At 48.4% G+C, this 115,343-nt stretch carries 98 protein-coding genes and 1 pseudogene (2 of these 99 cut by a window edge); 19 read left to right on the top strand and 80 right to left on the bottom strand.

Annotated features, from left to right (window positions below; translation table 11 throughout):
* The 31 genes from NYE33_RS14730 to NYE33_RS14580 all read right to left on the bottom strand — a co-directional run.
* Positions 1-76: the start of a copper amine oxidase N-terminal domain-containing protein gene (locus NYE33_RS14730; RefSeq protein ID WP_341066349.1), read on the bottom strand. It extends 779 nt beyond the left edge of the window; the window shows 76 of its 855 coding nt (coding positions 1-76); the start codon lies at positions 74-76; its stop codon lies beyond the left edge, outside the window.
* 38 nt (positions 77-114) lie between these two features.
* Positions 115-438: a hypothetical protein gene (locus NYE33_RS14725; RefSeq protein WP_341066348.1), complete on the bottom strand. Its 324-nt coding sequence runs from the start codon at positions 436-438 to the stop codon at positions 115-117.
* Between the two features lie 259 nt (positions 439-697).
* On the bottom strand, positions 698-1,087 hold the full coding sequence (locus NYE33_RS14720; RefSeq protein WP_341066346.1) for a type II toxin-antitoxin system death-on-curing family toxin: 390 nt from the start codon (positions 1,085-1,087) through the stop codon (positions 698-700).
* A complete protein-coding gene (locus tag NYE33_RS14715; protein ID WP_341066344.1) occupies positions 1,087-1,233 on the bottom strand; it encodes a hypothetical protein in 147 nt (48 codons plus the stop codon). The genes NYE33_RS14720 and NYE33_RS14715 overlap by 1 nt, the downstream gene beginning before the upstream one ends.
* Before the next feature lie 207 nt (positions 1,234-1,440).
* Entirely contained in the window at positions 1,441-4,233 is a 2,793-nt protein-coding gene (locus tag NYE33_RS14710; protein ID WP_341066342.1) for a hypothetical protein, read from the bottom strand.
* Positions 4,234-4,283: 50 nt separating this feature from the next.
* Entirely contained in the window at positions 4,284-4,874 is a 591-nt protein-coding gene (locus NYE33_RS14705; protein WP_341066341.1) for a hypothetical protein, read from the bottom strand.
* Positions 4,875-5,014: 140 nt separating this feature from the next.
* A complete protein-coding gene (locus tag NYE33_RS14700) occupies positions 5,015-6,097 on the bottom strand; it encodes a WxL protein peptidoglycan domain-containing protein (protein ID WP_341066339.1) in 1,083 nt (360 codons plus the stop codon).
* Between the two features lie 52 nt (positions 6,098-6,149).
* Complete coding sequence (locus NYE33_RS14695; RefSeq protein ID WP_341066338.1) at positions 6,150-6,773, bottom strand: hypothetical protein; 624 nt, start codon at positions 6,771-6,773, stop codon at positions 6,150-6,152.
* 12 nt (positions 6,774-6,785) lie between these two features.
* Complete coding sequence (gene cpaB / locus NYE33_RS14690) at positions 6,786-7,469, bottom strand: Flp pilus assembly protein CpaB (protein WP_341066337.1); 684 nt, start codon at positions 7,467-7,469, stop codon at positions 6,786-6,788.
* A 21-nt stretch (positions 7,470-7,490) separates the two neighbouring features.
* Positions 7,491-7,910, bottom strand: coding sequence for a hypothetical protein (locus NYE33_RS14685; RefSeq protein ID WP_341066335.1), 420 nt, complete (start codon positions 7,908-7,910; stop codon positions 7,491-7,493).
* A 1-nt stretch (position 7,911) separates the two neighbouring features.
* Positions 7,912-8,337, bottom strand: a complete 426-nt coding sequence (locus NYE33_RS14680; RefSeq protein WP_341066334.1) for a DUF4320 family protein — start codon at positions 8,335-8,337, stop codon at positions 7,912-7,914.
* 10 nt (positions 8,338-8,347) lie between these two features.
* Positions 8,348-8,587 carry a hypothetical protein gene (locus NYE33_RS14675; protein ID WP_171719061.1) on the bottom strand — a complete coding sequence of 80 codons (240 nt, stop codon included), beginning with the start codon at positions 8,585-8,587 and terminating at the stop codon, positions 8,348-8,350.
* 26 nt (positions 8,588-8,613) lie between these two features.
* Entirely contained in the window at positions 8,614-9,492 is an 879-nt protein-coding gene (locus NYE33_RS14670; protein WP_341066331.1) for a hypothetical protein, read from the bottom strand.
* Positions 9,493-9,504: 12 nt separating this feature from the next.
* Entirely contained in the window at positions 9,505-10,380 is an 876-nt protein-coding gene (locus NYE33_RS14665) for a hypothetical protein (RefSeq protein WP_341066329.1), read from the bottom strand.
* Positions 10,377-12,449, bottom strand: coding sequence for a CpaF family protein (locus tag NYE33_RS14660; RefSeq protein WP_341066328.1), 2,073 nt, complete (start codon positions 12,447-12,449; stop codon positions 10,377-10,379). Before NYE33_RS14660 ends, NYE33_RS14665 begins: the two co-directional genes overlap by 4 nt.
* Complete coding sequence (locus NYE33_RS14655; RefSeq protein ID WP_341066326.1) at positions 12,446-12,700, bottom strand: hypothetical protein; 255 nt, start codon at positions 12,698-12,700, stop codon at positions 12,446-12,448. The genes NYE33_RS14660 and NYE33_RS14655 overlap by 4 nt, the downstream gene beginning before the upstream one ends.
* A gap of 14 nt (positions 12,701-12,714) precedes the next feature.
* A complete protein-coding gene (locus tag NYE33_RS14650) occupies positions 12,715-12,924 on the bottom strand; it encodes a hypothetical protein (RefSeq protein ID WP_341066325.1) in 210 nt (69 codons plus the stop codon).
* Positions 12,925-12,926: 2 nt separating this feature from the next.
* A complete protein-coding gene (locus NYE33_RS14645; RefSeq protein WP_341066324.1) occupies positions 12,927-13,334 on the bottom strand; it encodes a hypothetical protein in 408 nt (135 codons plus the stop codon).
* 231 nt (positions 13,335-13,565) lie between these two features.
* Positions 13,566-17,348 carry a S8 family serine peptidase gene (locus tag NYE33_RS14640; protein WP_341066322.1) on the bottom strand — a complete coding sequence of 1,261 codons (3,783 nt, stop codon included), beginning with the start codon at positions 17,346-17,348 and terminating at the stop codon, positions 13,566-13,568.
* A 10-nt stretch (positions 17,349-17,358) separates the two neighbouring features.
* Entirely contained in the window at positions 17,359-18,285 is a 927-nt protein-coding gene (locus NYE33_RS14635; RefSeq protein WP_341066320.1) for a WG repeat-containing protein, read from the bottom strand.
* Entirely contained in the window at positions 18,285-19,163 is an 879-nt protein-coding gene (locus NYE33_RS14630; RefSeq protein ID WP_341066319.1) for an HNH endonuclease signature motif containing protein, read from the bottom strand. The genes NYE33_RS14635 and NYE33_RS14630 overlap by 1 nt, the downstream gene beginning before the upstream one ends.
* A gap of 490 nt (positions 19,164-19,653) precedes the next feature.
* Positions 19,654-21,813 (bottom strand): FtsK/SpoIIIE domain-containing protein, encoded by a 2,160-nt coding sequence (locus NYE33_RS14625; RefSeq protein WP_341066317.1) that lies wholly within the window; start codon positions 21,811-21,813, stop codon positions 19,654-19,656.
* A 7-nt stretch (positions 21,814-21,820) separates the two neighbouring features.
* Positions 21,821-22,072, bottom strand: coding sequence for a hypothetical protein (locus tag NYE33_RS14620; protein ID WP_341066315.1), 252 nt, complete (start codon positions 22,070-22,072; stop codon positions 21,821-21,823).
* 1 nt (position 22,073) lies between these two features.
* On the bottom strand, positions 22,074-23,180 hold the full coding sequence (locus NYE33_RS14615) for a M23 family metallopeptidase (protein ID WP_341066314.1): 1,107 nt from the start codon (positions 23,178-23,180) through the stop codon (positions 22,074-22,076).
* A 13-nt stretch (positions 23,181-23,193) separates the two neighbouring features.
* A complete protein-coding gene (locus tag NYE33_RS14610) occupies positions 23,194-25,047 on the bottom strand; it encodes a VirB4 family type IV secretion system protein (RefSeq protein ID WP_341066313.1) in 1,854 nt (617 codons plus the stop codon).
* Positions 25,013-27,085: a hypothetical protein gene (locus NYE33_RS14605; RefSeq protein ID WP_341066312.1), complete on the bottom strand. Its 2,073-nt coding sequence runs from the start codon at positions 27,083-27,085 to the stop codon at positions 25,013-25,015. Before NYE33_RS14605 ends, NYE33_RS14610 begins: the two co-directional genes overlap by 35 nt.
* On the bottom strand, positions 27,086-29,518 hold the full coding sequence (locus NYE33_RS14600; RefSeq protein WP_341066310.1) for a hypothetical protein: 2,433 nt from the start codon (positions 29,516-29,518) through the stop codon (positions 27,086-27,088). It abuts the gene before it with no gap.
* The gene (locus tag NYE33_RS14595; protein ID WP_341066308.1) at positions 29,515-29,808 is read right to left on the bottom strand and encodes a hypothetical protein; all 294 of its coding nucleotides are present in this window, start codon (positions 29,806-29,808) and stop codon (positions 29,515-29,517) included. The genes NYE33_RS14600 and NYE33_RS14595 overlap by 4 nt, the downstream gene beginning before the upstream one ends.
* A gap of 31 nt (positions 29,809-29,839) precedes the next feature.
* Positions 29,840-30,283 (bottom strand): hypothetical protein, encoded by a 444-nt coding sequence (locus NYE33_RS14590; protein WP_341066307.1) that lies wholly within the window; start codon positions 30,281-30,283, stop codon positions 29,840-29,842.
* Positions 30,284-30,304: 21 nt separating this feature from the next.
* Entirely contained in the window at positions 30,305-31,024 is a 720-nt protein-coding gene (locus tag NYE33_RS14585; RefSeq protein ID WP_341066305.1) for a metal-dependent hydrolase, read from the bottom strand.
* A 90-nt stretch (positions 31,025-31,114) separates the two neighbouring features.
* Complete coding sequence (locus tag NYE33_RS14580; protein ID WP_341066304.1) at positions 31,115-32,095, bottom strand: hypothetical protein; 981 nt, start codon at positions 32,093-32,095, stop codon at positions 31,115-31,117.
* 393 nt (positions 32,096-32,488) lie between these two features.
* On the opposite strand from NYE33_RS14580, the gene NYE33_RS14575 reads away from it, so the two are divergent.
* Positions 32,489-33,238: a hypothetical protein gene (locus NYE33_RS14575; RefSeq protein ID WP_341066302.1), complete on the top strand. Its 750-nt coding sequence runs from the start codon at positions 32,489-32,491 to the stop codon at positions 33,236-33,238.
* A gap of 570 nt (positions 33,239-33,808) precedes the next feature.
* Here NYE33_RS14575 and NYE33_RS14570 read toward each other — a convergent pair.
* Together NYE33_RS14570 and NYE33_RS14565 are read right to left on the bottom strand one after the other, a co-directional pair.
* Positions 33,809-33,988 carry a DNA methyltransferase gene (locus NYE33_RS14570; protein WP_341068672.1) on the bottom strand — a complete coding sequence of 60 codons (180 nt, stop codon included), beginning with the start codon at positions 33,986-33,988 and terminating at the stop codon, positions 33,809-33,811.
* Positions 33,989-33,993: 5 nt separating this feature from the next.
* Positions 33,994-34,404, bottom strand: a complete 411-nt coding sequence (locus NYE33_RS14565; protein WP_341068669.1) for a DNA methyltransferase — start codon at positions 34,402-34,404, stop codon at positions 33,994-33,996.
* A 277-nt stretch (positions 34,405-34,681) separates the two neighbouring features.
* On the opposite strand from NYE33_RS14565, the gene NYE33_RS14560 reads away from it, so the two are divergent.
* Positions 34,682-35,251, top strand: a complete 570-nt coding sequence (locus NYE33_RS14560; protein WP_341066300.1) for a hypothetical protein — start codon at positions 34,682-34,684, stop codon at positions 35,249-35,251.
* Positions 35,252-35,303: 52 nt separating this feature from the next.
* Complete coding sequence (locus tag NYE33_RS14555) at positions 35,304-35,633, top strand: hypothetical protein (RefSeq protein WP_341066299.1); 330 nt, start codon at positions 35,304-35,306, stop codon at positions 35,631-35,633.
* 54 nt (positions 35,634-35,687) lie between these two features.
* Here the strand turns inward: NYE33_RS14555 and NYE33_RS14550 are convergent, their stop codons facing one another.
* Both NYE33_RS14550 and NYE33_RS14540 read right to left on the bottom strand, forming a co-directional pair.
* On the bottom strand, positions 35,688-36,293 hold the full coding sequence (locus tag NYE33_RS14550) for a recombinase family protein (RefSeq protein ID WP_341066298.1): 606 nt from the start codon (positions 36,291-36,293) through the stop codon (positions 35,688-35,690).
* 663 nt (positions 36,294-36,956) lie between these two features.
* A complete protein-coding gene (locus tag NYE33_RS14540) occupies positions 36,957-37,619 on the bottom strand; it encodes a nitroreductase family protein (RefSeq protein WP_341066296.1) in 663 nt (220 codons plus the stop codon).
* Between the two features lie 190 nt (positions 37,620-37,809).
* On the opposite strand from NYE33_RS14540, the gene NYE33_RS14535 reads away from it, so the two are divergent.
* Positions 37,810-38,400, top strand: coding sequence for a TetR/AcrR family transcriptional regulator (locus NYE33_RS14535; protein ID WP_076160308.1), 591 nt, complete (start codon positions 37,810-37,812; stop codon positions 38,398-38,400).
* A 1,074-nt stretch (positions 38,401-39,474) separates the two neighbouring features.
* Positions 39,475-39,888 carry a DUF3888 domain-containing protein gene (locus NYE33_RS14530; protein ID WP_341066294.1) on the top strand — a complete coding sequence of 138 codons (414 nt, stop codon included), beginning with the start codon at positions 39,475-39,477 and terminating at the stop codon, positions 39,886-39,888.
* Between the two features lie 355 nt (positions 39,889-40,243).
* On the opposite strand, the gene NYE33_RS36515 is transcribed toward NYE33_RS14530, so the two are convergent.
* The 6 genes and pseudogenes from NYE33_RS36515 to NYE33_RS14510 all read right to left on the bottom strand — a co-directional run bounded on the left by NYE33_RS36515 (position 40,244) and on the right by NYE33_RS14510 (position 43,446).
* Positions 40,244-40,372 (bottom strand): DUF7678 domain-containing protein, encoded by a 129-nt coding sequence (locus tag NYE33_RS36515; protein WP_445669811.1) that lies wholly within the window; start codon positions 40,370-40,372, stop codon positions 40,244-40,246.
* Between the two features lie 74 nt (positions 40,373-40,446).
* Positions 40,447-40,545 (bottom strand): annotated as a pseudogene (locus NYE33_RS36510) (DUF7678 domain-containing protein); the annotation flags it as partial.
* Positions 40,545-40,754: a hypothetical protein gene (locus NYE33_RS14525; RefSeq protein ID WP_341066292.1), complete on the bottom strand. Its 210-nt coding sequence runs from the start codon at positions 40,752-40,754 to the stop codon at positions 40,545-40,547. The gene NYE33_RS14525 and the pseudogene NYE33_RS36510, both read right to left, overlap by 1 nt.
* A gap of 54 nt (positions 40,755-40,808) precedes the next feature.
* Positions 40,809-41,474 carry a hypothetical protein gene (locus NYE33_RS14520; RefSeq protein WP_341066290.1) on the bottom strand — a complete coding sequence of 222 codons (666 nt, stop codon included), beginning with the start codon at positions 41,472-41,474 and terminating at the stop codon, positions 40,809-40,811.
* 294 nt (positions 41,475-41,768) lie between these two features.
* Positions 41,769-42,956 carry a replication protein gene (locus NYE33_RS14515; RefSeq protein ID WP_341066288.1) on the bottom strand — a complete coding sequence of 396 codons (1,188 nt, stop codon included), beginning with the start codon at positions 42,954-42,956 and terminating at the stop codon, positions 41,769-41,771.
* Positions 42,957-43,098: 142 nt separating this feature from the next.
* Positions 43,099-43,446, bottom strand: coding sequence for a hypothetical protein (locus tag NYE33_RS14510; RefSeq protein ID WP_341066286.1), 348 nt, complete (start codon positions 43,444-43,446; stop codon positions 43,099-43,101).
* Between the two features lie 254 nt (positions 43,447-43,700).
* On the opposite strand from NYE33_RS14510, the gene NYE33_RS14505 reads away from it, so the two are divergent.
* A complete protein-coding gene (locus tag NYE33_RS14505) occupies positions 43,701-44,168 on the top strand; it encodes a helix-turn-helix domain-containing protein (RefSeq protein ID WP_341066284.1) in 468 nt (155 codons plus the stop codon).
* A gap of 17 nt (positions 44,169-44,185) precedes the next feature.
* On the top strand, positions 44,186-44,614 hold the full coding sequence (locus NYE33_RS14500) for an ImmA/IrrE family metallo-endopeptidase (RefSeq protein ID WP_171720090.1): 429 nt from the start codon (positions 44,186-44,188) through the stop codon (positions 44,612-44,614).
* A gap of 243 nt (positions 44,615-44,857) precedes the next feature.
* Here NYE33_RS14500 and NYE33_RS14495 read toward each other — a convergent pair whose 3' ends face one another.
* Positions 44,858-45,073 carry a helix-turn-helix domain-containing protein gene (locus tag NYE33_RS14495; protein WP_341066282.1) on the bottom strand — a complete coding sequence of 72 codons (216 nt, stop codon included), beginning with the start codon at positions 45,071-45,073 and terminating at the stop codon, positions 44,858-44,860.
* Between the two features lie 362 nt (positions 45,074-45,435).
* Between NYE33_RS14495 and NYE33_RS14490 the strand changes: the two genes are divergently transcribed.
* Complete coding sequence (locus NYE33_RS14490; RefSeq protein WP_341066280.1) at positions 45,436-45,729, top strand: hypothetical protein; 294 nt, start codon at positions 45,436-45,438, stop codon at positions 45,727-45,729.
* A gap of 443 nt (positions 45,730-46,172) precedes the next feature.
* On the opposite strand, the gene NYE33_RS14485 is transcribed toward NYE33_RS14490, so the two are convergent.
* Complete coding sequence (locus tag NYE33_RS14485; RefSeq protein ID WP_341066279.1) at positions 46,173-46,298, bottom strand: hypothetical protein; 126 nt, start codon at positions 46,296-46,298, stop codon at positions 46,173-46,175.
* A 92-nt stretch (positions 46,299-46,390) separates the two neighbouring features.
* On the opposite strand from NYE33_RS14485, the gene NYE33_RS14480 reads away from it, so the two are divergent.
* Positions 46,391-46,708, top strand: coding sequence for a hypothetical protein (locus NYE33_RS14480; protein WP_341066277.1), 318 nt, complete (start codon positions 46,391-46,393; stop codon positions 46,706-46,708).
* 53 nt (positions 46,709-46,761) lie between these two features.
* Positions 46,762-47,361, top strand: a complete 600-nt coding sequence (locus NYE33_RS14475; RefSeq protein WP_341066276.1) for a hypothetical protein — start codon at positions 46,762-46,764, stop codon at positions 47,359-47,361.
* Between the two features lie 10 nt (positions 47,362-47,371).
* Here the strand turns inward: NYE33_RS14475 and NYE33_RS14470 are convergent, their stop codons facing one another.
* Positions 47,372-49,426, bottom strand: a complete 2,055-nt coding sequence (locus tag NYE33_RS14470) for an S-layer homology domain-containing protein (protein WP_341066274.1) — start codon at positions 49,424-49,426, stop codon at positions 47,372-47,374.
* Positions 49,427-49,687: 261 nt separating this feature from the next.
* Positions 49,688-55,678: an S-layer homology domain-containing protein gene (locus NYE33_RS14465; RefSeq protein WP_341066272.1), complete on the bottom strand. Its 5,991-nt coding sequence runs from the start codon at positions 55,676-55,678 to the stop codon at positions 49,688-49,690.
* Positions 55,679-55,968: 290 nt separating this feature from the next.
* Between NYE33_RS14465 and NYE33_RS14460 the strand changes: the two genes are divergently transcribed.
* Positions 55,969-58,050: an RICIN domain-containing protein gene (locus NYE33_RS14460; protein WP_341066269.1), complete on the top strand. Its 2,082-nt coding sequence runs from the start codon at positions 55,969-55,971 to the stop codon at positions 58,048-58,050.
* 382 nt (positions 58,051-58,432) lie between these two features.
* Here the strand turns inward: NYE33_RS14460 and NYE33_RS14455 are convergent, their stop codons facing one another.
* From NYE33_RS14455 to NYE33_RS14370, 18 genes are all read right to left on the bottom strand, one after another.
* On the bottom strand, positions 58,433-59,956 hold the full coding sequence (locus NYE33_RS14455; protein WP_341066267.1) for a glycosyl hydrolase family 28 protein: 1,524 nt from the start codon (positions 59,954-59,956) through the stop codon (positions 58,433-58,435).
* 9 nt (positions 59,957-59,965) lie between these two features.
* The gene (locus tag NYE33_RS14450; RefSeq protein ID WP_042139032.1) at positions 59,966-61,537 is read right to left on the bottom strand and encodes an extracellular solute-binding protein; all 1,572 of its coding nucleotides are present in this window, start codon (positions 61,535-61,537) and stop codon (positions 59,966-59,968) included.
* Between the two features lie 80 nt (positions 61,538-61,617).
* Positions 61,618-62,490 (bottom strand): carbohydrate ABC transporter permease, encoded by an 873-nt coding sequence (locus tag NYE33_RS14445; RefSeq protein WP_341066266.1) that lies wholly within the window; start codon positions 62,488-62,490, stop codon positions 61,618-61,620.
* A 21-nt stretch (positions 62,491-62,511) separates the two neighbouring features.
* Positions 62,512-63,477 (bottom strand): ABC transporter permease, encoded by a 966-nt coding sequence (locus NYE33_RS14440; RefSeq protein WP_042139033.1) that lies wholly within the window; start codon positions 63,475-63,477, stop codon positions 62,512-62,514.
* Positions 63,478-64,100: 623 nt separating this feature from the next.
* Positions 64,101-66,317, bottom strand: a complete 2,217-nt coding sequence (locus tag NYE33_RS14435; RefSeq protein WP_341066264.1) for a helix-turn-helix domain-containing protein — start codon at positions 66,315-66,317, stop codon at positions 64,101-64,103.
* Positions 66,318-67,176: 859 nt separating this feature from the next.
* Complete coding sequence (gene gtfA / locus NYE33_RS14430; protein WP_341066261.1) at positions 67,177-68,646, bottom strand: sucrose phosphorylase; 1,470 nt, start codon at positions 68,644-68,646, stop codon at positions 67,177-67,179.
* A 13-nt stretch (positions 68,647-68,659) separates the two neighbouring features.
* Complete coding sequence (locus NYE33_RS14425; protein WP_341066259.1) at positions 68,660-69,616, bottom strand: carbohydrate kinase family protein; 957 nt, start codon at positions 69,614-69,616, stop codon at positions 68,660-68,662.
* A 32-nt stretch (positions 69,617-69,648) separates the two neighbouring features.
* Complete coding sequence (locus tag NYE33_RS14420) at positions 69,649-70,503, bottom strand: AraC family transcriptional regulator (protein WP_341066256.1); 855 nt, start codon at positions 70,501-70,503, stop codon at positions 69,649-69,651.
* 152 nt (positions 70,504-70,655) lie between these two features.
* Positions 70,656-71,768 carry a sialidase family protein gene (locus NYE33_RS14415; protein ID WP_341066253.1) on the bottom strand — a complete coding sequence of 371 codons (1,113 nt, stop codon included), beginning with the start codon at positions 71,766-71,768 and terminating at the stop codon, positions 70,656-70,658.
* Positions 71,769-71,853: 85 nt separating this feature from the next.
* Positions 71,854-72,726, bottom strand: coding sequence for a carbohydrate ABC transporter permease (locus tag NYE33_RS14410; RefSeq protein ID WP_039297453.1), 873 nt, complete (start codon positions 72,724-72,726; stop codon positions 71,854-71,856).
* A gap of 15 nt (positions 72,727-72,741) precedes the next feature.
* Positions 72,742-73,635, bottom strand: a complete 894-nt coding sequence (locus tag NYE33_RS14405) for an ABC transporter permease (protein ID WP_218639446.1) — start codon at positions 73,633-73,635, stop codon at positions 72,742-72,744.
* Positions 73,636-73,787: 152 nt separating this feature from the next.
* The gene (locus NYE33_RS14400) at positions 73,788-75,359 is read right to left on the bottom strand and encodes an extracellular solute-binding protein (protein WP_341066250.1); all 1,572 of its coding nucleotides are present in this window, start codon (positions 75,357-75,359) and stop codon (positions 73,788-73,790) included.
* 183 nt (positions 75,360-75,542) lie between these two features.
* Complete coding sequence (dapA, locus tag NYE33_RS14395; protein ID WP_341066248.1) at positions 75,543-76,460, bottom strand: 4-hydroxy-tetrahydrodipicolinate synthase; 918 nt, start codon at positions 76,458-76,460, stop codon at positions 75,543-75,545.
* A gap of 52 nt (positions 76,461-76,512) precedes the next feature.
* Positions 76,513-77,517 carry a 4-hydroxythreonine-4-phosphate dehydrogenase PdxA gene (gene pdxA / locus NYE33_RS14390; protein WP_042141465.1) on the bottom strand — a complete coding sequence of 335 codons (1,005 nt, stop codon included), beginning with the start codon at positions 77,515-77,517 and terminating at the stop codon, positions 76,513-76,515.
* Between the two features lie 4 nt (positions 77,518-77,521).
* Positions 77,522-78,886 (bottom strand): four-carbon acid sugar kinase family protein, encoded by a 1,365-nt coding sequence (locus NYE33_RS14385; RefSeq protein WP_042139041.1) that lies wholly within the window; start codon positions 78,884-78,886, stop codon positions 77,522-77,524.
* A gap of 72 nt (positions 78,887-78,958) precedes the next feature.
* Positions 78,959-80,710: a PrpR N-terminal domain-containing protein gene (locus tag NYE33_RS14380; RefSeq protein ID WP_341066246.1), complete on the bottom strand. Its 1,752-nt coding sequence runs from the start codon at positions 80,708-80,710 to the stop codon at positions 78,959-78,961.
* Between the two features lie 74 nt (positions 80,711-80,784).
* On the bottom strand, positions 80,785-81,945 hold the full coding sequence (locus NYE33_RS14375; RefSeq protein WP_341066244.1) for an iron-containing alcohol dehydrogenase: 1,161 nt from the start codon (positions 81,943-81,945) through the stop codon (positions 80,785-80,787).
* A 241-nt stretch (positions 81,946-82,186) separates the two neighbouring features.
* Positions 82,187-82,852 (bottom strand): TetR/AcrR family transcriptional regulator, encoded by a 666-nt coding sequence (locus tag NYE33_RS14370; RefSeq protein ID WP_042139044.1) that lies wholly within the window; start codon positions 82,850-82,852, stop codon positions 82,187-82,189.
* Between the two features lie 158 nt (positions 82,853-83,010).
* Here NYE33_RS14370 and NYE33_RS14365 point away from each other — a divergent pair, with 158 nt between their 5' ends.
* Positions 83,011-83,964 carry an aldo/keto reductase gene (locus NYE33_RS14365; protein ID WP_341066243.1) on the top strand — a complete coding sequence of 318 codons (954 nt, stop codon included), beginning with the start codon at positions 83,011-83,013 and terminating at the stop codon, positions 83,962-83,964.
* A 193-nt stretch (positions 83,965-84,157) separates the two neighbouring features.
* Here the strand turns inward: NYE33_RS14365 and NYE33_RS14360 are convergent, their stop codons facing one another.
* Entirely contained in the window at positions 84,158-84,844 is a 687-nt protein-coding gene (locus NYE33_RS14360; RefSeq protein WP_076243768.1) for a hypothetical protein, read from the bottom strand.
* A 196-nt stretch (positions 84,845-85,040) separates the two neighbouring features.
* On the opposite strand from NYE33_RS14360, the gene NYE33_RS14355 reads away from it, so the two are divergent.
* From NYE33_RS14355 to NYE33_RS14345, 3 genes are all read left to right on the top strand, one after another.
* Positions 85,041-85,796 (top strand): LytR/AlgR family response regulator transcription factor, encoded by a 756-nt coding sequence (locus tag NYE33_RS14355; RefSeq protein ID WP_341066241.1) that lies wholly within the window; start codon positions 85,041-85,043, stop codon positions 85,794-85,796.
* Positions 85,783-87,081 carry an ATP-binding protein gene (locus NYE33_RS14350; RefSeq protein ID WP_341066239.1) on the top strand — a complete coding sequence of 433 codons (1,299 nt, stop codon included), beginning with the start codon at positions 85,783-85,785 and terminating at the stop codon, positions 87,079-87,081. The genes NYE33_RS14355 and NYE33_RS14350 overlap by 14 nt, the downstream gene beginning before the upstream one ends.
* 123 nt (positions 87,082-87,204) lie before the next feature.
* Entirely contained in the window at positions 87,205-89,244 is a 2,040-nt protein-coding gene (locus NYE33_RS14345; protein ID WP_341066237.1) for a serine hydrolase domain-containing protein, read from the top strand.
* A gap of 60 nt (positions 89,245-89,304) precedes the next feature.
* Here the strand turns inward: NYE33_RS14345 and NYE33_RS14340 are convergent, their stop codons facing one another.
* A complete protein-coding gene (locus NYE33_RS14340) occupies positions 89,305-90,471 on the bottom strand; it encodes a hypothetical protein (RefSeq protein WP_341066236.1) in 1,167 nt (388 codons plus the stop codon).
* 188 nt (positions 90,472-90,659) lie between these two features.
* Here NYE33_RS14340 and NYE33_RS14335 point away from each other — a divergent pair, with 188 nt between their 5' ends.
* Positions 90,660-91,193, top strand: coding sequence for a cupin domain-containing protein (locus NYE33_RS14335; RefSeq protein WP_340943571.1), 534 nt, complete (start codon positions 90,660-90,662; stop codon positions 91,191-91,193).
* A gap of 38 nt (positions 91,194-91,231) precedes the next feature.
* Here NYE33_RS14335 and NYE33_RS14330 read toward each other — a convergent pair whose 3' ends face one another.
* From NYE33_RS14330 to NYE33_RS14310, 5 genes are all read right to left on the bottom strand, one after another.
* Positions 91,232-92,845, bottom strand: a complete 1,614-nt coding sequence (locus NYE33_RS14330) for a response regulator (RefSeq protein WP_341066235.1) — start codon at positions 92,843-92,845, stop codon at positions 91,232-91,234.
* On the bottom strand, positions 92,820-94,583 hold the full coding sequence (locus NYE33_RS14325; RefSeq protein WP_341066232.1) for a cache domain-containing sensor histidine kinase: 1,764 nt from the start codon (positions 94,581-94,583) through the stop codon (positions 92,820-92,822). Before NYE33_RS14325 ends, NYE33_RS14330 begins: the two co-directional genes overlap by 26 nt.
* A 132-nt stretch (positions 94,584-94,715) precedes the next feature.
* Positions 94,716-96,419 carry an extracellular solute-binding protein gene (locus NYE33_RS14320; RefSeq protein ID WP_341066231.1) on the bottom strand — a complete coding sequence of 568 codons (1,704 nt, stop codon included), beginning with the start codon at positions 96,417-96,419 and terminating at the stop codon, positions 94,716-94,718.
* Positions 96,420-96,481: 62 nt separating this feature from the next.
* Positions 96,482-97,378, bottom strand: coding sequence for a carbohydrate ABC transporter permease (locus tag NYE33_RS14315; protein ID WP_076243783.1), 897 nt, complete (start codon positions 97,376-97,378; stop codon positions 96,482-96,484).
* Positions 97,379-97,380: 2 nt separating this feature from the next.
* Entirely contained in the window at positions 97,381-98,274 is an 894-nt protein-coding gene (locus tag NYE33_RS14310) for an ABC transporter permease (RefSeq protein ID WP_340943558.1), read from the bottom strand.
* Positions 98,275-98,657: 383 nt separating this feature from the next.
* On the opposite strand from NYE33_RS14310, the gene NYE33_RS14305 reads away from it, so the two are divergent.
* Complete coding sequence (locus NYE33_RS14305) at positions 98,658-100,766, top strand: RICIN domain-containing protein (RefSeq protein WP_341066229.1); 2,109 nt, start codon at positions 98,658-98,660, stop codon at positions 100,764-100,766.
* Between the two features lie 74 nt (positions 100,767-100,840).
* Here NYE33_RS14305 and NYE33_RS14300 read toward each other — a convergent pair whose 3' ends face one another.
* Positions 100,841-101,092, bottom strand: coding sequence for a PTS glucose transporter subunit IIA (locus NYE33_RS14300; RefSeq protein ID WP_341068666.1), 252 nt, complete (start codon positions 101,090-101,092; stop codon positions 100,841-100,843).
* 3 nt (positions 101,093-101,095) lie between these two features.
* Positions 101,096-101,938 carry a helix-turn-helix transcriptional regulator gene (locus NYE33_RS14295; protein WP_341066227.1) on the bottom strand — a complete coding sequence of 281 codons (843 nt, stop codon included), beginning with the start codon at positions 101,936-101,938 and terminating at the stop codon, positions 101,096-101,098.
* Between the two features lie 115 nt (positions 101,939-102,053).
* Between NYE33_RS14295 and NYE33_RS14290 the strand changes: the two genes are divergently transcribed.
* Entirely contained in the window at positions 102,054-104,039 is a 1,986-nt protein-coding gene (locus NYE33_RS14290; protein WP_341066226.1) for a beta-galactosidase, read from the top strand.
* 193 nt (positions 104,040-104,232) lie between these two features.
* Here the strand turns inward: NYE33_RS14290 and NYE33_RS14285 are convergent, their stop codons facing one another.
* From NYE33_RS14285 to NYE33_RS14250, 8 genes are all read right to left on the bottom strand, one after another.
* The gene (locus NYE33_RS14285; protein ID WP_341066223.1) at positions 104,233-106,341 is read right to left on the bottom strand and encodes a serine hydrolase; all 2,109 of its coding nucleotides are present in this window, start codon (positions 106,339-106,341) and stop codon (positions 104,233-104,235) included.
* A gap of 76 nt (positions 106,342-106,417) precedes the next feature.
* Positions 106,418-107,788 (bottom strand): 3-phosphoshikimate 1-carboxyvinyltransferase, encoded by a 1,371-nt coding sequence (gene aroA / locus NYE33_RS14280; protein WP_341066220.1) that lies wholly within the window; start codon positions 107,786-107,788, stop codon positions 106,418-106,420.
* Complete coding sequence (locus tag NYE33_RS14275) at positions 107,745-108,983, bottom strand: Coenzyme F420 hydrogenase/dehydrogenase, beta subunit C-terminal domain (RefSeq protein WP_340943541.1); 1,239 nt, start codon at positions 108,981-108,983, stop codon at positions 107,745-107,747. Before NYE33_RS14275 ends, aroA begins: the two co-directional genes overlap by 44 nt.
* An 18-nt stretch (positions 108,984-109,001) precedes the next feature.
* Complete coding sequence (locus NYE33_RS14270) at positions 109,002-110,180, bottom strand: glycosyltransferase family 4 protein (protein ID WP_341066218.1); 1,179 nt, start codon at positions 110,178-110,180, stop codon at positions 109,002-109,004.
* 21 nt (positions 110,181-110,201) lie between these two features.
* On the bottom strand, positions 110,202-110,636 hold the full coding sequence (locus NYE33_RS14265) for a hypothetical protein (RefSeq protein WP_341066216.1): 435 nt from the start codon (positions 110,634-110,636) through the stop codon (positions 110,202-110,204).
* Entirely contained in the window at positions 110,629-112,689 is a 2,061-nt protein-coding gene (locus NYE33_RS14260; protein WP_341066214.1) for an alpha-amylase family glycosyl hydrolase, read from the bottom strand. Before NYE33_RS14260 ends, NYE33_RS14265 begins: the two co-directional genes overlap by 8 nt.
* A gap of 2 nt (positions 112,690-112,691) precedes the next feature.
* Positions 112,692-113,831, bottom strand: a complete 1,140-nt coding sequence (locus NYE33_RS14255) for a DUF1611 domain-containing protein (RefSeq protein ID WP_341066211.1) — start codon at positions 113,829-113,831, stop codon at positions 112,692-112,694.
* 20 nt (positions 113,832-113,851) lie between these two features.
* Complete coding sequence (locus NYE33_RS14250; protein WP_340943531.1) at positions 113,852-114,994, bottom strand: DUF1611 domain-containing protein; 1,143 nt, start codon at positions 114,992-114,994, stop codon at positions 113,852-113,854.
* Between the two features lie 197 nt (positions 114,995-115,191).
* On the opposite strand from NYE33_RS14250, the gene NYE33_RS14245 reads away from it, so the two are divergent.
* Positions 115,192-115,343, top strand: partial view of a LacI family DNA-binding transcriptional regulator gene (locus tag NYE33_RS14245; protein ID WP_341066208.1) — the start only. The gene runs 760 nt beyond the window's last position; 152 of the gene's 912 nt are visible here — the first part of the coding sequence; it begins with the start codon at positions 115,192-115,194; its stop codon lies beyond the right edge, outside the window.

Raw genomic sequence — 115,343 nt, 5'->3', positions numbered from 1 at the left:
TTCCATTGACCTGTACCGAAACCGTGACTTGGGCTGCAGAGGCGACACTCGCCACCAAACCTAACAACATAACCATGGTTAGAATCGCACTGCTAAATCTTAACCGAATGGATCTCATTCATCTTCACTCCCTGTTTTTGTTTTCATACTCCGTATCAACGAAAGAAGCAAGCTAAGGGTTTGCTGTAGATCCTCTGTCCCTTTTAATAAAATGGTCTCGTTTTCTTCAAGCAATTGCCTCCACTCCGGACTCCAAAAATACCGTGTTTCCTCTTCGTTGAGTCGGGAGATTGCTTCACGCACGGCTGCAGGCCTTTTGACATTATGTTTAAGGCAATAGTTGTCCAATATCGTCTCAGTAGTTTTGTCCATCTTTACAGATAGTTGTTCACTTTTTGGATTGACAGAAGGCGGTCTGCCCATTTTTTTAGCAACCATTGAGATTCACATCCTACATTTTGAGTTTCTTTTACACTAACATAATGATTTCATTATGTAAACCCAAATTTATCCTAATTATCTAGTTTTATGTCCCCCTCCCTCCTCTCCCCCGCCGCACCTTAACACTGAAAAAGGCAAAATAAAAAGCCCCTCAACGGCGCTTGTGTCGTGATGCTATTCATATCTCATCCTTCATTCTCCTACAGAACAAGCATACAGCATTTATTCAAGACAAACGTATGCAAAAAGTATGGATTTATCCATTCTTGTATGAGTTCTGTTCTAACCATGCTGCTAAGGGATGTATAGCTATTTTTTTGGTTGCCACCTGGATTGCAACGTTAAAGAGTTCCTCGGGGTCTGCATCCAGTTCAACTCCATTCATCCCGAGAAAGACATACGTCACCAGGACTCCCGTCCTTTTATTGGCATCATAGAAGCAATGGGATGAAATTAAACCGTCCATCAAAACCGCAGCCTTCAAAAACAAACCGGGATACTGCTCCTCACCGAAGACCACACTAAATGGCTTCTCGGATATGAAGTCAAGGTATCCCGGTTCTCTGATTCCGGCCAATCCGTTCGATTCGGCCAGTTCTGCATCATGAATTTCGATAATCTGTCGAGGCGTAAGTTGGATATACATCAGTTCTTAGCCAACTTATCCAAGGTTTTTCTATACTTCTTCATGCCCTTTTTGGCAAGCTTCAGAACCTCAGCATCGGAGGCTACTGGTTGTTTACCCTCTTGTTTATGATCGATCATCTGTCCATCCTCCTTCTTCTCATCCATCAGAATTCCTCCCAGGCTAGACTTGGTAAAGTATATACCCCAATCATTCTATATATACTTGAGGATCGCAGGATGATATCACAGGTTTGATATGATTATAGCATGTTAAGTCGATTCAGCAACCGGCTCCACGCTTCCTTCGTTATAATTCATTAAACAAAAAAACTGACCGTCCAAAATAGAAGACGATCAGTTCATATGGATGTCCTAGATTCCTGAAGCCAGCGTAAATGTGAACTGTGACCGGTAGGTTCCCACACGAAGGCCGGTCTTCGCTCCGGCTTGGTAGGCACTTCCGCTGCCTGCCGACACTACCTCCACTTTGTCCGGAATCCGGAGCATGTAGCTCATCGGCAGCTGATATTGTCCCATACCCTGAAACGCTTCAGCTTTGGCAAGTACAACCGGCTCGCTATTAAAGACATACGTTCCGTTAAGACTGAGCTTCATATCTTGTCCTACCAGGGTTGTGGTATCAGTAACGTCCACGCTGAGGGCGGTTGAAGGCATCTTCACCACCAGATTGCTTGTTCCCAGACTGTTATCAATCACGGGATCACTGACAAAATCGGTGATTCGGAGTGAATAGTTCCATCCTGCCCCGGTGCCGCGAGAATCCTCAATCACAGAATTCGTGACGCTATTAATAACCTGATACTGGTTGGTCGTACCGATGGTCACGGTATCGAGCAATAATCCGTTGAATTGTGAACTGAACCCGCCGCCCAGGACTGTAAAGGAAATATCCTCAGACCCAATTGGACTGCCCCAGCCTGGATCAATCGTCGGCTGTGGTGTGGCCGTAGGGGTTACTGTCGGCACAGATGTGGCCGTAGGGGTTACTGTCGGCACAGATGTGGCCGTTGGTGTTACTGTTGGTATTGGCATGGCCGTTGGCGCTACAGTGGGTACTGGCGTTGCAGTAGGCGCTACGGTTGGTGCCGGTGTAGCAGTAGGTGCTACAGTCGGTATGGGCGTGGCTGTAGGCGCTGGCGTTGGACCATTCACCGCTTTGGAGTCTGACCCGAGAACATCACCTGTCAGATTGGTTACCCGCGTCTCCACCGAGTGTCCTCCGGCAGGTACTACCACCGGACCGGTGTAGGTCTGCCAACTGCCTCCATCAATTCGGATCTCAACGTTTACATCCGGATGGGTTGTCCCACTTTCAACGGAAACATTTCCATTCCCTGCATCTACGATTCTCGGATAGCCTGCAGCAATAATGATCGGGTCATTTACAATCGTAGACTCCAGTAAAGTACTATAAATGCCTCCGGCTGCTCCCGATCTTGCTCTGAAAGATACCGTTGTTTGTCCGGTTAGCGTTACTGGGGCCGTGTACAGGAGCCAGGTGGTCCCCCCATCCACAGAGTATTCTCGCGTTGTAATATCTGCAGAGGAACCGTAATCTACCGAGAGAATATGATTATTGAATTTGTCCAGCGTCTGTGTAAGGATAGGCGTCTCCAGCACAACCTGCACCGTATCCAGCCCAGTAATTTTGACTGACTTGTAGTTATTGGTTGGATTGCTGTAGCTGTAGATATAAGATACATCATACACATCGCCTGTATCTGTCTGTGCATACATACTGTATCCGCCTTGCACCAATGACTGGACTCCGGTTACGGGGATTTTCACCTCGCCCGAGTTCATGCTGAATGCATTGGCCCACAGATCACCATTGTCTTTGAGAATCCACATCGGCAGCTGATAGGAAAGAGCACGCCACATAAACGATGTGGTAGAACCCGAAGAGTACACTTCCTGGCTGAATCGCTTACTTTGGAATTGCAAGGGAGCAGTGACAATGTCCTTCACATTGTTTATTTCTCCTGTAGGCCCGTTGATCTTCTGAACATCCGCATCCCGGACATACCAAAGGGATTTATCGGTCTTCAAGGCGATGGAATACTCGCCAACCGGTACATACTTCACCACATTCGTCAATCGGCTAACCGGCGTGGCCGTATAGGGTGAGGTCCCTGGAAGAGCTACCGGATCTTTGAAGTTGGCAATGGTTACCCCGAAATTATACAAGGCTCCCCCCATCAACGAATCAAAATGGAATTGCTCTCTCGCCGTACTCATATCTTTATTACTGGCATATTTCACCGGGTCAATATAACTTACAGAATAGGAATTGAGCTCTCCTACCGCCAACGTTGTTTTCTTCGCTGTCGTCTGGTTCGTCGCATAACTGGCACTAAACGGATCTCTCCCCCAATAATAAGTTTCCGTTCCGATCTGCGCTACAATGGTTTCCGAGGCATACGATAACTTCGCGGTTTTCCCAGTCAGATCGGGTAACCCCAGCACCTGCACGGGAGTGACCGTTTGTCCATTCACAGCTACAGAGGTATTGCCCAGTAACCCTCTGACGTTATCCCCATAGGCATATAATTTGTCCTTCGTTCTCACATAGGAAATGGCATTCCCTAATTGAAAGAAATCTACAACATTCTGCAATAGTCCGTAACTCGCGTCAATAACAGGAGCGATGTAGCCAATCCAGTAATTCGTATTCCCTACACCTAGCGATCCACCCGTGTTAAACCCGGAAGCAAACAACGTTCCATCTTTCTTTAAGTAGCGAACGGACATGTTATTTACCCAAATGTTTGATACATCAGCGATTGCTAATTGTGTAAAGGTAGAAATCGCTCCAGTAGGCTTACCAACATACTGCCCATCTTTCGCCAATGCCCATACCGTTCCATCCTTTTTCAAGGCGACCGCTGCATCATCACTTCCTACGAATGTATCCACATCGCTAAGTAACAGCGTGGCTTGGCCCGTAGTCTCCATTTTGTATACCTTACTGTTGATGAGCAGATAATTGGCTCCGTTATACGTGACAACGGATTGAAGTGGGGCGATGGACGTCGCGGCATCCGCCTTTTCGATATGATTCGGGATAAAGGCCAGTGAAATCACCAGAATTGCGATCATCAGCAGATGCAGACTTCTCATTTTTTTCGTTCGAACAACACTCATTAATTCATGCCACCTTTCTTATGAACCCTTTATTATTTTCTCGCGAGGGGTTAGATCCCCGCTGTTGCCGTGTAGGTAAATGTCGAGGTATACGTTCCTTGCAGGAGTCCCACATTCTGCCCGTTGCTGCCTGTAATCAGCTTGGGAACATTCAAGGTATAGGCGATCCCGAACTGATGTGTACCTGCGCCCTCCGAAGGAATCACCCCCACAATCCGGCTATCCCCGGAAGACAACACCTGATGATTGGCCAGCTCTCCTTTGGCTGCTGCAAAATCAATAGGCGTTCCTGTAATGGCGGTCTTGTACTGCGTGGAAAAAGATACGGACGATGCCGGAATGACAAAATCAACGGCTTGTCCACTTACGATCTTGGTCAGCTTGAAATCCGTGGCCCGGAGGACCACTCCCCATCCCGCTGCCGTACCGCGTGCATCCAGGACATACAGATTACTGTCCGCTGCTGACGTTTGGTTCTGCTTCAGATCAAGCGTGATATCCTTGAATGCGGGTTTCGTTTGAGTGATTTGAAGTCCTGCACCTGTGACAACCACTTCAGACTCATCTGTATCTGCAGCAAAGGCAGACATCGGGACGCTTAAGGCAATCAGCATAAACAAACCTACTAATACTTTCTTCATATTGCTCCTCCTCAATGATTTATCGTAGTTAAATGGACGGACTACACGTTGAAAAGCATCACCTCCTTTCAAAGCAACCGAATGACAACAGAAAAGCAGACCCTTAAAGGAGTCCGCTCTTTGATCATGCCTGCTTAGCTTTATAATGTCTGATCACCAGCACCAACAGGTTCTGGAACAGACACGTTTTCTTCTTCCTTTTGTTCCTTTTTCCGTTTCCACAGCAGAAGCAGCAGCCAGAACATCAAAACAAAAATCAAAATAATCACCACAATCGCGATTACCACGACCCACAGATGCAGCTCCAGCCAATCCCAGAAGGTCTGTGTGACTTCAATCTTGCCTGCCTCCGTCAATGCGACCTGGGAAGCCTTAGACTGCTCAGGTGTGACTTTGAAGGTAAACGTTCGGCTGATCGTCTTGCCTGAGAAGGAGGCGGTATAGTTGACCTCATAGATATCCGGCAGCAGCAGCCGGTCATTAACGATATAGACCATATCCGCGGTGCTCCCCGCGTAAATCGAGTCCGCTGCGTACTCCTGCTCAAACATGACCTGCCCCTGCCCGTTACGGACCGTGATCTTGCCGGTTGGCTTCTCCAGAATTGTTCCGCGATCACTCAGCTTCATCGTCAGCCTAGAATGGCCGGTGCTGACATAATCATGCTTGAAATCATCAATATTCATCTCATGCTTCGCCTGATCGGCCTTGTATTCCAGGACCATCTGCACCCCACTGCGGTTGACCACATCGATGGCCACCGAAGCCTGCTGCCCCTCGGTACCTGCCGCCGGTTCTTCTGCCTTGATCAATTCTTCGGCAGCAATCACCCCCACATACTGACCGGGTAGGAGATCCTCCGGTACGTTCAAGACATAATTGAAGCTACGCACTTCTTGCGGTTTCAGCGTGATGGCCTTCACGCCTTGCGGCTCCAGCCAGGACCCGACCAGGGTAAGGCGCTGCTCCTTTTCCGAGAAGCTTCGGCCCCCATTTTGCGCCGGAAGGGCATCTGCCGGATACAGCTTGAGCTGTACCGGTGTATCCTTTGCATTGCGGACCACAAAGGTATATTCCAGGCTGTCCCCCGGCTGCACCTGATCCATGTAATAGCCCCGGCCTTCTTCTACGGCTTTAATGGGGGACAGAACAAAGGAACTGTCGGCATGGACCGCCGCAGACACCCACAGACAACCGATGAACCCGATCAGTAATACACTCATGATTTTACTAACGATTACTCTTTTCATGGTTAACCTCAATTCTCTCGTTCTCTTATAGCCCGGTGACCAGGGTAAAGGTCAAGCTGGCACGATACTCACCGGCAAGCAGTCCCACCCGTTCACCAGGAGAGACCTGATCGGTATTCTTCACTTCCGCTACCTCAATCAGTGAAGGCAGGTCTACCTGCAGCAGCAGTTCAGCGCTTGTGACCCCTCTGCCTGCCCCTTCCGCCGCCTCCATCACAACCTGGGATGTTCCGGAAGAAAACACGCCTGAACCGGTCGAGATTCCAACCGTTTCTTGCTCTGAGGATAGACCGGAAACGTGATACGAAGCATACCCTGCCGGAATCCTCGCCTGGATGTTTCCTTCCTGCACGGCATGCCGGATGGTGAAATCGTTAAGCGAAACCGCATACTGCCAGCCAGAGTCGCCTTGTTGCTCCACCGTAAGGTTCAGCGATTCCGTGAACTGAAGGTTTCCGGAAGCATTCAGCGTAAGCTGAGCCGGTTGACCGGCGATACGCAGACTGCCCAGGGGATCGTCATAGACCGCATAGGTAGCTGATATGACCGTGCTTACTTCCCCAGCTTCAGGCTCTGCCTTCTCGGCATGAGTTACCGGGGAACTCGCCATCAGCAGGACCAGTCCTAACCAAAAACCACTATGTTTCATAAGATCCCTCCTCTACGGAAGAAGCGTGCCTGCAGGCAGCAGGTAGACCTTCCCCGTTTCTTGGGCCTCCATCAGCAGCGCGGCTTGCTGCGGAGTTACCTCAAGCACAATCACGGCGGGAATTAAGCTGCCGCCGTCTGCTGGATCGGGAACCTTCCCTTCCGCGTTTAGCCGTTTCACAACCTTCAGACTAGACAATTCAGGCAGGACCATTTTTTTGGACTGACCGGTTGCCGTGTCGGACACGAATGCATAGGCATCCACGAGGATGCCAGGCTTGACCTCATCTCCGGAGGATAAGACCAGATCGGTCTTCACCCCGATCTGCCGCATGCCTTCCTGTAAGGAGACCGCTGCTCCCATACCCGAGGCTGCTGCCGTTGTCACCAGCGACTTGCGAATCGGAGCGCCAGCCATGAATCCATACTTGGAGGCATAGGCATCGCTGAAATTCAGCTCATCTGCGGTTTCCAGCGCATCCTCCGGTACTTCGCTGACCACCATCTCGCGGAATTTCAATTGGTCCTTGGTGATCGGCATATACGGATCAATATTGGTTGTCGCGACAATGATCTTCTTCGTCTGCACCTGCTGTGCAATGTTCCGGCTATTGAGCTGAAACGCAACCAGCGCAAGGATCAGTCCGAGCAGGACGATCAATGCGCTGCGGGTATATTTATTCCATAATTTTTTCAAAGGCTTGGTCTTCCTCCCTCATTATTTATAGATACTCTCATAGGGAATATTGCGGTGAACGGTAACCGGATACGAAACACCCGGAAGTGCGAAAGAAACATGCGTGCGAAACACCACATCGATCCAGGGAACATCCCCGGCATCATACGTCAGATGCAGTTCAAAACTGCTGCTCTTCATCACCGGATTCTCCATCGCAGCATTCAGGCCTAGACTCTGGATAAAGGCTTCCCTGGTTGCGGAGCGGAGCGTACTCTGTTCCAGCTGCACCAGTCCCTGCTGGGCATCTGTCACAATGCCGGAACGGATAATTCCCGCGTCAATCGCATTCTCTATCGTTCTCCCTGTCGAGTCATATACACTGTCCACCACCAGCAGATCCATCACCAGCACCACCAGAATCAGACCAAACAAGATAGCCCCTAAGACTTTGATCCACATCCTACTCCCCCGTCCTGTAGAATACATGTGCCAGTCCGGGGATATGGACGGTGATCGGTACGGTGTAGTTCACACCAACGGCCTTCAGGGCAAATACGTTATACTCCCGAGTGACGGTTATTTCCAGGCGATCCCCGCGCTGCACCGGCTTCGGGGTAGCGATAAGCGAGACCTTTGCCGGATTCATACCCATGCTTTGGAGCAACCCATCAAGCCGAGTCCGGGTCGCCTGATCTGCCCCGTTCTCCACCTTCATCACCTGCAGCACTTCATTGGCTGCGGTACGCAAGTTAGAACGAATCATCACATACTGCACAATGGTCACGACGATCAGAGCTATAATCAGGACGATCATCATCAGAAAGAAGAAGGACATAATTCCATCCCCTCTCTCGCTCCGGATGAACTGCTTCCATCTGCGGCGCATGACAGACTCCTTAGTCAAGCGAGTTCATCTTGCCGAAGATTTTATCCACGACAAAGGTGTTAATCTGTGCCTTGAACAGCAGATACACGGCGATGAACAACAGCAGCGTGATCAGAATACCAATCACCCATTGCATCGCATCTCCGCGCTCTTCTGTCCGGAACCGGTTCAGCCTTACCGCCAGGACTCCTGGAGCATTCACCACTACCTGCTTTGTACCTTCAACCATTTTCTTCATCAGCTTCTTCATTCGTTAATCATCCTCTCATTTCATGTTTATAGGGAATTAAACGCGCCGAACATTTTGATCAGCATCATAAAAAAGAACACCACCACATGGACAATGACCATTCCGTAGAACAGGTTCATCTTTCCCGGATTGCCCCGGGTGCGTTCCCTTAATGCAAGCTTACTCAGATTCCGCAAATCGTTTTTGACACCATTCAGGTCGTCCTCGGCTTCATGAAAGCCTTTCTCTGCAACGACATTGACCACCGACACAAAATCATACACCACAGGCACATGGACCTCTTTGGCAAACATTTGCAGGGCATCCTTCTGCGACATCGTCCCCATATTGGCAACGAGGCGCTTGAGCAGTGCGGATAGTGTAGGACCACAGCGGGTACTGACCTCCTGAAAAATCACGTTTAACGGCTTGCCGACTTCCAGGGCAGTGATCATTTTGCTAATTAAAAACGGCAAATCCGCAATCAGCTGATTTTGCCGTTTTTGATACGCCTGGGGAATCTGCCGCATTTGGAGCCAAAAGAATAGAAAAGATAGAATCGGCCCGGCGATGGCAAAAAAGACTTGCTGCACCATGCCAGCCAGCACGAGGGCAAATCCACCTGGCAAGAGAGCTTGGATAATCGCCCTGGCGAGATAAATCTCATAACTCACCGGGTACCCCAGCATGCCGTACATTTCGCGCTGCTTACTACTCTGCCTTTTTCCTTGCCTGGCAGAGAGCCTGTCCGCTAGGGACCGGACCACGGCATTCTGCTGCAGCCGCAGCCGCTGCGCATCGGACTGGTTGACCAGAGCCGCCAGATTCATGAGCTGCTGCTGCCGCCGGAAGCCGGGAATGGCGATCCGCAGAACAGGAATGACGATACATAGTGCGGCGAGCCCAAACAGTATGGATGTAATCATGTTTCACCTCCCTTACAAATCATCCAGATTCAGGCGCAGCAGCGAATCCTTCTTCCACAGTCCAATCATGACGCTGACAATCATGCTTGCCAGCAGCAGCTTGCCGAGTCCGGTCTGCAGGGTGGTTGCTGCCTTGAATTCCAGTACCAGCTGACTTTCGAGATACCCAAACAAGAACGGGAAGAGCAGACTGATCCCGAACACCACGAAAGGTTCCATCCGCTTTTTCTCATTCTCAATATCAATCTCCTGTAGCAGATGCATGTCTGAAGCAATGTCCGCGATGCTCTCCCGAATCCCTTCGACCGAACGGGCATGGAATCCGTCCTTGTTCCCAGCCATCACTTTTTCGCAAAAATCATCGAACTTTTTGAATTGAACGGCTTGTTTCATCTGCTCCAGTACCGTAGGGACATCGATCCCAATCCGCAGCGAAGCGTACATCTGCTCAAATAGCGAAACCGTCACACCGCTCATGACCGGTAAGGACATTTCCAGTGATTTCTGCAGGGATTTGCAATCCCGGAACTTAGAGGACAGCAGCCGCAGATTCCCCGGCAAATTCAGGAGAACCTCTTTCCTGCGTTTGAACTTCACCGCCGAAATGATCATCTTCGGCACAATCACCCCCATCGCGACTCCTACGCCAACAAACCAGATGTTCGCGGTCCAGTAGGCCACCCCTGCACCTATCGCAAGGGAGATGCCCAGAATTTGCACGTAGTTACGCCACTCCAGGTGAATGCCTGCTGCCTTCGCTTCTGCTTGGGTTTGCTCAAATCCAAAGGCGATACGCAGTTGCCTGGAACGACTGCTGGCCGCAGGCAGCAACGAGAACAGGCCAAGGGAGACCAAGAGTCCCGCTGCTAGTAGCAGAATGGGCATCATATGGCCTTCAGCTCCTTCCCTTCACACCAGCGCCGGACTTCTTCCTGCGCCGGGTCTTTCAAATAAATCTTCTCCATCAGCGACTCGGACTGGATCTTGCCGACCCGTACATGCCGTTTCCGGCTGTAATCGTATTTGAAGATCGGATTGAGCACCGGCTCCTCGGTTCCCCGGTAGCCAATCAGCTCCGACAGCTCGGTCACAACCCGGGCTCCATTCGGCAATTTCTTCTGAAACAGAATCAGGTCAATTGATCCGGAGATCTGACTGGCTGCAGCCATCGTATTCCCGTTTAGTTGCAGGAACCGGGTTGCCGCCTCTTTCGCGCTGTTGGCGTGAATGGTCGTCCAGACGGTATGTCCGGTGTTCATCCCGATCAGGCTTTGCTGCGCTGCCGGTTCATCCCGGATCTCCCCAATACACATCACGGTTGGCTTGAGCCGCAGACAGGCTTTAATCAGCTTGGCGATGCCATAGCTCTTCTTCTCATCCTCAACCTCCTTCACCAAAAGGGAAGGCAGATTCGGATAGTCCAGATATTGCCGTTTGCTGGCCAGCATCATTTCCTCCGAATCCTCAATCGAGATAATGCGGGTAATCGGCTCCATGCACATCGGCAGGCGGATCAGCTGTGTGGTTTTGCCGCTGTTGGTTCCCCCGCCAATGACGACATTGGCTCCCTTGGGAACAATGAAATGCAGGAACTCGGCCATCTCCGGCGAGATGTTCCCGTACTGGATACATTGCTCATCGGTGTACACGTCCGGAGGGAACTTCCGGATACTGATCAGCGGTGCATTGGCGCTAATCCCTTGATACTCTTTCGTATCTGCGACTACACAAATCCGGAAGCCCCGGTAATTGGCATCCACAATCGGATCGGTACTGGAGATCGGTTTTCCGATCGGCATGAGCATTTTGTTGATCACTTCATACAAGTGAGACACACTCTGAAACCGGATATCCGGCCGGTGTATGTCTTGCCCACCCTGCTCAATGATCACTTGCTCCGGACCGTTGATCTCAATCGAACTGACCGTGGGATCATCCAAAATGCCCTGCAGTACCCCAAGCTCCGTGATTTCCTTCTGCACCCATTCCACCACTTCATTCAAGGGAATCGACAGGGCATATTCATTCTGTTCACGGATCAAATCCGAGATGTAATAACGAATCTTCTGCCGCGAGGGTTCATGGGTCAGGGACTGTACATATTCGTCCAGGTGATCCTCCTGCAGCCGGTAACGGACAAAGTTCAGTAGCCCCTCCAGCTTTTTGGCATCCCCCTCTGACCATTCACTGTTGACCGGCTGAATGGAAATCTGAACATCCAGATATTCCAGCGGTTCAATGATTCCTACCGTTTCATTGTCACGCCCAGCAGCTTCTCCTTCCCGTACCGGGACCTGGTTCGGTTCAAGCGCCTTCCAGCGCTTGATCAGCTCAGCGAATTTGGTATACACAGGCGCTTCATCAATTTTGACATTGGTATCTGCACTGAACAGATAAAGTCGCTCCCGCTCCACGCTGAACACTTCAATCAGTCGGCGGTAATGCGTATAATTGCCGACAAAATCTATGGCATCTGCGCTGTAGAGTACGGCTGCATCTGAAGTCCGGAGTGCGAAGTGAGTTGTTGGCTGGATGAGCGAACCCTGGGTGAGCAGAATGATCACATCATATACACCTTCCAGCTGTTGCCGCAGCACTACGGAGGCTGAGATCAGCGTTTGATTTGAAGACAATTTACGAATCACGGGCGCTTCCGGCTGCGAGCGTGGATTCACTAGCAAGTAGTCCACTCCACTTCGCTGAACCATGTACTCCTGAATCGGCTTTAAGGCTTGCCGGTCCAGATCGAGCAGGAACTGATCCATGGTGCGCTCTTTGTGGAGTTCGGCAATTTGCTGATCGAAGGTATAAGCGATACGCGGCAAACCGACACAGGGCAACTCCGCGACCACCACGCGCTGATCTTTGGGGTAGGTGCGGATCAGCTTCATGACGCCCTGAACGGCATCCCCGCCGCCCAGATTGGCGAAGGCGATCACCTGCGCTTTGCCGGTCATGATCTCCCCTCCGTCTCACCCCGGTGACAATTGCCCCGGTACACCCAACCTTGACTTGTTTTTTCTAAGGTGGCATAAGTGTATTTACCTCCAACATCGCTATTCGGTTCTCCGAGCTGAATTATTCTTGCCGTCCAGCAGGCCGGGGGCAATACATTCAGAAAGTAATCGGCCATCTCTTCATCCACCACATCACCGATCTGGAGATATTCCTCCAAATCACCTTTCCAATTTGCATAGGTTTTTATCATTTCATCTTCCCTCCTTATTGTGCCTGATAGGTATCTACGGTGTTCCATTTTCCATTTGCACATACTTCCACGGTGACCTGATTGTTGTAGGGCATCCCATCTTCAACGGTCATCCGGGACAACCAAACCCGTTGGTTTCCGGTCTCGATTTTCAGATCATCCGTGTGTGCTTGCAGCAGTGTTGGCATGGCCTTTAATTCGCTAAGGCTGTACTTTTTATCCAATGTTATTCCCTCCCTATCGTCTCCTTGAGTGCTCGCCAAGCCGTAAGCAATGTGCTCACTGCCTGTTCCTGACTGTGCCAAAACAAATTTTCTCTCAGGCTACTTATTTGGGTGTCTAAGGTTTCCCATTCGCCTCCCTCGATCACGGGCTGTGATTCCTGCTGATGAGGTTCTTCCTGCGTAACCGCAGATGAAGAGACGGCTTTCTGAATCGCCTCTTCCAGCGTCCCTTCCTGGAGCCTCAGCTTGACCTCCCGCAGCACACCTACATCCTGCCAATCTAACTGCCTGCGCTTGCCGTCCCGATTGAAGGTGTACCCTTGCTCCTCCAACAAGACGACCCAGCGCCGTAATGTGCTGACCGGCGTATTCAATAGTTCTCCTGCTTCTTTGAATCCAACTTCCTGCATGGCACTCTCCTCTCTCAACGCAAAGACCGCCCCTTGGATTGCCGGGGCGGCCTCTTTTTGTTTTCTTGCATGATATAAGGATAACTTAATTGTTCAAGGGAAACGTGTGCGAAAAGTACGTAAAAAGTATGGGATTTTATTTGCAGTTATAAATGAGAAGCGTTTGAATATTTCTCAATATATGTTTGAACCAAATGACAATTTAACTGATTATAACGCCTCTTAAAACACTTAGGTACCATTGGGAATTCGAATTTTCACAGAGGCGAATGATGATTTGTTTTTCATTGCATCCACAGCCCTAATATATATAGTGACATAAGTTGGCATAGGAACAATAATAACTCCCGGTTTATACAAATAGCCTGCAAACTCAATATGATTCCCATTAACTATTGTTGGTGTACCAGTAGTAGAACTATAAAACACTTCGTAATAGGCCACACCTACATTGTCTGTAGAATTAATAAAGGTGATGGAAACAGTTCCATCTTTAGGTGCAGTAGTTAATAGACCGGGCTGTGTGGGTGCGGTACGGTCAACAAAATCAGAAAGCAACCTAGATGTTTCAGCAGTATTTCCAGCGATATCCACACTCTGTATAACTAACGAAACACCGCTAATGGAGAATACGAAACTGCCGCTGTTACCCGTTGTTGTAGCAAGTAATGTTCTAGTTCCTGCGGAATTTACCGAATAGACATTGTAACGGGCCACTCCTACATTATCTGAACTATTCCAACTACCCGTTCCTTGTGTTGTACTTGTGAAATTAAAGTTGATATTGCTTGGTGCAGATGGTGGGGTTCGATCGATTTTAACAACTGCTTCAGAAATACTTTCTACATCATATACATTAACAGTTTTAGCATATAGTTTATACTGACCTTCATTGCTGAGTGTTATATTCCCACTAGTGTAATATGTCCATTCGTCTCCTTCGCCCACTTTATAATACAGTCTATCCTTTTCGACAGCTTCACCTTTAGTAATACTAAATGTGATATTTTGATTGGTCCAATTACTATTACTCAAATGAATAATAGGAGACACAGGAGTGGGAACTTTAAAGCTGGAAGTAATACTAACTGCCGCACTTAACGTTGAAGAGTTTGTATTAGAATATGCTTTAATAGCATAAATATAAGCATGATTTTCTAATAAATCTCTATCCATATAACTTGAGTAAATCGTATTACCCACTTCAACTCCATCTCTATAAATTTTATAACCTTGTACTCCAGAATTAGTAGCAATATCCCACTCTAAATAAATATTATTTTCTAATGGTGACCAGTATGTGATTGCAGGGGTGGCAAGAGCTTTTGCTCCTTCTACAATGGTTAAAGTGTAACTTCCTCTTTCGAAAGAAACACTGCCTACTGTTAAATAATACGTTTGACCTGCAACCAAGCTATATTCAACATTAAATCCTCCGGTTGATTCAAGTTCATCATCATCATTCGAAGCTAGCTCAGATAGACTAGAATTGAACAGAGTGGCCTCAGTGTCTAGACTTCCTGAAGAAGAAAAACTGTACATACCATTTTTAGTCGGTATGAATTTAAATGTGTCAGTATCCTCTGGGTAATCTATTTTGGCAGTAGACGTCCCTAATGAAACCGTTTTGTTGCTAGTGATATCGTCGGTTTGAGGAGTTACACTAATGGTATATGAACCTTGGGTATCACCCACAGAATATACTGCTATATAATATAAATTGTTTGCTGTTAACGCCTGTCCAATATAAAAGTTACTATTCGAACTATTTATATCTGATCCTGAGTTAACAATTTCTAAATTTGAATCATATAGTTCTGCATCAAGATCAAAAGTTGCAGAACTTTCAAAATAGAAAGTTCCTGTACTTGGAGCAATGAATTTATAATAATCTATATCGGTAGTTGAATTAATTGCTGAACTTTTACTTGTTGTTATCAAGGAAGCGGTATTAAAATCATCATTAGTATAAGCTAGTGATTTAGTTATATCGCTTGTTCCAGCATCATTTTTCGCCGCGACACCGACAGTGTAGGCTCGGTCAACTAAAAGATTAGGAAAAGTATACGCAGTAACGTTCCTTACATTAGTTACATAAACGTCATCTAAAAAAATATCATAACTAATTGCATTTTCTGAATTATTCCATTCCAGTTTAATTTGATTGGATGTTGGTGTTACGGCTTTAATGGAAGGCGAGTTTGGTTTAAGGTTCTTTAAAGTTGTAACTTCAACCGTTCCCTCATCACCTAAAAGATTTGAAGAATTTATAGCCTTGACACTAACGGTATACTGAGTATTTGAATTTAACCCTGTTAATACTTGGCTAACCTGGTTGCTTGGAGTAGTGTATTCTTTACCATAACATGTGATCTTATACCCTGTTGCATTTGTTACTGAATTCCAAGAAATTGATGCACTAGAGGAAGTTACAGTCCCTTTCGTGACTACTGGAGCTGAAACATATGGTGATACGTGTATGGCAAATAAATCAGCAGCGTCAGTATCATTATAGTAGAACTTTATTTTATATGTTCCACTCTCTAAAGCTTTAGTTGTATTCCAAGTAAAATAAACACTCTCGTTCTGTTTTTTGTTGGTATAAGAAGCACTAGCGATTTTATTTGCTCCATCAGGTGTGAAAACTGCAACTAAGACAGTAGCTTTATTTGCTCCAAGTTTAACGGAAACTGACACAGAATTTCCAGCCATAACTTTTTGACCATCGCCAGTTTTTATAGCGGAAATTCCAACGTCACCATAGGTACCTGTTTCAGGGTTTGGTTCACCGATAGGTTCATTTTGTAGAGGGAATTCAGGAAATATTGTTTCATTAGATAAACCAAGGGCTTTGGGTATATTAATAAGTCCGTAACCATACTCTTGTGAATCACCAAGGGGAGTAGCAGTTGAATAGAGCAAATTTTTAATTTGACTTGCTGAATAGTTTGGATAATATGACAATAAGCTCGCTACTGCGCCAGTAACGTAAGGAGCAGCCATCGATGTTCCTGATTTATAAACATAACTATTAGATAAACCAGTTGTATAAATATTTTCGCCTGGAGCCATTAAATCTAATTGTACACCCGTACTAGAAAAGTCAGATCTATAAAACTGCTCATTAACAGATCCCACACTCACAACCTCTGGAAACAAGGCAGGATAGGTTTCGGTTTCGGCTCCTTGTCCATTATTCCCTGATGCAGCTACCACTATAATTCCTTGGTTAGCAGCTCTTATAATAGACTCATGCAATAATTGACTATATTCTCTACCGCAAAAGCTCATATTAATTACGTCCATATTATTAGCAATAGCCCAATCGATTCCTTTTATGATGTTGCTATAGTAACCAATTCCAGTAGCATCAATTACTTTCACCTCGTATATATTAGCCTGAGGAGAGATTCCTTGAGTTCCAACATTATTATTTTTAGAAGCAATTACACCAGTAACTTGTGTCCCATGTCCGTTATCATCTTCATAACTGGTAACATTTTCAACGAATGAAACTCCCCCTTTAATAGAAAGATCATCATGCTGAGATCCACCAGTATCTAGTACAGCAATATTTATACTGTTACCATTAATATTTACTGAATTTGCAATGTCACCTCCCATTGCTTTTAATCCCCATTGGTCATGTCCATTAATTACATTATCAGTAGCAGAAATCGCTACCATGGAATCAGGTTCAATTAATTCTATATTCCCACTGTTTAATAGTTGTTGGTATTCTTCATCTGACAACTCTAATGAATGTATATCGCTACCAATTAATTCATTATCATTATTACTATCATTATCACTAAGCTCGAATTCAGGAGTATCCGAGTATGTTACATCCGTCACCGAGTTAGAAGCACGACTAAACGAATCACGGTTAATACCACTTTCTTTGTATTTTACTATGTACCTATTTTTCATCTCTGAGTCTGCATGAATTTTTTGAAATGGCATTATATTTATTAGTAGTATTATTGAAAAAAAGATAATCAGAACTCTTTTCATAAAAAACCTCCTATTCTTTAATTGCTGATATTATTCCTTTGTAAGGATAATCAATGTTTAAGTATTTAGGAAAGAAATAAGTTTTCCCTTCAGTTGATATTAGTCCAAGTTGACCTTTATAAACTATTCGACTAAATCCATTTACAAACCTAGTAGCAACATCAAATTCAGGTTCAATAAAAATATCCCCGTTGGACTTAAGGAATCCCCATTTTTTCTTAACCTTTACTGGAGCAAGTCCCTGATTAAAATAATCAACTTCATCAAACTGAGGAGGGATAACTATGTCGCCTTTTGTATTAAGAAACCCTTGTTTTCTACCTTTCGCAAAAGAAATTCTATCCTCGTAGCAAAGGCCTAAGTTACTATATATTGGTTCAATAATGGTGATTCCAGAAGTGTTAATACCTCCAAATTTATTATTTTGCGTTACAGTAGCAACTCCATTAGAAAATGGCAAAGCTAGATCCCAAGCAGGAGCAATCGCTACATCTCCATTTGTATTTAAGAATCCATGCTTAAAATCTTCCATTTGCACAACAGCTAACCCTTCAGAAAAGGGATCAATTCGAGCGTACTTTGGCTCTAAAACTATTTGTCCATTAGTATTTATTAAGCCATAGAGCCCATTTCTTGAAAATGCAGCAACTCCATCTGCTGAAAATCTAGAGAACCCCTCAAATTGAAATATAATGATGCTGTTATGGGATGTATCCAAAAATCCTTTTTCCCCATCATAGGATTCAAATGCTGAAAATCCATGAAAGTATCTTGTCAACCATTTGTAATACCGTGGAAATTCACGAAAATTTTGATCAATGTGATTAAAACCTTCTGATCTCTTTATAAGTGCAAAATCTTCATAAAATCGATCAGCCATTTCATAGTTATTCAGACTAAGTATTTCACCTTGTAAATTGATGTAACATCTTTTCATTATTTATTCACTCCATAATATCCTGCCCACCAAGTAGTATATTGTGTATGGTATGATTTAGGTAAGGGCACCAGATTAGAATATACATTTGTTCCTCCGAACTCAATCGGAGTGATATGGTGAATCTCGTATCCATCCCATGGTTTCTTTAGCGAATTGAACATTCCGCCAAAAACATTAGTGTAGTTCGGTGGCTCTCCCTGATTATATGTAGTTTCCCACCAAGTTCGATATGACTTTTTCACGCTATTATCAAAGTTCTTTCTTGTTGCATCTTGAGTTGTTTTTGGCGATTTAGGAAGAAGGGTAGTATTAGGAGCTGGTATTAATACGCCTGTCCCCGGATCTATTTGACTCGGGTACACTCTCCCCATTCTATTGATTAACGCTGTCTCCGGAGCTTCTCCCGTGCTACTAGAATCGGTTGAACCCTTGAATCTATAGTTCGTTTTTAATCTAAATTTATAAAAATATGTCCTATCAAGCTTAAGTTTAACTGTTTTAAAAGCTCCTACAAATACTTTAGGCGAAACCGTAATAGGTTTCTTCGCCAGCCATGGACCGTTAGGAGTAGTAGCGTATAAAAGTGTCACTGTACAATCGATATATACAGGTGCTGAAGTAAAGGACATGACTCTTACACCTAAATCCATTGTCTTCTTTCCAGCAATTGGTCTATATACAACTTGCATTTCTAATAAAGCTGGTATTCCAGTTGTAACGTCAGAATTATCATTTTCATAAACGTTATCATCTTCATAAACAAAGGAACCGGCAATCCCCATCGGAGTTTCATCAGACGCTTTAACTGAAGGAATCCAATTGAATAAACTAAATAAAAGAAGCATACTGATAAGAGCATAGATTATTCTTTTCAAGCTATTCACTTCTCCTCATCAAGATCAATATAACAACTTAAATAATTTGAAACACCCTTAATATAAACTCACTATACCTTTCCCTTCTCTGTATTAGTTTTAAATAATATACATGATCCCTGCATTCCAGTAATAGGGAAATTTGTCGAAAAATATTTTTCATTAGATTAACTTTTTGTGAACGACTTTTCAAAAAAGATTTGAATTATACTTTGCTTGGATTAGAGAAAAAGCAACAATAAAAAACCATTATTAGTAGAGCTACTCAATTAAGTTGGTCGTGTCGATGCCATACTGAAAACTCTAATTATTCAATTAAAATAGCTACTCACAGCCGCTTTGATTAAAGTCGGATTGAATCTTCTAGTTGCCGTTCTAGTTCCCGGTTGGCAAAGCTATTTCCCGCAAAGGAAAAGCCCACAACCACGTGGGTTTTCGACTTTGAAAGACGGGAACCAGAACCGGGAACTAGAAATCTATTTAACAGAGCTTATGCCTCTTCATTGAATACAAAGCGTTGAATCTGATCTTCATCCCAGACCAGTGTATATCCCCCCTTGGTGCTTGTCGGAGGATACAAAAAATCTATCTTCACCAATTGGCTCATCAGTTGTAACACCTTTTCCTTGCGAATCCCAAGGGCATGCTGAATATCAGTGGAGCGGGTGGATCTCGTCTCACAAATCATTCGCTGAACTCGACGCAGCAATTCTTCATCACTCTCCCGGGTATCTGCCAGCCAAGGCTTCAACCCCGTTTCCGGATCATATTCAGTTGCGACCCTTCCTTCTTTGCTGAGTCGCTCCACATAGGTGGCTGCCGTCACATAATCAATGTTCAGGGCATGTTGCAATAGCCTCCCGGACACACCGTTATGCTCCCGCGCCAACCGAATGACCTGATCGTACATTCTCCCCTGGATAGGCTTCACTTCCTCTTCTTCAAGATCCGTCCACTCCGCTAATGAAGCCACACTTATCGATGTCGGTCCGTCCGGTTCATCCTTACCAACGATTGGCTCGTTGACTTCCTCATCGGCTATTTCACTAAGCAAAGAAGAATCTTCGTCCACCTTTGTTTCCGGCTCTACTTTTTGTAGCCGCATTTCATTCCGCCAATGACGCTTCAACTCCTCAATATACCGGGTAGTCTCATCATCATCTGCACTTATTGCTGCCGACTGGAATCTCTTCTGTCCGCCACCATTCAGCATGCCGATTCCATCCCCGCCCCCGAGCAAATGCGGCCCACCTGTGTCCATGACGGTTTTGAAATCATAGACACTCAGCAAATGAAAAGCGACCCGGGACGGCAGATTCGATTTAATCACGCCAGTCACAACATCCACACTGGGACGCTGAGTCCCCAAGATCAGATGGAGACCCGCAGCTCGTCCCATTTGGGTCAGCCGCTGTACGGTTTCCTCCACATCCGCACGGGCAATGACCATCAGGTCGGCATATTCATCAATTACCGTGACGATATACGGCATCTGATCCTGCAGATGATTCCGGTTGTACTGCAACAAGTTCCGTACACCGGCTTCCGCAAAACGCTTATAGCGCTTTTCCATCTCCACCACAAGCTTCTTGAGCGTCAGTGCTGCCCGTTTCGGATCAGTGACTGGCGGGGAGATCAGATGTGGCAAACCGGTATACATCGTAAACTCAACCATTTTGGGATCGATGAGCAGAAACTGGACTTGCTGCGGTGAACGTGTAGAAGCTAATGATGTTAGCAACCCATTAATAAAAACAGATTTTCCGGAGCCGGTAGCCCCTGCCACAAGTAAATGCGGTAATTTGGCTAAGTCCACGAGAATCGGTTTGCCCTCCATATCCTTCCCGAACACCATAGGCAGTTGAGCTGTTTGAGCAAACACCTTCAAGTCCTGTGCCATGTCACTCATATATACAAATGCCCGTTCAGTATGAGGTAATATAAAGGCTGCTGCACTTGAAAACGGGGATGAGGTCACCGCGAAACTCCGGTCATGCCCGATATGGTTCGCCAGATCATCCCTCTTCTTCACCAGGTCACTGAGCTGCAGCCGGGCCGGTAATCGAAAGGAAATGGTTTGTAGCGTTGGCCCCGCATCGATGGACAGAATTTCTGGCGGTTCCTCCATTTTCAGTCCTGCCAACTGGACTGTATTGAAGATGAGCTCCGATGCCTGCTCTGCCGATAACGTAGAAGAAGAATAAGGCCGTGGATTCGGCGGGAATAGCGCATAGGGTCCCGATTGAACACTCTGTTCGCTTGCAAGCACAACCGACCTATGATCAGGTTCTCCCCGCTCAGGTGCTGAAGGCATAGATTCCACACCACCGGCATTCGGCAGCTTACTCAGCGAAATATCTACTGACGATGGCCCCGTTCTCCATTCCCGGTTTCGAATCTTTTGCCGCAACTGGATAAGCCATGGCCACATTCGTTTCCGATGCTTCCAAGCCACTCGCGCAATATGGGGTATGCCCACAATGCCCAGCCACAACGTGACGGCATACCGGAGTACCAATTGTGCCAATAGGCTTAGTTCTGGCGCTGGCTCCAGAAACAATACGATTACACTTCCCAGCGCAGCCAGGACGGTCAGGCGATTCACGAATTGTCCAAAAGATTCCTTTCGCGGTGGATCTGGAGTGCTCACTGTGGTCTCAACTTCCTTTCATCATCATTTGGATTAGATCCCTTAATTGCTGATTAAAACGCGCCGCATTTTCTTTCACCAGAGGCCACCACGCATCCGATTCGTCAAATACAAAGTGATAGGCTTCATTCAGATTGCGCAGCAGCATGATCACCAAAAATACGCCCAACGCTTTGACGAGCCAGGTTGGTAAGCCATTGCTGCCTTTCTTGTAAAACACCCACAGCAGTATTGCGATAATGACAACTGTTAAATTCATTTCAACCACTCCCCGCGACTAACAATTTGAAGTACTTGGATACCCCGATCCACCATCCGTTATCTGCTGCATAGTAACCACGCGGATTATCTTTAGCCGACAACCACTGGATCGGATCTCTTCCGACCGGAAGATCCTGAGACAGCTTAATGATCGTATTCGCCGCAATCTGCGCGGACTCACCGGTCGAGAGCTGCGCACCTTTCCCCTTGCACCAGCAGCCAAATACATTCCACGGATTACGGATAATTTCCGAGGCATGGTTATTGTTTCTCGGCACAAACGACTGCTCTTGGCCGGTAATGGCAATCAGCAGATAGGGGGAGACATTTTTGGTTCGCCCCGCGTCATCAATCATCTGCAGCAGGCTGCGATCCGCCAGCGCTGATTTTCGCTTCTCCAGAAACTGCAGCACCACTTCAATATTTAAAGACTGATATCCCAGCTCTCTTGGCAGATTAGGCATCTCTGTACCTGGAGCAAAGACATACGCCAATGGATCAACCGGCACCCCGTTCAATTCCACTTGAAAATGTAAATGCGGTCCGGTAGACCGCCCGACAATGCCTTGTCCAATGGCTCCGATCAACTGTCCTTTGCTCACCACATCCCCCACCGATACGTTCATCTGAGTAGAAAGATGTCCGTAGGTGGTCACTAGCCCATTGCCATGATCGATCATAATCGCCTGACCATAACCACTGGCGGCTCCAGCCAGCGTCACCGTTCCCGCAGCCATCGCATAGACCGCCTGTAGCTCGGTGTTCGCGGCACCGTTGGCAATATCAATCCCCTTGTGCATTCGGGTGGTGCCAAACAGATCGCGTAGCGCAAATGGGGAAGAGACCCGGTCAAGGGTCGGCACCGGCCAGACATATGCCGTTCCGTCTACGTCCAGCTGCACGGGAGCCATCCAGGCATACTGGCCTGTTGTTTGTGGCTTATAGCTGTCGGTATCCGAAAATATCATGAACGGCATGAAGACAAACAACACCACCAGTGCTGCTAGTCCAAGAAAAATCAGCACCAAACCGATTCCCGGGGAGCTCAGCGCCGAGAGCAGCCCGATAATTTTCTTCATCTCTTTGGCCTTTTTAACAACTTCCACCTGTTCCCCTCCTCTATCCTGCGGTTTTCAGTCCCCGCGTTTTGTACAGGACATGTTCTTCCGGAGGGACATGCATAATCAGTTCATCGTAGCGTTTGTGGTTCTCTAAGATGTAGCGCTGCATGCCTTCATTCTGAGTAATGAGTTCTTGAATCTCAGGTGGTAGATCTGCGTGGGAGGAGAGTAAACGTACTGCGGATTGCTCCATGTAAAAGTACACGCGCACGCTGGTGTTCTCCCACATGCCTACCCCAGCTGCGGTATCCAGCATAATAGCCGGAGAATTGCCTGCCAGAATCATCATGCCATTCTGCTTGCGAATCGCCGTGTACCAAGTGAAGACATAACTGCGCAGCTCCGGATTTTGCAGCTGCCGCTGCCCTTCGTCCACCAAAACGGCAGAAAAGTCAGCACCGGCAATTTTGAGTAGATGAATGTTGGCATTGACCTGTTCAAAGGCCATCGACATTTTGATCTGTGCTTGCTTCGCCGATTCATCCTTCTTGGACTCGTCCTCCTCGCCGGAGCCCACCCGGTAGACAACCAGCGGTGCTTTGTGATCAATGCTGGAGGCCTCTTCGATTTGAAAAATATCATCGTAGATCCCGATGAAATAGATTTTGATTTTGTCATACAGGCTTTTAGCATCGGCATTGCTGTGAGCCGCCTCTTCAATTTCCCGAAATACCGCACGAATCGTCGGCTTCGGACCGGTAGGTGCATTCCAGGTTTCCGGCTGCTTCTTCTCGATCCCTGCAGCATGGTAGACTCTACGAATGGCTTCGCCCACTTCAAAGATTTCCGGTCGTGTTAAATTCTCCCCGAGCAGCGAGAAGGTGCGCACGCCGCTTTTCTCAGCCATCTTGTACCGGGAGCGATTATACTGCGCACATTCCTCATCGATCTCGGTGATCGCAGGCATGATCGTCAACGGTTCAAAATAGCGTCCTTCTTCGGTGGTGTGGTCAATATACACGCCGCCCACATATGCACAAAGCTCCCGCCACTCGCCGTCCAGGTCAAAGACAAATACATGCACGCCCTCTTCCAGCAAGGAGACCACCAGCGCCTTCAGAAAGTAGCTTTTGCCTTCGCCGGTCTTGCCGAACACGGTCACGTTCTGCGCCCGGGGATCATCCGGATCACATAGATTCACAAAACAAAAGCCGCCGTCCTCAGTCCGGCGACCAAAATACAGTCCTTCACTATCCGAGAACGAACCTCGGGTCATGGGGTAGGTACGTGCAGCGACCGAATCTGTCGTAACCCGCCCATAATGGGTCTTGTTGAAAAATTCACTGTGATCACTGTAGGGGTCAAAGGCCGGTGCCGTTTGCCGCATCGCTTCTTGCTGCTCACGCTTCAGTTCACTGAGCTTCCCTGACATGTTATCGAACCATAGCTTTAGCCCGGCCTCTGCCGCCTCAATCTGATGCAGCTTCGGTGCGGATATTGTTAAGAAGGTCTGCACTTCGACCAGCTTGTGATCACTGGACAACGTGGAATCCCGCAAGGCTAAAATGGTCTCTTTCGCAGCAATTTCTGCATTCCGCGCCGGATCGGTTTCACTCTGATCATTAATACTGGCCGTTAGCCGGTTCAGCTTGTACTTCATTCGGGTGTTGAACTTAATATCGCTTTGCGCATACCGGATCGTCTTGCGTAAGGTGGCTCCGGCATGGGTAACAATGCTATCCAGCTGATCCAGATACCCGGCGATGATCTCCGGCGGATACTCCTGGACCATGAGCACCCGCACATAATGGCCGGTCTTCCCATCCTTACCGTCCACCATGTTCACCACCAGTTGCCGGGGCTGCTTCTTCCACTGTTTAACTAACCGCTTCGTATGTTTGAGCAGGCTCATGGGTGCTCTCCTCTCTATTTCCATGTACGTTCAGTAAGCTGCGTTTGTCGGGATCAAGCGCCAAAGGCCGGCCCTGATACAAGCTGTAGGCAGCCGATGAACAGTACGGATAGACTGCTGTATACGTCTGCTGATACTGTTCCTTGAGCAGGGAGGCCATACGGGGAGCCATATCCGGGGTACTCTGGTTCAGCCAAAACTCGCCTTCCCAGCGCGGGGCTGCTTCAACGAAGCGCAGCCAATGGTGGTAATCACAATCAAGCACTGCGATGGAACGATATCGCTGCAGCAGCGCCTCCCGTTCAGGATAGTTCCAGGGAATCTCGGCAATGACCAGCCCGTCTTCCGCTGCCCGGCACTGAAGCAGCTGCTCCACTTCACGCAAGGTGGGATAACGTGTGGGGGTAAACAGCTGCCAGTCTGCTGCTTTCCCGGACCAGCTATCCCAGGCGTTCAGTTCCGAAGGTTGCTGCTGCGGATTCAGCACCGTACGGGTCCCCTGATCCGGCGAAAGATCCACGATGCTCACGGTAGTACCGGATAGACTTGCCGCCACCCCAAGATTCGCAGCCAGAAAAGACTTGCCGCTGGGTAAGGGTGAGGTCAGTAATAGAATCCCTTGAAGCCGATTGGCTCCGTATATTGGAGGCTTTGGCAGTAGAATGCCTTCTTCCGTTAGCTTATCCGGCGTGTACTCTAGCTTGGCTGCTGGAGGTTCAACCTTTCGGTTTCTAACCTTCTTCCAGCCCGCACGGCAATTCCGTATCAAGCTGCCAAGCCAAGGGAGAAGCCTTGTACTCCAGGTTGTTCGAAGAAAGGAAATCCCATGTTTACCGCTTTGTAGCCATCGGGCTAAAGGCCATTTCCCGAACTGCAGCGCGCTACGCCAGGACGACCCTGTGACTACATCCTCAATCACCAATGGTGCGGGGATCTTTCCCTCCTTGATGTCAGGCATGGCTTCATCCCCCGATTGCTCTTCCACCGGAGGATCATCATGAATGAACTTGACTAGCGATGGACTGAATAACGAACGCTTTTCATCTGGTTCTTGGCCTTGCGCTTCCAGTACATTCTGCTCTGTCTCCTGCTCATTTAACGGGTCCGAGTCTTCGGACACTTCATATGGGCTGGGTTCAGCCCATATGTCTCCATTCATCTTCCAAGCCTCCCATGCGGTCCGGTCCCACCACCGTCCCACAATCTCCGGCAGTGAAAATCCGGATAATAACGATGTGCTATGCCCACCATGCGAAGTGAGCGTATGGAGCACACGATCCTTTTTCTCCTGCAGCTCACTCAGAAGGCGGAAACGTTTCAGCGCTTCCGGATTCAGATCTGCTGGTTCATCGGCTCGTTCCCTGATCTTGATTTTCGATTCCGAGGTCGAGAGGGTCAGCGTATATTCACTGCGCAGCGCCTTTCCGTCTCTGGCCAGCCGCCCCCACATCTCGATGCGATTCAGTTTCATGGCCTGAATACCTGGACTCTTCGCCGGATAGTTTCGTTTCTGATTCCACAGCTCCAGTCGGACATCCGGGATCTGCTCTGCTGAGATTTGTGCCGAGAAACCTTCCTGCACCATGGCACGCAGAAACTGTTCAAACCCGCCGATCCGTGTCCGTTTCTGTGCATACACCGCCGTTTTCCACGGGGATGCTGATAACGAAGACACCACATGCAAGGTTTTCCCGCTGCGGTAGAGCCAGCCATCTTCCTCCACGCCAAGAAAGGAACCGAGGTCTTCCCCGGCTCCTTCCTTCTTTTGCTGTGCATCATGGATGTAGCGCTTCAGACGATACGGCCACTTGAGCCATTGCCCCAGCGTGCTCATCATGAAGATGGCTACGATCCACGTCATTTTGAACAATACCGGGAACGGAAGCAAAAAGGGAAAGCCCCCGATCACGAGCGTGGTTCCTACAATCCAGCCAATGTCTCTTAGCGTCAATCCTAAGAACTGTACATCCTCGCGAATATCGCCCATAAAGCTTGCACGCAGCAGTTCCTCTTCCCGTTCCTGCTGTTCCTGATCCATTTACTTCACCTGCCCTTTGTCTTTCACTTTTCCGACATTTTGAGCTTTCGATGTGCTCGCCTGCTGATTCACCTTGTTCCGCTGCTGCTCATGCCGATGCAGCATTTCCTTCTGCAGTTGTTCAAAGCTGCCCATATCCAGTCCATCCAATGGAGGTTGTCCATAATTGACCGGCACGCGGTCTTTAATGACATAGACAGCGCCATCCTTCGCGCGCCAGTAGGGAATCCGGTCTTTTCGGTAGCTGTCATACGCTTTTTGGAATTCGCTAAAATGTTCTTCGGGAATAAAGGCATGAGATTCATCATTAGCCAGTTCCAGCATTTCCGCCAGCTCCTCCGACGTACCGGTACGTTCCCAATCCGCGATCATGCTGGCCGCAAACCGGGAGTGACGCGGGAAGTTGATCCGGATCTTCCGGGTCGTTTGGGTGAGCATCCCCTCCAGTACTTCAGTAGCCTCATCCAGGTGATCATCCGGCAACCATAACACGCCCTGCTCCAGCAGCAGCTCCTTGACCCATGGGTATTCATCGGCTCGTTCCTGCAGCGCATGGTAGGCCGATGCAGCCTTACCCCGAGGCAACTTCGCCTGTGTGTAGAGCGATAAGGCTTCTTTAACCTGTTCTGCCGCGTGTTCCGCCTTTTTGGAGTCGGTGAGTAGTGATATCTGTGATGTACCATTCAGATCCACGAACGCTCCATCCTTGTACATGCCCTCTCGTACCGCAGAGACATCGAATCCTTCCTGCTCCAGTTGTGGCAGCATATCCAGGGTAGGCCCAGCCAGAATCAATTCACCGGTATCCTCATCCCACTGGACATCTTCCTGGTATTCCTTCTTCAGGGTACTAAGCTTCTTGGTCAGCTGTTTACGCTGGGCCACAGGGGCCTTCAGCAAGGAGACACTGCGGAACCCCTCGTCTCCCAGTACCTCAGAGATATTCAGCGCCGAAGATTTGATTTCCGACTCACCCAGCGCGAGCTCATGCGAAGCCTCCACATGGATCTGACCGCCCTCTTGGAGCCATTCCTCCGGCTCATGATAGGCGATGCCCTGCACCGATTCAGACAGCCCGCCGCTAAGTGTCGAGACCAGCTTGTCTTTGCCTACGCTGCGCTGGGTACGCATCCGATCTGCCGCTTGCTGCATCCGTTTACTGGCTTCCTGCATGCTCAGCGCCTTCTTCTGTACGCCTTCCGACCCCATCCGCTTGCCCATGGAATCCAGAGATGTTGACGTCCGTTCTCCCCATTTCCCCACGGAATCGAGTACCTGTGCTCCGTTAAGTGTCACCGGATGCTGCACGGCTTTTATCAGTGGCTTCAGCCAGAAAAAGAAGAAGAACACGAGTAATGCCAGCGCACTGAGAATCGCAAAGATGATGGGCGGTATGCCTAAAGCAGCACAAAATCCTTCACCCTCGCCGTAATCCGTCTGCATTTTCACGAAAATCGCCCAATGCAAACCGCAGATCAGGCCGACCAGTAGTGTCCGCAGATAGAGATTGGCAAACCCGAGCAGCGTCTCCATTTTTCCGGTATAGGCCGATTGAGTAATCCATAGATTGACCAACATTGCCATAAAGATGAGTACCAGTGTCTTAAGTACGGCAACCACATAAAGGGGCAATACAACCAGTAACAAATAACTGAGCAGATTAAAGATTCCGCCGCTGGTGGACACGGTCAGCTCACCGAGAGTTTGGGCGGCATACGCGGCATCTGTTATTCCATCTGAGCCGACAATCATCGCTTTTAGAATCTGCTGCCCCTCTAAGCCTTCATAGGCAATACCACTGGTGCCGATAATCCCCTCGAACATTTTGCTGGCGATCCAGTTGATGCCGACATTGGCGATATTCAGCGCGGTGAGTGAGAAATACGTGGCAACAAAGCAAACTAAAAAGACCTTAAGCAAACTGCCCAGGTCCTTTTTGCCTTGAATGATTTTGAAGGTTAACCATGAAATCCCGATAAATAGCATCACCAGGCCAATGATCATAAAGAGCGACCAGCCTGACTGAACCATAGCGATCTCTGCTATTTGTGGCGTGAACAAGTAGCTTTTGGCAAAAGCATCATAGAGCGGGGACATGAGCTCGTCCACAAGCAGGACGATGAGTCCTTCAATCGCATCCTTGATCAGCTTGCCGGACATGAGATCCTTGAACGACTGGATCATCTCATCGACCTTTTGAATCATATCGTCTACCCAGCCGGGAATGTACCAGCTGGTCTCCCGCTCAGCAGGTTCCTCTGAACTGGATGGTACCGTGGTCGGTATGGGCAAAGCAGAGGCGATCTTCACATCCGCTTGTTTTGAAGCTACGACCTGACTGGGTGATGCCTGTACCGTTACGGTCAACAGAGTGTTCGTGAAACCCAGCAACAGTAGCAGCAGAACGGCCACTACCCGAATTCGTTGTCTCAACCTCCCCGCCCCCAAATCGCCATATAATCATAGAACTGTGACAGCAGGGTAAATACCGAGCCGGTCATGAATAACAGAATCAGCCCCAGCGCTACCGCCATCCGCTTCCAGAAGGTTGTATCCTTCAGGCTCTTTGCCCCACGGCTGGCCGCTAACAGGAACGCAAAAAAACGAATCAGCCAGTACGCTAGGGCGAGCACACATAGTATCGTCCCTGCAGCACCAGCCAGGACTAAGAACCAGTTCAAATCATCCACCACACCTGGATCAACGGTATACATTTTTTTCATTTTTGAAATATAATCGTTGTCCATCTTTGCATTAGCCCCTTAATTTACGAATATCCGGCTGAATCCACAAGGCTGATTTTCCACCTCCAAGATCCTGTGTGGATGTCCAGTTATAGATATTTTCCAGGAAGCTGAAGAAGGCTCCACTGATGAACAGGAACACGATAAATACAATGAGGCCTGCTTCAATCCAGAACCATTTATCCTTGATGGTGCCTTTCCCGGTACTGATTTTGACCAGCTTGATGATCACCCGGACGACCACAAACACCAGCGTGGCTATCGTCAGTAAAGAGATCACGAGTCCAATCGGGGTAAATACAAAATCCAGGCCGTCTAGCACCTTCCAATTAAACTTCATCTTCTCCTTGATCTTTGTGATTGGATTGTTATCGTCTGCATACGCCAGCATGGGCAACATGAACATACTAAACAGGACCATCATAATGAGGGTCCCGGTCTTTTTGATTTTCATTTTTTCTCTTCCCTTCCGTTATCAATAGAATATCATCAGCCAAAGTGCGATACTGCAGAGCCAGCAGCTTCTTGCAATCCACCGCTCGCCAGCCCCGCCATTTCGCAGCAGATTCAGCGCCACCTTCAGCCGTGGGAGAAGAACGGAACGAATGCCTTCCACTGTCACGACATCCCCCGCCAAATGCGACCACCACCCGGCCAGCAAGCCTAAGCCGAGCGCCTGGAGCAAAACCGGCTGTGTCGCGGTAAAAGAGACTACGCCAAGGCTCAAGGCACCGGCAAACTCTGGACTATGAATGATCCCGCGATGCTTGACGAAAGGCATTACCAACAAAGCAACGCCAGCAAGCAGCGTGAGCCAATGCAGGTTGTACATCTCATATCCAGTGATAAGCAGTAGTCCGAGTCCACTTAATAGGAGCATGCGTAGTCGAGAGGCTAAGGCAAGGATCAGGGCTGCTGCTGCCCATAGCCAGGACATCGGCTGCTGCAGGACAAACCACAATATTCCCATCCCTAGCGATAGAATGGACAATGCCTTCAGTTTCTTTCGCGTCCTTGCAGAGAACTGGAGCTTATTACTAACGGTGCTGGTCTTATGGTCCAGATCCGGCAGCAGCCCGCCGATGCCCGCAGCGGCAATCAATACGGCAGCAGGTAGTATGGACAGGGCTGGCGTAACATAGAGCACTGCCGAGCCTGCAAGTATGGCTAGTCCTATATGTCCTTGTCGATTCATTTCAATTTCACCTCCTTTCCGAACAGCACAAAATACCGCTTCAACGCTTGAAGCAGTTCAGGTCTTGCAATGATTGAGTTGAACTTTCCGTTAGAAAAACCGGCCAAGTCCCCGCTTTTTCTGTTTTTGTAAAATCGGAGATAAGAGGCCTTCCAGTAATTCATCTGTATCCGCCTGGGGATGAAACGGATCTGGATGATTTGGAACTGCAAAAACGGGCCTGCCGCTTAAGCATCCCGCCACCATCTCCCGATTCGGTTCGTTCGCCAGTGGCAAAGCAATCCGCCAGTATTCCTGCGGCACTCGGCTATGCTCCCGGCAGAAGGAGATCAGCTCCTTTACCCGCCATTCACTGCCGGAACCGACCAGGACAGGTACGCTGGCTTGTACAAATAGGTCAGCCTGCTTGCTGCCCTGTAAACTCCCTAAGTCCAGCACCGTATAACGGTAGTCGCTCATCAGCGATCCAATCCAATACTCGGATACCTCTGCCTTGTATAGAGACACATTATTCAATTCATAACGAGGATGATTCGAGAAATCGCCTTCCTTGATGTACTCCAGGAAAGAGAAACACGGATGATTCCCGCCTTCCCACACCGCTACTTTGGTCTTTGCATACCGAGCTAAATAGTGGGCAATGAGAAGCGCTGTATGCGTGCTGCCAGCCCCTTCATACACACTGCCTACAGCGATAACGATCCGTTCCCCTGTTCGACTGAAGTTCATTTCAGGCAATGCGATCTGTTGAGGATTTGTCTCCACCAGATGATGGACTTCTAGTAGCTTCTCTTGCCAGCTATCGTTCGACCATACGTCCGAAGCGCCCAGTGCGGTCCAGCTTCGTATTGCTGTCGATGAGAGGCTGGTTGCCTCACTAATCACGACAAACTTTACGGGGATCTCCTCCGCTAACGGTAAGAGGCTACGAGCCTCTTCCTCATGGATCAGGACGTATTCCGGCATCAGGATCAAGGAGCTTTCCTTAACTTCCTCAAACGTACCGCATACATGAAACTTAAAATGGGGATCACTGATTTCTGGCTTTACGCCTACAAGTACAATATGCAATGATGTCCTACCTCCTCTGAGCAATATGTCTACTATATGATCATAGCTCATGGAGGCAAGCCGAACGTTCGAAGAATGTTCTGAAAAAGTATGGGTAATTTCCCTCTCACGGCACAAATAAATTTATGATGGTTAGATGTTCAACCAAAACTCTATCTATGTCGATACTTTTCGTCCCCTGGACATTTTGTGAACTTGAAAGTCATTTATTCTTGTCCAACATAATTGTTATCATAAAGGTAATAAAAAACTTTTATTTACAATATAAGGAATTAAGTTTATGCTAAGACAAGGAAATTTATTACATTTATAGAATCGAGGCGAATCAATTATTTTATAAAGGGAATACGGTTCAGTACAATTATATATTTAAAAATCGAGGAGGATATTCTAATGATTAAAAAAATGTTAAGCTTTGTAACTTTATTCACTCTAATAATTTCTATCAATACAGCTACTATTTTTGCAGCTGAAGATTCTTCTAAAGAGCAGAGCACTAGCTCGATTCAAGAAATTAGTGCTCTTGAATCAACAAGCGAAACTAGCCAATTATTCACCGATTATCTCACGAATGCGCTTGAAAATTTAAGTAATCTCCAAGTAATTGATGCGAACGGGGCGGATGTTACACAAACCTTTATTGACTTTGCTACCGACCGTTATCAAAAAGGAGAATATAATCAAATAAAAAAATTCATTTTCGAGCAAAAATTATCTGTTTCTTATGCAGAATATCATCAAGCAAATGAAGCTAAAGGTTTAGCATTATCGGTAACGGCTATGGGTGATAATGTTTCAAAGCAGTTTTATCATATTGCTTCTGATACTACGGGAAAATGGACAAAAGAATGGGTCACAACTCTTTCCGGTCAATTTTCATATGGAAATACCTTTCAAATAATTTCGATTCAAGGCCCAACCATTAATTTATATGCGAATTTCGGAGCAGCATTCGCTGCATCCCTTAATAATGTTAATACTCATAGCTACTATTCTGGCTACACAGCAACGTTTGTTGCAAGTTACCAAATGAAAGCAGGTCTTAGCATTCCTTTTCCTGGAGGCACTAATGGTATCGAAACATTCGATTTTGGAAGTTATACAGATTCATTTAACGCATACCCATCAGCAATGCAAAATTAGCTCCTGTATGCTAAAATAATATAATTAGTATTTTAGCTTTTAAGTCTTAAGGAGTGGATACATTGATTTCTTTCTCCAATAAGAACGTAAAAATGACCAGTGGATATATCATTTTAATGACAATTGTTTATTATACTTATGTACTCTTGGAAAGACATCGATTAAATAAATCATTCTATCTATCGGCAAAGAACGATATCACTCCCGAAGAGTTCGCTTCCATTAAACAGCTTGGAACGTGGATATCGACATTTGAAATTATTTTTTTCGTTAGTTTCCTTATTACTTTTACGGTTATTTATATTCACAATCGAAAAAACACAAAAATATTAATGCATTTTTTATTGTTCAACACTGTTCTATTTATAGGCATTGCTCTTATGAACTATATCATTTCTCTCGTCAGTTCCATGCCTATCGGCAACCTTATGCAACCTCTTATCTGGCCAACATTAGTAATAATTGTGCTTTTTATCTATGTTTTATTATTACGAGTAAAGAAATAATCATATGAATTCAAAAAAACCTAGAGGACTTCCAGACTTGGGAATCCTTCTAGGTTTTTTCATTTTATGTACGTTCCCCCCTCAGTCTTTCCTTAGAAACAGCATGCCCCCCCCCCGGATCAACTTCAAAAGCATCCCACCGGCGATTCAGGGTTTCTGCAGCATCCGGTACCACTCCGCTCCCTGCAAAGAAATCAACAATATACTCCCCCTCCACACTACTGTTCTCAATGATTCGCTTCATCATATCTATCGGCTTCTCTGTAGGATGTATAGTTTGATTCCCTGGAATGCGTGGATCTGCCATATATCTGTTTGACTCCGTGTACGTATTCGTCGAACGTTCTTCGTACCTTTCACTGCCATAATAATAAATTCATGCTGGTATCGATATTGCCAACCCATCTCCATATTCTTCTTGTCCCAAACAATACAGTTCTTGATCGTAAATCCGGTAATCTTAAGCCAGCGAACCATGTCCGGGTATGTGCGCCAGTCGATAAAGATATATACAAGGCATCCTGGTTTTAAGATTCGATAAGCTTGCTTTAGCCAAGCACGACAAAATCTGCGGTAGTCTAAAAAAGGCAGGTTGTCATTGGGAAAAATCTGAAAACTGAAAACGAGGTTTCTTATTCTTAGTTTGAGTTGTTCCTCCAAATTCAAATTATACGGTGGGTCAGAAATTACTAAATCTACAGTTTCATCGGCAATTGCTTTTTGAGCACCTTCTACATAGCTATCCTAATATACATTGATAAATTGTAGCTACGCACCAAGGGAACAAAGATTCCCTTATTATATTGATTTATAAAAACATATTAGTAAATTAACTGGGACAAACGTCCTATTTATACCAATATATTTGAAATTTTATATAATATATGTCACAATGTTTCCATAACAAGGAATAAAATAAATTATTTGGAGGTATGGCATGAAAAGAACAAAATATTTACTTTCACTAATTTTGACATTGGTGCTCATCTTCTCCTCATTCGGACTGTTGGCTGCGGCAGAACCAAACGAACAAACAGGAACACATTTTGAAATATTGAATCCTAGTTCCGATATACAAAATAACGAAAGTAATTCTCTGCCTTTACAATATTTCAATACCAATGATATAAAATCTTGTGGTGCAAGTACCTGGGGAAACCTTGGACTTACAAATTTTATATCACAGTATTCTTTTAATAAGGTTTTAGCTTGGGGATTGACACTTACCCCAGCAGGAATAGCTGCTTTTGGACCAATTGTCAAGGTCAAAGCAGCAAATGGTAGTGTTACTACAGCTTCTGGACTTACACATTTCTTAAACGGAGCAAATATTTATCCCGAACATACAGAACCTTCCAACTATATGTTTCACGGGAGTATATCGACTTACCGAAACAATTTCGGGGGAAATTCATACCTTGAATCAGGTGACAGTGTAGGTATTACTTTTCAGATTGATAGCGATAGAGCTAGAGGGCTAGTATCAGTTTCATGCTTGGTTCCATAAAACTAAAATCATAATTCTTATATACTTTTTTATTTAGCAAGGAGGATTTAATTTGAGCGATGGTAACACAGATGATAACTCTTTTCATTTCATCGAAGAAGAAAATAAAAGGGCAAGCAAAAAAAACATTCGTTGGTTTAAAGAAATGATTAATTTTGATACATTACGTGAAGCAGAAGAATGGGTTTACAATGGCGGTCCTTATAATAAAATAGGGATTGAATTTGAAGGCTATATTACTGGTGATCCCAAACTAGCATACGCGTTACTTTTCAAGCTTATACGAGGAAAAACACTAAATCACAATCAACCCTTTCTTAATATTTTTGCTGATGAGGAGTATGTAGATGGACAAATCTTATATATGGTTTGGGTAAGCTAATTTAATGTTTTCATGTAGAGGCTATATGAGTATAATATAGCCTCTACATGTTGTTTATAAAGTGTTCTCATATTCTTTCACTCTACGATAAAATGTAGGCTTCTTCATGCCGATCCTTCTCATCGCTTCCGTTGCAGTAAACTCACCGGATTTCCACGTCTCATATACTTCAATGAATGTGTTGTCAATCTCACGTTTGGGTCGGCCAAAAGTAACCCCTTCCGTCCGGGCTACCTCTATGCCTTCTGCCTGCCTTGAACGGTTCTTCTTCCGTTCCTGTTCAGCCACGTATGCCAGGAGGCTAAGAAACTGATCCTCCATAACCTTTCCGAAGTCTCCCATTGTCTTAAACTTTCGGGAATCGAACAGTATTTCGTTATCCAGGCATACGATGTCCGCGCCGATCTCTCGCGTGATATACTTCCACTCCGCAATGATACCGTCATAATCCCGGCCTAGCCGGTCTAGGGCATCCACATAAACCAGATCCCCTTCCCGCAGCATGAGCCGCATCGCCTGGTAACGTGGACGATCAAAATCTTTACCACTCTGCTTATCCACAAAAACAAACCGCTCTTCAATCCCTAATTCCCGGAACTTCAAAAGCTGCCGCTCTACATTTTGCTCCTTTGTAGAAACTCTCCCGTATGCGATCTTCAATGAGACCCCTCCTAGTAGAAAAAACGTCTCAAATGATCCCTTGAATCACTGAGACGTTCCAAAACTGATTTTATGGCTTTTTGAAACGAACTATTGACCAGTCATTCGGCTGTCTCAAAAAGCATGCTTTTTGGAACATACAAGAATGGGTGGTGCTCACTATCATTTCAAAATCAAAATTCTACTTTTTTATTGTAATGATCAGTCATTAACTCTGGAGCCTTTAATATTCACTTAACGACTTTTGTCACATATTACCACTCCCTTTTTAGGTAAATAATAATCAAAACCCCTTATTTACCCTTTACAACAGTAAAGTATGCCGATTAGTGTAGTGACTTGCTTTGCTGAATCAGCTGCTTGCACCGCGAGTGCTCCTACTTCTCTGGTTACGACAGCAAAGTATTTGCCGTGCTAGCCTGCCCGTGCAGCCTCAATTGAAAGCATTCAAAGCCAATAATAAAGCTGTTGCTAAGGCGTTATCGGCGATATGGCCGATTTGTGGTCATAAACCTGTTAAGTAGACAGAACAAAAAAGACACATTTCAAGTTATTGTCGCCAAATCGAATCTAGCACCATCCTGCTAATATCTGATGCGTAGAACCTGTAAAAGACCTTAGCTCGCCGTTGTTTATACGGACGCCAAGGTCTTTTACATTTATTTATTCCTTAGGCATTTCGTTAAAGAAAGCCACATCATCGACTGCCAGCCTCACCGTCGGATGACCGGGCTTCGCCGCCTTGCCGATGGCGATCAGCATAATCGGAACGTAGCGTTCTGATATTCGGAAAGCTTCCATGAACTTTTGTTTGTCGTAACCGCCCATCGACACCGTGTCGTAGCCTTTAGCGCGGGCGACAAGCATGAGTTGCATCGATACTAACCCGCCGTCGGTATAAACTTTTTCGTGGATGGCCTCGGGCGGCATGCTCGAATACATCCCGATATAGCGTTCCACGAACGATTTAGCCGTTTCTTCAGGCATGTAACCCGCTTCGACAGCCATTCCGTAAATTTTCTCGGCCAATGTATAACACTCCAAATCTCCGAGTACCGCAACGACAGCCGAAGCCTCGACCACTTGCTGTTGATTGAATGCAATCGGAAGCAGCTTCTGCTTCAGCTCCGGCGAGTCGATAACGAGAAAACGCCACGGCTGCAGGTTAGCGGCTGAAGGAGCCAGCGTGGCTTGCCGCAACATGTCGGTCAATTCCTCCCGCGAAATCTTGATCTCGGGATCATAGCTACGAACCGACCGGCGTTCTCCAATAACATCAAAAAAAAGTTGGTGCTCCATCGTTAGTGATGGCTGTGAAACCGACATGGTTCTCTCCTCCTTTTGGAAAAGCAGCATTCTGCTTTTTGTTTCAATACAACATTAGTAGTTTGAACAACACTTGTTGCATTTATATGTTATAATACCAACCGAATGGTACGCAATCATCAATAACCATAAACCGTTGGATAGACAACATCATTTCTATAATGTCGTTTTATTAGGGGAGATCTTAACGATGACAATTAAAAAGAATGAAGCTGATCCTCGTGTGATACGTACACGGCGACTCCTTCAAGACGCTTTTGCTTCATTAATTCAAGAAAAAGACTTTGAATCGATAACCGTTAGGGATATTGCAGAGCGGGCTACTGTTAACAGATCGACTTTTTATGCGCACTTTGTAGATAAATTCGAAATTCTTGAGGCCAAACTAATGGAATCATTTATGACAATCATAAATCGTAGAATAAATGGTCACGAAGTATTAAATGAAGAAACAATTCAGAGTATTTTTCTGGGTGTGTGTGATTTTCACAAGGGTCTAAGCACAATGTGCAAAAGAAGGTATACATCGCTTGGATCTGTATTCGAAATTCAAATAAAGGAAAAAATTCAAACGATACTTCTTTCCTTTATAGACAAAGACAAGATGCTATCGAGTCCAAACGCGCACTTCTTAATAAATACAGCTTCTATCATGTTAAGTTGGGGGATGTATGGTTCTGCTTACGTCTGGAACAATGAGGGGCATCCATTAAGTGCGGAATCATTCGTTAAACAGACTATGCCCTTAATGATGAACGGAGCCAAAGAACTACTGGGATAGGACCTGTCGCTATTGCTCTATCCTGCCCGTTCAGATGAAACCATGCCTGTTGCGCCTGAAGAAAGCATACGTTGGATTGTATAGTAGCCCATCTTGGAAGAAGGTTTCACTAATACATGGCTCGGAATTGCAAGAGCGACCTACTACCGCTGGAAAGCAGCTGCGGGGAAAGAACAGACAGACAGTGGTGAAGAAGATTCGGGAGCTTTGCCTCCAGCATAGATTCCGGTGTGGGTACCGAAAATAAATATCTTCAATTCATATCTCTGGTTTAGGAGTAGCTGGAAGGTGTGTTCCATTTTCACCTAATAAGGGATGGCCTTGCCCCATTCTTCTAATTTCATAAACGGTGTCCCAGGCATAGAGGCTAACAGTCAGTTAAGAGCCTCGGTAGCAATTAATAAACTCTTTTTCTTTTTCATTCCCTCCAATTTTGTGTTGATATCTCAATTTTTTACCAAATCCCTTATATGGATATATATGGTAATATAATAACATTACAATATAAACCTATTAATGACAACTATGCCGATGCTGGAGTGTTCAGACAACTTAAAGCGCTATGTGATCAGTCGGGAATGACAATCGAATTAGCTGCAAACGTAATTGTAACAAGGAATCAGAGGGCGCACGAATCTGCAGTTGGATATTCCTCTTGTTTGGACTTAAAATTCGTAAAGCGAACATTTCGTTTTGCCTCCTTTCTTTGCTGAACAGTTTACGTCTAATATTCATTACGTCCAGCTGATCCTCTCCAAGGCTTTTAATATCATTGCTGTTATGTTTTTGTGCGAATTCAACGCGCTTTCTGGCTTCATCAATAGAAATTTCTAAGATTTAAGACACTATGCGAACCGAGCGCTATAAAACTATCTATCCCGTCCGTATAATAAATTTTACCCATGCAATTTCGCTTCCTTTGAATTCATTTTCATTATGAGCCACCTTCGCTTTTCGCATCGTACTGAGCAACTCTCACTATGAGTCTCGATGAAAAGGCTTCATTAAGTTAACGGGCAGGCTAGTTTAGATGTCGTATGGGCATATTATTTAAAAAACTGAGGGGCGATCTCCATGCGACGCGATGTATTGACATGTGCTTTGAGCATAATTTGTTTTTTGGCAACAATTCAAACAGCTTACGCTAAAACGAATGCAGACCCATATAGGGTCATACTCACTTTGTTAACACCCGAAATACAAGAACAACTAGATATTTATTACAAGGATAAACTGATTGAAAAACCTACGTTTGCTCCATTTCTTGATCCATTGAATGTATTGGTTGGATATCAAGATTCCCATATCATCGTCAATGTAACAGTATCACCTTATATCGGTCCACATCTTGATGTTGGAACTGACCTTATTTCCTTCATGATTGACAATATGGGGACGGTAGAAGTAATTGAGTTTGAGCATCTTAAGGATTTTGAGTTGCCCCCCAATTGGAAGCACATAATTAAGAATTGGAAAGGTGTGGGCTGAACTGACGGAAAAAGTTTAACAACATAGCGGCAGTCTATGACTTTGTTTTCTCGTTCAGAGCTGCCGCGATAGGCTGAGTTTTCTCACCGTTCCCTCCCTACTGCGAAGTTCGCATCAACCATTCATCACACCCGGTCTTATCGAAACATCTGTTTATAATTTTAGGAATCGAAACTCCCCGTTTCCCGATCAACAGCGACCAGACCGATATCCGTATGAAAACATGGCATCCATCATTCGAATGTGCATAATAGACTTCTTTATAATCTGCTTCCATTAATACACGACACAGAATCATTTGTTCAAACAGCCCCAACTGCATAATTCCCTCCTAATCAGTTCGACTTTTCCCAATCTAACTCAAAGCCTCAAACTGCCAATCCACCGCTTGATCATCAAATTGCCGAACTGCTGCTTCGATAACTGCACGAGTCGTGCTATCTTCCGGGGGCTTACCATCCCAGCCTCGGTCATAGTTGGCCAGACGTTTACTGAACTCTTTTTTTGATTCGGATACAAGGTCAACTGACTGATTCGACCTTCGGATATGCCATACGAGGATGGCTCTGAGAATACATGTGCTTGTACATAGAGACCTTGCACCTCTCCTTCAAAGATGTCCCCTGCGTACAGGGGACATTTGTACTCCAGTGGCATTAGTGTTTATCTCCCTTTTTGGCATATAACTCATACTCATCAGTCATGGCGGTATCTTCCAATATATTTCCGTTAAACAGGGCTTCTAATGCTGTTTCAGAGGCATGCCCTTTTATCAAAAGATGGACATACGTCCATTTGAGATAAGCATCTTCATTTACAAATCTGAGCATTTGCGCTGCATTGAATACGGGATAATCAGATTCCATACGATTCATCCTTTCTGTCCTGTAGTTGAAATCTATTAGAGTCCTGAACGGTCTCTAGATAATCCGCAGGGACTGGGCTAGTAGAATAAGAGCAGTTTTCTTCACCTGATAATACTTTGCTCGGTACCAATTGAATTTGTTCATGAGGTACTCGTCTAACTCTTCTTCCCGGCAAAAATACTTCGCTTCAATCAGCATAAGTTGATCAGGATCAAGGCTACGCAAGGCTTTTTCCATGGGATATAACTGATCCTCAACCTCCCATATTTCATCTTGGATTCTCTCAATTCTATCAAACATATTCATGACTGCATGCTCGGTAGAAGAGTGCGGAAGTCCAGAATGGCCGCTGACTCCGGATAGTTCCATTTCAGCTGTAAATTTAGGCTCCTGCGGTTTAACTTTCTGAAGCTCTGCGTTTAGCCAATGTTTTCGCTTATTCGACTGATAATATTGTTTCAATCGATACTCTACTATGGATACGTATTGCTGCCGAATGGCTACGGGTATATTCATTTCAATTTGTTCTACTTCATCTTCGCGATGATGGACTGATGATTTATCCGTTTTCTTCAAATGTTCTTTAATGATCATTAGTTCATGCTGCACGGCAGGCGAAGAAGTACTCTTTCTAGATTTCTCCAGTTTTTGATACCGAGTAAATAACCAATCCACGGGCACCATCGAAATGTTAAGCTCTGTAACTTGAACGTTCTTCATTCCTCCACCCTCTCCTCTCGGTAAGCTCTCTGTCTTTTCTAACTCGAAATTCCAAGATCCTTGTTTAAATTCCTTGTTACAGACCAAGCATTGGAATGCATACTCACCTAATTCATAGCAGTTATTTCCGCAGTGAAGGCAAATCAATTGCCATCTCTCCCCTTTCTTCACTGACCTGTAATCCTACGCAAACCCACAAAAGAGTACGTATGTTCGGTTTTAAGTGCATAATGTCTCCTCTCGGAAGCCTTATCTACTTCCAAGTTAGATTCATAAATAACTTTTACTAATTCTTCATCTGTGGCTCACTACTGCTCGCTTTAAATCTTTGGACTCCTTAATCTCTTGTGCCTTACGCATCATTTCAGCCATTTCAACTGGAGTAGGAATATATCCACTGCCATTGTCCACAAGAATAGGGATCTTCGGCTTTCTGCTACTGCCTCTTTGATACTGAGTTTTGTTATAGTTTCTTGGTGTTACTGTTGCTTTAGAAGCATCGCTATGCTTCCTAGATTCTCTTTTATCCATGCCCCCCCGTTTACGGTAGCCTCTCAGAATGCCCCGTACGTAGGCTAGATTCCTTTTCTCCGGTCCGAGACGATAAGCCTCTCTCATCGCATAGTGGAACCACTCGCCCCCATAATCCTCAAACAAAGTTTGTAAATCCTCTTCCTCGAAAGGAGTAATTTCTTTCCCTGCAGTAAAGTTATTTTCATAATCTAGAATAATGCTTTGAAATGAATATTCTCCGTTTTTAGACACACCAATGTCTGCTCTAGTTCTAGTTGTTCTTTTAATTCTTTTAAGATTAGTTTTAATACTAGTTTTAGAAACGATGGAACTCTTGATATGACTAGGATATCTACGGATGACTGTTCCCTTTTTGGGTACTGGCGAATTCCTCTTTTGGGAACTAGTAGTAGCATTCCCTTTCTGAACACCGACATCTTTATCAGGAGCAGAATCGCTATTTTTGGTGGAACCAGAGCCCTCTTCAGGTAACCCAGTTTCCTTTTCCGTAACTCGATCACTTATATGGGAACTCACTTCCACATTAGAGGTCTGAATACCCTTTTCAGGAAGTAATGGTTTTAGTAAATTTGATGAAGGTCTAGCTAGATTAAGATTGATCAACTCATTGAGTCTCTTGGCAGAATTGGAGATAGGTTGAATTGTCCACTGATCATAATGCTTATTGAATTGAAAAATGTTCAAAAGTTCATCCCAAATAATCACATTCTCCGCGACTAAACCTTCAAGTACCACCCGAATATGATTCTTACGAATACCAGCCTCTTCAAAACTTTTTAATTCTGGAATAATTGCCGATGATTTTCCACATCCCCAGCTCAACGTCAGGATAAAATCAATGACATCACGCTGTCGCTTAGAAAACTTCCGACGGATCAGCTCTCGGTGTATTTCATGGGATATTCTGATGTGACCATCAGTTGGTTGAGGATTAACACGGGAATTCACCGAATCACCTCCTGTTTTTTTCATTTTTTTAATCTCTACATACTGAGAGAACTCATATGTCGGTGGAAATCGGACAAACAACTTTTGTGAAGGAATTCACCTTGAAATCAATCTTGAAAGAAAACGAATGCAAACCTATGTACTATTCTCCAAAAAGTCCACGTTTCTTTAATTCCTGACCATATCCTCCTTCAAAAAGCCGTTTGAGTATGGACGATATACACTGGTTTGTGATCGCTTCAAGACGGTCAAGTTGCTGTTGATAGACGGGCATATCATATACACCCAACTTATTTTTTAGTTCCTGGATCTGTTCTTGCTTCAAATACATACTTTCAAGTCGCATAAACTCCATTTCATAATGCTTCTGGATGATCTGCTGATCATTTTTTTTGATTTCTGAAAATAAAGACCGCCGCTCTTCCCTAATGGCTTCCATCTCTTGAGACTTTAACACCATCCGCTGAGCAATACGTAATAGCCTCCCCATTCTTCTTCTGCTCCTGTCTATCATAGAATTCCTATATCTTGCAGATGCCGCTCGATCCATACTCACTGCTTGGATTAGAAGGATCATATCCGATTCAGAATAAATCTCATATTTACCATCTTATGTATTTAATGCGACTCAAAAACAATATACCAACTTTGTAACACGCTTGCAACAGTAAATTTCACGTTTGATACAAAATTTCGTTTCAACCTTGAGACACTTTCTGTTACACTATGGTGGGGTGATACAATATGAACTTAAAAGAGTTCGGAATCTACTTTGCTAAATTAAGAGAGCAGAGCGGCTACAAGAGTCAAAGAGAACTGGCATTGAAATCTGGTATTAGTCACTCCACGGTAAATCGAATAGAATCAGGCAAGCATAAGGTGACACCTGAGAATCTGAAAGCATTAGCCCCTTATTTGAAAGATGTGGATAGTGATGAATTGATGAGAGCTGTAGGATATTTAAGCGAGGCAGAACCTGCGATAGAGTCTGAACCGAAGTATTACGTTCTCTCCAAAAAAGATGAAAAAGACATTGGTAAAGATTTTGATCGTCTGTTGGCTGATCTCGAATCCAATAAGGCCTTGGCATTTAATGGGGAGCCGATGGATGAGGAAACCAAGCGTTTATTTGCGATTTCACTTGAAAATTCCTTGCGTTTAGCTAGAGAATTATCTAAACAAAAATTCACACCAAATAAATTCAGGAATTAATCAGGAAAGGGAGCAGCATGATCAAAACTACAGTAGGCAGACTGATCAAGAAGTACAGGACTAATGACCCTTTTGAGATTGCATCCCAGAAGAACGTACTGGTTCTTTTTGAATTGTTGGGTGATATGTTGGGCTATTATAATTCCAGTCGCAGAGTACAAATGATACATATTAATAGCACTGCCTCTCAGCAAGATCAGCGTTTTACTTGTGCTCATGAATTAGGACATGTCATTTTACATCCCAACGTAAATACACCTTTTCTCCGAAGACATACTTTTTATTCTGTGGATCGTATTGAACGGGAAGCGAACCAATTCGCTGTAGAATTGTTGATGCCAGATGAGTTACTCTATGAGTCCAAGCACGAGGATTTCACGGTGCAAGAGGCTGGATTGATCTATGGGGTTCCTCCTGGGCTCGAGGAATTAAAAAAACTAAACTGAATTATATATACCGAATTTCTAACAATCTGCTTCTTTGTGAATCGCATTCTCAGACACGTCCGAACAACCATTACGGGATGAAATCGAACAAATAAAACAGGTTCCTCCCATAGAAGAATAGTTCCATGAGCTAGGTATTAGAATCTAAATGCTTTACTATCTCTGATCCCTCCATCCACATGGCAGGTGGTTTTTTATTTCCAGCGTTTCCCGCTAAAGCCTAATATAAAAAGAGCCGTCCAGTTAATCCTGTGACGGCTCTTCAACATGCTCTAATATTTCTCCTACGTTAACTCCTAGAAACGTGCACAGCTTGTCTAGAGTGTCTAGATCGACGCGCTTGGAAGTATCATGATAAAGTCCTGACACAGTATTTATAGCCAGTCCTGTACCACGGACCACGTCTCTAACTTTCAAGCGCTGCCGTCCTAGTATCTCACTCAAGTTATTTTTTATCATTCACAAACCTCCTCGAATAAACATAAACTAAGTAATACAAAATATCAACAAGCCAATATTTTATATTGACTTATATATTATCAAGTGATACTTTTATATCAGGATATTGATATATATTACATCTGGAAAGGAGATGGTAACAAGAAAGATTGGGTAACGTCTTTACAGCAATTATTCAATTCCATTACCTCAATATTGCTGCTAATAGACAAAAAGAAGGAACCAAACAAACGCTGCCCCCTGGCAAAACGTAAATAGGTTCCCGGAAAGTAAGAGTATCAGCCCTTGCTCTCCATCCAATCATAACATAAACGTTTTAGTCGATACAACAAGCTGGCGAGCATACGCAGGAGGAAACTAGTGTGCGTAAAACAGTTGAAAGAGCAGTTGTTCTCAGTAATATACGAGATGAAGCCGGTCGAGTGATGAGAAGTTTTTTAGACGGAAAAATTCTTCGAAATTCTTTGTCAGGGGCAATTAATTCGCTTTTTATGCTAGAAATCCAGTTTTCAGATATCATAAAAGAAAAACATGAACTAGGTCAAATCAATTATGTCATTAAAACTCAGATTGAGAACGGAGAAAATCTATGTTCATCGTTAAAATATGTAAGATCAATTTTTTTAGAGACAAATGTGTTCGGTGAACTACATTAAGGTGTAGCCACGCTCCTCATAAGAAAGAGTAACCTGGGTGTTGAATGTTGTTAACAGGAGACTTCATAATAAAGCATGCCCAAACACAATGCAATGCTTAAACATCCATGCTCCGCACTGCTGGATACAATCAGGCAAAGGCCTTTATTCAATCTGATCGTATCCGCAGAAGACATTGAATTGGTAAGGACGTCAGTGGGCTAGTAGTTGGTACTTTTGAAGGTAGTCCATATCGAATTGGAGCACTAAAAGAATTGCCGGAAGAAGAATTTGAGATGTAAACGAAAAAGCCCCGCTGACCAGTATTTCTACCGGCGGGGCTTTTCCGTTGCCATAATGATTACATCTGGAGCATTGTTGAAAGCAGTCTAACTAATGGATAACCCGTTCTTATTTCCCTTGATGTTTAGGTTTAATTTATTCCCAGCACATTTCTGCCTGAACTACCACCAGCCCTCAACCAGCATGACCTTATCTCGGTTAAACGATTTGAGCACCTTGGTAGACAGGCTGTCCGGATTGGCAATGCAGAACGTATTCGCCGGGATTAGCTTACTTGCTGTATCCATAACATTCGCTACCGAAGATATAATTGAGCATTATACTACAACATTCTGAATGAGATATGATACATTATTAGAGATGCGCTGTACGAAATTCAATGACAATGGAGAATAGAATGAGAAATTTCACGAATGATACCGCCCACAAAATATTAGCCAATGAAATTAGCGTAGAAACATTATTACAACAGTATCCGGAGTATCAGGCAGAGGTACTGCAAGAACTAAGTATACTGAAAAGCACTAAGAATTCTAATCTAATTCCTGCCATTCTTGATAAATATACGGCAAGTGCAAAGATGGCCAATCATAAAATTTCCAAAAGCGGCTTCAATGAAAAAACAGTTAATGCCTTTCTGCCTAATGTGATTAAGGCCCGGTTTGCCATTCATCTGCTGGAGCAGCTAAAAATATAACAGCTTCTTCAAAAACTCCTGCCGGAAATGTAAAGTTCAACCTCTGGGACGGCATGATCTTACAAAAGCTTTTATTCAAAAAGGGGCTTGAACGAAAGCCGGTTTCTTTGGGCCTATTCAGGCTGTGTTGGCGGATTCTCCTAAATAAAAAGATATTAATGCCCCTCGTCAATAAAAAAGGCATCTATTGTTTCTATTCAAAACCTTTAATTAACGAACTCTCAAGCTTGATAGGCGATAAAAAATGTCTTGAAATAGCTGCAGGCGACGGTACGTTAACCAGGTTTTTGAACGAAAAAAATATCAACTGCACAGCAACAGACGACTATAGCTGGAAGCACTATATCGATTACCCCGGCTTCGTGGAACAGGCAGATGCCAAAACTGCCCTTCATAAATACAGCCCAGAAGTAGTACTCTGCTCTTGGCCGGTCCCTAAAAACCCGTATGAAAAACATGTATTTAAAACGGATTTGGTTGACTTATATATCGTTCTTGGCACAAAGGATCCTGCGGTGACTGGAGATTTCGACGCTTATTACAGCGCGGATAAGTTCACAATGGAGCTTAGCGAGCGATTGTCCTCCCTACTGTTACCCCCCTCGTCTGAAAATGCTGTTTATATTTTCAGGCGGAAATCTGTTTCCTCCTAGGATTGAAGTTTCATATTGACCCTCCCGGAATGATCTTCTGCAGCCTAACCAGGATCGCCGCTGCCTGCTCACGCACCAGAACCTGCTTCGGCTCGAAGCGGCCGCCGCTGCCGGTCATAACTCCGTATTCATTGACGGCTTGAATCGCCTGGCGGCTGGCCGGAGTCAGGCTTGTAACATCAGCTAAGCCCATACGTTCAGGACTACCGTACGTGGTCAGCTGTGCAGCTTGGACAACCATGACCGCCGCTTCCTCCCGCGTAATGCCGCGATCAGGCTCAAACTTGCCCGATGTGGGGCTAACGATGCCGAGTTCAACGGCCTTGGCAACCGTACCGCTATACCATTTGCCTGCCGGTACATCGGTAAATCCGGAAGCAGTCTTGGAATCCGGGAACTCATGCAGCAGCCGCAGCAGCAGGGTAAGAAATTCAGCCCGGGTCAGCTTTTGCTTCGGTGCAAGCACATTCTCGCTGGCACTCACCCCCTGGATATATCCGCTGCTCAGCGCCTTAGCGAGATCATCCCGTGCCCAGGCAGCGACTTTACCGGCATCCTTAAAGCTGGCCAGTTCGGGTGAAGTAATATGCAGCGCAAACGTACGCTTGGCTAACGCCGGAGCGCCATCTTTCCGGTACTTTGTAATCTGCACAGGATAGACGCCAGGCTTCATTCCGGCAAAGGATACCTTTCCGGCGCTGTCGGCGACTACGCTGGTCCCCTGAAGAGTTACCGTCACCCCAAAGGCCGGAAGGCCGCCTAGATGACTGTTGGATTTAGTGATTCGCAGCGAAAACGGTGTATGGGCAGTAGCGAAACTTCCGCTCTGCTGGCCATACTGGTCCTTCCACTCCACCGTAATCTGGTCTAATAGCTCCGTGTCATCGGCATAGTACACCAGCAATTGGTCGCCGTCACCGACCGTCAGCCTGGATGAAATGTTCTCAGGATACAGCCAGGCGCTTCCCCCGCTGTAAACGGCCATTTTCCATTCTCCGCGTCCGTTGTACCGTCCGTTCTGAATCCCTTCAATAGCTGTGAAGGCCGGCTTGGCGGCATCTGCATTCAGCTTATAAGCAAGACCCTTCGACTGTAAAAAAGCGGCGGCTGTCTTCACCGCATCACCGCCCGTTATCCGTCCGCCGGCAAGCGTACCGCCGGGGCCTTCAATCTGGATCACTGCCCGCTCAGGTCCGGTATGATGCAGTCCGCTGAACAGAAGTCCTGCCTGTTCCGCCAAAAGCTTGTATGAGGTCAGGGCAAGATAGCCGTTCACCGTGGCTGAACGGTCATTTGTGCCGCCCGCCATTTGCGCAAAGCCGCCGCCCGGGAGCTTCGCAGACAGCAAATGGTCCAGCAGCGATGCGCCGCCTTCTCTCTCAAAGTCTGCCGCATCCATTCCCAGGGAGGATAGAGCAATAATGACTTGCGCCGTGGTCTCAGTCTTGCCATCCAACCCGCCGTCCGGCTGCTGCTTGTCCCTCAGCCACTGCACAGCCTTCTCTACAGGCTGCTCCGTTAGTTCCGTTCCCGCTACCGAAGCCAGCGCCGTGAGCACCCGGGCTGTTGACACCGGATCTCCATTACTCCGGCCGGCCATGGACCAGTTGCCGTCCGCCAGCTGCATGCCGAGCAGCTGATAGAGGATCATATCGGGATAACGGTTCGTCCGCTCATAAGTATTGAAGGTGGAGTTATTCGTAGTAATATAAGCGGCGGCTACGACGGCTGCCCCTTCTGAATCAAGACCGGCATGGTTCATGAGCAGCGGATACAAATCAATGCCGGCGATGTTGTTGATATTCCCGCCCGCAGCACTATAAGCCAGCGCGGTCTGAATCAGATCGGACGCCTTGGCGAACTTGCCCCGCTGCTCCAGAATCCGGTCTGCGGTCCTCTCCAAATATCCCTTGGGCAGATTGCGCCCGTTCTTGAAAAAGCCCACGGCTGCTTCGTCCGGAAACGGCTGTTCAGCCAGCAGAACATGCTCTGCCTCATTCAGTACCTCCTGCATTTCCGCTGTGAAATGCACCGTCGCCTTTGGTCCTGCAGACGGTTCCGCCATTATTACCCTTCCATCCATCAATAATAGCAACATACATAATGCGATAAGTGCAGTCTTCCGGATCAACCCGTTCATTGGTGCTGCTCTCATATCTATTCCCCTCCAGTGCGGTTTGCTAATTCTATAAGGTTAGACGCAGATGGTTGGGATTTTGTTCCTTAACAGGCGGTTTTGGTATACATAATACCAACCAGTAATAAAGGCTGCTTCATGTCATCCCAGATGACATGGAGCAGCCTCTCTTCGAACGTGATTTTCAGCCTAAATCAATCCCATTACTCTTGCCACAAGCACCGCTGCTTCCGCCCGCGTAGCCTGTGACTTCGGAGCAAAATCGCCTGAGCTCCGGCCTTCGATGAAGCCCGCTTCAGAGATGAGATTCACCGCCTCTAAGGCAAAAGCGGAGATTTGCGGTGCGTCGCTGAACTTGACGGCTTCATAATTCTTCGGCAGTTCTTCTCCCGCCGCTTTCAGGACACGGACGGTAATGACCGCCATTTCTTCCCGGGTAATGCTGCGGTCCGCACCGAAGGTACCGTCCCCGTATCCCGTAACAATTCCCAAGACCTCCGCTGATGCAACCGCATCCGCGTACCACTGGCCGGATCTCACATCCTGGAAGGAGGAGCTTTGACCTGCCTGCACTAATTCAAAGGCTTCCATCATCATCTTCAGGAACTCGGCGCGGGATACCGCGCGCCCCGGAGCATAACTATTATTCCCGGTCCCCTGCACAATTTCGCGGGCCGACAAGGCAGTAACGCCATCCTCCGCCCATGAATAAGCATCCATGTCTTTATAAGAGGATGGAACCGAGAGCACCGCATACTTGCTGAAGTGCCTGGCGCCGAAGATAAGTCTTCCGGCTGTTCTGTCATATGTGGAATTCCGGATCACCTCCTGGCCTCCGTCATCACGCAGGGATGCAGCGACCAGTCCATATACGGATTCATCCGCTTGCGGCGAATAGGGAATCATTACCTTCACAACGCCACCGTTGGCGAAGATGTTCACGCTCTGTCCGTTAACGGAAAGTCCGAGCTCATATACCGGCTTGTTCTTGAGCAGACCAGACAGCGATGCCTGCCATTCGGACCGGTCTGCCTGCCCGACCGACACGGTCAGCTTATCTGTTTTCATCAGGTTACCGGCCGCATCCAGCGGAATTAACAATGACGCTAAACCAGACTCAACCGACAGAAACCTGATTCCTTCCCGCTGTGACTTGAGCCAGGCACTGGCTGGAAGCTCCAGCACAAGGGAAGATAACCCTGCGTTCGTCTGCACCTGAATATGCAGGGTGTCCTCCTTATTCTGGATCGCCTGCTTGAGGACTTCCTCCAGGCTCTCTTCACTTAGTGTGATTAGCGCTGCTCCCTGATGTACGGCAGGAACAACCTGAATACGGCTGCCATGTACGCTTATTACTGTCTGGACCGGGGCCGGAATGGCGGTCCCTCCTGTATTCCCGCCGTCAACCGGTGAAGCCAGTGGCGGTGATTGATCCTCCTCCTTCAGAGTCTTCACCGTATAATCATTACTTGAAGCCTTGTTACCCGCTTCATCTAAGGCGGTCACCCGGAACGTATAGGACGTATCCGGCAATAACCGGGTGAAGCCATACTCATAGGTATCCCCTGTTACCGTACCATGTACTTCTCCGTTCAGGAGGACCTCATATCCGGCCAACCGCACATTATCAGCCGGGGCATTCCAGCCCAGCTTCAGGGAGTTCGCAGTAATGGAGGAAGCCGTTAATCCGGTCGGTGATGCCGGAAGTACCGGCGGCGTTGGCGAATCTTCATCCATTACAGCCACATTGGCGACTGCCGGCACATCGGTGCCGTAGACCGCACCGGTTACCGTGAAGCTTCCCACGGAGCTGTATTGAACCGGATCAATATCCTGCCATAGTACAGACAAGGATCTGACCGTCTTATTGCTATACACTGCCTCTACTACTGACGGCAGCACCGGAGCTGTTCCCACTGCTGTTGTTACTTCCACCTTGTTCAGACTGACAATGACCGGTTGGACCACTAATTGCTCCATGGCTGTCAGCAAGCCGGTGGCTGCTGCGTCGATAGCGGATTGGGCCGCATCCGCAGCCAGGTCCAGCGCGGCAGCTTTTGCCGTATCCAGAACTACAAGACTCTCTTCCGTATAGAGGTCACGTTGCACACCTTCGGCCTGCTCTCTCAGATACTCCAGCAGTGTCCGGTCAGCTGTCTTCTGATAGAATTCCAGCTCAGCCACATTGGCGTTCCCGCTTGGGGAATAATAACGCAGATAGCGGTAAGCTGTATCGCCGCTAATGGCAGCCGTATGCCATTCAGCGGTGGTGATACCGCTTATGGTGTATAGATCCGTGTAGTGCTCTCCATCTGCAGAGCCCTGAAGAATCGCTCCATTGACCCTTCCGAGATGGGCCTGGGTGCTTCTCGGATAGAATTTGAAGCTGGACAACGCCTTGTCGTTGCCCGCTCCCAGATCGGCAACAACCCAGCCCGGATTAACCTTGGTATCGGTATACGTAGCCTTGTCGCCGTCGAAGGCCTTCCAGCCGTTGGCAGCTTCGGATAATTTCCCGTCCCACGAGATATGGGACGCCTTCACCATCGGTTCGGTAACTGCTATTCTCTCCGCTGGCAGCTCCGTGACCGTAACCAGCAGCCGCTCCGCCTGGAACAGCTCATTAAGCAAGGCCAGCATATCTGCGCCTTGATCTCCGGCAGCTTGCACAATCCGGTCCGCCTCTTGCTTGTACTGATAGTAGCTTAGCCGGGTGTATCCTTCAGGCCCTTTCACCTTCGACTCAAGGACTGCGGCTGGAATACTATATTCGCCGTATATTTCTACTTCAGCTACATTGCCGCTCCATGAAGCTGGGTTCACTATTCTTAAATACCGGTAAGGCTTGCTGTCCTTCATTTGTTCTTCATTAATATAGGTCCACGATTGGTCAGCCGCCCCAGACACAGCCGGGGTGAGATTACTCCAATTCAGCTCATCATTGGAGCCTTGAATGATCAGGCCGTTCATTCGGCTGGCATAACCTGTTCTCGGCAGCAGAATGACGCCGCTGAGCCTGATTGACGCATCTGGCCCGAAGTCCAGCGTATAATAAGCCCCGTTGCCGCTGGCCAAGTCTCCATAGGTTGCAGTGTTGCCGTCAAACAGCAGATAGCCGACCTTGTCTGCGGGCAGACCATTACTGCCGTATTGGGCACTTGAAGCCGTCACACGGGCCAGCTTCGTGACATCCACATAATTGGACTTGTTTACATAGTAGAGCACTGAATGATCTGTAGTGAACAGGGCAGGCGCGGCCGGCAATCCGCCTGCGGTTGTATAGTTAATAGAGAATTTGATCTTGCCCGCCGGCATAGCACTGTCCATAATTACAGAAGCCGTCCAATTGATCCGGTCTGTGGTGTGAACGGAGGCTTGCCGGCCCTGTAGGGTAACCTCTACACCCTCAATAGGTTCAGCAGATTGGAAGGACAGGTCCACCCTGCTGCCGGTTTCTACCCTGTTCTGAGTACTCTGCGGGGAGCTGAGCGTTACAGACTTCAGCTTGTTATGGGTCTCATGCCGCAGGCCATAGATGCGAAGCTCGGACAATTCGAACATCGTGCTTGACGGCTCGATCATCTGAAGCTTCAGGAAACGGAACTGGCCTTCCTGCTGCGCTTCACCGACCTCCAGAGTCTGCATTGCATCCGATACCGTAGTTACTCCCGGAGTGAGCCGGGTCCAGGACTCCTTGTCATTCGAGCCATATACTGCAGCCCCGCCAATCCGCTCAGGGAATCCGGTTCTGACCTGAAGCGCGAAGGCCGTGGCGGATACCTTGAAGTTCACCCCGAAATCCAGAATATAGCTGAGACTGTCGGCCAGATAATAACCGGCAAAGCTGTCCGGCGCGTTATCGATCAGATTACCAATCTCTGTACCGAAAGTGGAAGAAGCTACCGTATCGAAATAACGCATGCTTCCGTCTTTCATCAGGGGTGTCAATTCCTTCAGACCTTGGGCGGCGAGATTCAGCCCGGCCAGCTTCCGGTACATCTCTTCATCGGATGCGCTTGGCAGCGCATTCGTCACATCGTCAATCATGGCCATATATTCCGCCAGTGTCGTGGAGATGTAGCTGGTTTCCGGATTGTACCTGCCGGCAGCAGCCGTTGCCGCCTCCTGCCGGTTCCTGCCTACAGTAACGGTTACAGCTTTGGCTGTTACGGCAACTCCATCGTCCGCGCTTAAGATCAGGGAATATACCCCCGGCTGCTCCGGCATCCAGGAGAACTCACCCGTGCTCTCATTGAATACAGCCCCTTCAGGTTTAGGGTCCAGCTGATAGGTCACAGTATCGCCTGCGGCTGCATCTTTGGCAGACAGATCAACCTGGAGTGCAGCTTCAGAGCCCGTATAGGCATATGCATTCATATCTGCCGGTCCGGAAGTGAAGACCGGCGGGGTCAATCCGGCTGCCGGCGCCAGCAGCAGATGATCGATGTCGACCAGTGTTCCGGGACCCGTAACCTTGAAATAGATCAAATCGCCCAATCCATGATATTGATCCATGGTCAGCGTTATATATTTCCACTGGCCCTTCGTATCCGGCAGTACGAGCTCTGATTCCGTCCATCCGTTAACTTCCAGCCTCGCTGTTCCATTGGTCCGGATGCGGAGAGCAACTGTCTTCAGGCTTGTGCTTGAAGCGACCACAGAAACCCGGCTGCCTGCTTCTGTAGCCTTAACCCGCACGTAGGAAATGTCTCCTTCTTGCCGGGTCACCGCATTGGAATCCAAGCTGGTAGCCCGCTGCTCGATTTCTGTCCAATCTGCGCTGGGCGAGACTTCGGGCAAGGTGGATGCCCCTTCGGAAGCCGCTTCCTTCGGGATGAACAGCCAGTAGTCCGCCCCGCCATCGGGTGATTCCCAGTGATACGGCGTCCGCTTATTGAACATTTCGGCATAGTATGGAGCTTCCTTCTCTATATCCAGCCCCATGCTGTATTTATAGTAATAATACTGGCCGTATACATTGCCGCCGATCCGCCCCCGGTATGCACCGGACAGCACTTTATAAATCACCGGATTTCCTTCCGCGTCGTAGCGGGCCACAACGGGAGTCCAGGGTGTGTCATAACCCAGCATATATTGGGCGAAGTAATCCGCCGCCTTCAGAATCCGGTTGCCCAGGAAGGCGTAAGCGGTTACAGCATTATCCGCAGTGGACAGCGTTCCATCCGCCGGATCAACCTTCGTGCCCTGGGCATCCAGTAACCGTCCCAGAATCTCCACATTGGTAAGATCTCCAGCGCCGTGAGCCTGGTCCCGGCCCATCTCCACATGCTGAACTCTCGGCGTCTCCAGCTGTTCACCGGTTACGGCGTCTTCCGTCACCAGCCGGAACAGCTGCCGGATCGCACCGTTCTGGCCCTGATCCACGGCAGTCTTATTAACCGTAAACCATTCAACGCCTTCCTTGTACCGGTCCATATTGTCTGTGAAGATATAACCGGACATCGCCCCGAGCAGCGGATACAAATGCTGGTTCATGAAATAGTTATTGCCGTGCAGAAAGGTCTCCGTCATCGGCACAATCAGATTGGACGTGAATTTGGCGGTATCCGCTTCCGTCCAGCTAAGCGCCCCGTTCCGGGCAACGGTGTACCGGAGAATCTCCGCCGCGGTCACCATCCGGTTCAGCGGAATGCCCATATGGATATGAGAGTCCGTAAAATACGTATACTGAGCCGGGTCCATCTGCTCCCAGATGCGGATAATAGCCATCGCATTGGCCCGGTAAACTTCATCTCCGGTAATGTAATACATGAGAGCTTGCGTATACGCACTTAACCCGTCTGTAACGAATGCTCCCTTGCTGTTCACGGCGACGCTTTTTGGCTTGGACGGATCTGCCGCGCTGGCCAGGTTTGATGTAACGGTTCTGGAAGCATACGACGACTTCGTCATGGCCGCGTAATACGAAGCCCAGGGCTCCTGCCCCGCGATCACCTGCTCGCGCATATTTTCCAGAACAGACTTGGTCACTCCCACCCCGGGATGGGTAAACCCGCCTCTGACCGTCTCATGAATAATAACCAGATCCGTGGGTTCAGGAATACTGGCCTCCGCCTTAGCCATAGGCAGGGCAATATCTCCAATCAGGGTTACAGCTAACAGGATGCTTGAGATCATAATGACAAGCGCTTTCGATAACAGGGATTTCCGGATGCTCATATCCAACCTCCTTGTAAATGAATAACTTTGTGTTCTACAATCCATTTCCTCGCGGAAACACGGCTCATCATAGCAAATTCTCAACTTGCTATCTATTGTAAATTCTTTTGTTTTCTTATGTTTTCATTCAAACTTTAACGAAAGCTCCAATCCCCCCGCAGGAAAGATCCTGATTATAAAAAGCATTAAGAAATGCACTCTTTCTAATATAATTGGAATTTATTCCCGGACGAGATTGGGCTATAGTACGGGATGGAAGCGATTCCATAATAAGAAGGAGAGCTGATAATATGAAAAAGTTTGTGATGATCCTGTTAATCCTCACCCTTGCAGCAGGTTTAACCGGACTCGTACCGGACCAGCAAGCGGAGGCGGCTCCGGCAGGCGGCTTTGCACATCCGGGCCTGCTCCATTCGCAGGCGGATTTCGACCGCATGAGGCAGATGGTGAATGCCGGAACCCAGCCGGTTCTGGATGGGTGGAACCAGCTCGTGAACAGCCCGCTGTCGCAAGCCGGCTGGACCCCGCAGGCAACCGCCACGATTATCCACGGCGGCACCGGGGACAATGTGGCTCTGCTCTACAACGATACAGCCCGGGCTTACCAGAATGCCCTGCGCTGGAAGATCAGCGGAAGCACGGCCAACGGAGACACCGCGCGCGATATTCTGAACGCCTGGTCGTCCACCCTTACGGCCGTCTCAGGCAATGCGGACCGTTATCTGGCTTCCGGCCTCTATGGTTATGAACTGGCCAATGCAGCCGAACTCATGCGGGATTATCCCGGCTTTAATCTAACGCAGATGCAGGATATGCTGATCAATGTCTTCTATAAACCGCTGAATGAACGGTTCCTGATCGGCAATGAATACGGCCAGGACCACAATGACGCCTACATCCAGAATTACTGGGCCAACTGGGATCTGGCTAATATGGCTTCGGCTGTGGCTATCGGGATCTTCTGCGACCGTGCGGATATCTACAATATTGGAGTTGAATATTACAAGCATGGGGCCGGCAATGGCTCGATTTACAACGCGATTCCTTACCTTCATCCGAATGGGCTGGCCCAGTGGCAGGAATCCGGGCGCGACCAGGCGCACACCCAGCTCGGCGTCGGTCTGATGGCTGTGATTAACGAAATGGCCTGGCATCAGGGCGACGACCTGTACGGCTGGGCGAACAACCGCTTCCTGCGGGCCGCCGAATATGTAGCCAAATACAATAACGGGGCAGATGTGCCGTTTGCCGCCTACGAGTGGGGTACCGGCACGAACGGTGCCGTCCAGTCCCAGACCGTTGTCTCCAATGCCAGCCGCAATGAGGTCCGCCCCATCTGGGAAATGATCTATAACCATTATGCCAACCGGAAGGGACTGTCGGTCCCCAATATTGCTGCCCGCGCCGCGCTGACAAGACCGGAAGGTGGCGCGAATACGCAGTATCCCTCCACCTTTGACCAGCTTGGATTCGGCACGCTGCTCTATACCCGCCCGGCTGGCTCCAGGGAATCAGCCTCTCTTCCAGGAGGCAATATTCCGGATGGCACGTACCGTTTCACCGTGCGTCTGGACGGCAAGGCTATGGAAGCCGCCGGTACGGCGAACAACTTCCCGGTAAGGAAATCAACCTATACTGGAGCAGTCAGCCAGCAATGGACCGTAACCCATCTTGGCGGCGGCCAGTACAGCATTAAGAATGTGCAGAGCGGGCTATTCCTGGAGGTCGCAAGCGGCTCTCTGGACCATGGAGCCAAATTCCAAGTCTACTCCGGCAACGGCGGAGACCATCAGAAGTTCGCTTTCATCCCTACGGGCAGCGGATACTACCGGATTACCCCTGTGCATTCGAATAAGCCGGCTGACGTGGTTAACGCCTCGACTAGTGAAGCTGCCCTGATTGATCAATGGAGGTACACGCTCGGCAGCCACCAGCAATGGAGACTCGAACCGGTCTCCGTGAATATCGGCCTGCAGTCTTATAACTATCCGGACCGCTTCCTCCGGCACAGCAGCTACCGCGCCCGGATAGATGCCGGCGTCTCCCCTGCCCAGGATTCACAATTCAAGATGGTTACCGGCCTGGCCGGTGTTGGCGGTGTATCGTTCGAGTCCGTCAACTACCCGGGACGGTTCCTGGGGGTTCGGACGAATGGCGAAGTATGGCTGGACCAGAATGACAGCACAGCAGCCTTTAACAACGAGGCGACCTTCCGCCGTGTAGCCGGTTTAGCCGACCCGCAGAAATCCTCTTATCAGATGTGGACAGACCAGACCAAATATTTGCGTCACAGCAATTATCTGTTATTTGCTCAGGCCGAGTCCGGTTCTGCATTTATCGCAGATGCTACCTTTACCGAGGTCACTCCTTAAGCCTGTTTGAGAAGGATATCCGTTAGCACTTGGATGGACGCTCTTTTATTGAATTAAGCCACAGATTGACCAAAAACGCATAGCAGCGCTTCCCCTGTTATTGGGGGAGCGCTGCTCTACGTTTTGGTCTATGACTGCTCGCTTCAGCAGATTGCGGGCAATCGAAAGCCCCGGTTGTTCTTTGGTCCTGAAACACTTTCCCCGCTTAAACAGCGGAGAGGACGGACTGATTGTGGAAAAGCGTTAGCGGTCGCCTTTGACCCCGGATTTTCACCGCTAAGGAGAATCAATAAAATCTGGGGGCAACAGCGATTGGAACAACAGTCCGTTCACGCAGCGTCCACCCAAGTGCCAACGTTGATCCCACTTTTAGGAGGCTCCCTTACAACACCTTTATCCCCTGAGCATGCTTCCCGATGATGACATACGGCTCCTCCAATTGAAATGCGCTGCCGTTCACCGTTACATTCTCGAAAGTAACGTCCTGGACAACCCGTGTATCATCATACCCCTCAATATGCGAAGGATTCATGCAGGTACCGTTAAAGTGAATGTTCCTGAAGATGATCTGCTCGATCCGCTTGCCCGGAGCCGGGTTATATTTCTCATTCTGCAATACCCGCAGATTGAACAATTCACCAAGCTCAAACGATTCAATCCGGATATCCTCATAAGATACATTGCGGACTGTATTGTTGTCGCCTGCGTTAATCGCCAGGCAGCCCCAGTAATCGGGCTGTGGCTCATGATGCTCCAGGATATCAAGCTCCGTGAACCGGATATTCTCAATCACATCACCGTCTCCGTCATAATCACCGTGTGTGCCGATATTGACCGGGTGGGCGACATCCGCCCACAGGATGGAGCCGCTGACCGTGACATCCCGTGTATCGCCCCGGAATTCGCCGCGCGATGCATACACCGCAATACAGTCATCAGATGTGCGGAGGAAACCTCCTTCAATGGTGACCTGTTTGCAGGCCATCATATCAATGCCGTCACACCAGCCGCGCGTACTGAACGATTTCAGGTTGCGGATCAGGATATGCTCCGACTGGCCGAGAAGTACGGTGTAGTGTGGAGGATCAATTACGGTTATCCCTTCGATGTGGATATGACTTGAATACTTGATTTCGAAGCCCCGGTAAAAGGTATTCTTCTCATAATCCGACATGTACAGGATCCCCCTGCCTTTAACCGTGACTTCATGAACCCCGTCGCACACAAAACCTCCATAAACGACAGCCCCTCCCGGGATATACACCGTGCAGCAGGATGGGAGGTGCAGCAGCGGCTCACTCAGCCGGTGAACACCCGGTCTGAAGATAACGATTCGCTGGAATCCCGCATCCTTAGTATGCTCCAGCTGTTGCTGAAGCTTCTCTGTATTATGCAGTCCCGGCTCCAGCATCAGAATCTCACCGCCTTCCATGTCCGGCAGCTGCTCTTCCGGCGGATTCGCAAAAATATGAAGATTATGAAACCGTTCGCCATTGACTTCAACCGACAGCAGCTTAGGCCCGTCAATGGTGAACGACAGGCTGCGGCCGCTTATTTCCCCCACTAAACCGGCTGATAGCGGCCGGATCACAGCCTCGCGGACCGTCTCAGGATGATACTCGACTTCAATGTCAACCGTTCCGGAGCAATCGAACATGACCATTGATGCGTTCCGTACATTGTGCATATCAACTTTGACGTTGTAGCTGAAGAGCGGCCTCCACTCCTCACCCGGCGTCCGGACGCGGACAGAGAAATCCGGGTTGTGCACGGCACCCTCCGGTGCCGGATAGACTTGAATCCAATTGTCAGATAGCAATATTCCCACTCCTGTCAGTAAATGATGAAACCGGCCATGCTCAGACATGTCTCCATGTCTGCACAGCCGGTTTACGATTTCGTGCATGTAATAGTGTTACTTGCTGCGCTCTTCGTAAATCTTCTGGGCTTCATCCAGCTCCGCTTGTCCGCCTGACTTCAGCCACTGGGCCTTGAAATCATCAAATGCCTTATCCGTGTCTGCTTCCCCGGTGATAGCTTTAATATAGAATTGGGTCTGAAGTGTAGTCAGAATCGTCTCATATTGCGCCTTTGTAGTCATGACGGTCGATTGCATCAGGTCTGTCAACACAGTGAGTCCGTCAATTTTGGTGTACTTGTCACGGAAGGCAATTTTGTCAGCAGAGAAATGATATTTGGTCATCGCTTCTACCTTGCCGCCAAGCGGATTATAGAAGCCTACACCTAATGCGGCCAAGGTCTCCGCAGGATTCTCAATAGCAACGGCCAAATCGCCCTCCAGATTATACGTTACCCCTTCCTTGCCGAAAGTGGTGGTCAGATAGCCTTCTGCATCCGTTGCGGCATATTCCAGAATCTCCAGAATCCTCTGTCTTTTCTTATCATCCTTCTCAAGCTGAACGCCGAAGAAGATCGGAGGCTGCAAGGCGCCATTGGAGAACGCATACTTCTTGCCGTCAGGCCCTGTAAGCGGAGTCCCCGGCACCAGCTCAATTCCTTTATCCGCCGCTACCTGCCCGAAATATCCATCCTTGTACAGATGATGCCACATCCCGGTATCGAACATGCCGGTTCTCAGGCTGATAAATTTAGTCTGAATTTCACCATTGCCATCCGTAACGAATTCGGGATCAATAATTCCCGCTTCGAACCATTTGTTGAGCAATGCCAGACCTTGTCTGGCACCTTCGGTGATCGCACCGTATTCCACTTTACCGTCCGAACCCAGCTTGAACTGGAACGGGTTCACACCGTAAGCGGCAAAGATGGGATTAAACATCTGCATTTGCGCATCTTTACCGCGTCCGGACATCCCGAAGGTATCCTTCTTGCCGTTGCCGTCCGGATCGCCATTCGTGAACTTGGTCAATACATCCTCCAGCTCCGTCAGATCTTTGGGAGCCTCGCTATAACCAATCGCTTTCAGCCATTGTCCGTTATACCCCGGCATGAAGCCTGTGCTGCCGTTGGACCATACCTTTGGAACTCCCCAGTTCTTGCCGTTATAGCTCCCGGCATCCCATGCCTTGGGATCAACACTCTCCACGTCTGCCACATATTTGGGCATATAAGTCTTAATATCCTCCACCGGAATGCTGGCGATTACGCCCTGATCCGCCCATTGCACCATGTCCCCGACACTTCCATCGACAGCCAGAACATCCGGTATGTTGCCGGAGGCAAGCATGACCCCAAGCTGTTCTTTCCAGGTTGCCGTTTCAAATTTCACATTTTTAATCTTGACGTTGAATTTCTGCTCAATGAATTTCTGCACATAATTATTGTCAGCTTCCGGTGCGTTCCAGTTGTTCGCCCAAGTGATTTCAATTGGCGCTTCCGTTCCCGGATCTGCTGGAGTATTGGATGAAGAAGTACTATTATTTCCGTTATTGCTGCACCCGCTGGCAAGCAACGAGGTGGACAGCAGCAATGCTGCCATACCGGTCAACCATGGTTTTGTTTTCATTTTTCTAATATCCTCCCTTTTGTTCTCTGATGCTTGTTATTTAAACAATCCAGCCTCTACAGCAGATTGAGTAAATCCTGTTAACCTTTGAGCGAGCCTACCATTGTACCCTTGACGAAATATTTCTGCAGGAACGGATAGACAATGATAATCGGCAGAGCCGTGAACATCAGGGTCGCCGCCTTAATCGGCTCCTGATATCCCAAAGCCGTGTTTGTTGTATTGGAGGCGTACATGGACAGGTCCTCGCCTGTGATCACAACTCTCCGCAAAAAGGTGGTTAGAACCTGCTTGTCAGGGTCCTGGATATAGAGCACCGCGTCAAACCAGGCGTTCCAGTGTCCAACTGCCGACCATAGAGACAGCGTAGCCAGAACCGGCAGGGACAGCGGTAATACAATCTGGAAAAGAATCCGCAAGTCGTTCGCTCCGTCAATTTTGGCCGAATCCTCAAGCTCATCCGGAATCGCCTGGAAGAAATTGCGCAGAATGAGCATGGAGAAGGTGCTGACCAGCCCCGGTAAAATGTATACCGCCCGGGTATCGAGCAGCCCGAGATTTTTGATCAGAAAGTAGGTTGGAATCAGCCCGCCGCCGAAGAACATCGTAAATACGATCAGCAGCGTAAACACATTGCGGTGGGGCAGATATCTTCTCGACAGAGGATAGGCGCCCATGGACATGAAGAAAACCGAGCATACCGTACCTACTACGGTTCTGAAGACGGTATTGCCGAAGCCGATCCAGATATCATGTTTCCCGAGAACCCGCTCCCATGCATACAACGATACCTGCTTCGGATAGAGATGGATGCCCAGTCTTAACGACTCTGCAGGACTGCTGAACGAGATCGACAGCATATGAACGAATGGATATAACATGATTATGCAGAGAATAACCATGAACGAAATCAGAAAGATTTGAAACAACGTACTTCCTTTGCCTTGTCTCACTGCCTGGTGCTCCTTTCAAAATTAGAATAATCCGTCCTGCCCCAGCTTCTTCGAGATATAATTGGTGAACAGCACCAGCATAAAAGCGATCACATTCTTAAATAGTCCTACCGCAGTCGTCAGGCTGAATTGAAAATTCTGCAGACCTACCCGGTAGACATACGTGTCCAGAATATCAGCTACTTCGTAGGTTGCGGGTGAGTACAGGTTCAATATCTGGTCGAAGCCTGCATCGAGAATTCCGCCCATCCGCAGGATAAGCATCAGCACAATAACGGGCAGGATGGACGGCAGCGTGATTTTGAGGGTCTGCTTCCACCTGCTTGCCCCATCCATGACAGCCGCTTCATATAAATCGGGGGAAACTCCCGTCAGTGCGGCCAGATAGATGATCGTTCCCCAGCCTACTTCCTTCCAGATCGCCGAGGTCACCAGTGTAAATCTGAAATAATGGGGATCACCAAGAAAATAGATCGGGTCCAGACCGACCAATGTAATTAGATAGTTCACCACTCCCGTGGACGGGGAGAGCAAGGTGATCAGAATCCCGCCCAGAATGACCCAGGAGAAGAAATGGGGCAGATAGGTAAGCGATTGGGCGATCTTCTTAAACTTGGACGACCGGATTTCATTAATCATCAGCGCAAGAATGATCGGCGCGGGGAAACCGAATACAATATGATAGATACTGATGACAACCGTATTCTCCAGAATTTTGAAGAAGTCAGGCGATTGCAGGAACAGAAATTTGAAATGCTTCAGTCCGACCCAGGGGCTCCCCCAGATCCCATCCATAATCCGGAAATCCTTGAATGCCAGCTGAATTCCATACAAAGGCGAGTATGCGAATACGGCGTACCAGATCAGTACGGGTGTAAGTAATAGAAAGAGATACCTGCATTTTTTATATTCTTTCCATACTGCTGCAATCTTTGAGGTTTTCCTCCCGGCCTGGGTTTTCCCGTCCGAAGTGACTAGCGAGGTCATTACAGTTGCTCCTTTCCAAAATAGACAAGCTCGGTATATTCATCATGTGCCGCTCACAAATGTAAGTTTAGATTTATGGAAGCGCTTTTTCTAGTTCAACTTCATTCAATTCCTTATACTTTCTTTCGTTTTACCGCCTGCAGAAGTTCAATTATTTAAGCGGTTATCCACTTTAGGCCGAAATATGAACACATCAGCGACTCTTTCTTATGAATAGTAGCCGCTACTCAAAATGCTGAAGCGCTACCTCCCCTTATGAAATTAAGTGGTAAAACGTATCTTATTTTTGCTATTTTAGTATCGTTGAGATTATTAATTGGATAAACGTATCTTAATTTCGTATATTTCTCCTACTCTTGTCTATTTCCCTAATATTAAGTGCTCTTTTTCCACTTGCTGTTTGACATTGCCTCCTTCGCCCTTTAGCAAGTGTAGAATATCCATCTATTTTTCAGCTGCCGCGGTATCTCGACTCCCGTAGGTGTCTTCCCACGCCGTATAAGCCGCTTCTTCACCGTTATCCTCACCTTTTCAAACTGCATCATTTCCTATACAAACAAAAAACCTTCATTGGCGTGAAGGTTCGGGATAATTAATATTTAAGGCTGGCGTTGCTAGGACATTCAATTCTCCAAAGTGATCCAATCCGCATGGTCCTTATGCGATTTCCGGTATTGGACAGGGGTAACGCCGTACCGGGCTTTGAATTTGCTGTGAAAATATTGCGGATTACGGTAGCCGACCTGCTCGGCAATTACCGCGATAGACAGCCGCGAATCGGCAATCAGCAGCTCGGCGGCCTTCTCCAGCCTCAGCTTCGTTACATATTCGGTGAACGGGGTTTTGGTGACTTCACTGAATAGGGTGGAGATATAAGCCGGTGCCAGCGAGACTTCCCTCGACAGAATCTGCAGCGATAAATCCTCATGCAGGTGACTGGATATGAAAGCTTGTAACGTACGGATGACCTCCGCATGGGCATGATTGCCTTCAGCATTCATCAGTTCTGTAATTTCTGTACACAGCTTCCGGATGCTTGTCATCGTTTCGTACAGGGTATCCTTCTTCAGCTCCTCAAACAGATTGGAATACGGAAGCAGATGCTGCAGCTTCAGCTCAATCACACATTGGTACAGCTGGGCAATCAGCTGGAGCACGGCCAGCTCTGCGGCATCAATCTGCACCTCCTCTTTATGCAGCGCAGAGACAAAGGTATCGAGGAAATCATTCACTCCCTTAAGGTCCCCTGCCTTCAGTGCATTGCTGTAATGCTCAAAATTGAAGAACATAGGCTCCGCATTCAGGGACTGCGTCTTGTGAAATGAAATAACCGTGTGCCTGCCGTAGATAAAATGATACCGGCTGGCCTGCTGCGCCGTCTGGTAGGAATCCGGGATGTCCTCAGCAGAGTGCACCTTCCGTCCGATGGCCGCCTGAAAGGTGAAGCCCTCGCCGGATATCCGCTGCAGCCCCTGCAGATCATTGATAAGGAAGGACGGGTCAAATCCATGCTCCTGCTCCAGGTAGTAAAGAATGACCGCCTCTCTTGCATTGAGCGAGATGAATTCTCCCGGAAGCGTGCTGTAGAGCTCATACCTGGCTTTCAACCCCTCCGGCTCCCCTGCGGTAAGCTGAAGGTATGCTGCGCAATAAGCGGTATCGGGCAGTACTCTTTCCTGAGGCTCCTCACTCTGGCTGACCCCCAGCAGCAGGTTGATAAGCTCACTTTTCCTCGCCTGGGATTCCAGATCCACGATCTTGTCTTTCATTAAGGAAAAGGTATCCCCGATAATCATATACTCATTCCCGCGGGAGAGATGAGAATGGGCTGGCTGGAAGCTGCCGATCTTGGCCATCAGCTGTTTGATAGGAATATAGAGCTGTTTGGAGAATAGGAACGAGATAAGTAGTCCGAACAGAATAATGACGGCCGAGGCCGTATACAGCCCTGTTTTTAGATGCTCGGTGAAGAGTTCTACGGTGTTGGTTGGCCGGTACATCGCATAGGTCCATTGATGAGCCGAATGAACGGATGGAAGCTGTGATAAGACTCCCGGCACTCCGCCCTCCTTAATCCTTCTTTCCTGGGCAGATCCCGAACCAAGCGCTTCCTGCAAAAGCTCATCGATTCTGCTGTTCTCCCCGCCGGCTGAGAACAGCACATGATCCGCTCCATCCAACACCAGCAGCTTATCTTCCGGAGAACTAAGCATCGGAGCCACAACGGTCTGCAGATAGTTCACGCCTACATCGATGATGAAATACCCCGCAGCCTTCACACTCGGCAGTTGATAAGGAAGCTTAATCACATAGCTGATAACCTGCTCACCGTTTGCGTTGGTCCGGACTGTCCATTTTTTCAAAGGCATATGGGCCAGTTTCCAGTAGAATCCCGATTCCAGCGAATTGGCCGTTTTCATATAAAACTTGTCTGCATCCACCACATAATCATTCCCTGGGAAATATACCGCCACATTGGTGACACCCGTATTCTCCACCTTGAAGAACTCCAGATCATTATTTAAGGAAGCCGCCCGGCTCAGATTCCCCTTCCAGCCCCCATACAGCAGCTGGCTCAGGTTGGCGTTGCTTTGGATAAAATTGATGGACAAGGCCTTGTTCTGCAGGTTATCCTCATATTTTTTGAGCAGTGTCTGTTCAATAAACGTCTGAACGGCATTCAGCCGGGTGACACTGTCCTTGGCGATTTCCTGATCCATCATACGGTTGGCCTGGGTATACCAGTAGCCGCCCATCGTGCTGATTAGAACAACAGAAAGAATGGTATAGGATAAAACCAGGTGATTGAATATGGTTTTTTTATAACCGTATTTGTTCATGCTGCTCCCCCTTTTCTCTGTATACCTGCTTACTTTTTGGCATCCGCTAAATAAAACGCTTTCATAAATAACCTCCAATAACCTCTAAGGAAGCAAGCATCCTGCTCTCTTCATGATACCAGCTTTTTAAATTTCTTTACTATTATAAAATCTTTCGATTTATTCATTTTATTTGCGAAAACGGGCCATTCTGCGAATAAGCTATCAGGTGAAACATATAACTTCTTATATTTCAAGAATAAAATCGCCCGGAGGGCGAATCAAGTGGCACATCAAAAGTAAATTAACTATCCGGTGAGATCAGAAGGATTTACCCCTTTGTTTTTCCCGTACAGCCCATGTTCAAATGAATCAAAGGAATTCATACCCCATTTGGCTCCACTACCCTATCATTGGCACATTGTATTCGGTTTTTCGCATACATTTGGCTCATCTGCCCTATCATTGGCAAATTGTATTCGGTTTTTCGCATACATTTGGCTCATCTGCCCTATCATTGGCACATTGTATTCGGTTTTTCGCATACATTTGGCTCATCTGCCTATCATTGGCACATTGTATTCGGTTTTTCGCATACATTTGGCTCATCTGCCCTATCATTGGCACATTGTATTCGGTTTTTCGCATACATTTGGCTCCACTACCCTATCATTAGCACATTGTATTCGGTTTTTCGCATACATTTGGCTCCACTACCCTATCATTGGAACATTGTATTCGGTTTTTCGCATACATTTGGCATGAAAGTTATCCACAACAGACGAATATCATAATTTCCTATATAACAAAAAAAGCGGTGTCTGACTGCACTTCCCTGTCAGACACCGCTTTACCATTTGATCATGCTATACCTCAAACCTCAAACCTCAAACTGAACACTCGACCCTTCCGGTCCCGCATAATCGATGACCGTCCGGTTAATGGCCAGATCAATATGCAGCGTGCAGCACAGATCTCCCTTGGTCCACTGCAGCCGGACCTCATGACTTGCCGATTCCAGCACGCGGAATTCACCGTTAAACGCGCCGTATTCGTTGCGGAATCGGATCAGCGCAAGGAGACGCTGGACTACGCCCCTGCCAAGCGCCTGCTCAATCTCGTCTATACTGAAGTTATGACGGTTTATCTCCCGCCCTTCTCCTGTGCGGCGAACCGCTTCGTCATCGTTCTTTCCGGCCAGAAGTCCGGCGTAATACACCTGCGGGATGCCGGGAGCGAAGAACTGGATGGCACGTGCTGCCAGATAAGCGTCATCATCACTGTTCAGCACGGAGTAGTAGGAGCAGCGGATCTGGTGTACATCGAATCCGTCCTCGGCCTTATGACCCTCAGAGACAATCAGGCTCAGATTGGCGCCGCGTTCAAGGCAAGCATCGACCAGCTTACGTGCTTCCTTCGTGTCGATCAATCCGTCGAGATCGGGCTTGACAGGGATACCGTCATGACAGTCCAGCATCGTGAACTGCTTCGCAGGGCGCGTAGTCAGGTATTCCTTCAGCGCTTCCGCATTTTTGTTGACAAGGGTATCAAGGATGCGGTAAGGCAGAATGAAATCATAGATCCAGAATCCGCGCTCCGCCAGTTTATATTGAATGCTGTAGTGGGAATGAACCTCCGGCAGCAGCTCGATATCCAGCGAATCGGCCAGCTCCCTGATCCAGTCCAGGAACCCGTAGATCTCAGGCTCAACGAAGAAGCAGCTTGTACCCAGCTTCTTGATGATATAACCTACAGCATCCAGCCGCACAATCTTTACGCCGTTGTTACGGAAATTCCCGAAGATATCCGTCAGTAGCTGCTTTACCTGATCCGAATGTATATCGAGGTCAATTTGTTCCGAGGGATCGGTTTTGCCGAAGGTCGTCCATACCTTCTCCTCTTCACCCGTCTCTCCGATCGTGAAGGTGGAATAAGGCAAGGGGCGGCGGAGAAACATTTTGCCGATATCGGCCTGCACAGGCTGTCCGTCAGCCCAGACCTTGTCGAGTGTCAGGAACAAATCCGTGTACGGTGAGCGTCTTCCTTGTCTCAGGAAATCCTGGAAATACTCAGACTGCCGGGAAATATGATTAACCATCACATCCAGCAGCACATCATGCTTCGCCCCAATCACCTTAATATCTTCCCAGGAGCCAAAGGCAGGCTCGATCTCAAAATAAGTTAGCGGAGCAAAGCCCCGGTCTCCAGAGGAGGGAAACGGGGGAAGGATATGAATGCCGCCCTTGAAAATATCTGAAAAATGCTCATCCAGCACATGGTTTAGGGTCTGCAGGTTCCCGCCCAGCGAGTCGGGATACGTAATCAGCTGCACTTGATTGTGAATTGCCATAACTCTCGCCCTCCTAGATTTGGTACTTCGTCTTGAATGCCTCAAGTTCCGGCAGCTCTACGACTGCCCCTGTATATTGCAGCTTGTACGCGCTGACTGCCAGCCCGAACTCCAGCGCTTTGCGGACCGGATAGCCCTTGATGAGCGCCGTGTACAAGCCGGACCAGAAGGCATCCCCTGCCCCTGTCGTATCTGTCACCTGCGTAGCCAGCGTACCCATCTTCACCGTTTCCTGCCCGTTTGAGGCGATCACGCCGTCTTTGCCCAAAGTCAGAATGACCAGCTTCACTCCCAGGTCCAGGAATTTCTGCAGCTGATTCTCCGGGGTGTCTTTCCCGAACAGCCGCTCGGCATCGTCTTCCGACGGCTTGGCGATATCCACTTGCGGGAGAATCGTTTTGATATACTTAACCCCGTCCTCCCCTTTCTCCCATAGTGCCGGATGGTAATTAGGATCGAAGCAGACCAGAACCCCGTTCCGGCGCGCATCCCGGATCACTTGCTCTACCGCTGATCTCACCGGCTGTCTGGACAGGGGCCAGCAGGAAAAATGGATAATCTTCGTCCGCAGCAGGGCTGAGCGCAGCTCCTCGGTGTAGGTGAGGCGGTAATCAGCTCCCCGGTAGAAGATCGGGACCGGCGTGGACTTGCTCTTGGTCACGACCACCAGGCTGGTTGCTTCGTGTACATGCTGTACGCAGCTTGTATCCATCCCCGCTCTCTGCAAATGCTCTACCAGAAACAGCCCAAGCCCATCCGTCCCCACCGCAGACGCCACTAACGGGCGGATGCCCAGCCGCTTGGTATTCATGGCGATATTGGCCGGCGAGCCTCCGAAATATCTGTGGTACCTGCTGTACTCATTGGAGTCACTGTACCCCTCCGATATCATGTCTATCAGCAATTCCCCGACCGTTAGAAGATCCAGGTCCTTCTCATTAAACTTCAGGCTATGCTCAAAATCAAACATGGGTATTCCCCCATTCATCTATAAATATGGCTTTAGTTCAACAACCCCTGGTTGTGTTTCTTATAGGACATGGGAGAGACTCCCGTTACATTCTTAAACATCTTGGAGAAGTAGAGTGAATCAGTGATCCCAACGGAAGCCGAAATTTCCTGAATGTTAAGGTCGGTCTTCTGCAGCAGCATTTTGGCATTCTGGATGCGGATTTTGCTGATATATTCCGGGATAGACATTCCAGTGATCCGCTTAAAGTAACGGGAGAGGTAGGAACGGCTATAGTTGACGTGCTTACACAGCATATCCACATCAATATGCATGTAGTAGTTCTGCTCGATGAACAGAACAGCCTGCTGTACCACGCTTTCGGAGCCGGTCCGCAGGCCGGCCTCGCCGTAATGCTTTGCCCCCTGCTCAACCAGGTGGAAAATATGCAGCAGATAGCTAATGCACAGCAGCTGCCCGTTCCCCGCTTCCGGAAGCTCCTGGATCAGCAGCAGCATTTTGTTAATAATGGTATGTGTTGCAATTCCTTCCAGACAGCAGTGATTAATATCGAGCCCCATCAGATTCAGATAATAGGGAATATGCTGGCCGCCAAAGGAGACCCACATAATCTCCCACGGGTCCTCGGGGTCAGCATAGTAGAAATGCTTTTCTCTGGGAATCAGGATAAACATGTCTCCCTGGTTCTGCATTTTGTTGACATGATCGCCTTGGGTTAAATAGCCCTTGCCGCTGAGGACAAACACCATTTTATAAGTCTCCAGGACGCGCGGGCCTACGACATGGTCTTTGCCGCATTTCCGGTGGCCGGCCCAGGTTATATAGGCAGACTGCTCCATTTGCGTTTTGGCCGGTGTGTAAAAATGCTGTACAATATGCTCTTCCATTTCTGCTTCACCTCAATGAAGTTGCCGTAATTTAGGTCTCTCACTGTACCGCACCGCTTTTTCTTTGTCAACCGGCCCAACTGGAAACAGCACTGCCGTCCTTTCATATTTAAAAGAGCCCCGTAAAGGGGCTCAGCCCGGCAGCATTCCGGTTACTCGGCACCGGTAACCCACTGCTCCGTGAAGGAGATAAATTTCATCGTGCGGCGGTTGCCGAAGGAATATGCTGCATGCAGACTTCCATCCGCCGCCTGCATGATGCATGGATATTCATAGCGGCGGTTGCGGATTAGATTTTTGTGGCCGCTAAAGCCCTCACCTGTCTCCACATGACGGCGGTACGGCCACGTTCTGCCCTCATCCTCTGAAATGGCTACAGTAACAGGACAGCGTTCAAACGGCCAGACGGTAATATCCGGCTTGTCATTGAAGCGCAGATCATTGTAAATGATGGCGAGCTTGCCGCTCGCAAGCTTGATGGCGGAAATGCTGGAGTTGTTGTTCGGCAGCTCGGTGCGTGCCGGTTCCGTCCAGTTCTCCCCGTTGTCATCCGATTTGGCAAAGTAAATATAGTCTGCCGCGCGGCTGCGGAAGAGCCCGATCAGCTTCCCTGGCGCCATCTCGATCACGTTGCAGTGCACACGGCCGCGGCTGCCGGGAACCTCGACGCTGCGCCAGGTCGCGCCTTCATCGTCGGAGATGTTCATGACCGTAATATCGCTTCCGTTGCGGGTATCATCATTGAAGCAGATCCAGTTCTCGAAGATCCATCTTCCGCTGGAGAGAATCTGAATTTTCTGGCGGCAGAATGAGCCTTCACGCGGGAACATAACCTCCGCCTCCCCCCAGGTATACCCGTTGTCCCTGGAAACCTTGCGGTAAATCTTGGAGGTGTACTGCAGATTGAACTCCGGCGGCTCATCGGCGGTACGGGCCCGCTGGGCCGTGTACATCACCCACAGCTCGCCGTTCGGATGAAGAAACAGGGACGGATTCTGCTCGCTGAAGCCGTTATCGTCTGAAATTCTCACAGCAGGTGTCCAGGCATCCGCCCCGGCGTTCAGACGGGACATAACGATGCTGACATCCGGGTTGCCTTCATCCGAGCCGGCAAACCAGACGCAGAGCAGATCGCCGCCCGGCAGCTCCTGCAGGTCACAGGCATGGCTTGTTTCGAAATCACAGGGCAATAGGGATTCCGCCAAGCCGAGGCGGCGGTTGAAATACAGCTTTCCGTCTTCAGTAAGGTCATTTAATTCAATCATTGGATTATTTAACATAATGCACTCCTTTGGTTAAAATATATGAATTTATAGGTTTCACTCATAATTTATCCTTCTATTAAGTGGCTTACTTCACAGAGCCAAGCAGAATCCCTTTCTTGAAGTACTTCTGCACAAACGGATAGATCAGCACAATCGGCACCATCGCTACGAAGATGGCCGCTGCCTTCAGGTTGCCGGGGTTCAGCATAATGCCGTCCTGGATAATCGTGCGGAAGGCCGTATTGGAATCGCCCGAGCTGATGACAAGTCTTTTCAGCATAACCTGAATCGTCTGCAGGTTCGGATTTTGCAGGTAAATAAGCGGCATCAGATACTGGTTCCAGATAAATACGGCATAGAAGACGCCGATTGTGGCCAGAATCGGTTTGGAAATGGGGAGAAAGACGCGGCTCATAACCTGAAAATCGTTGGCGCCGTCGATTTTGGCTGCTTCCTCAAGCTCTGTTGGCAGACCATCCAGGAAGGTCTTGGTAATAATCAGAAATTGTACATTGATCGCATTGGGAATAATCATTACCAGCCAATTGTCCACAAACCCAAGCTTATTCAAGACAATGTAGGCCGGAATAATTCCCGCTTCAAATACCCAGGTGAACACGAACAGGCTCATGATCAGAAAGCGGCCCTTAATTTGCTTGCGGGACAACACATAGGCCGTCATATACGTCAGCATAAGCGCAACAACTGTACCAATCGCCGTATAGATGCCCGAATTCAGCAGCCCGCGGAAAATGCCAAGACTGGAATTCGTCAAAATATATTGATAAGCTTCAAAGTTAGGATTCTTCGGAAAGAACACGACGTCTCCTGAGGCGATGCTTCTTCCGTCACTGATAGAGAGAAAGAATATATACAGGAAAGGATACGTGCAGACAAGAGCGATCAATAGCAGAAAAATATTATTGCAGATGTCGAACAGACTGATCTTTGTTCTCATCACCCTTCTCCTTTCTCAGAATAGCCGTGTATCGGAATATTTTGTGGACAGCTTGTTGGTTCCGACAACCAGAACGTAAGCAACAAGCGATTTCAGCAGATTGACTGCCGTGCCGTAGCTGTATTCCGGGAATCCTGTGCTGGCAAAGGCCAGGCGGTATACATAAGTCTGAATAACATCAGCCGTCTCATAGACGCTTTGATTGTACATAAGCAAAATCCGGTCCAGATCGACCGTGAAAATGTTGCCGACGCTGATAATCAGCATGATGGCAAGCGTTGGCTTCAAGGAAGGGAGCGTGATGTGAAACATTTGCTGAAAGCGGCTGGCACCGTCCAGTGAAGCGGATTCATAGACGGATGGATCAATAGCTGCCATTGCTGCAATATACACGATTGCCGAATAGCCGAAGGTCTGCCATACCTGGAGCAGTACATAATTGCTGCGGAACCATCCCGGTTCAGCCATAAAGTAGATGGTGTCCAGGCCAAAACGGGCCAGAATATCGTTAACCAGGCCGGTCGAAGGCGAGAGCAGCGTGTACAGAATGCTGACCATAACGGCCGAAGAGATGAAATAAGGCAAGAAGCTCAGGGATTGCACGCTTCCTTTAATCCAGCGGACCCGCACCTCGTTCAGCAGCAAGGCGAACAGAATCGGAATGGGAAACGTGAATAGCAGGGAATAGAAAGCGAGAATGAGCGTATTTTTGACTAGGGTCCATATATACGGGTCTTCAAAGATTCGCTGAAAATGCTCCAGACCGACAAACGGACTGCCCAGCACCCCTCGAAAAGCGCTGAAATCCTGAAAAGCGATAATCATCCCGCCCAGCGGAGCCAGTTTGAACAATACCAGGCTGATCAAACCGGGCAAAAGCATGAGCAGCAGGAGCTTGTTCGTATTCATATAGGCGAGAAAACGGCGCATCCCCGTTTTTCGGGGAAGAGGCGTCATTCTGTCACTTGTTATCACTTTCTCCACCACCCATTTGATCTGAATTTGTACCCTGTATTTAGGTGCCGCGCCTTCCGGGGGGAAGGCGCGGCCGGTGCTATTGTTTACTTGTACATGGCGTCGTAAGCTTCTTGCTGGATGGCAACAATCTTCTTATACCCTGCTGTTTCCATTTCACCGAGGAAGGCGTCCCATTCACTCATTGGGCGTTTGCCGTTGACGAATTCCGTCACCCCTGCGGTAACCGCCTCATTGACCTTGGCGGAAAGATCAGCCAGTTGTTTAGCCTGATCAGCAGAGTATGTCACCTGTACACCGGTTTTCAGACTTTCGTCTGTGAACAGCTCCAGTGCAGCATTGCGTACAAGCTCGGTATTCCAGGAGTAGAACGCGTCGTTGTCAATCGGCTTGACGAAGGTGAGACGGTCGTTAAGGAAAGACCACCGCGGCTCACCGGCCGGCGTTGCTTCCTGCTCCGTGAAGTCCACCGTGTACTGCTTATTTCCGCCCTCATCTTTATAGCTTTCCCCTTCAACGCCCCATGAAACCAGCGTCTGGCCTTCATCAGAATAGAGATAGTCCAGGAATTTGATAATCGTCTCTGCTTTGTCTTTACTGTCTGCGTTAATAACCATCGCTCTTAGGGTGTTGTATTGGGTTTCCGTTGTCTGTACAGAAGGATTTCCGTTCAGGTCCTTCAGATAAGGCAGGATGGCAATCTTGTAGTCCGGATCGTTGTCCGGTCCTCCATTATCCATGAACCAGGATGGACGGGTCAGGTAGTCATAGCTGATGGAGCCTTGTCCTGTCAGCATTTTGGATTCCCAGCTTTCCTCCGTGCCGGAGCCTGCCACCCATTCAGGGTCGATCAAGCCTTCGCTGTAAAGTGTTTTATACCACTCCACCATTTTCTTGTATCCGTCGGAATACAGGTCAGTGCCTGTTTTGCCGTTGCCGTACACCCCTCTGGATATGCCGTCATCGTAATTCGCGGCTGCATTGAACGCGCTCTGGAAGCGGATATAGCCTTCACGGCCGACCATCGGATAGTAATTCTTATCCTCCTTGCCGTAATACGCTTTCAATTTGCGCATCGCATCGGTCAGCTCATCAATCGTCTGCGGAGCCTCGGTAATGCCGGCCTTCTCGAAATGATCGGCGCGGTAGAAGATGAAGTCTGCAAAACGCGGAGCTTCGGCAACCAGTCCGAATATTTGTCCGTCCTTATCGGTAATCAACGTTTTGTAACTGGGGTTCTTCTCGATATAGCTCTTGATATTAGGCCCGAACTCTTCAATATAAGGAGCCAGGTCGACAAACGCGCCTTGGGCACCGTATACGGTAGCCTGTGAAACGGAAACAATACCTGAATCAGGGAAGGTACGGCTAATAATTTTCTGGTCCACGGAAGCGTAGTACTCATCATCGTTAGAGCCGCCGGGAACAAATTCAACGGTCGTGCCTGTTGCCGTTTCCACATGCGGATACCACTTGTCTTCCTTCAGCCAGTTGATAAATTTATCATGCATCAAATAAGAAAAGCTGCTGCTTCCTTCCGCCCCGCTGTTGCCGTTGTTAGAGGTATTCGTTTTTGTATTTTGTGAGCAGCCGGCCAGCACAGACCCTGAAGCAAGCAGAGCGGCAAAGACTAAATAAAACGCTTTCTTTTTTCTCATTATTAGTTCCCCCTCGAAGTGTAATTTGAAATACTAAGAGTGTCTTCAGAAGTAGTATCTCATGACCCAAGTATAAAATTAATGCAAAAATAGCTATACCTCATGGAAAATTGCGCACAAAACCTTTTTTGTGCTACTGATTTTTAATAGTAGTTGCAATTTGCAATACAATAGGCCGAAAAATTACAATAACCCTCTCGCTGTATAATCGGCCACCATACGGCGCACTTCCTCCAAGGCCTGGGGGGTGAGCGGAGCTACCGGCCGCCGGGCCGGACCAGCCGGCAAGCCGATTTCATCAAGCACAGCTTTCAGCACGGAAGGCAGGGTACCCAGCGCAAAGGCTGCCCGCAAACCGCGGAGGACACGCTGCGCCTGCTCTGCCTGCTCATATTCACCGCGGCGCCAATGCTCATAAATGGCCACCACTGTTGCCGGGAAAATATTGGCCGTTGCTGCAATAGCCCCTGTGCCGCCCGCCATCAGCGTGGACAAAATCAGCGAATCCGTTCCGGCAAGGACGGAGAAGGATTCAGGTGTGCGGTCGATCAGCTGCAGAATGTTATCGAAGCTGCCGCTGCTGTCCTTGATGCCAACCACATTCGGCAATTCCGCAAGCTTGGCCACAGTCTGCACACTGAGGGTATTGCCTGTACGGACCGGAATCGTATACAGCACAAGGGGCAGCGATGTATCCCCTGCTACGGCTTCAAAATGGTATTGCAGCTCAGCCTGCGTATAGGTAAGAAAATAAGGGGTAATCACGGAAAGTGCGTCCGCTCCCGCCTGCTCCAGTCTTTGCGCCAGACGGCTGGTCTCGCGTGTTCCGGAACAGCCTGCACCTGCATATACGGGCACACGGCCGCGGGCCTCATCAATGACGATTTGCGCTACCTCCAGCTTTTCTTCAAAAGAAAGATTAAAGAATTCGCCGTTGGTCCCCAGGCAAAACAGCCCGTGCACTCCGGCATCAATGTAACGGTTCACCATCTTCCGCAGTGCCTTCTCGTCAATCTCCTCCCGCTGATCCAGCGGAGTGACCATCGCAGGTATAATTCCCTTCACTTCCAGCATGGTTCCCAGTCCCTTCCTGTTATTCATTCAGATTCATTCAGATCTATTTCAAGCGCAAACCTTCCCGGTATGTTGACGCTTAAACCGTCTGCTTCGGGGCCAGTTCAACAGCCGAACGGATCGCCTCCAGCATGCTTTTCTCATCCGCAATGCCTTTTCCCGCAATATCAAACGCTGTGCCGTGATCAACAGAGGTACGGATAATCCCGCCCTTCAAACCAACGGTAATATTAACGCCGTCCTCTATGCCCAGCACCTTAATGGGCGCATGTCCCTGATCGTGGTAGCAGGCGACAACAATATCAAAGTCTCCCCGCATGGCCCTGTAAAAAAGGGTGTCCGCCGGAGCAGGACCATATACATCCATTCCTTCCATCCGTGCTTTCTCTACGGCCGGAAGCAGCTTCTCTTCTTCCTCTCCGTTTCCGAACAAGCCGTTCTCCCCTGCATGGGGATTGATGCCGCACAGGGCAATCCGCGGGTTATTATTCCCTGCTGCCCGCAGCACCTGATCCGCGAGCTTCAGCACCTTATACGTCCGTTCCGGCGTAATCAACTCCACAGCCTTGATCAGCCCGACATGGGTCGTCAGGTGAATAACCTTGAGGCGGCCGGTGGACAGCATCATCGAGAAATCCTCCGTCTCTGTCAGCTTGGCCAGAATTTCGGTATGTCCGGGATAGAGATGCCCTCCCTTATGCAGCGCCTCCTTATTCAGCGGGGCGGTACAAATGGCCTGGACTTCACCGGACTTCGCCAGCTCAACAGCCTTGGCAATATAATGGAAGGCGGCATTTCCCGCCGCTGCGGACAATTGCCCGAAAGGAACGGCATCCGGCAGAAGCTTCAGGCTGATGCAATCAATAATCCCATGCTGGAAAAGCGCCTCAGCGGCTCCTTCTATCGGGCGAATCTTCATTGCATCCCGGCTGGAGACGGCAGCCGCCCTCTCCAGTGTTTCGGTGTCACCGACAACGAGCGGGCGGCACACCTCATAAATATCTGGATGCGATAACGCCTTCACAATAATCTCAGGACCAATACCGGCCGCGTCCCCCATAGTAATGGCAATAATCGGCTTCATCATGTCACACCTCTCTCTGCAGAGCCTTCACGGAGCGTACCAGTACCTGATCGCTTCCGAAAGCCCCCGCTTTCGTAATAATATATCTGCCCGATTCACCCGGCGTCCGCCCAAGCGGGACTCCGTTCTCCACCTCATTAATGAGCTTGATCTCCACGTCGCTTAAATGGTGGCAGACCTGCTTCGCGGTATCGCCTCCGGTCAGTACCATATGGCGGATACCGCACTCGGCGATAATCTCAGCAGCCACCCGGCCAAGCGCCGCACTGATGCGCTCGCCCACTTCCGTAGCACTCAGGCCACCGGTGCGCCCAAGCTCATTGACACGGTCGACCTCTTCCGGATCGCCCGGCGTATAGAGCGCCACATGCCTTCCCTCCCGGGAGATGATACCGGTTGCAAGCTCACGGACCCGGTTCAATTCCACAGCGCATGTTCCCGGGAAGAGCAGCTTATCCGATTCAACCACGAGAGCAGAGACACCGTCTTCTTTGACCAGCTCGGTCAGCTGTCGGCGCGACCACGGATTGACGCTGCCCACCACAATAAGCACACATTTCGGATCTGAATACAAGGTATTTTCCCAGTGTGTTGCCTGTCTTTTGTCCGGCCTCTCCAGTATAGCACCAGCTCCCGCTTGCTTCGGGGCTTCCCTGATGCTGCAGAGAATCTGCGTTGTCAAGGCGCCGGCCAAACCCGCTGAACCGGCCCATACCACTTTCGGACATCCCGGTCCTCCGGGGAACAAGGAAGCGATCAAGGCCAGATCCTCTTCCTGCTCCGCATCGAACACAAGGTAAGGAATGCCTGACTGGAGGCAGCCGGCAATCCGCTTATCCAGCGCAGCCCGCCCGCCTCTCAGCAGTTCCAGCGGAATAAGGGCGGCCGGATAACGGCTTTGCCGCTCAAGAATGGCAGAGAAAGCAGATTCCGTGGCCGGATGCTTGGGATCATGGGCCATCTCCGTCTCGTGCAGCGGCATCCCGTTCACATACACAACTCCTTCTGTCAGCGTGCGTCCCACCTTCGGGAAAGCCGGGGCAATAACAATGAAATCAGGCTGCAGCGTCTCATAAACCGCGTCCAGCTCACTGCCGATATTTCCGCGCAGCGTAGAATCAAACTTCTTATAGATGACAGGAGAGGTAGCTTCTCCGCCGCGCCCCAGAAACAGACATACATCCTTGACTCTCTGATAAGCCTCCTGCGGAGGAAGAGAGCGGCTGTCGGTATCAAACACAACCGCCTCCTGTTTCCCGCCGCCCGTCTTAAGCTCCAGGAGTACAGAAGTGGACAGGCCCTGACGGGCCATTTGCACCCCTGTATCATTCGCCCCGGTCAAGTCATCCGCGATGACGGCGATGTTCATTTCCTAACCCCCTCCATACAACAGCAATTACACATATACAGCAGAACGCTGCTCCAGGGAGCAGCCGCCCTGTCAATCCTCTTTTAATTTGCGCCACAGCGTTGAGCGGTTGATGCCAAGCCGCTTGGCGGCCAGCGACTGGTTCATATTCTCCTGCTCCAGAACCGTCTGGATGATATCCCGTTCAATGTCCTCCAGCGGCTGATACAGGTTCAGTTCTTCCCTGCCGGGCACCGGGGTAAGTCCGCTGCGTGCCTTCCGGCTTCCTTCCTCCAGCAGCACCAGCGCCTCTGGTTCAATGAACGGTCCCGCTGATGCCGCTACAAAGAGATCCATCACCGTGCGCAATTCGGTAAAATTACCCTGCCACGGATGCGCGAGAAGCGCCTCCATGACCTCGCTCCGGATACCGGCAATCTGCTTGCCCTGGCGTTCATTCGTCCAGATCAGGCAGGCGCGGATGCTGCGTTCCAGCCACGGCGTATCCTGCAGGGCCGGAAGCGGGATTCTCCGGTCCTGTAAGCTGCGCAGCAGCTTGCCGGCCAGCCGGTCCTCAGCAGCGAGCACCTCCGGATCCCTGTCGAACAGAAATACCGTCTTCATCTTACGCTTGATAATGAACTCAGCCAGCTCTCTCTGCTGCTTGGCAGAGAGCAATTCCGCTCCTTCTATGGCAGTAACGCGCCCGCCGCCGTACAGCATCAGCTCCATCATGGCCTTCAGCACCTCTTCCGATGATCTCCGGATATTGAGGTACAGAATGCCGTCCCTTGATTCGGAGAGGGCGGCGTTGATAACGTACCGCTTGCGCCCGCTGCCCTTTTCGCCATATACAGCTGCTGGATAAGCCTGAAAGTCCGTCTCCAGCCCGCCGTCTTCCCGGTGGGAGAAAAAAGGGGCTGCCGTCAGAAGGTAACTGGCCGCAAGACCGCTGCGTTCCGGTTCTTCCCCGGATGAATGCAGCATATACAGCAGGCGTTCATCCGCGGCAGGCAGCATTTGCGCCTGTAGGTACAAGCCCTGCTCCGGTTCATAAACGGATGTCACCGTGTCAAAGTCTGCCCCCCGGCCGGCGTCCCTGAGCATTTCCCGCAGACCGGGATACATGGTATACAGCGTATCTGCTGTTTCAGGAAGTCGCAGAAGCTGTTTGAACGAAGGGTTGGCGAACTCCAGCTTGCCGCCTTGATCTACCGCCGCATATCCGTCCTCCAGCTTACCGAGCATAGCTTCGTACATTTCATTCTTGACCTTCAGCTTCCGGGCTGATTTATAGAGCTGTCCGGCCCGCGAGAACGCTTCCATTAATGACTCCCTGCCGGAGGTAATTAACACGCCCTGCAGACCGCTTTCGGCCGCGATCTTGACCGTAATGCTGTCGCCAATGATAACCTGGATGCCTCTCGCCTTGGCGTCTGCCAGGGCAGCACTGACTTCCTGCTCCTGATGGATAACCGTGTATGAAATATCAACCTCCATCAAGCTGGACACGGACATAAAGCCTTCGATGATATTGGGAAATCCGATCATTTCACATTTGGCATTGTATCCCTGTACCAGCGTCAGGATCCGTAATATGTCGAATCCGGAAACGGGAATTTCCACAACGGGCAGATAGGAATGCTTTTGCAGCAGCTTTGCCGTCCCGCCTCTGCTGATAATGATATCGTAGCCTTCCGAGTGAATGCGGCCGATCAGCGGCAGCACCCTCGACAGATCTCCATGCTCCACTACAATCTCAAACTCCTGCAGCTCATTCTGTAAGCTTAACGTTAATTCAGATAACCCCGGGTAAGGAGCAATGACAATTACTTTAATTTTCATGCAGCTATTCATCCTTGTTTTTTTAATGCCATTATAACCCAGCCGCCATTCATTAAGCAGCATCAAACCATTTCTTAGTGAAACAGCTTGCCGTATACCGCACCGATGTCATCCAGCGTCATCACCTTCGGGTTGTTAGCCATCAGCCGGGTAACCTGCGAGGCCGCGAGTGAAAGCCCGGGAATATCGCCGCGCGCAGCTCCGAAGAGTGTCAAATCCTGAGGAATGCTCATCTCCTGCGTCCACAGCCGGATTTGCCCGATCACCTGCTCCGCATCCCGCTGTTTTCCCTCTCCGGTCTGAAGCCCCATCGCTCCGGCTACAAGAGCCAGCCGTTCCACAATCGCATCGAAATTAAATTCCATTACATGCGGCAAAAGCATGGAATTGGCTACTCCGTGAGGCACATGAAATTTCCCGCCAATCGGATAAGCCAAGGCATGTACAGCTGCCGTTCCGGCGCAGGTCAATGCCATTCCGCCGTACATGGAACCGATCAGCATATCCTCCCGCGCTTTTCTGTCGTCTCCGTGGTGATAGGCCTGCAGGATACTGGCAGAAATGCTGCGGATGGATTCAAGTGCGAACATATCGCTGAACCGGTTGGCCTTGTTGGAAATAAATGATTCAAGCGCATGAGTATAGGCATCCATTCCTGTCGCGGCTGTAATATCACGAGGTAAACCAAGCGTCAACAGCGGGTCCAGAATGACTAATGCCGGGAGCAGATACCGGCTGACAACACCGATCTTCAGCTCCTCCTCCGGTAAAGTCACAATAGCGTTGGGTGTCACTTCCGAGCCTGTGCCCGAGGTGGTGGGAATCAGGACCGTCGGAATGCCCGGATTCGGGATCAGATCCGTCCCCAGCATGTCACGGACAGAGAGGCTGTTGGTTTTCATGACAGATAGAAGTTTGACAACATCCAGCACACTGCCTCCGCCGATACCTATAATCGCATCGCAGGGAACTTCGGCTATTGCGCCGGAGAGCGCTTCCAATTGGGCGATGGTCGGTTCTGGCTGAACATCGGTATTCCAGTGCACGTCGATTCCGCCGCTCTTCAGGCGGTTTGTAACTTCATCCAGCGTGCCGCTGCTTTGAAGAAAGGGCTGGGATACAAGCAGTACCGATTTCAGAGATCCCAGTCTTTGCAGATGCTCCCCAATCCGCTCCAAGGAGCCGCAGCCCGCGATAATGCTGCGGGCCGTTTGAAAGAAATACTGTTCCATCATATCTTCTCCTCTGGATATCTTGATACATCGTATTCGAATTTAGTATAGCATATCGTTGCAATAATTCAACATTTAATTGGTTATATAAAGTTTAAATAAAATATCGTTGCTTTTTGCAACATTTTAAAGCGAAAATGACGAATACAAAGCTTACTGTGTGATCCATTAAACAAGAAAACCCGCGGAGTACTCCGCGGGGATCACACAAGCAATTTTTTTTGAGAAGAGGATTTAGTAAATGTTAAAAAAGGTTTTTGGTCACTTTTTGAGTTAAATGTTCTATTTTCGGCATCAACACTTCATCATCAATTGCTGTCAGCTTTTCGGGCTTAAACAACTGAATCCTCTTTAATTGAAAATAATCATATAAAACTTGTTGAACCGTGAATTGATTGGTCATCAGATATTTAACATCGAACATCCCTCTTAGAATTTCATCCTGCTTTATTAATAGCCTGCCGTTAAGTTGATTGAAAACCCCTTTTTGTTTACCTTCCTCAAAGAAAGCCAGTATCTTCTCTTCTCGCTCCCTCATAGCTTCATTAAAGCGATCAAATAAATCAGGGTAACTGGTTTCGAGGTCCTGAAGGATAATATCCGAGAAATAAACGACTAGAGATATGGTTTGTTCAAATATCTGCAAAAAGCGAGTGCCGAAACTTTGAACCGAATCCAAAGGATTGTGGGTCAATTCCTTCATGTATTCAATAAAACCATCTACGATGAACTCGACAATTTCTTCCTTGGTTGAGAAATACTTATATAAAGTTACTCGGCTTATCTCCATTACTCTAGAAATTTCGTCCATCCGAACGGACTGAAGGCCATTTTTTCGTAAATAAGGAAGCAGCTTATTCATAAGCTTAACTCGTGTTTCGTTTTTTTTATCTGATATCTGGCTATTCACATAAAGCCCCCCTTACCTTTATTATAACCGGAATTCCGCTTTCGTCACAAACATTATTTTCATATTATACAAAAATGATTAAAAGTGTTTACTTTGTAAATTCCTTTATGCTAAGATGTAACTCGAAGCTAAAACATATAAAAAGCGAGGTAACTAATATGAAAACGCAAAAGCTCGGTCACAGCGATATTGCCGTTTCTTCTATTGGATTGGGTATGATGGGCATGTCCCCCGGCATGTATGGCACCATTGATGATGAGGAGTCCATTAAAACCATTCATCGGGCGCTTGATCTCGGGGTAACCTTGCTTGATACTGCGGATACATATGGCAACGGCCATAATGAGGAGCTATTAGGAAAAGCGTTGAAGGGACGAAGAGAACAGGCAATTGTCGCTACCAAGTTCTCGTATGGTTCAAATTGGGAATTCATCGGAGGACACCCGGACTATGTAAAGAAAGCTATTGACGAAAGCCTTCGACGTCTTGGTCTCGATTATATCGACCTGTATTATCAACATGCGGTAGATCCTAATGTTCCAATTGAGGAGACAGTTGGTGCTATGGCTGAACTAGTTAAAGCAGGTAAAGTACGTTATCTTGGTCTTTCTAATGGCCTAAATGGATCAGTTATTAGTGCATCTACACTTCGTAAAGCGCATGAAGTACACCCTATTTCCGCAGTCCAATCGGAATACTCCATTTGGAGCCGGGAAATTGAAGAAGAAGCTCTACCTACCGTAAAAGAATTAGGAATCACCCTTGTAGCTTACAGTCCTCTAAGCAGAGGCTTTATTACGGGGGAACGTCATATGAATGAGAACTTCCAAGCTGATGATATGCGCAATCTTTTTACACGTTACAAAGGTGAGAACTTCCAAAAGAATATTAAAATCGTTGATAAACTAGCGGAAATCGCCAAAGAAAAGAACTGTACGGTACCTCAACTAGCAATTGCATGGACAGTAGAAAGAGGCACATTGCCGATTCCTGGTACGAAACGCCGTAAATATTTGGAGGATAATATCAAGGCACTTGATATTCATCTTACGTCTGATGATTTTGCCCGTATTGATGCTGTTAGTCCAAATGCGTTTGGTGGTCGTTATTAATGTAAGCTCAAACAGCCCTCATCTTGGTGTCAAGGTGTGGGCTGTTTGAGCTTACCGCGTTTACCTCAAGGAGACTACGAGACTTCTCTCAGTTATCTGCACCTTCTATTCCATCCATCCTGACCTAGGACTTTGCCTGCAAGCCCTTCGGATTCTTCCTCATGGAAGACACCCTGCCTATCCGGGCAACCTTTTAATTTCTTTCAAGTGTCGCCAGGGAAACCATTACCCAGGGAGAAAACTTATTGGACAATGCGCCTTTAGGATTGTGTATCCGGAAAAGAAAGGCTTCCCCTGCCTGATTCTTCCATACCATATAATCTACTACTCCTTTATCACCAGTAGCCTGCAAATACAATTCTGCAAACCCGAGCGGATGTTCAACCAATTCCCCGCTATAATCTTTAGCACTGCCTGTAGCGGAAAGCTCAGTTTCACCTTGTTGCTTCAGCGCAGTGAGATCGTATTCAGAAGCCAAACTTTCAATTTCCGCATAGTAGGCCGGGTCCTCGGTAAGTGATAAACGGTTAGTCTGTGCATTCAATGTGAAATCCCCAGTGATATAAAGGGAGTATCCATCACCTTGCTCCAGTGTAGCCGTTTGCCCGCTAACCCCACCCTCCTGTTCACCAAATTCCCGGGTCTCTGGCCGTTCAGAGGTCTGAGGATCAGTAGGGTCAGGAGCTGCGGACGCTGGTGCCTCCGTGGCGGAGGGAGTGGCCGAAGGTACTGGAGTGGCTGTAGCTTCAATAACTGGCGTAGTCGCTATACTTGTTGCTGTTGGCTCTGTCTCATTTGCAACTTCATTGTTGCTGCATGCGCCTAAAATTGAGGCGGATAGAATAATAGTGGCAGCTGCCGTAAATAATTGTTTGTTCATTGTATACCTCCTCTATCTGGATAATAGTTATTACCCAAAACCTGCAATCCCTCCCCCCAGAGCCCCCGGTCCGACTGCATTCCAAGGATTCCAATTTGCATTTGATCCCCATAGTTGTTTGTTCTCATTAAAAATGCTATATACTGTTGTGAATCTATTTATAGGTCATTGCGCCGGAACGAAAGGGGTAGCATTCATGTATAGAGTTGCAATATGCGATGATGAGGAGAAGCAGCGGGAGCTTGTTAAGAGAACTCTGATAGGCTTATCCATCAAGACAAATATAGAATTCGAGATGGAGTTATTCTACTCGGGAGAGCAGCTGGCCGCTCATTATGAGCGTGGCGAAGTGCCCTTCCATATTCTAATTCTTGACGTGGAGATGGGCGGAATGAATGGGATTCAGACGGCACGGAGAATCCGCGAGCTGAAGCACTTTGATGAACAGATTATTTTCCTTACCAGCTACCCTCAATATATGGTGGAGAGCTTCGATGTCATCACATTCCAGTATTTAATCAAACCGGTAGCGCCTCTCCTCCTGGAAGAGAAGATCACCAAGCTATGCCAATATTTTCAGGCCCAAGATAAGAAATTCATGGTCATTAAATCCGGTTATGATGAAGTTGTATTAAGATATGATGATATTATTGCGATTGAGGTTGCCAAAAGCCTAACGATAAAAAGCAAGCTGCATGTGATCACCAAAGCCCAAATCTATGAGAGCAAGGGCATTATTGCAGATTATGCTGCAGCTCTAAAAGACAGTCACTTCCTGCACATCCACCGTTCGATTATTATCAACCTGCTGCATGTGAAGAAGTTCGCCAGCGGCTCCGTTCTCATGTCGAATGGGATGGAGCTTCCTATAGGCCGGTCCAAGATCAAAGAGGTTAAAGATTACTACACCAAATTTATGATCATGAAGGGTAATTCGTATGATTCTATATAACCTGCCGATCGTCCTCTGTGTGCTGCTGGTGATGTGCTTTCAAACCAACTTTTTCTTCACTTCCGTCTTTGACAAGTCTGCCAGGAAGACTAACCGTATCATTTACTTCATCACTTACGGATTGCTTTGTTTCATGTATCTAGTCATACCGATGAATTCCTATATAGCCTCTTGTGTCGCATTGCTGATGATCTTTGGTTTGGCGCAATCCTATGATGTGGAGATTAAGACCAAGATCATTTTTTCTATCCTGTATGCGGTTTTGATGACGATGGTTAGTTTTATCTCGCTTTATATTTTCTCAAGTCTAGATTCCATAGATTTCACTACCCTGGATTCGGGTAACGGGCAGGACCGGCTGACCTTTACGAAGGCATTAATCCTTAGCTGTGTGATTATGTTTGCTGTTATTCAGGTGATCAGATTCATTTCCAAACGCAGAAGCTTCTCTTTGCCTTACCGTTACTATATTTTCTTCTTGATCGTCCCCCTGATCAGTATTTATCAGATCAATGTGCTTACTGTCACCAGTGAGAAAAATATCTATTATTTCATGGCGATCATCGGATTCCTGTTCCTGAATGTGATGGTCGTCTATATTTTCGATACGATTATTGATAAATTTCAATTCATGCATGAGAATGCACAATTGCAGCACCAGATGAATTATCAGGATGCGAATTATGAGAAAACGGTGCACAGCTTCAAATCCATTAAGCGGATTATTCACGACACCCACCAGCAGTTTCTCTACATTGAAGAGTGTATTAAACGAAATGATTCAGCGGCGGCACTGGAGCATATCAGGGTTACCTTAAATAAAGTCGAGGATTCCTATCAGCGGGTGAACACCGGACATCTCGTTATAGATGCTCTGGTCACGAATACCCTTAATATTGGACAGGCCAACGGAATTAGAATAGATACCAGGCTTCAGCTCTATTCGCTGGAAGTAAATATTGACCGTTATGACCTTTGTGTCGTTCTTGGCAATATGCTGGATAATGCGATAGAAGCCTCTAAGAAGGTTAAGGTGGCAGAGGACCGGTACATGCTCATCCAGATTCATTCGAATGAATCTGCGCTGTTCATCCACATCCTTAATCATATGGACAAAGTGACCGCCCCCCTGCACAGCCAGAAGCCGGACCCGGAGTATCATGGCATCGGCTTAACCAATATAGCCAGAATATGCGATAAGTACGGTGGCAACATGACCATCGAGTCCGGACACAAAGTCTTTAACAATATGGCCGTCCTCCCCTTTCACATGGTCAATCCTTAGACAAAACCATTGTTTAGGGATTGTTTTTTTCGTTTCAGGGTACTTCAGACCTTCTCCCTCCTTCTTGCTTGTATGATGAATCCAGGATTACATTTCGAGCAGCAACAGGAGGAGGAAATAAGGATGAAGAAGTTGATTGCAGCAGTATTGGCTTCGGTGTTAGTGATCCCCATGGCCCAGGCCTCGGCACAGGAGAAGGGGACAACCGTGGAAGAAAAGGCCCGCGCGCTGGCTTCAGAGATCATCTCCAATTATGGGGTAAGCGGACTACAGTATGCCATCAGGGATAAAGGCTCTATCACCCTGTCCGGGGGTGCCGGTGTGTACGATAAAGCCACTCAGGCACCGGTAACGAAAGATACGATGTTTGGGATTGGCTCGGTCAGTAAAATGCATGTCTCTGCCGCAACGATGATCCTGGCGGATTCTAAGGCCATTGATATCGACAAACCCCTCACTACGTATTTACCGCAGTTTAAGATGGCCGATGCCAGATATAAGGACATCACACCGCGGATGTTAATGAATCATTCGTCAGGTCTTTACGGCAGCCACTATGGCAACAGCATGCTGCTGGATGACAACGACACACAGAATCATGATGAATTACTGTCAAGACTGGAGTCCGAACATCTGAAATCCGATCCCGGAGAATATTCCGTCTATTGCAACGATGGGTTCCAGCTGCTCGAGCTCATGATTGAGCAGGTGAGCGGTTTAAGCTATTCCGAATTCCTGGACCGGTACCTGAGCAGTCCACTGCAGTTAAGCTCCACCAAAACGCCGCTCGATACGTTTGACAGACAGCAGCTGGCCAAAACCTATTTCCCGGGGCTGGAGCAGGCTCTGCCCGTTGAGAACGCCAACGTTATTGGTGCCGGTGGAGTCTATTCCACGGCAGAAGAACTGACCGAGTTTGCTGAAGTGCTGATCGGAAACCGTACGGATATTTTATCCGAAGCCTCCGTCAAGGCTATGCAGAAGCCTGAATATAAGAATGGAATCTGGGTACCGGATGAACGAAACACCTTCAGCTATGGTCTGGGCTGGGATGCTGTGAGTCTGGCCCCGTTCAGCGATTACGGAATCACTGCTCTAACCAAAGGCGGGGATACCATTATGTATCATGCTGCGCTGACTGCAATACCCGAATCGGATATTTCGATTGCTGTACTCTCCTCCGGCGGGAGTTCGATCTTCAATACGATTTTCGCCTCGAATATCCTGCTGGAGTACTTGAAGGATACCGGGAAGATTGACAAGCTCCTGCCGGACTCAACCTTCGAACCCCCGGTAAAAGCGGCCATGCCCGCTGAGTTGAAATCCTATTCGGGATTATACGGCACAGTAGGCGCTACAACAGCCATAACGGTTAAGGACGGGGAGCTTGACCTGCCTGCCCTGGAAGGCGGACTGATCCCCGCACAGAAATATATCTATACAGGCAACGGGCAATTCAAGAGCAGCGATGGCCGTTCCGCCGTAAGCTTCGATCTGCAGAAGAACGGCATAACCTACCTAAAGCTTAATGCCGAGTTGGATTTCCCCGGAGCCGGCCAGATGGTGATGGTAACCTACGAATATCAGAAGCTGGAGTCCAATCCTCTAACCCCAGTGACGAAGCAGGCCTGGGAAAAGAGAAACGGGAAAAATTACTATGCTTTGGATGAGAAGATCAATTCATTATTTTATCTGTCCCCTGCGATCCTAATGAAGAATATCGCTGTGGATGAGGGGTATGCCTCAGGCACCCGGATTGTGGATGAGCACAAGTCCGTCAATGCAGCTGAAATACCGGTCATGAACGGAAGAGATGCGTTTGACTTGAATTTCTATACGAAGAACGAAGCGGAGTATTTAACCATCGATGGCAATGCTTATATCAGCGAAGATGCGGTTCAGCCTATCTATGGAGGCCGGTCATCAATCAGTACGGTACCCGCTAATGGTCAAGGGATATGGTTCAAGATCGGTGAGAAGTCAGCCGGCAAAACGATGACTGTGAATGCTCCGGCAAGCGGCGGCTTCGCTGTCTATGATGCAGACGGGATGATCGTAAACTTCTCTGTGGTGACCCAAGATTCCTCGGCAGTCTTGCCGCAAGGCGGTATGGTTGTGTTTGGCGGTCAGGCAGGAGATGTATTTAAGATTAATATCAAATAACAGAACAGCCGCAGGGCACCGGTATGATGACGGTACTCTGCGGCTGTTATTTGTTCATGATTAATTATTCATGAAGACAACCCCGTATTCGGGAAAAGCCTCCGTCCATTTGGCAATCGTCTTCGGCAGCTCAGTTGTATTCGGCACGTTGGTGTAGAACCGCACAATGGCAATATCGAATTCCTCCACGCTGTTCTCCTCATCCGTGTCGAGTACCGCTGCCCAATAGTGGCCCTGTTTGTCATACATAATAATCGCTTCTGTCAGTGTAAACAGTCCGCGCACGCCGCCTGAGATTACGCTTGCACCCAGACCATCCAGATCCTTCGGCTTATCCAGCAGCTGCATGCTGTACAGGAACAGATCATAATCATCGCCTACCACTGTGCGGAAGGCCTTGTCTTGCGCCGCTGTCTTGAATACACCTGTATCCTTCAGCGTGTAGACGCCCTCTTTGTACGGACCTCGGGCATATTCGCCGGTGTAGGTTACATTCGCTCCCGCAGAGTATACTGGCGAAGGGCTGGTTACATACAACTGGCCGTTCAACAGGTAGAAAAAGACAACTGAACCGTCCTCTTCCTTGTATACAGCCATCCGTTTGCGGACCACGGCTGACTCTTCATACAGCTGGCCGGAATGGCCGCCATCGAACGCATCGATGGAAAAGGTCAGCTTATCGCTTTTGACGTTGCTGAATTCTACATATCCCCCATAGAAAGGCGATTTGCTCGCCATATACCATTCGCCGTTCCACTCGGCAGCTGCCGGAACCTTAACACTCTTGGCGGCTGTTGCCGTCAATGCCTCTACCGGCAGCTGGCGGGTACCGTCCGGATTGCTCCATACCCCGGCAAAGCCGGTGCCGGCAATCCACCAGCCCTCGAAGCGGCCCGTTTCTTTGCCTTTGGCATCGTATTCATACATATTGACTATTTTGCCGCTGACATTACCTGTGAGCTTGATCGTCTTTTTGTATTTATCGTAATAATAACTGCCGGTCAGCTTCCCGCTGCTCTCAATCTTGACCGACATATGAATCGGCAGATTTCCATTGATTGCACCGGTCAGCGGCACCAGTCCGTTCGTAGCCGGACTCTGTGTTGCCGCCGCTGCGACCTGAACCGGAGCAGCCTTGTCTTGTACCGGAGCGGCAGCCGCCGCCGGGATAATGAGTGCGGGCAGCAGCAGCGCGGCAGCCAGCAGTGTACCTATTTTACGTATCATAATGGACCTCCCTCTCATGCCATCTACAACAGATATATTACACTGTATGCCATGAATTACCCTATTGTTGTCAGATAGACCCTCAGATTATCAAGACTCTGGAGAAAATTAACGGCAAGCGGGTACTCTATGATGTGCAATCTAAATGGTTTGGGTAATGACAACTAAAGAAAAGGAGTTGATTAGGGATGCCAGAATCTCATCATGACAAACCGAAGCAGGAGGTCTCTATAGAAACCTTCGCCTTCAAGGCCGACAAGCTGCTGCCGAATAACCCGGAGCTTCCGGCAGTTCTGTATAAAGGTGCATTTAAGAAGAATCCGGAAAGCGCAGAACAGATCTTCAATGACAACGGCTGGCGGAACAGCTGGGTGAACGGGGTATTCAGCTATCACCATTACCACAGCAATGCGCATGAGGTGCTCGGTGTGATGTCCGGCAGCGCCAGCCTGCAGCTGGGCGGCGATGCCGGCTGCAGGGTTGAAGTGTCGGCCGGAGACGTACTGGTGCTGCCTGCCGGTACAGCGCATAAGCGGCTCACTTCCTCGCAGGACTTCCGCATCGCCGGCGCTTATCCCGGCGGAGCAGATTACAACACCCGCCGGGCCACGCCGGACGACTTCGCAGCGGCGCTCCCTGAAATCGGCCAAGTGCCGCTGCCGGATAGTGATCCTGTTTATGGTGATGGGGGACTGTTGTTGAGGGTGTGGGAGGGCATTTAAAATATGCTATAAGTACAAATGATTCGTAAGCTATGCACCTAATCCTCATAATAATAATCCCGATATTCCTGAGGAGTGACGTCGTTAGCTTTCTTAAATATATATGTGAAGTACGCAGCAGTCTGATACCCTACCTGTTCCGCTACCTCATAAACCTTTATATTAGGGTCCTTCAGCAGTTCCTTCGCTCTTTCCAAACGCTTCTCCAATATAAAATCGGATATCGTTCTTCCCATTTCCTTCTTGAACAAAACGCTTAAATAGCTTGCGTTCAATTGAAAGTGTTCGGCCAATTGTTTGACGGTCAGTTGTGTTTGAAGACCTTTTTCCAAATAAGCTTCAACGTTACGAATAAGATGATGCTGCTGCGTAGCCTGTTCCTTGCGCTCAAGTTGTGCGAACCTCGTCATGTACTCCAAGACAACCTCACGAACTTCCAACGAACGGACGCATTCAAGCAAGTCATGCCAGACCATCATATAATGAGTGTTGTCATTGTCGTTCAAACGATTAAACCTTCGCACCAATTCGCTGATCAAACCCATGGCAAAGGCCTTTACATAGGTAATAGAAATGTCATCTTGCATCAACAGCATATCAAAAGCATGATTAAATTGCGCAACGGCCCGCTCCTCTTCGCCTGCTTCTAGAAGCCTGACGATTTCCGGAATTTCCTCATCCCGTAACTGGAATTCGCGGTATTCGGTCGCTTGGATTTGATCGAAATAATGAATTTGTTCACTTCCGGTAGACTTCAATTGAGTGAGCATATGTTTCAATTCCTTATAAAGTCTTGGAACCTCCCCTATACCGATGACTTCTCTACTCACACCTATCGTGATCGTAGCATCGTGTTGCTCACGGATGACTTCCTGCACGAAAGCGAACTGCTTTTCCAACTGGGCCCGTTCACCTGGAGAGGCGTTCAATTGCAAGACAGCCACTTCGTCGGTAGCTGTTCTTCCGATGTAAATTTGACCATACCCCGAGATTCCCACTCGAACGGTACGAACTAACGAGTCACTTAGAAGAATTCGCTGCTCGGCATCCTGCATGGGCAATCCGTGTAATTTGTCATAAGTAAATAGGAACAATCGATTCTCCCGGTCTCCGGGAGGCAAATCAAGAAGATGCCTCCATGAGTTGGCTTGCTCCCCGTTTTGAATTCTTCCTTCTAGCAGTTCATTAACGAATCGATCATGGAGAACGTCAATGCTTCCAATGACTCTCTCCTTCAATGCTGTAGTTTCATTTTCGATCATCCGTTTCTTTTCGATAACTGTTCGGAACGAAATCAACTTTGCTACCAGTTCCTCGATCTTGATCGGTTTCAGCACATATCCCTTTGCGCCTAGATTAATCGCTTCTTGGACGAATTCGAACTCATTGTACCCGCTGATTATCAATGTCTGCATAGATGACAATCTCGGATAATTTGCCGTAATCGTAGCAAGCAGTTCGATCCCTGTCATTCCAGGCATTGATACATCCGTAATCAGAACGTCTACAGGGGTTTCAGCCAAGGTCACCAAGGCCGCTTCAGCCGATTCTGCAGTTAGCGGCCGCTCATAACCGATATCGTTCCAATCAATATACTTTGTCAATCCTTCGATATGCAGCGGTTCGTCATCCACGATTAACGCTTGAATCATAACCCTCACCTCTCATAATTTGGGGCTTATTCGTGCAGACGGGAATGCGAATGGAGATGCATGTCCACTCGTTTTCGATGCTGTCTATAGCAAAATGTCCTTGCAAACCGAAATACAAACGCAGCCGCTCTCTTATATTGTTAAGCCCAAACCCGTTTCGGGTGCCTTCATATTTCTCCATGCGAACCAGTTCCAATATCTCTGGACGTAAGCCTTTGCCATTATCAAATATTTCAAAGTGGACTTCTCCATCCAATCGAACAATGGATATACGGATCTGCGCATGGACAACCTGCGTAATTCCGCTATGTAAATAGCAATTTTCCACAATCGGCTGAAGCAAAAGTTTGATCGTATACAAGTCCAAAACCTCAGGATCTATGTCCCAATCCACCGAAACCCGATCCGGGTAACGCAATTGTTGAATTTCAAGATAGGCCTTTACATGCTCTAGCTCGTCGCGAATTGCGGTCACATTTTCCCGATTATTCAGAGCAATTCGATAGAAGGTCGTTAACGCATCAATGATTCTAATCTGCTTTTCATCATGCAGATCCAGCGCGCGCCAGCGTAGCAGCCCTAAGGAGTTATAGATGAAATGCGGATTGATTTGGGCCTGTAATGCTTTAAACGATTGTTCTTTCTCCTTTATTCCGACTTGCGCATTCTCTTCGACAAGCTTGCCTAAGCGACCTGTCATATGATTGAACAGCAATTCTAGTTCACCAAGCTCGTCTTGCACCCTGTTTTTTACGCTTACCTCGAAATCACCACGGGAAATATCATTCATTCGTTTCCCCAGTTTGTGAATCCGCCACACGAAATTGTTTAAAAAGGCATACAGCAAGAAAATGGATAACATCAAGAAGAAAACGATGCCTGCTCCCACAGAGATGAAAATGAGCCGAGATTGTTCTTCCATTCGGTCCAAATGTACCAGCGCGGCTACGGTCCAACCAGAATCCAGTTTGCTGGTCACAAACAGCTTGCCGTTCATTACGGCATTCATTTCAAATGAATCATTCCAGTATGGCTGTATCGAAGATTCGTCCAACCGGATTCCGATTTGTTCTTGACTCGAGGAAGCTATGATATTTCCTCTTTCATCCACGATATACAAATCGCCGGCTCCATCGAATGGACGATGGAGGAATTCCGCAAAGACCTCGTTATAATCCAGTCGCATATAAATAATTCCGTAATACCCGCCGATATGGTTTGAAATCTTATGAGAGACCATCAACTCGCGTTCGTTATCAACGACATTGGACCATTTAAGCGCTCCCGGAGTCTCAATTGTTCGCTCAAACCATGCTTCCTCTCTTTCACCGGATATCATCCGGTTTTCCGGTCTCCAAAGGAACCCCCCGTCCTGAACGAGCGTGCTGTTCGAATGGTAAATACGAAACGACTTAATTCCCGGTAAATACTGATCTGTATATTGAAAAGAGCGGTCCACATACAGCACGGTGTCCAGTTGCTCGTATATATCATTGTATTCACGGGAAAGTCTGGAGATCAGTTCTCCATCGGTGGCGGCACGGGTAACGATTAAATCGTAACTTTGCTTTTTGAATGCGATGCTTTGGGCATTTTGGCGAACGGCTTCCTGTATCGTAATCAAATAATTCTCACGAACCAGGTAAAGAACAACGTAACCCGCCCCCACTGCAAGCAACGCAGTCGGAATAAATACGATGAATGCGTATAAAATGATGACCTTTTTCCTAATATTCATCGATTGGGTTATTCTGATAACGAAATTTTGAACTCGACGCGGTAGACTCAACAGGACCCCCCATTTCCGACTCCCCGGGCCTTAGCAACAAGAAGGGGAGCACCCCTTGTTCAAGAATGCTCCTTCATTATACTAAAACTCACCATTCACTTGAATTTCAGCCTGATAGGTTTCATGCCATTCGGCTTTCATTTCGTTCCACTGCCCTCGCTTTTCAAGCGCCCCTCGGAACTCATTCCAAACCTTCTCGAAAGCTCCATCGTCCTGTGCCATCAATAACTTTGCCCGGTACTCTTTACGGAGGTTCTCGACAGTCGGCGCACTTTTCTCCCAAACTCCGCCTGTCTTCATCTTCACCATATCATAAGAGTGCACGGAGCGCACCGCACCCATTTTGCCGACAGCTTCCGTAAACTCAGTTGTCTTCTTATAACCCGCATGCGGATGATTGCCGACATTCCACCACGGGTACCATTCATTACTAAAGGAAGACGTCATGTACAATTCAGGCGTAACTTTGGATTTTAGAGCCACATCCCCCGAGTTACGAGCCTTGTCATATTCCGGATCGGTGAAATTCCATTTGCCGAGTGGTTGGTCAACCCAGTCCCAATACAGTCCGGCTGGTCCTTCATTAACAACATGCTGCTGCTCGGGATTCGGTTGCAAGGTGTAATCGAAGAATTTTAAGACGGCATCCAGATTCTTAGTATCTTTATTGACAAAGACATCATAACCCGGATAAGGATTCACGACTTGATTGATGCCGACCTGATCCACATCTGGAACCTTAGGGATCGGAATAACCTGATAATACCACCCGGGAGCCGTAGGTCCATCTAGAGCCTCCCAAGCTGAAGACGGAATATTAAAGAACGATCCGACATTCATTGCTACGCGTCCGGATTGGTTTCTTTCCTGGTATTGTTCTTTCTTGCTGGTGACGACTTCGGGATCGATTAACTTTTCCCGGTACATCTTATTCATCCATTGATATGCTTTCTTATAATTCGGGTTGTCATAGGCGAATATAAATTCTTCGCCTTTTTTCTCAATACCTGCTCCGCCTGTAGACACGCCAAAGGCATTAAGTACGGCGTTCTCGTCGCTATAGCCTAAATTATCATTCTGATCCATCAGGAACGAAAGCGGGAGTAAGGGTTTGCCAGAATCATCCTTGATCTTGGCTGCTTCGCGAAGAAACTCCTCCACACCTTCGATTGTGCTTAAATCGTCCAGGGTCATTCCTGCCTTTTCAACAACATCCGTCCGAACCACCCATGAGTTTGAAGACCAGCCTGGCCAAGGGTTATCGGGATTTTGGTCGAACCATGTAGGAATGGACCAAATATGACCATCCTTATCTTTCAACCGGTCAATGTACACCTTGGGGATGGAAGCCAATCCCGGATATTTGTCAGGCATATCGAAATATTGTTCAAGAGGCATAATCATTCCGGACCGGGTCATTGCCGTTAACACCGTATCATTGCGACTGAACATGGCTGCGTCTTTAAAACCGCCCGCATTCAGTTTCAAATTGAGCGCAGTCATCGCATCCCCTTGGGTTGCTTCCAACTTCACCTCGACCCCTGGTTCTTTATCCCTCCAATATTGTTGCACCAGACTGTCGTTATTGATCGTTGCCGCCCAACCTAACCAAAGATCGAACGCGGACGATCCACTACCAGATGTTGACGTCCCGGAATTGGCTGCGCTTTCAGAAATTCCAGAGCTGTTTTTCTCCTTTCCCATGCTTGAACAGCCGACGAGAGTGACGAGCAGTACTGCCATCACTAAAGCAATCAAACGCCGGTTCCTTTTGTTAATAACCATGAGATGACCCTCCCTATAATATATTGTAATTTATTTGATTCCCAAATACTTAGGTTCATGAATTATCCTTTGACAGAACCAATGAGTACGCCCTTCACGAAATACTTCTGCAGAAAAGGATAGACACATAGAATCGGAAGTGCACTGACCATAACGACAGTCATCTTGATGGACATAAGCGTCGTGCTCTGCGTCATGGAGTTTCTTGCTATTGCTTCCTGATTGATGTTCGAGCCAAAGATGGCAGACAAATCAGAAGCGGATAGTAACTGCTGCAAGAAGGTCTGCACCGGGATGAGCGATTGGTCGGTTACGTAAAAAGCGCCAGAGAACCAATCATTCCAGTGACCTACAGCCGTAAACAAACCAAGGGCAGCAAGCATCGGCTTTGAGAGAGGAATGATGATTTGCAATAGGGTCCGTAGCGGACCGGCTCCGTCCAGCTCTGCCGATTCAATGAGTGCTTCGGGTATACCCTGTATAAATTTGAGCATAACGAACATATTCCAGACCGAGAACATACCCGGTAAAATATAGACCCAAAATGTGTTCACCAGCCCCAAATTGTTCAATTGGATATAGAAGGGGACCAGCCCCCCGCTAAACAACATCGTAATTAAAATGTAAGTCATAATGATACGCCTCATCGGAAGTCCCTTATAGGACAAACCGAAGGCAACTAACAACGTTACAATGAGACCGGTTATCGTACCAATGACTGTTCGAGCGATGGTAATCAAATACGAATGGCGGATGACCTCGTTGCCAAGTACGATTTCGTAATTAATTAGTGTAAAAGAGCGCGGGAATAAATATACGCCCCCTTTGGCCGCATCCGATCCTTCGTTAAGCGATATAGCCATCATGTATAGAAACGGATAAATAACGGAGACACATAACAAGACAAGCATAACAACGATGATGATTTGGCCGATTTTTTCGGACTTGGATAATCTCATCTTCACCACAACCCTTCGCCGTTAATTTTCCGGGAAAATTGATTCGATGAGATAACCAGTAACAAACTAATCACCGAAGATAGCAGGCCGACGGCAGTCGCCATTCCAAAGTACCCTTGTTGCAGGCCGCTTCGCAATACATAAGTATCCAGCACATCCGCGACTCCCATATTTGCGGAATTCATCAATGGATAAATCTGATCCATGCCAATTGTGATTAATCCGGGTATGCTCAAAATCAAAATAATTGTTATGGTCGGAATCATGCCCGGCAGCGTGATGTGCCGAATTTGCGCCAGTCTGCCTGCCCCCTCTACCTTCGCCGCTTCGTAGAGCTGAGGATCGATCGTGGTAATCGCGGCTAAAAAGAGAATTGTGTTCCACCCCGTCTCTTTCCATAGACCGCTTACGATAACCATAGGTCTAAACCAATCATCCGACCCAAGGAAGAAGATCGGCTCTCCTCCGGTCCACGTAATGAATTGGTTGATGAGTCCATCATCCAGCGATAAGAACGAATGAAGAATGTAAGCGACTACAATCCAAGAGAAGAAATGGGGTAAATAACTGACGGATTGCACAAATCGTTTGAACCTAGAACTTCTAATTTCATTAATGAGAAGAGCGAGTATGATCGGAGCCGGAAAACCAAATATAAATTTCAGAACAGAAATAAAGAGTGTATTTTCTACAATGGTTAAAAACTGCGGATCCTGCAAGAACTCAAAATTACTAAATCCAACCCATGGGCTATTCCATATTGAGCCGCCGATCCGGAAGTCACGAAAAGCAACCTGGATACCCGCCATAGGAATGTAATTAAAAACAAATAATAACACTACGCCCGGCAAAATCATGAGATACTGCCAACGATACTTATAAAATTTTGAGTACATAACCATCCTCCTCGTAAAGTTATTATAGAACGGCTTGTAAGCAAAGACGAGATAACAACGATTGGATTTCTATCACTTTAATTGGATGTATATTATTTACATATTTACATTTATAGGGTTTATTGCATTTTTCTTATATCAATATATACCTAAACCTTTTTAAATTATTTTATGTTCGACGACAAAATAAGCCTTACTTAGACACCGCGTTCGGACTAATATTAGCTTAAGAAACAAAGGAGAATTTCCATACTGTAAAGTATTTATCAGGGTGAGGAGGGATACGTGAGAGCTAGTAAAGTACAGAGTAAATAAAAAACTTCATCTGCCCAGCAGAATGTAAGCGGTTAATTAAATGGCAACCAAAAGGAGATTTGATCAATATGCAGCTGATCCACAAAATGAGGAGCCATAAAATCATTATTCTGACTATTGTATTCGCTTTATTGGCAGTGATCGTAGGTAGCGGCAGTATTTTCGGGGCAGCAAGTTCATCCACTACCTCTAACACCACAAGAGTATCTGTGCATGACCCTTCGATTTCCTATGATGCTTCTACGAATAAGTATTATATATTTGGCTCACACCTGGCGCAGGCCTCAAGCACAGATCTGAGGAACTGGTCCTACATGGGGACACAGGGCTACACGAACACCAGCCTGTATGCCCCTTCAACTTTTGAAGGCTATTATTATATCAAGAACAAGAACAGCGGATTATATCTGGATGTAGTCAACGGCTCGGCGACTGACGGCACCAATATTCAGCAATGGTCGTATAATGGCTCGGATGCGCAAAAGTTCAGAATTATGTATTACGGAAGCGGGGATTATTACATCCTTACAGGCAATACCGCTTATGCAAGCGGTATTGACGTCTTCGAAGGATCTTCCGCCGACGGTGCCAACATTGATCAATGGACGTACTGGGGCGGCACTATGCAGCTATTTAGAATCCAGCAAAATGCCGACGGAACGGTCGCGTTCTTAACCAAGGCATCCAACTATACTGCCGCAATGGATGTGGCGGACGGCAGCACAGCGAATGGTGCGAACATCCAGCAATGGAATTACTGGGGCGGCGATATGCAGAAATGGGAGCTGGTCAAGGCAGGGGGAACCGGCAACTCCGCCAGAAGCGCCGGAGCAGCATTAAATTCTGCGCTCGCGGTGCCTTTTGCCTGGGCCGGGTATAATGATCAGGACAGTTCAGGCGGACAATCCGTATGGGCGCCGGGACCGGTATATAATTCTTCGTACGTGTGGGCAGACGGATCGACGGGAGCTTATATGCTCTACTATTGCACCTCCTCGACTTATATCCGTTCAGCTATCGCCTACAGTGTATCCAAGTCGGTCTCCGGACCTTATGAATATGTCGATACCATTATCTATTCCGGCTTCACTAGTGGAAGCAACCCAATTACAACAACCTCGTCGTTAGGGACCAAAACGGTGGATATATGGTACAAGAACACCAATATCCCCGAGCTGATCGACAACGGCACCTTATCTGGAACCAGAAGCGGCTGGTTTAACAACAGTGGCGGATTCAACAACAACAATTTCCCGAATGCGATAGATCCGGCGCTGGTGTATGACAACAGCGGCAAGCTGTGGATGAGTTACGGCTCCTGGTCTGGAGGGATTTATATTCTGCAGATTAACCCAGCCACCGGCAAGCCGTACTACCCAGGCTCCGACAATGGCAATGTCGACCGTTATTTTGGCAAGCGGATTGCCGGAGGGTACGGTAAGACGGGCGAAGCTCCTTACATCGTGTATGATTCCTCATCAGGCTATTACTACCTTTACGTCACTTATGGCGGTTTGGCCAATGCGGGAGGGTATCATATCCGTCTGTACCGCTCGACCACCATCGACGGAACCTACACCGATGCCGCCGGCAATTCGGCTGTCTATTCCTCCGCTTCCGTAGACCAGTCGGGTTACGGCATCAAGCTATTTGGGAATTATAACTTATCGGGAGCTAGTCAGGGGTATAAATCGGGTGGCCACAATTCTGCACTGATCGATACGGACGGCAGGAGATATCTGGTGTACCACACCCGGTTCAATAACGGCACCGAGGCGCACGAGGTTCGCGTGCATCAGCAATTTATGAATCAGGACAAGTGGCCGGTAACTGCGGTGTATGAATTTCTGGGCAGCAGTATCGCCTCCACCGGGTATAGTTCCAGTGAAATGGCGGGGACCTATCAATTCATCAACATGGGATTGGATGCTTCTACGGCTAATGTTGGCATGCTGACCACCCAGAGTGTGACCCTGAACAGCAATGGAACCATTTCCGGTTCTGCGACAGGTACATGGTCCAATACGCCAGGAACCTACTACTGTACGATGGTCATTGACGGTATAACTTATAAAGGAGTGTTCTTTAAACAGCGCAATGAACTGTCCAGCCACAATGAAGTGATGACCTTCTCCTTGATCGGTACCAACAACAAGTCGATTTGGGGTTCGAAGTAAAATGTAACCAGAAGTTTTGAAGGAACACAGAAAGCAGGGCCTGAAATCTCATGATTTCAAGCCCTGCTTGTTATTTAATGCAAATGCACACGCAGTAACGGGACACCGTCTGTCACTCCAGCCCCATCTATCAACTCCACAGATTTCACGGATTCCTGATCATCCGGGATCAACACCGGTGTAATCACCGATAGACCGGCATGTTCAATTTCAGAAATATCAAACTCTAAGAGCAATTGCCCTTGTTTGATTTTATCACCGGTCTTAACGCGAGGAGTAAACCCCCTTCCTGAATTTCTATAGTATGTTAGATGAAGATCGTATATATGTTACGACTTCTGATAACTGCGGCGGAAGGCGCCGGGTGTGAGCCGTTCCAGCTTCTTGAAGATTGCGCCATAATAGCTGGCAGATTCAAAGCCGACTTGATGAGCAATATGCTGCATCCCGCACTGCACATTGTCGAGCAGCAGTTCCTTGCTCTTATTGATCCTTACCTGATTGACATAGCTGATTGGACGAATGCCTGTCGTCTTCTTGAACATATGGCAGAAATGTTCCGGTGTGACGCCCATCAGTCCGGCAAGCGTCTGCAAAGTAATCTCTTCGGCATAATACTGGTCAATATAATCCAGGACCGGCTTTAACCGTTCATACTGCCGCCCGACGGTATCGCTGCCCTCGACAGAGACACGCTGAATAATCTCCGTCAATAAGGTATAGAGGATGGCAGAGCAGGCGTAATTGTTTAACGTTTGTGCTTGCGGCGTAAGTGCCGCTTGCAGCAGCTCCCTTATTCGGGATAGAAGGTATTCGGGCGATGCGAGCGTAAATACGCTTGTGTCTACAATGCCGACGGTTTCAAACAACCCCGCTGATCCACTGCCGTCGAAGATGATCCAGTCAACTTTCCAGCTCCCCGATAAAGCATAGTATTCGTGCTGCTGGCCGGGGAACAGCAGCATGCCCATGCCTTGCTTGACGACATGCTCCGTTCCACTCAGCTTGAGTTTGCCCTCGCCACTGCGGCATTGAATCCACTGATAATCCTGAATACCCGTGTCTCGGCGTATATGCTCCTGTTCATGATGCAGACCAATACCAAGCAAATAAAAAGGGAGCAGCTTGTCCCGGGCAGATAGAACGGGAAAAATGCGATTGGGATGAGGCATGCTCCAACTCTCCTTTTATCTTAATATTATTATATCGTATTAATTATTTAAGATATTCACTCCAATTAATATAGCATATAATCGCAATATATTGATGAACAAAGGAGATTACAGGATGACGATTAAGATTGGAATTGATTATTATCCAGAGCAATGGACTCCCGAGCTATGGGAGAAGGATGCAGCGCTTATGCAAGAGACGGGTGTTGCTGTTGTGCGAATGGCGGAATTCGCCTGGAGCCGCATGGAACCGACGGAGGGTGATTACCGGTTTGAATGGTTGGATGCAGCTATAGATGTATTCGCCGCGCGCGGCATGGAGATCGTATTATGCACCCCTACCAATACCCCGCCGAACTGGATGACAACCCGTTATCCGGATGTGCTGCCAATGGATGAGCAACGTCAAATCATCCGGCCGGGTGTACGTGGACATCGTTGCAACAACAGCTATTCCTTGAGAATGCTGGGCTCCAAATTTGTGGAAGCGATGTCACAGCGCTACGCGAAGCATCCCGCGGTCATTGGCTGGCAAATCGATAACGAGATGCACTACCAGGAATGCCATTGCGATACGTGCAATCGTGCATTTGTCGCTTGGCTGCAGGGGCGTTATTCGAGTCTGGAAGAGTTGAACCGGGAGTGGGGCACAGTCGTCTGGAGCGGGGAGTACAGTAGCTGGGCCGAGGTAACGACGCCGCTCGGCGGCAGCAAGCCGATGAATCCTTCCTATCTTCTCGAGTACAAGCGGTTCTGCTCGGACAGCGTAGGCTATCTGCTGGGATGGCAGCTTGAAATTCTGCGCAGCAACTGTCCGGGCCATTTCGTGACGCATAACATGTGGCAATACCCGAATAGTCTGGACTATTATGATCTCTACAAAGAGCTGGACTTCGCTTCTGTGGATTATTATCCGAATGAGCTGTACCGCGATTATGGCGACCGGTTTCCGAGGAACGGAGCGCTGTCACTGGACTTGGTTCGCGGCATCAAGCGCCGCAATTTCTGGGTAATGGAGCAACTGAGCGGAGCGCAGGGCGCCTGGATGCCAATTCAGCGCCCCCCTTATCCCGGACTGATCCGAGCCCGATCCTGGCAGACAATCGCCCGCGGCGCCGACATGGTCGTTCATTTCCGCTGGCGGAGTGCTGCCTTCGGAGCCGAACAGTTCTGGCATGGGCTTATCGACCATAGCAATGTTCCTGGACGGAGGTTCAGGGAGTTCGCAGAGCTTACTCGCGAGGTGAACCGGCTGGGAGAACTGCTGGCCGGCTCAACAATCGTTACCCAGGTTGCGATTCTGCATTCGCATGATCAGCATACGGCGCTTTCCCTCCAGCCGCAAGCGGAGGGGGGAATGCATTATATGGACAACTTGTCCTCTATGCACAATGCATTTTTGAAAATGGGCGTCGGTACGGACGTTATCAACTGGACCGAGGCGCTCGATGGCTACAAGCTGGTCATTGTCCCTTCCCTCTTTCTGTTAAATGAAACAATAGTGCAGCGGCTGGAGCGATTCGCAGCCGGGGGCGGCACGGTTGTCCTCACCAATCGGACAGGTGTGAAGAACATGAGGAATGTATGTGAGATGCTGCCTCTGCCGGGGCTGCTGGCGGAAGCAGCGGGGGTTGTCGTTAGTGAGTATGATGCGATTGGCAACAGCGAGCATCGGATTCGGAACGCGGCGGGCCAGACATTCGCTGCGAAGCAATGGTGCGATCTGCTGGAACTGCGAGGAGCAGAACCGATTGCCTGGTATGACAACGACTTTTACGAGGGGGTGCCGGCGGTTACTGTCAATAAGCTTGGTGAGGGTGAAGTGTATTATGTCGGCACTTGGCCGGAGCCATCGTATTTCTATCAGCTGTTCGAAGGCATACTGAAGGAAAAGGACCTGGCGCCCAAGCTCCAGCTGCCGGAAGGTGTCGAGCTGTCGATTCGATCGAAGGGTAAGGAAAGCTTCCTGTTCCTGATCAATTTGACGAATGAGCAACGAGAGGTTACGCTTGACGTTCCCTATCGCAGCTTGTTGACGAGCAAAAGATCGGAGCAGAAGGTGATGCTGCCGGCTATGGGAGTAGATATTCTAACTTTATAGGAACAGCAGCATACTTCATTGCAAAGAGCTGTCTCACAAGGCGGAATACCTTGAGGGACAGCTCTTTATTTGTGTTCAACAGAAGTGTCGATGGACGTATGTTAAAATGAGCGAATTTTCTATTTTAGAATCTCATCAAGCCTTCCAACGGCCATTACTGGAATGTCCAGAGTGATTCATACTTAGATTCTTTTCATTCGCCGGATTTCTCCGCCAGTCCGGCCACGATCTGATCTATCGGATTCGTGAACAGGGCATACAGAATGGCAGCATTCTCCTGTTTGCTTAGGACTTCTCTGGACTTGAAGTCAACAGCCCCCTTGGCATCCGCCTGGATGTCCGGTCCGTATAAACCAAGAGCCACGGCCATCTTCACAGCCGGAATAGCCCATTTATCCGTATTACCGGCCAGCTTCACATCCTGGAACAGCTTATCCGGGTATTGTGCACTGAGCAGTCTCCATACCATGACCGCTGCCTCCTGGCGGGAGATGACCCGGTCAGGCTGGAATTCTCCGCCTGCTGTTCCCTCTACCATTCCGAGTTCTACAGCCATTTGTATATAGCCAGCATCCGGATGTCCCTGCAGATCAGGGAACGCCAGCTTCGTGGTCTTGCTCTCTTTGACACTGCTGCTCTCCAGCATCAGCCGCACATACTCGGCACGCGTAATTCCCGCCTCAGGCTCGAAGCGGAGCGCCGCATCATTCGGCAGATAGCCCAGCGACTGCAGCATCATAACCGGAACCGCATAAGGATGGCTCGTAGAGACATCGGCATAACCGGCGCCATCCGGCCCTTTCTGCGCATAGCTGTAAGGATTGAGATAAGGCTCTTTCAGATAAGCTCCTTGTCCGCCCGGCGTCAATTCAAAACCGGTAAATTTCTTGGTAAGCTCATCGATGAACAGATTATCGTCTACCTGGCGCAGCTGGCGGGTGCCCAGCAAGGCATCGCTAATGGTAAGCGCACCCTCATGCACATCAACTGTGGAGACCAGGCTCTTGAGACGGAGATCCGCATAGTATCCGGTGAACGCATCCAGAGCTTCTGCACTCAACGGCTGGAAGGTGTCCAGCTTCGCCGGTGCGGCGTATTGCGGGAAGAACGCCTGGATGAACGCCGGATAGAACATTTCCCGCAGTGCACTCTGCTGATTATAGGCAATGAACACCCCGGTGTTCTGCTCAGGGATCAGGAACATATAAGTGCTGAAGCCGATTAAATCGCCTGCTTTGGTGATAATCTTGGAGCTGCTGCCGGCACCGGGAAGCTGAATCGGCGCTTCGAAGCCGTAGGTGGTATTCGGCAGCAACGGGTGGATGGAGGAACGGTATTCCTCCATGGCATCTATAGTACTTGCAGCCAGAATGCGGCTATTCCCGGAAGTGCCTCCATTCAGAAAAGCAGTCATGAACTTGCCGATATCATCTGCAGTAGACAGCATACCTCCATGCGGCATAACAGTAGGAGTTACTGTATACAGATCAAGCGCCTTGCCGGTGGCATCATAGGCGGTAGCCAGCTCTTCTTTCAGCTTGCCTTCCAGCAGGTAGCCGCTTGAATCCATATTCAGCGGGGAGAACACATACTTCTCCATATAATCCTCATAAGGCATGCCGCTGGCCTTCTCTACCACCAGACCCAGCAGCAGTGAGGCGAAGTTGTCATACATATAGGAAGTCCCCGGCTCACGGACAACCGGCGGCATATTCCGCAGCACATAATCCTCAATTGATACCTTGGTTTCGAAATCATCGTTGATATCTTCCGGCTGCGGGTCCTGAATCCGGAAGCCGGTGGTGTGGGTCAGCAGATCCTCCACCGTTACCGGAACGCCGAAGGGATTGTCGAAGACAATCGGTCCGGTATAGACTTGAAAATCCGCTTTCAAATCGATTTTGCCTTGCTCTACCAGCTGCATGGCGGCAGCGGCAGTGAAGGTTTTGGATACCGAGGCCATGCGGAAGACCGTTTCATCCGGGTCTACCGCTGTTTTGGCAGCCTTGTCCGCATAACCGAAGCCTTCTTCTATTACCGTCTTGCCATCCTTGACCACAATAACAACCGCACCGGCAAGCTGCGCTTTCACCTCATCCGCACTGAAGAATTGCTTGAGGAATGCTGCCGCATTCTCCGTCGTTAACGGTTTGGCCTGTCCGGTTACGGACGCCGGAGGTGCAGATGCCGCAGGAGCGGCAGATGCTTGTACCGCCGGGGCAGCCAGCGTCAGAACCAGGGCAGCAGCAAGCACTGTCCTCGTCCAAAAGGCAGAACGGTTACGCAATAATGACAACTTCATTTACTTCACTCCATTCCATGTAATAGTAGATATAGTTGTTTCTACGGCATTTCATGGAAATGGGTTCAGATAAATATCAATCCGGACGCAAAATATCAATATGCGCAAACTGTGAGAGATCCTCTACGAAGCCTGGATACGAAATATTGATACAGCCGCAGTTACGGATGATCGAAGGCTCCTCCAGGCTGCTGGCCAATACAGCGGCGGTCATGGCGATCCGGTGATCGCCACAGCTGTCAACAATGGCAGGCGATAGACGCTGGCCGCCATGAATGACCATTTCATCCTCACTGCAGGTAGTTTCCACGCCAAAGGCTCTTAGCACCCCTGCAGTGGTCTGAATCCGGTTCGTATCCTTGTCTCTCAATTCCCGGCAGTTCCTAATCACAGAATCCCCTTCTGCGAATACCGATACCGCAGCGAGCAGAGGAACCTCGTCTATCAAGCTCTGTATTCGCCCGTTGCCTTCAGCACAGACAGGGGACAACCGGGTTCCCGGGGTGCAATAGATATCTGCGATTGGCTCCCCGGATATCAGTTCCTCTTCCGCTTGCAGCGTCAAAGGAAGCCCCATCTCTGTGAGCAGACGGATGAATCCGCTCCGGGTTGGATTAACACCTACCCGCTTAATCAACAAGCTGCCCTTGCGCCCCATTCCCCGGATAGCATATGCAGCCAGCAGAAAAGCCGCTGAGGACAGATCCCCCGGAACCATTACATCCCTGGCGGAAAAGGCACTTCCTCCCTTCAGGAAAGTAACATCATGATCAGAACGAATATCTATGCCGAAATACTGCATCAGGCGTTCGGTGTGATCCCGGCTTTGACAGTTTTGCCGATAACATGTGATTCCGTCCGCATATAATCCCGCGAACAGCAGGGCGGACTTTTCCTGTGCACTGAATACGGTGGCTTCCATTTCTATGGGGGACAATGGTGATGCCCCCTGAATCCGCAGAGGCAGACAGCCTTTCACCCCAAGATATTCAATCACAGCCCCCATGTCTGTAAGCGGCTGAACAACCCAGTCCATCGGTCTTGCCGAGAGCAGTGGGTTCCCTCCGAGTTCCGCAGCAAAGGACTGTCCTGCCAGGACAGACAACATCAACCGGGCTGAGGTGGCCGTATTCCCGACCTCAAGTCTGCCCGCCGGTGCCTGTAAGCCCCGGAGCCCTCTTCCATTCACTGACAGGTCATCCCCATTCCATGCAAACGTTACACCTAATTGGCGGAGAATCGCGATACAGCTCTCAATGTCACGGGAACGCAGCACATTGTACACCGTGCCTTGGCCTTCGGCGATAGCGTTCAGAACAATGGCCCGCTGGGAAATTGATTTGTCTCCGGGAACCGAATCGAATTTGAAGGAACACAACTCCCGCTTCGCCTTAATCCGCAAATCACATTTGGCCGGTAGCCCGGCCCTGCTTCGTACCAATTCCAATTCTGATCACCTCGTCATCGGAGAGTATTTGCGAGTAATCCATATCTCTTCCGGGAGCCAGCGGAATCCTCCGGTCGCCCATTGCTGCATAGCTGCGGTACCGCTGCCGTTTCCGCTCCAGTCCAAGGTTATTCTCAAAGGTGTAATCGAACAGCTTGACCGCGTTCCGGCGCACCGCAAGCTCAAGCAGGTCAGCACCTGTCTTCGTTCGCACCATTACCGTGGATGAGGCTTTGGCAGATATCCCTTCTCTGCTGGAATCAAAAATATTGGGATCTCCATCCGAAATCGAAATATCAGCAAGGCCTGACCACCAATCCGGACAAGCAAGACAGCGAAAGGTTTTAAACTTTTTGAATTCCTCCACCAGCCGGTAAAAGGGCAGATAATGCTCCTGCCCCTGCCGGGTTCTAACCATGAACTGCCCCGGATATTCTCCTTCCCGGTACTTCATCAAAACTACGTCAGCCAAGTCGATCCCCAAGATTTCCGTAATCAGATGCTCGGTACCGCCCAATGAAGTGTTGGACGCGCATCCCAGCTCAATCGTGAACGCCACTTTGTCTGCCAGTACAGTGGACGGCGAGTGTTCCGGCAGATTTAGCAGCTTATGGATGCCTTGAATCTGGCAAGGTACGCCTATAATGCCGATCTTGTCATATCTGCGATCCTGCAGCAGATCCAGATTGGGAGTGATGCAGTAGCTGGTCTGGGCACACTCGATAATCTTGTCCACTGAATCGGCAAGGTAGGCCTTCGGCACCCAGGGACGCTCCTTATCTCTTCCCACAACAATCACCGCGTCAGCAAGCTTCTCTTCCAGCGCGGTAACCGCCAGGATCGTCCCCGCCCCGCCGGCTGCCGCCCGGCCGAGAATCTCCGGGTCTGCCGCTGACAATTGACAGGTAGACAAGTAGATGCCGGTCCAGCGTTCAAGCTCTGAACGGTTGCGGCCGAAAATGCGCCGCTCAGATTCCATAACGCCTGTATCATAGCCCGGGCACACCTCCGAGCAGAGATTGCAGCTTCCGCAGGTGTCGGCCGCCTGGCTCTCCAGACCCTGAAAGACCGGGAGCGAGATGGAATCTCCGTTCATCGCAAGCAGACCTTGGGGACACACTGCAGCGCACAATCCGCAAGAGGCGCATAACGATAGATCTAGAATCTCTTCCTTGAGTGTTATAAAAGATGTCATACCGGCATCTTCCCTTCCTCATAATCTCACGCCGCTCAGCGCGGAATAGACTTCCCTGGTTCTGTCAGCAATGGGGTTCCAGTCATACCGCAGCAGCACCTCCCGCCGCGCTGCTTCTGCAAGCAGGCTCCCCTCATCCGGCTCACGGAGCAACTGTCGAATCCGGCCCGCAAGCATGTCAGAATCTCCGGATATGCTGGTGAGTCCAGTCCGCCCATGCTCAACAATCTCGGCCAATCCCCCTTCTTCAGACACAATTACCGGTGTACCGCTCCCCATCGCTTCCAGTGCCACAATGCCGAAGGGCTCATATAAGCTGGGAAATACACAGACATCGGCAATCTGGAACAGATAGCTTTTCTCCAGGCTGTCCACGAAGCCGGTGAAGTGTATGCTTGTACCCAGCTCAGCCGCACTGGCTTCAAGCTCGGCGAACATCGGTCCCCGGCCTGCGATAATACAGGTGCATTGCGGGAATTCCCGCACTACCTCATGCATGCTTTGCAGCAGCACCTGTACCCCTTTTTCCTTCACTAGTCTTCCAATGAACAAGATAATCTCTCCGCCATTGCGCGCATACTGCTCTCTTCTGAAGGGATGTGCGGGAATCAGCTCCAGTGAACGGAGATCAATGCCGTTCGGAATAATCTCCGTCCTTGACTCCTCAAGACCATGCACAGTACAGACCTCCCGCTGCATATGCAGGCTGCATACAATAACCCTGTCCGATGTAGAGACCAGTTCATTCTCAATGGCATGAATCGTGTGCTGCTGAGGCGTGAATACTCCCTGGTTCCTCCCAAATTCTGTAGCATGGATTGTTGTAACAAGCGGTAACGACAGCCGTTGACGGAGAAGAAGGGCTGCGTAGCCGACCAGCCAATCATGCGCGTGAATAAGATCGAGTCTTACGTTCCCGATTAGCCGGGATACAACGTAATCTACAATCGCCAGATTGAACTGAAGCACCCAATCCTCGAAATCGGTCAAATTCTCATAAGAATTCACACGGTGCACGTATACGCCGTTCTCCACTTCCAGAACGGGCCGCCCGGGGGCGCTGTTGGTGATTACATGAACTTCGGTCTGCCCGCTTGCCAAATGCCTGGACAATTCATAGACATGCGGGGCCATCCCTCCGATCACCACAGGCGGATACTCCCAGGACAGGATTAAGACAGATGCGCTAGACTTCATAGGTTGTCCCCTCCTAATCTCTCAATGTGTAGAAAGTGAATATCCTGTGAAGAATTCCCACCATGTATTTTGCTCCAGCAGCGGAGGTGAAGAATGGTCTCTTTGGAAGGAAAGCCAGTCGGAATATTCGAGGCTGCCGTCATCACAAACAAATAACACATTAGATCTTAAAATTGGTACAAACGTTTGCACTTTTTTAATAATCCCTAAATCTGCATAATAGTAACGTTCTTGCGGCCTCGGAATCCGCATCTCCAGCGTTTGCCCGAGCGGCTTGTACACAGGGAAAAGGAACTGGGCAAATTTGTTATCGGAAGAGAGCGTGGTTAGCCGGACAGCCTGCTGCAGCTCAAGCCAGCCACTTTTGAAATGCCAGGCAATCAGCCGCCTTGTCTCTTCGTCCAGCACCGTTCGAAAGATCAGACGCGTCCCGTCAAACTGCAATCTCTCATCCATATGCAGCATCTCCTTCGGACAACGGATTAGCTTCCTGGTGACATCCCTGCCACTCCACGATCATTTCCGATACACCCTCCGCAGGCGTATGGATGTAATGAGCCTCCCCTTGCTCCAAGCGCACAATACCAGAGTCACCCCTTAGCAGAAAATTGAACTCGATCCGGCAGTCTGCGGGCAGACTGATATCGCAATACCAGGTTGGATACCGGTAGACGATATGATTGTAAAACGGCCCTGCGGCCCTCTCTGCTTTCCATTCTCCAAGCTCATACACGTTCCCCGTCACATAGACCCTAGTATCATATTCGGTATACAGATTCTTGACTACCAGCCTTACCGTGACCAGCGTTCCTGTCCACACCGTCAGTTCTTCCGCCAGCTGGAACTCGCTCTCCCCGCCTGTCAGACCTTGTACAGAATGTGTTCCCGCCGGGACCGCCGGAATCCTGGCTACGATCTTCTCCGATTGCCATGAGATTACATCAGCCTCATAACCACCAACCATCAGACGGCCGTTGTTACCTAAATGTCTGCCCCGGATAATAAGCTCACTTCGCGGCGCCGCTGCTTTGGGATAGAAGTGTAAGGCGGCCGGCTCCTCCAGATCTGACTCATGAACATAGATATAAGCAGACTGAGGTGCCAGTATTACATTTTGTATGTCCCCTTCGGCTCCGGCAACTGCCTGACGGTCTGGATAAATGTCCTTAAGCAGGCTGGAGTATGCGCCTTGCGGCAGAGAAGTAACCAGCGGAGGCAGTGTATGTCCGCTTTCACCCTGATTAATTAGAATAAGTGCAACATCCTTCTTGCAGCTGCGCTCGAATACGAGCACCCCCGAATTCACATACAGCAGCTTCGTATTACCGTAACCAATCGCAAGATTACATGCTCTTAAACGATTAAGCTGAGCCACTAACCGGTAGGCCGTAGTCTCCCTGCTGAAGGAGCTCATCATGGCACGATTGCCGGGATCATCCCCGCCGCTCATGTACTGCTCGGTTCCATAGTACACCACAGGCAGGCCTGCAGAAGTCAACAGCAGCACAAGCGCCAAATCTGTAAGCCAATGGTCAGAATTCCGGGTGAACCGGCTCATATCATGATTATCCAGAAAAATAAGCTGGTCATGCATATGCTTATAGCTGCCGGAGGATTCACATAGCATTTCGGCAAAAGCACCGAAGCCCTGCGGCCCATGAAAGGCCTCGCGGATCGCATGGGTGAACATAAAATGCAGCAGACTCATTCCGGTCCCATTGGCAAAAGCAGCATTGTCCTGTGTGCAGCCATGTGCTTCAAGAAACCACTCCCCGAACACATAAGCCGGTTTCCTGGCATGGATGAAGCCGCTCAAGGCGGTTAACCAGCCTGGGGGAATATGTTTGGCCGCATCGATCCTCACACCGTCCACCCCCAGATCTAGCCAGAAGGCAATCCCTTCCCGCAAAAGCTCATCCACTTGCGGGTTCATCTGATCCAATCCGGCCAGGTCATACAAATTCCGGTACTGCGAATCTTCGGCATCCCGAAAAGCAGTGCCGCCATTATGCAGAAATACACGCTCCAGGTCTCCCGAATACGTAGCTACCAGCTGGCCCGCGCGGTATATTGCGCCATTCTCCATATAATCCGGCCGCAGCTCCAGTGCCGGGGACGTATGATTCGGAGTAAAATCAATGATTACCTTAAGTCCGTGCTCATGCGCTGTGCTCAGCAGGGCTCTGAATGTATCCATAGAACCGAAATAAGGATTGGGCCTCAGGAAGTCTCTGGGCCAATAGCCATGATAAGAAGCCGTGCCTTCTTCATCGTCCGTGCACACATGAATGTTCTCTGCCGGCTGGGAAATCAGGATCGCGCTGACCCCCATACCGGTAAGATATCCGTCCTGTATCCTGGCAATAATTCCTGTCCAGTCGCCGCCGAGATATTTTCGCAGATTGCCTGCGCCAGAGCTGAAGAGCTCCGCTCGCGGCCGGCTGGCAGGGTTGCCTTCGCAGAACCGGTCGGTGACAATCTGATAGATGCATTCGCCCGGATTCAGCATGTTTACTTACCAGAAGCGGCCGGAATAGCATTCGCTTCCTCCAAGAGAAGATTCACCGCTGCTTCTGCTTGTTCGGTAAAGAGGACCTGAATATGAAATTTCTGTTCCAGTTCAAGCTTGCGGGCCAATCGTTGTTCAAGGGGATAGATTTCATAATGCCCATAAGAGGTTTCAAGCTTATCCGGCAGCAGCAGGGCAATCGGCCGCTTGGAGTAGATTCTTAAGATTTCAATCGCATCAAGTATAGCGCTGTCATCATCATAACCGGCAATCAGCAGAACATATTCCGGATCAAATGTCCGCAGCATCGCGTATCGCAGAGAATTGAAAGCAATATTCATTGTGGGAAGAATGGAGCTTTGCCCCGCCATAACGATCCAATCGCTGCCGCTCTGCTGGGCTTGATGAATAACAGTATCGATATAATACGGGTACTGCTCCAACGGACGGTGCGCCAGGAATTTGAAGATATCCCCTTCAGGCTGCCCGAACAGGAATCCGGTTGGCTCTGTGATAAAGGCTGTAGCCGGAATGCCCAGCGCTCCGAACTGCCGATAGAGATTCATCTGCACGGTAAACTTGCCAATGCACCCCCGCGTAGCAAAAACACCAACTCTCTTAATCGTTCTGGGGCGGGCAAACATCAAGGCTTCCTTCTCGAACTGTCCCAGATAGCACTCAATATCTGTTCCGCCCGTGCTGTAACGCTCATCCATCTCCTGAAAAAGCTTCTCCTGAGGACTGTGAACCACGTCGATTTTTAATTGCTGCTCTGCCATCCAGTTCAGGGTATCCCTGTCATAAATTTCATGAACACTGACTACCCTTAAGCCCCGGGCTGAAGCATACAAGACCAATTTTCGCCATAATTCCGCCAGATCGTGTTCAGCGAATACACCTTTGTTACCCCCAAAAGTAGTGCCGGGATCATTGAGAATCAGAGTGTCCGCATCCTTCAGACCAGCTTCCATAGACGAATGAATAAGAATTCCCGAATGCTTCCCGTCCACCTGCTCTCCGGCATCTTGTCCGTCTTCCTGCACGAAGTCGATTACCGACACAATCTCCACACTCAACAGGTCACGAAAGCGAAGCAGACCCTGCGTGATTTTATTGAAGGGATACAGGACAACCCTTTCCATATTCACCGCCTCCGCCCGGATCATAATTTGACAGTCCGCTTATAGCCAGCCAGCTTGGCAGCCAATCTGCCAATGTCCAGCACCGATTCAACATTCTCGGCTGCAAACCGGCTGCGGATCTCTTCCTTGCGCTGTTCTATTTCTTCCGGGGTCTTCGAGATGTATTCTCCGAAATCAACTTCGTATTTATCCGGAATCAGAATGGCAAACGGCCGGCTGCCATTGCCGTAAACGCGAAGAATATCGAGGCTGTCTCTAATCTGCTCATCATCATCGTAGCCTGCGATCAGGATCGTCAAATCGGGCTGTAAAGCGCGCAAATAGGAGACCTTGGTCGCTGCAATCACGAAATTCTCATTCGGAAGCAAGGAGCCTTGACCTGACAGCAGGACATAATCACAGCCTTCGCTCTCTGCTTCCCGGACAGCCGCGTGAATGTAGTACGGATATTGGCTCAGCGGCTTATTGGCAATAAATTTCATTATATCGCCGCCCGGTTGATTGAAGAGTGCGGCTGTAGGCTCGGTTATAATCGCCTGAACCTTCTCTCCTGCCTGCTTAAGCGCCCGGAATAATGACATTTGGGCAGTAAATTTCCCGAGGCATCCTCTTGTTGCGAATATCCCTACCTTGCATATATTGCGGTTATAAGCGGTTATTTGTGCGTCCATATCAAAATAAGATAAATAAGTGGCTATTTCATCTCCAGGGGAAGGAAAAACATATTCTGTATGAAGCCGGCGCTGCAGACTTGCGGGGATTTGCGGTAGAATTTCAATCGTGATTCCATTCTCGAGCAGCCATTCCAGGGTCGGACGGTCAATAATTTCGTGCACACTGATGATCCGCAGCTTGTGCTCATGGGCAGAGACAACCAGCATTCTCCACAGCTGGCTGAGCTTATGCTCGCCATACACACCCTCGTTATTTCCGAAGGAGGTTCCTGGATCATTCAGAATAAGAGTATCCGCTAAGCCAAATACCTCTTCAAAATTGTCCGTGACCGGAATGCCCGCCGCACGCCCTTCCACCAGCTCTGCTGCATCTTTGCCCTTATGCAGGACAAAATCAACAACCGCCCTTACTGTAAAATCCGTTAGATCCCTGAACCTGATGATCCCTTGCGTAATCTTATTGAAGGGATACAACACTACATTGTCCATGCATAACCGCCTCCCATAATAGAGTAAAGAATAGACAACAACCGGTGACTTAACCGATTAAGCTGATACTACAATATTTTACATATTATATCAACAACAAGAAATAAAAGGTTTATTATGACACATCACATCCAGGATTGACGACTGATCCAGCTAATGTTAATCTTTAGGAAATCAACAGACAGGAGATTGGTGCGTTGAAAAAAACGACTATGAAGGACATCGCCATCCGTGCTAACGTATCCGTTGCCACCGTAAGCTATGTGCTGAATCGTGTGGATAATCAGACCATTCCTGAGAAGACGCGCCGCCAGATTATGGAACTGGCTAAAGAGCTCCGCTATATTCC

Source organism: Paenibacillus sp. FSL R10-2199 (assembly GCF_038000235.1).
In the GTDB taxonomy this organism is placed as follows: Bacteria; Bacillota; Bacilli; order Paenibacillales; family Paenibacillaceae; genus Paenibacillus_AQ; species Paenibacillus_AQ phytohabitans.
The sequence above is the reverse complement of the archived record's forward strand: the minus strand, read 5'-3'. Positions and strand labels throughout refer to the sequence as shown.

Excerpts from the sequence above, each read along its gene's own strand:
- NYE33_RS14725 (WP_341066348.1), bottom strand. The coding sequence starts at position 438 with ATGGTTGCTAAAAAAATGGGCAGACCGCCTTCTGTCAATCCAAAAAGT.
- NYE33_RS14720 (WP_341066346.1), bottom strand. The coding sequence starts at position 1,087 with ATGTATATCCAACTTACGCCTCGACAGATTATCGAAATTCATGATGCA.
- NYE33_RS14715 (WP_341066344.1), bottom strand. The coding sequence starts at position 1,233 with ATGGATGAGAAGAAGGAGGATGGACAGATGATCGATCATAAACAAGAG.
- NYE33_RS14710 (WP_341066342.1), bottom strand. The coding sequence starts at position 4,233 with ATGAGTGTTGTTCGAACGAAAAAAATGAGAAGTCTGCATCTGCTGATG.
- NYE33_RS14705 (WP_341066341.1), bottom strand. The coding sequence starts at position 4,874 with ATGAAGAAAGTATTAGTAGGTTTGTTTATGCTGATTGCCTTAAGCGTC.
- NYE33_RS14700 (WP_341066339.1), bottom strand. The coding sequence starts at position 6,097 with ATGAGTGTATTACTGATCGGGTTCATCGGTTGTCTGTGGGTGTCTGCG.
- NYE33_RS14695 (WP_341066338.1), bottom strand. The coding sequence starts at position 6,773 with ATGAAACATAGTGGTTTTTGGTTAGGACTGGTCCTGCTGATGGCGAGT.
- NYE33_RS14685 (WP_341066335.1), bottom strand. The coding sequence starts at position 7,910 with ATGTGGATCAAAGTCTTAGGGGCTATCTTGTTTGGTCTGATTCTGGTG.
- NYE33_RS14680 (WP_341066334.1), bottom strand. The coding sequence starts at position 8,337 with ATGCGCCGCAGATGGAAGCAGTTCATCCGGAGCGAGAGAGGGGATGGA.
- NYE33_RS14675 (WP_171719061.1), bottom strand. The coding sequence starts at position 8,587 with ATGAAGAAGCTGATGAAGAAAATGGTTGAAGGTACAAAGCAGGTAGTG.
- NYE33_RS14670 (WP_341066331.1), bottom strand. The coding sequence starts at position 9,492 with ATGATTACATCCATACTGTTTGGGCTCGCCGCACTATGTATCGTCATT.
- NYE33_RS14665 (WP_341066329.1), bottom strand. The coding sequence starts at position 10,380 with ATGATGCCCATTCTGCTACTAGCAGCGGGACTCTTGGTCTCCCTTGGC.
- NYE33_RS14660 (WP_341066328.1), bottom strand. The coding sequence starts at position 12,449 with ATGACCGGCAAAGCGCAGGTGATCGCCTTCGCCAATCTGGGCGGCGGG.
- NYE33_RS14655 (WP_341066326.1), bottom strand. The coding sequence starts at position 12,700 with ATGATAAAAACCTATGCAAATTGGAAAGGTGATTTGGAGGAATATCTC.
- NYE33_RS14645 (WP_341066324.1), bottom strand. The coding sequence starts at position 13,334 with ATGCAGGAAGTTGGATTCAAAGAAGCAGGAGAACTATTGAATACGCCG.
- NYE33_RS14640 (WP_341066322.1), bottom strand. The coding sequence starts at position 17,348 with ATGAAAAGAGTTCTGATTATCTTTTTTTCAATAATACTACTAATAAAT.
- NYE33_RS14635 (WP_341066320.1), bottom strand. The coding sequence starts at position 18,285 with ATGAAAAGATGTTACATCAATTTACAAGGTGAAATACTTAGTCTGAAT.
- NYE33_RS14620 (WP_341066315.1), bottom strand. The coding sequence starts at position 22,072 with ATGAATTTAACAGTTGTCATTATCGCAATACTGCTGTGGGTGTTTTAC.
- NYE33_RS14610 (WP_341066313.1), bottom strand. The coding sequence starts at position 25,047 with ATGAGCCTGCTCAAACATACGAAGCGGTTAGTTAAACAGTGGAAGAAG.
- NYE33_RS14605 (WP_341066312.1), bottom strand. The coding sequence starts at position 27,085 with ATGGATCAGGAACAGCAGGAACGGGAAGAGGAACTGCTGCGTGCAAGC.
- NYE33_RS14595 (WP_341066308.1), bottom strand. The coding sequence starts at position 29,808 with ATGAAAAAAATGTATACCGTTGATCCAGGTGTGGTGGATGATTTGAAC.
- NYE33_RS14590 (WP_341066307.1), bottom strand. The coding sequence starts at position 30,283 with ATGAAAATCAAAAAGACCGGGACCCTCATTATGATGGTCCTGTTTAGT.
- NYE33_RS14585 (WP_341066305.1), bottom strand. The coding sequence starts at position 31,024 with ATGAATCGACAAGGACATATAGGACTAGCCATACTTGCAGGCTCGGCA.
- NYE33_RS14575 (WP_341066302.1), top strand. The coding sequence starts at position 32,489 with ATGATTAAAAAAATGTTAAGCTTTGTAACTTTATTCACTCTAATAATT.
- NYE33_RS14570 (WP_341068672.1), bottom strand. The coding sequence starts at position 33,988 with ATGAAGCGAATCATTGAGAACAGTAGTGTGGAGGGGGAGTATATTGTT.
- NYE33_RS14560 (WP_341066300.1), top strand. The coding sequence starts at position 34,682 with ATGAAAAGAACAAAATATTTACTTTCACTAATTTTGACATTGGTGCTC.
- NYE33_RS14540 (WP_341066296.1), bottom strand. The coding sequence starts at position 37,619 with ATGTCGGTTTCACAGCCATCACTAACGATGGAGCACCAACTTTTTTTT.
- NYE33_RS14535 (WP_076160308.1), top strand. The coding sequence starts at position 37,810 with ATGACAATTAAAAAGAATGAAGCTGATCCTCGTGTGATACGTACACGG.
- NYE33_RS14530 (WP_341066294.1), top strand. The coding sequence starts at position 39,475 with ATGCGACGCGATGTATTGACATGTGCTTTGAGCATAATTTGTTTTTTG.
- NYE33_RS14525 (WP_341066292.1), bottom strand. The coding sequence starts at position 40,754 with ATGGAATCTGATTATCCCGTATTCAATGCAGCGCAAATGCTCAGATTT.
- NYE33_RS14520 (WP_341066290.1), bottom strand. The coding sequence starts at position 41,474 with ATGAAGAACGTTCAAGTTACAGAGCTTAACATTTCGATGGTGCCCGTG.
- NYE33_RS14510 (WP_341066286.1), bottom strand. The coding sequence starts at position 43,446 with ATGGGGAGGCTATTACGTATTGCTCAGCGGATGGTGTTAAAGTCTCAA.
- NYE33_RS14505 (WP_341066284.1), top strand. The coding sequence starts at position 43,701 with ATGAACTTAAAAGAGTTCGGAATCTACTTTGCTAAATTAAGAGAGCAG.
- NYE33_RS14500 (WP_171720090.1), top strand. The coding sequence starts at position 44,186 with ATGATCAAAACTACAGTAGGCAGACTGATCAAGAAGTACAGGACTAAT.
- NYE33_RS14495 (WP_341066282.1), bottom strand. The coding sequence starts at position 45,073 with ATGATAAAAAATAACTTGAGTGAGATACTAGGACGGCAGCGCTTGAAA.
- NYE33_RS14485 (WP_341066279.1), bottom strand. The coding sequence starts at position 46,298 with ATGGATACAGCAAGTAAGCTAATCCCGGCGAATACGTTCTGCATTGCC.
- NYE33_RS14480 (WP_341066277.1), top strand. The coding sequence starts at position 46,391 with ATGACAATGGAGAATAGAATGAGAAATTTCACGAATGATACCGCCCAC.
- NYE33_RS14475 (WP_341066276.1), top strand. The coding sequence starts at position 46,762 with ATGATCTTACAAAAGCTTTTATTCAAAAAGGGGCTTGAACGAAAGCCG.
- NYE33_RS14470 (WP_341066274.1), bottom strand. The coding sequence starts at position 49,426 with ATGGCGGAACCGTCTGCAGGACCAAAGGCGACGGTGCATTTCACAGCG.
- NYE33_RS14465 (WP_341066272.1), bottom strand. The coding sequence starts at position 55,678 with ATGAGCATCCGGAAATCCCTGTTATCGAAAGCGCTTGTCATTATGATC.
- NYE33_RS14460 (WP_341066269.1), top strand. The coding sequence starts at position 55,969 with ATGAAAAAGTTTGTGATGATCCTGTTAATCCTCACCCTTGCAGCAGGT.
- NYE33_RS14455 (WP_341066267.1), bottom strand. The coding sequence starts at position 59,956 with ATGCACGAAATCGTAAACCGGCTGTGCAGACATGGAGACATGTCTGAG.
- NYE33_RS14450 (WP_042139032.1), bottom strand. The coding sequence starts at position 61,537 with ATGAAAACAAAACCATGGTTGACCGGTATGGCAGCATTGCTGCTGTCC.
- NYE33_RS14440 (WP_042139033.1), bottom strand. The coding sequence starts at position 63,477 with ATGACCTCGCTAGTCACTTCGGACGGGAAAACCCAGGCCGGGAGGAAA.
- NYE33_RS14435 (WP_341066264.1), bottom strand. The coding sequence starts at position 66,317 with ATGAACAAATACGGTTATAAAAAAACCATATTCAATCACCTGGTTTTA.
- gtfA (WP_341066261.1), bottom strand. The coding sequence starts at position 68,646 with ATGGCAATTCACAATCAAGTGCAGCTGATTACGTATCCCGACTCGCTG.
- NYE33_RS14425 (WP_341066259.1), bottom strand. The coding sequence starts at position 69,616 with ATGTTTGATTTTGAGCATAGCCTGAAGTTTAATGAGAAGGACCTGGAT.
- NYE33_RS14420 (WP_341066256.1), bottom strand. The coding sequence starts at position 70,503 with ATGGAAGAGCATATTGTACAGCATTTTTACACACCGGCCAAAACGCAA.
- NYE33_RS14415 (WP_341066253.1), bottom strand. The coding sequence starts at position 71,768 with ATGATTGAATTAAATGACCTTACTGAAGACGGAAAGCTGTATTTCAAC.
- NYE33_RS14410 (WP_039297453.1), bottom strand. The coding sequence starts at position 72,726 with ATGAGAACAAAGATCAGTCTGTTCGACATCTGCAATAATATTTTTCTG.
- NYE33_RS14405 (WP_218639446.1), bottom strand. The coding sequence starts at position 73,635 with ATGAATACGAACAAGCTCCTGCTGCTCATGCTTTTGCCCGGTTTGATC.
- NYE33_RS14400 (WP_341066250.1), bottom strand. The coding sequence starts at position 75,359 with ATGAGAAAAAAGAAAGCGTTTTATTTAGTCTTTGCCGCTCTGCTTGCT.
- dapA (WP_341066248.1), bottom strand. The coding sequence starts at position 76,460 with ATGAATAACAGGAAGGGACTGGGAACCATGCTGGAAGTGAAGGGAATT.
- pdxA (WP_042141465.1), bottom strand. The coding sequence starts at position 77,517 with ATGAAGCCGATTATTGCCATTACTATGGGGGACGCGGCCGGTATTGGT.
- NYE33_RS14385 (WP_042139041.1), bottom strand. The coding sequence starts at position 78,886 with ATGAACATCGCCGTCATCGCGGATGACTTGACCGGGGCGAATGATACA.
- NYE33_RS14380 (WP_341066246.1), bottom strand. The coding sequence starts at position 80,710 with ATGAAAATTAAAGTAATTGTCATTGCTCCTTACCCGGGGTTATCTGAA.
- NYE33_RS14375 (WP_341066244.1), bottom strand. The coding sequence starts at position 81,945 with ATGATGGAACAGTATTTCTTTCAAACGGCCCGCAGCATTATCGCGGGC.
- NYE33_RS14365 (WP_341066243.1), top strand. The coding sequence starts at position 83,011 with ATGAAAACGCAAAAGCTCGGTCACAGCGATATTGCCGTTTCTTCTATT.
- NYE33_RS14360 (WP_076243768.1), bottom strand. The coding sequence starts at position 84,844 with ATGAACAAACAATTATTTACGGCAGCTGCCACTATTATTCTATCCGCC.
- NYE33_RS14355 (WP_341066241.1), top strand. The coding sequence starts at position 85,041 with ATGTATAGAGTTGCAATATGCGATGATGAGGAGAAGCAGCGGGAGCTT.
- NYE33_RS14350 (WP_341066239.1), top strand. The coding sequence starts at position 85,783 with ATGATTCTATATAACCTGCCGATCGTCCTCTGTGTGCTGCTGGTGATG.
- NYE33_RS14345 (WP_341066237.1), top strand. The coding sequence starts at position 87,205 with ATGAAGAAGTTGATTGCAGCAGTATTGGCTTCGGTGTTAGTGATCCCC.
- NYE33_RS14340 (WP_341066236.1), bottom strand. The coding sequence starts at position 90,471 with ATGATACGTAAAATAGGTACACTGCTGGCTGCCGCGCTGCTGCTGCCC.
- NYE33_RS14335 (WP_340943571.1), top strand. The coding sequence starts at position 90,660 with ATGCCAGAATCTCATCATGACAAACCGAAGCAGGAGGTCTCTATAGAA.
- NYE33_RS14330 (WP_341066235.1), bottom strand. The coding sequence starts at position 92,845 with ATGATTCAAGCGTTAATCGTGGATGACGAACCGCTGCATATCGAAGGA.
- NYE33_RS14325 (WP_341066232.1), bottom strand. The coding sequence starts at position 94,583 with ATGAATATTAGGAAAAAGGTCATCATTTTATACGCATTCATCGTATTT.
- NYE33_RS14320 (WP_341066231.1), bottom strand. The coding sequence starts at position 96,419 with ATGGTTATTAACAAAAGGAACCGGCGTTTGATTGCTTTAGTGATGGCA.
- NYE33_RS14315 (WP_076243783.1), bottom strand. The coding sequence starts at position 97,378 with ATGAGATTATCCAAGTCCGAAAAAATCGGCCAAATCATCATCGTTGTT.
- NYE33_RS14310 (WP_340943558.1), bottom strand. The coding sequence starts at position 98,274 with ATGTACTCAAAATTTTATAAGTATCGTTGGCAGTATCTCATGATTTTG.
- NYE33_RS14305 (WP_341066229.1), top strand. The coding sequence starts at position 98,658 with ATGCAGCTGATCCACAAAATGAGGAGCCATAAAATCATTATTCTGACT.
- NYE33_RS14295 (WP_341066227.1), bottom strand. The coding sequence starts at position 101,938 with ATGCCTCATCCCAATCGCATTTTTCCCGTTCTATCTGCCCGGGACAAG.
- NYE33_RS14290 (WP_341066226.1), top strand. The coding sequence starts at position 102,054 with ATGACGATTAAGATTGGAATTGATTATTATCCAGAGCAATGGACTCCC.
- NYE33_RS14285 (WP_341066223.1), bottom strand. The coding sequence starts at position 106,341 with ATGAAGTTGTCATTATTGCGTAACCGTTCTGCCTTTTGGACGAGGACA.
- NYE33_RS14275 (WP_340943541.1), bottom strand. The coding sequence starts at position 108,983 with ATGACATCTTTTATAACACTCAAGGAAGAGATTCTAGATCTATCGTTA.
- NYE33_RS14270 (WP_341066218.1), bottom strand. The coding sequence starts at position 110,180 with ATGAAGTCTAGCGCATCTGTCTTAATCCTGTCCTGGGAGTATCCGCCT.
- NYE33_RS14265 (WP_341066216.1), bottom strand. The coding sequence starts at position 110,636 with ATGGATGAGAGATTGCAGTTTGACGGGACGCGTCTGATCTTTCGAACG.
- NYE33_RS14260 (WP_341066214.1), bottom strand. The coding sequence starts at position 112,689 with ATGCTGAATCCGGGCGAATGCATCTATCAGATTGTCACCGACCGGTTC.
- NYE33_RS14255 (WP_341066211.1), bottom strand. The coding sequence starts at position 113,831 with ATGGAAAGGGTTGTCCTGTATCCCTTCAATAAAATCACGCAGGGTCTG.
- NYE33_RS14250 (WP_340943531.1), bottom strand. The coding sequence starts at position 114,994 with ATGGACAATGTAGTGTTGTATCCCTTCAATAAGATTACGCAAGGGATC.